The sequence below is a fragment of the Pelagerythrobacter sp. Soil_C_18 genome, from assembly GCF_057657235.1.
Genome location: NZ_JBDGIU010000001.1, coordinates 668125 through 774900 on the forward strand (window position 1 = coordinate 668125; position 106776 = coordinate 774900).

At 67.0% G+C, this 106776-nt stretch carries 118 protein-coding genes and 1 tRNA gene (2 of these 119 cut by a window edge); 48 read left to right on the forward strand and 71 right to left on the reverse strand.

Annotation, left to right across the window (positions count from 1 at the left end):
- The 11 genes in view from AC3A5N_RS03005 to AC3A5N_RS03055 are tightly spaced (at most 7 nt apart) and all read right to left on the reverse strand, a layout consistent with a single transcriptional unit that may run on beyond the window.
- A protein-coding gene (locus AC3A5N_RS03005; RefSeq protein ID WP_487735819.1) for an acyl-CoA dehydrogenase family protein crosses the window boundary here: on the reverse strand, positions 1 to 1118 show its 5' portion. 61 nt of this gene lie to the left of the window's left edge; only the first 1118 of its 1179 coding nucleotides appear in the window; it begins with the start codon at positions 1116 to 1118; the stop codon falls past the left edge of the window.
- On the reverse strand, positions 1115 to 2125 hold the full coding sequence (locus AC3A5N_RS03010) for an acyl-CoA dehydrogenase family protein (RefSeq protein ID WP_487735820.1): 1011 nt from the start codon (positions 2123 to 2125) through the stop codon (positions 1115 to 1117). Before AC3A5N_RS03010 ends, AC3A5N_RS03005 begins: the two co-directional genes overlap by 4 nt.
- Position 2126: 1 nt before the next feature.
- Positions 2127 to 3029, reverse strand: coding sequence for an SDR family oxidoreductase (locus tag AC3A5N_RS03015; RefSeq protein WP_487735821.1), 903 nt, complete (start codon positions 3027 to 3029; stop codon positions 2127 to 2129).
- Positions 3030 to 3032: 3 nt separating this feature from the next.
- Positions 3033 to 4184: an acetyl-CoA C-acetyltransferase gene (locus AC3A5N_RS03020; protein ID WP_487735822.1), complete on the reverse strand. Its 1152-nt coding sequence runs from the start codon at positions 4182 to 4184 to the stop codon at positions 3033 to 3035.
- 7 nt (positions 4185 to 4191) lie between these two features.
- Positions 4192 to 5124, reverse strand: a complete 933-nt coding sequence (locus AC3A5N_RS03025; protein ID WP_487735823.1) for an acyl-CoA dehydrogenase family protein — start codon at positions 5122 to 5124, stop codon at positions 4192 to 4194.
- Complete coding sequence (locus tag AC3A5N_RS03030) at positions 5124 to 6287, reverse strand: acyl-CoA dehydrogenase family protein (protein WP_487735824.1); 1164 nt, start codon at positions 6285 to 6287, stop codon at positions 5124 to 5126. The genes AC3A5N_RS03025 and AC3A5N_RS03030 overlap by 1 nt, the downstream gene beginning before the upstream one ends.
- Complete coding sequence (locus tag AC3A5N_RS03035) at positions 6287 to 7036, reverse strand: enoyl-CoA hydratase family protein (protein ID WP_487735825.1); 750 nt, start codon at positions 7034 to 7036, stop codon at positions 6287 to 6289. Before AC3A5N_RS03035 ends, AC3A5N_RS03030 begins: the two co-directional genes overlap by 1 nt.
- Positions 7036 to 8124, reverse strand: a complete 1089-nt coding sequence (locus tag AC3A5N_RS03040) for an NAD(P)H-dependent flavin oxidoreductase (RefSeq protein WP_487735826.1) — start codon at positions 8122 to 8124, stop codon at positions 7036 to 7038. The genes AC3A5N_RS03035 and AC3A5N_RS03040 overlap by 1 nt, the downstream gene beginning before the upstream one ends.
- Before the next feature lie 3 nt (positions 8125 to 8127).
- Positions 8128 to 9039 (reverse strand): enoyl-CoA hydratase, encoded by a 912-nt coding sequence (locus tag AC3A5N_RS03045; RefSeq protein ID WP_487735827.1) that lies wholly within the window; start codon positions 9037 to 9039, stop codon positions 8128 to 8130.
- The gene (locus AC3A5N_RS03050; protein WP_487735828.1) at positions 9036 to 9827 is read right to left on the reverse strand and encodes a CoA-transferase subunit beta; all 792 of its coding nucleotides are present in this window, start codon (positions 9825 to 9827) and stop codon (positions 9036 to 9038) included. The genes AC3A5N_RS03045 and AC3A5N_RS03050 overlap by 4 nt, the downstream gene beginning before the upstream one ends.
- Positions 9827 to 10711: a CoA transferase subunit A gene (locus AC3A5N_RS03055; RefSeq protein WP_487735829.1), complete on the reverse strand. Its 885-nt coding sequence runs from the start codon at positions 10709 to 10711 to the stop codon at positions 9827 to 9829. Before AC3A5N_RS03055 ends, AC3A5N_RS03050 begins: the two co-directional genes overlap by 1 nt.
- A 138-nt stretch (positions 10712 to 10849) precedes the next feature.
- Between AC3A5N_RS03055 and AC3A5N_RS03060 the strand changes: the two genes are divergently transcribed.
- Both AC3A5N_RS03060 and AC3A5N_RS03065 read left to right on the forward strand, forming a co-directional pair.
- Positions 10850 to 11605 carry an SDR family oxidoreductase gene (locus tag AC3A5N_RS03060; protein ID WP_487735830.1) on the forward strand — a complete coding sequence of 252 codons (756 nt, stop codon included), beginning with the start codon at positions 10850 to 10852 and terminating at the stop codon, positions 11603 to 11605.
- Positions 11602 to 12759 carry a helix-turn-helix transcriptional regulator gene (locus tag AC3A5N_RS03065; RefSeq protein ID WP_487735831.1) on the forward strand — a complete coding sequence of 386 codons (1158 nt, stop codon included), beginning with the start codon at positions 11602 to 11604 and terminating at the stop codon, positions 12757 to 12759. Before AC3A5N_RS03060 ends, AC3A5N_RS03065 begins: the two co-directional genes overlap by 4 nt.
- Positions 12760 to 12774: 15 nt before the next feature.
- Here AC3A5N_RS03065 and AC3A5N_RS03070 read toward each other — a convergent pair whose 3' ends face one another.
- Positions 12775 to 13149, reverse strand: coding sequence for a sensory rhodopsin transducer (locus AC3A5N_RS03070; RefSeq protein WP_487735832.1), 375 nt, complete (start codon positions 13147 to 13149; stop codon positions 12775 to 12777).
- Between the two features lie 71 nt (positions 13150 to 13220).
- Positions 13221 to 13667 carry an Lrp/AsnC family transcriptional regulator gene (locus AC3A5N_RS03075; protein WP_487735833.1) on the reverse strand — a complete coding sequence of 149 codons (447 nt, stop codon included), beginning with the start codon at positions 13665 to 13667 and terminating at the stop codon, positions 13221 to 13223.
- Positions 13668 to 13786: 119 nt separating this feature from the next.
- On the opposite strand from AC3A5N_RS03075, the gene alr reads away from it, so the two are divergent.
- Entirely contained in the window at positions 13787 to 14932 is a 1146-nt protein-coding gene (alr, locus tag AC3A5N_RS03080) for an alanine racemase (protein WP_487735834.1), read from the forward strand.
- Positions 14929 to 16188, forward strand: coding sequence for a D-amino acid dehydrogenase (locus AC3A5N_RS03085; protein WP_487735835.1), 1260 nt, complete (start codon positions 14929 to 14931; stop codon positions 16186 to 16188). Before alr ends, AC3A5N_RS03085 begins: the two co-directional genes overlap by 4 nt.
- Here AC3A5N_RS03085 and AC3A5N_RS03090 read toward each other — a convergent pair.
- From AC3A5N_RS03090 to AC3A5N_RS03110, 5 genes are all read right to left on the reverse strand, one after another.
- Positions 16176 to 17657, reverse strand: coding sequence for a mannitol dehydrogenase family protein (locus tag AC3A5N_RS03090; protein WP_487735836.1), 1482 nt, complete (start codon positions 17655 to 17657; stop codon positions 16176 to 16178). The genes AC3A5N_RS03085 and AC3A5N_RS03090 overlap by 13 nt on opposite strands.
- 7 nt (positions 17658 to 17664) lie before the next feature.
- A complete protein-coding gene (locus AC3A5N_RS03095; RefSeq protein ID WP_487735837.1) occupies positions 17665 to 19224 on the reverse strand; it encodes a pectate lyase in 1560 nt (519 codons plus the stop codon).
- Positions 19221 to 20219 carry an alpha/beta hydrolase gene (locus AC3A5N_RS03100; RefSeq protein WP_487735838.1) on the reverse strand — a complete coding sequence of 333 codons (999 nt, stop codon included), beginning with the start codon at positions 20217 to 20219 and terminating at the stop codon, positions 19221 to 19223. Before AC3A5N_RS03100 ends, AC3A5N_RS03095 begins: the two co-directional genes overlap by 4 nt.
- Positions 20216 to 21856 (reverse strand): family 43 glycosylhydrolase, encoded by a 1641-nt coding sequence (locus AC3A5N_RS03105; protein WP_487735839.1) that lies wholly within the window; start codon positions 21854 to 21856, stop codon positions 20216 to 20218. The genes AC3A5N_RS03100 and AC3A5N_RS03105 overlap by 4 nt, the downstream gene beginning before the upstream one ends.
- Before the next feature lie 86 nt (positions 21857 to 21942).
- Entirely contained in the window at positions 21943 to 24744 is a 2802-nt protein-coding gene (locus AC3A5N_RS03110) for a TonB-dependent receptor (RefSeq protein WP_487735840.1), read from the reverse strand.
- Positions 24745 to 24997: 253 nt separating this feature from the next.
- On the opposite strand from AC3A5N_RS03110, the gene AC3A5N_RS03115 reads away from it, so the two are divergent.
- Both AC3A5N_RS03115 and AC3A5N_RS03120 read left to right on the forward strand, forming a co-directional pair.
- On the forward strand, positions 24998 to 26356 hold the full coding sequence (locus AC3A5N_RS03115; RefSeq protein WP_487736308.1) for a pectate lyase family protein: 1359 nt from the start codon (positions 24998 to 25000) through the stop codon (positions 26354 to 26356).
- 5 nt (positions 26357 to 26361) lie between these two features.
- The gene (locus tag AC3A5N_RS03120; RefSeq protein WP_487735841.1) at positions 26362 to 27474 is read left to right on the forward strand and encodes a ThuA domain-containing protein; all 1113 of its coding nucleotides are present in this window, start codon (positions 26362 to 26364) and stop codon (positions 27472 to 27474) included.
- Here AC3A5N_RS03120 and AC3A5N_RS03125 read toward each other — a convergent pair.
- The 9 genes from AC3A5N_RS03125 to AC3A5N_RS03165 all read right to left on the reverse strand — a co-directional run bounded on the left by AC3A5N_RS03125 (position 27471) and on the right by AC3A5N_RS03165 (position 38501).
- Positions 27471 to 29051, reverse strand: a complete 1581-nt coding sequence (locus tag AC3A5N_RS03125; RefSeq protein WP_487736309.1) for a carboxylesterase/lipase family protein — start codon at positions 29049 to 29051, stop codon at positions 27471 to 27473. The genes AC3A5N_RS03120 and AC3A5N_RS03125 overlap by 4 nt on opposite strands.
- Positions 29051 to 30367, reverse strand: coding sequence for a xylose isomerase (xylA, locus tag AC3A5N_RS03130; RefSeq protein ID WP_487735842.1), 1317 nt, complete (start codon positions 30365 to 30367; stop codon positions 29051 to 29053). Before xylA ends, AC3A5N_RS03125 begins: the two co-directional genes overlap by 1 nt.
- A complete protein-coding gene (xylB, locus tag AC3A5N_RS03135) occupies positions 30364 to 31818 on the reverse strand; it encodes a xylulokinase (protein ID WP_487735843.1) in 1455 nt (484 codons plus the stop codon). The genes xylA and xylB overlap by 4 nt, the downstream gene beginning before the upstream one ends.
- A complete protein-coding gene (gene xylE, locus AC3A5N_RS03140) occupies positions 31818 to 33245 on the reverse strand; it encodes a D-xylose transporter XylE (protein WP_487735844.1) in 1428 nt (475 codons plus the stop codon). Before xylE ends, xylB begins: the two co-directional genes overlap by 1 nt.
- A gap of 39 nt (positions 33246 to 33284) precedes the next feature.
- The gene (locus AC3A5N_RS03145) at positions 33285 to 34292 is read right to left on the reverse strand and encodes a sugar kinase (protein ID WP_487735845.1); all 1008 of its coding nucleotides are present in this window, start codon (positions 34290 to 34292) and stop codon (positions 33285 to 33287) included.
- 5 nt (positions 34293 to 34297) lie between these two features.
- Complete coding sequence (gene kduD, locus AC3A5N_RS03150) at positions 34298 to 35053, reverse strand: 2-dehydro-3-deoxy-D-gluconate 5-dehydrogenase KduD (protein ID WP_487735846.1); 756 nt, start codon at positions 35051 to 35053, stop codon at positions 34298 to 34300.
- Entirely contained in the window at positions 35050 to 35892 is an 843-nt protein-coding gene (kduI, locus tag AC3A5N_RS03155) for a 5-dehydro-4-deoxy-D-glucuronate isomerase (protein WP_487735847.1), read from the reverse strand. The genes kduD and kduI overlap by 4 nt, the downstream gene beginning before the upstream one ends.
- A 13-nt stretch (positions 35893 to 35905) precedes the next feature.
- Positions 35906 to 37342: a glucuronate isomerase gene (uxaC, locus tag AC3A5N_RS03160; protein ID WP_487735848.1), complete on the reverse strand. Its 1437-nt coding sequence runs from the start codon at positions 37340 to 37342 to the stop codon at positions 35906 to 35908.
- Between the two features lie 100 nt (positions 37343 to 37442).
- On the reverse strand, positions 37443 to 38501 hold the full coding sequence (locus AC3A5N_RS03165) for a LacI family DNA-binding transcriptional regulator (protein WP_487735849.1): 1059 nt from the start codon (positions 38499 to 38501) through the stop codon (positions 37443 to 37445).
- Positions 38502 to 38639: 138 nt separating this feature from the next.
- On the opposite strand from AC3A5N_RS03165, the gene AC3A5N_RS03170 reads away from it, so the two are divergent.
- Complete coding sequence (locus AC3A5N_RS03170) at positions 38640 to 40121, forward strand: UxaA family hydrolase (RefSeq protein ID WP_487735850.1); 1482 nt, start codon at positions 38640 to 38642, stop codon at positions 40119 to 40121.
- A gap of 96 nt (positions 40122 to 40217) precedes the next feature.
- Complete coding sequence (locus AC3A5N_RS03175) at positions 40218 to 41033, forward strand: 2-keto-4-pentenoate hydratase (RefSeq protein ID WP_487735851.1); 816 nt, start codon at positions 40218 to 40220, stop codon at positions 41031 to 41033.
- A 39-nt stretch (positions 41034 to 41072) separates the two neighbouring features.
- Here AC3A5N_RS03175 and AC3A5N_RS03180 read toward each other — a convergent pair whose 3' ends face one another.
- The 5 genes from AC3A5N_RS03180 to AC3A5N_RS03200 form a co-directional block, all read right to left on the reverse strand.
- Positions 41073 to 41600: a hypothetical protein gene (locus AC3A5N_RS03180; protein ID WP_487735852.1), complete on the reverse strand. Its 528-nt coding sequence runs from the start codon at positions 41598 to 41600 to the stop codon at positions 41073 to 41075.
- Positions 41601 to 41610: 10 nt separating this feature from the next.
- Positions 41611 to 42891 carry a TRAP transporter large permease gene (locus AC3A5N_RS03185; protein WP_487735853.1) on the reverse strand — a complete coding sequence of 427 codons (1281 nt, stop codon included), beginning with the start codon at positions 42889 to 42891 and terminating at the stop codon, positions 41611 to 41613.
- Entirely contained in the window at positions 42882 to 43391 is a 510-nt protein-coding gene (locus AC3A5N_RS03190) for a TRAP transporter small permease (RefSeq protein WP_487735854.1), read from the reverse strand. The genes AC3A5N_RS03185 and AC3A5N_RS03190 overlap by 10 nt, the downstream gene beginning before the upstream one ends.
- Positions 43384 to 44355, reverse strand: coding sequence for a TRAP transporter substrate-binding protein (locus AC3A5N_RS03195; RefSeq protein ID WP_487735855.1), 972 nt, complete (start codon positions 44353 to 44355; stop codon positions 43384 to 43386). The genes AC3A5N_RS03190 and AC3A5N_RS03195 overlap by 8 nt, the downstream gene beginning before the upstream one ends.
- 329 nt (positions 44356 to 44684) lie before the next feature.
- Complete coding sequence (locus AC3A5N_RS03200; RefSeq protein WP_487735856.1) at positions 44685 to 45857, reverse strand: Gfo/Idh/MocA family protein; 1173 nt, start codon at positions 45855 to 45857, stop codon at positions 44685 to 44687.
- Positions 45858 to 45954: 97 nt separating this feature from the next.
- On the opposite strand from AC3A5N_RS03200, the gene AC3A5N_RS03205 reads away from it, so the two are divergent.
- From AC3A5N_RS03205 to AC3A5N_RS03245, 9 genes are read left to right on the forward strand one after another with little or no spacing between them, the layout of a single operon-like run.
- Positions 45955 to 46347, forward strand: coding sequence for a c-type cytochrome (locus tag AC3A5N_RS03205; protein WP_487735857.1), 393 nt, complete (start codon positions 45955 to 45957; stop codon positions 46345 to 46347).
- A gap of 19 nt (positions 46348 to 46366) precedes the next feature.
- A complete protein-coding gene (locus AC3A5N_RS03210; RefSeq protein ID WP_487735858.1) occupies positions 46367 to 47410 on the forward strand; it encodes a sugar phosphate isomerase/epimerase family protein in 1044 nt (347 codons plus the stop codon).
- 52 nt (positions 47411 to 47462) lie between these two features.
- Positions 47463 to 48764 carry an MFS transporter gene (locus AC3A5N_RS03215; RefSeq protein WP_487735859.1) on the forward strand — a complete coding sequence of 434 codons (1302 nt, stop codon included), beginning with the start codon at positions 47463 to 47465 and terminating at the stop codon, positions 48762 to 48764.
- A complete protein-coding gene (locus tag AC3A5N_RS03220) occupies positions 48761 to 49672 on the forward strand; it encodes a hydroxypyruvate isomerase family protein (protein ID WP_487735860.1) in 912 nt (303 codons plus the stop codon). Before AC3A5N_RS03215 ends, AC3A5N_RS03220 begins: the two co-directional genes overlap by 4 nt.
- An 11-nt stretch (positions 49673 to 49683) precedes the next feature.
- On the forward strand, positions 49684 to 50511 hold the full coding sequence (locus AC3A5N_RS03225) for a 3-keto-disaccharide hydrolase (RefSeq protein WP_487735861.1): 828 nt from the start codon (positions 49684 to 49686) through the stop codon (positions 50509 to 50511).
- Complete coding sequence (locus AC3A5N_RS03230) at positions 50508 to 51065, forward strand: gluconate 2-dehydrogenase subunit 3 family protein (protein ID WP_487735862.1); 558 nt, start codon at positions 50508 to 50510, stop codon at positions 51063 to 51065. Before AC3A5N_RS03225 ends, AC3A5N_RS03230 begins: the two co-directional genes overlap by 4 nt.
- The gene (locus AC3A5N_RS03235) at positions 51062 to 51904 is read left to right on the forward strand and encodes a sugar phosphate isomerase/epimerase family protein (RefSeq protein WP_487735863.1); all 843 of its coding nucleotides are present in this window, start codon (positions 51062 to 51064) and stop codon (positions 51902 to 51904) included. Before AC3A5N_RS03230 ends, AC3A5N_RS03235 begins: the two co-directional genes overlap by 4 nt.
- Positions 51905 to 51929: 25 nt before the next feature.
- The gene (locus AC3A5N_RS03240) at positions 51930 to 53612 is read left to right on the forward strand and encodes a GMC family oxidoreductase (protein WP_487735864.1); all 1683 of its coding nucleotides are present in this window, start codon (positions 51930 to 51932) and stop codon (positions 53610 to 53612) included.
- A 13-nt stretch (positions 53613 to 53625) separates the two neighbouring features.
- Positions 53626 to 54879, forward strand: a complete 1254-nt coding sequence (locus AC3A5N_RS03245) for an FG-GAP repeat domain-containing protein (protein WP_487735865.1) — start codon at positions 53626 to 53628, stop codon at positions 54877 to 54879.
- A gap of 74 nt (positions 54880 to 54953) precedes the next feature.
- Here the strand turns inward: AC3A5N_RS03245 and AC3A5N_RS03250 are convergent.
- Positions 54954 to 55044: transfer RNA gene (locus tag AC3A5N_RS03250), tRNA-Ser, on the reverse strand.
- Between the two features lie 265 nt (positions 55045 to 55309).
- Between AC3A5N_RS03250 and AC3A5N_RS03255 the strand changes: the two genes are divergently transcribed.
- Entirely contained in the window at positions 55310 to 56251 is a 942-nt protein-coding gene (locus tag AC3A5N_RS03255; RefSeq protein WP_487735866.1) for a peptidylprolyl isomerase, read from the forward strand.
- Here AC3A5N_RS03255 and AC3A5N_RS03260 read toward each other — a convergent pair.
- Entirely contained in the window at positions 56248 to 56613 is a 366-nt protein-coding gene (locus tag AC3A5N_RS03260) for a VOC family protein (RefSeq protein ID WP_487735867.1), read from the reverse strand. The two genes, AC3A5N_RS03255 and AC3A5N_RS03260, sit on opposite strands and share 4 nt — an antisense overlap.
- Positions 56613 to 58700 (reverse strand): RelA/SpoT family protein, encoded by a 2088-nt coding sequence (locus AC3A5N_RS03265; RefSeq protein WP_487735868.1) that lies wholly within the window; start codon positions 58698 to 58700, stop codon positions 56613 to 56615. The genes AC3A5N_RS03260 and AC3A5N_RS03265 overlap by 1 nt, the downstream gene beginning before the upstream one ends.
- A 137-nt stretch (positions 58701 to 58837) precedes the next feature.
- On the opposite strand from AC3A5N_RS03265, the gene AC3A5N_RS03270 reads away from it, so the two are divergent.
- From AC3A5N_RS03270 to AC3A5N_RS03280, 3 genes are read left to right on the forward strand one after another with little or no spacing between them, the layout of a single operon-like run.
- The gene (locus tag AC3A5N_RS03270; protein WP_487735869.1) at positions 58838 to 60280 is read left to right on the forward strand and encodes a cytochrome ubiquinol oxidase subunit I; all 1443 of its coding nucleotides are present in this window, start codon (positions 58838 to 58840) and stop codon (positions 60278 to 60280) included.
- Positions 60277 to 61275, forward strand: a complete 999-nt coding sequence (cydB, locus tag AC3A5N_RS03275) for a cytochrome d ubiquinol oxidase subunit II (protein WP_487735870.1) — start codon at positions 60277 to 60279, stop codon at positions 61273 to 61275. Before AC3A5N_RS03270 ends, cydB begins: the two co-directional genes overlap by 4 nt.
- Positions 61275 to 61406 (forward strand): DUF2474 domain-containing protein, encoded by a 132-nt coding sequence (locus AC3A5N_RS03280; RefSeq protein ID WP_487735871.1) that lies wholly within the window; start codon positions 61275 to 61277, stop codon positions 61404 to 61406. Before cydB ends, AC3A5N_RS03280 begins: the two co-directional genes overlap by 1 nt.
- A 119-nt stretch (positions 61407 to 61525) precedes the next feature.
- On the opposite strand, the gene AC3A5N_RS03285 is transcribed toward AC3A5N_RS03280, so the two are convergent.
- On the reverse strand, positions 61526 to 63427 hold the full coding sequence (locus tag AC3A5N_RS03285) for a M1 family metallopeptidase (protein ID WP_487735872.1): 1902 nt from the start codon (positions 63425 to 63427) through the stop codon (positions 61526 to 61528).
- A 74-nt stretch (positions 63428 to 63501) separates the two neighbouring features.
- Complete coding sequence (hemF, locus tag AC3A5N_RS03290; RefSeq protein WP_487735873.1) at positions 63502 to 64356, reverse strand: oxygen-dependent coproporphyrinogen oxidase; 855 nt, start codon at positions 64354 to 64356, stop codon at positions 63502 to 63504.
- A 47-nt stretch (positions 64357 to 64403) separates the two neighbouring features.
- On the opposite strand from hemF, the gene pdeM reads away from it, so the two are divergent.
- On the forward strand, positions 64404 to 65096 hold the full coding sequence (gene pdeM / locus AC3A5N_RS03295) for a ligase-associated DNA damage response endonuclease PdeM (RefSeq protein ID WP_487735874.1): 693 nt from the start codon (positions 64404 to 64406) through the stop codon (positions 65094 to 65096).
- Between the two features lie 172 nt (positions 65097 to 65268).
- A complete protein-coding gene (gene infC, locus AC3A5N_RS03300) occupies positions 65269 to 65748 on the forward strand; it encodes a translation initiation factor IF-3 (protein ID WP_487735875.1) in 480 nt (159 codons plus the stop codon).
- Between the two features lie 15 nt (positions 65749 to 65763).
- Here infC and AC3A5N_RS03305 read toward each other — a convergent pair whose 3' ends face one another.
- Positions 65764 to 66429, reverse strand: a complete 666-nt coding sequence (locus AC3A5N_RS03305) for a hypothetical protein (RefSeq protein WP_487735876.1) — start codon at positions 66427 to 66429, stop codon at positions 65764 to 65766.
- 129 nt (positions 66430 to 66558) lie between these two features.
- On the opposite strand from AC3A5N_RS03305, the gene AC3A5N_RS03310 reads away from it, so the two are divergent.
- From AC3A5N_RS03310 to AC3A5N_RS03320, 3 genes are all read left to right on the forward strand, one after another.
- The gene (locus AC3A5N_RS03310) at positions 66559 to 67119 is read left to right on the forward strand and encodes a hypothetical protein (RefSeq protein ID WP_487735877.1); all 561 of its coding nucleotides are present in this window, start codon (positions 66559 to 66561) and stop codon (positions 67117 to 67119) included.
- Between the two features lie 167 nt (positions 67120 to 67286).
- Positions 67287 to 68606, forward strand: a complete 1320-nt coding sequence (locus AC3A5N_RS03315) for a cystathionine gamma-synthase family protein (RefSeq protein WP_487735878.1) — start codon at positions 67287 to 67289, stop codon at positions 68604 to 68606.
- 7 nt (positions 68607 to 68613) lie between these two features.
- A complete protein-coding gene (locus AC3A5N_RS03320; protein ID WP_487735879.1) occupies positions 68614 to 69510 on the forward strand; it encodes an ATP-grasp domain-containing protein in 897 nt (298 codons plus the stop codon).
- Between the two features lie 61 nt (positions 69511 to 69571).
- Here AC3A5N_RS03320 and AC3A5N_RS03325 read toward each other — a convergent pair whose 3' ends face one another.
- Positions 69572 to 70105 (reverse strand): J domain-containing protein, encoded by a 534-nt coding sequence (locus tag AC3A5N_RS03325; RefSeq protein WP_487735880.1) that lies wholly within the window; start codon positions 70103 to 70105, stop codon positions 69572 to 69574.
- A 170-nt stretch (positions 70106 to 70275) separates the two neighbouring features.
- On the opposite strand from AC3A5N_RS03325, the gene AC3A5N_RS03330 reads away from it, so the two are divergent.
- On the forward strand, positions 70276 to 70422 hold the full coding sequence (locus AC3A5N_RS03330) for a hypothetical protein (RefSeq protein WP_487735881.1): 147 nt from the start codon (positions 70276 to 70278) through the stop codon (positions 70420 to 70422).
- Between the two features lie 46 nt (positions 70423 to 70468).
- Here AC3A5N_RS03330 and pal read toward each other — a convergent pair whose 3' ends face one another.
- The 13 genes from pal to hisB form a co-directional block, all read right to left on the reverse strand.
- Positions 70469 to 70978, reverse strand: coding sequence for a peptidoglycan-associated lipoprotein Pal (gene pal, locus AC3A5N_RS03335; protein WP_487735882.1), 510 nt, complete (start codon positions 70976 to 70978; stop codon positions 70469 to 70471).
- A gap of 60 nt (positions 70979 to 71038) precedes the next feature.
- Positions 71039 to 72451 (reverse strand): Tol-Pal system beta propeller repeat protein TolB, encoded by a 1413-nt coding sequence (gene tolB, locus AC3A5N_RS03340; protein WP_487735883.1) that lies wholly within the window; start codon positions 72449 to 72451, stop codon positions 71039 to 71041.
- Positions 72448 to 73260 carry an energy transducer TonB gene (locus tag AC3A5N_RS03345; RefSeq protein ID WP_487735884.1) on the reverse strand — a complete coding sequence of 271 codons (813 nt, stop codon included), beginning with the start codon at positions 73258 to 73260 and terminating at the stop codon, positions 72448 to 72450. Before AC3A5N_RS03345 ends, tolB begins: the two co-directional genes overlap by 4 nt.
- A 12-nt stretch (positions 73261 to 73272) precedes the next feature.
- A complete protein-coding gene (locus AC3A5N_RS03350; protein ID WP_487735885.1) occupies positions 73273 to 73719 on the reverse strand; it encodes an ExbD/TolR family protein in 447 nt (148 codons plus the stop codon).
- Entirely contained in the window at positions 73719 to 74414 is a 696-nt protein-coding gene (tolQ, locus tag AC3A5N_RS03355; protein ID WP_487735886.1) for a protein TolQ, read from the reverse strand. The genes AC3A5N_RS03350 and tolQ overlap by 1 nt, the downstream gene beginning before the upstream one ends.
- Positions 74411 to 74872, reverse strand: a complete 462-nt coding sequence (locus AC3A5N_RS03360) for a YbgC/FadM family acyl-CoA thioesterase (RefSeq protein WP_487735887.1) — start codon at positions 74870 to 74872, stop codon at positions 74411 to 74413. The genes tolQ and AC3A5N_RS03360 overlap by 4 nt, the downstream gene beginning before the upstream one ends.
- Before the next feature lie 59 nt (positions 74873 to 74931).
- A complete protein-coding gene (locus tag AC3A5N_RS03365) occupies positions 74932 to 75309 on the reverse strand; it encodes a histidine triad nucleotide-binding protein (protein WP_487735888.1) in 378 nt (125 codons plus the stop codon).
- Positions 75309 to 75623, reverse strand: a complete 315-nt coding sequence (locus tag AC3A5N_RS03370; RefSeq protein ID WP_487735889.1) for a phosphoribosyl-ATP diphosphatase — start codon at positions 75621 to 75623, stop codon at positions 75309 to 75311. Before AC3A5N_RS03370 ends, AC3A5N_RS03365 begins: the two co-directional genes overlap by 1 nt.
- A 32-nt stretch (positions 75624 to 75655) precedes the next feature.
- Positions 75656 to 75820, reverse strand: a complete 165-nt coding sequence (locus AC3A5N_RS03375; RefSeq protein WP_487735890.1) for a PEP-CTERM sorting domain-containing protein — start codon at positions 75818 to 75820, stop codon at positions 75656 to 75658.
- An 87-nt stretch (positions 75821 to 75907) separates the two neighbouring features.
- A complete protein-coding gene (gene hisF, locus AC3A5N_RS03380) occupies positions 75908 to 76669 on the reverse strand; it encodes an imidazole glycerol phosphate synthase subunit HisF (RefSeq protein ID WP_487735891.1) in 762 nt (253 codons plus the stop codon).
- The gene (gene hisA, locus AC3A5N_RS03385; protein WP_487735892.1) at positions 76666 to 77409 is read right to left on the reverse strand and encodes a 1-(5-phosphoribosyl)-5-[(5-phosphoribosylamino)methylideneamino]imidazole-4-carboxamide isomerase; all 744 of its coding nucleotides are present in this window, start codon (positions 77407 to 77409) and stop codon (positions 76666 to 76668) included. The genes hisF and hisA overlap by 4 nt, the downstream gene beginning before the upstream one ends.
- A complete protein-coding gene (gene hisH / locus AC3A5N_RS03390; protein WP_487735893.1) occupies positions 77406 to 78026 on the reverse strand; it encodes an imidazole glycerol phosphate synthase subunit HisH in 621 nt (206 codons plus the stop codon). The genes hisA and hisH overlap by 4 nt, the downstream gene beginning before the upstream one ends.
- Positions 78019 to 78612 carry an imidazoleglycerol-phosphate dehydratase HisB gene (hisB, locus tag AC3A5N_RS03395; protein ID WP_487735894.1) on the reverse strand — a complete coding sequence of 198 codons (594 nt, stop codon included), beginning with the start codon at positions 78610 to 78612 and terminating at the stop codon, positions 78019 to 78021. The genes hisH and hisB overlap by 8 nt, the downstream gene beginning before the upstream one ends.
- Positions 78613 to 78696: 84 nt before the next feature.
- Here hisB and AC3A5N_RS03400 point away from each other — a divergent pair, with 84 nt between their 5' ends.
- From AC3A5N_RS03400 to gmk, 3 genes are all read left to right on the forward strand, one after another.
- Positions 78697 to 79200: an SspB family protein gene (locus AC3A5N_RS03400; RefSeq protein WP_487735895.1), complete on the forward strand. Its 504-nt coding sequence runs from the start codon at positions 78697 to 78699 to the stop codon at positions 79198 to 79200.
- A 107-nt stretch (positions 79201 to 79307) separates the two neighbouring features.
- Positions 79308 to 79661 carry a hypothetical protein gene (locus AC3A5N_RS03405; protein ID WP_487735896.1) on the forward strand — a complete coding sequence of 118 codons (354 nt, stop codon included), beginning with the start codon at positions 79308 to 79310 and terminating at the stop codon, positions 79659 to 79661.
- A 62-nt stretch (positions 79662 to 79723) separates the two neighbouring features.
- Positions 79724 to 80359 carry a guanylate kinase gene (gene gmk, locus AC3A5N_RS03410; RefSeq protein ID WP_487735897.1) on the forward strand — a complete coding sequence of 212 codons (636 nt, stop codon included), beginning with the start codon at positions 79724 to 79726 and terminating at the stop codon, positions 80357 to 80359.
- Between the two features lie 30 nt (positions 80360 to 80389).
- Here the strand turns inward: gmk and AC3A5N_RS03415 are convergent, their stop codons facing one another.
- From AC3A5N_RS03415 to AC3A5N_RS03425, 3 genes are all read right to left on the reverse strand, one after another.
- A complete protein-coding gene (locus AC3A5N_RS03415; RefSeq protein ID WP_487735898.1) occupies positions 80390 to 81187 on the reverse strand; it encodes an SDR family oxidoreductase in 798 nt (265 codons plus the stop codon).
- A 139-nt stretch (positions 81188 to 81326) separates the two neighbouring features.
- Entirely contained in the window at positions 81327 to 82466 is a 1140-nt protein-coding gene (locus AC3A5N_RS03420; protein WP_487735899.1) for an acyl-CoA dehydrogenase family protein, read from the reverse strand.
- A 131-nt stretch (positions 82467 to 82597) separates the two neighbouring features.
- Positions 82598 to 83761, reverse strand: a complete 1164-nt coding sequence (locus AC3A5N_RS03425; protein ID WP_487735900.1) for an acyl-CoA dehydrogenase family protein — start codon at positions 83759 to 83761, stop codon at positions 82598 to 82600.
- Positions 83762 to 84046: 285 nt separating this feature from the next.
- Between AC3A5N_RS03425 and AC3A5N_RS03430 the strand changes: the two genes are divergently transcribed.
- The 7 genes from AC3A5N_RS03430 (at position 84047) to AC3A5N_RS03460 (ending at position 90533) form a co-directional block, all read left to right on the forward strand.
- Positions 84047 to 85483, forward strand: coding sequence for an MFS transporter (locus AC3A5N_RS03430; RefSeq protein WP_487735901.1), 1437 nt, complete (start codon positions 84047 to 84049; stop codon positions 85481 to 85483).
- An 86-nt stretch (positions 85484 to 85569) separates the two neighbouring features.
- Positions 85570 to 86856 (forward strand): acyl-CoA dehydrogenase family protein, encoded by a 1287-nt coding sequence (locus AC3A5N_RS03435; protein ID WP_487735902.1) that lies wholly within the window; start codon positions 85570 to 85572, stop codon positions 86854 to 86856.
- Positions 86856 to 87947, forward strand: a complete 1092-nt coding sequence (locus AC3A5N_RS03440) for a Zn-dependent alcohol dehydrogenase (protein ID WP_487735903.1) — start codon at positions 86856 to 86858, stop codon at positions 87945 to 87947. Before AC3A5N_RS03435 ends, AC3A5N_RS03440 begins: the two co-directional genes overlap by 1 nt.
- A 4-nt stretch (positions 87948 to 87951) precedes the next feature.
- Positions 87952 to 89022 carry a phosphotransferase family protein gene (locus AC3A5N_RS03445; protein ID WP_487735904.1) on the forward strand — a complete coding sequence of 357 codons (1071 nt, stop codon included), beginning with the start codon at positions 87952 to 87954 and terminating at the stop codon, positions 89020 to 89022.
- Positions 89023 to 89089: 67 nt separating this feature from the next.
- The gene (gene dapD / locus AC3A5N_RS03450) at positions 89090 to 89911 is read left to right on the forward strand and encodes a 2,3,4,5-tetrahydropyridine-2,6-dicarboxylate N-succinyltransferase (RefSeq protein WP_487735905.1); all 822 of its coding nucleotides are present in this window, start codon (positions 89090 to 89092) and stop codon (positions 89909 to 89911) included.
- A 92-nt stretch (positions 89912 to 90003) separates the two neighbouring features.
- A complete protein-coding gene (locus AC3A5N_RS03455) occupies positions 90004 to 90309 on the forward strand; it encodes a hypothetical protein (protein ID WP_487735906.1) in 306 nt (101 codons plus the stop codon).
- 35 nt (positions 90310 to 90344) lie between these two features.
- Positions 90345 to 90533 carry a DUF3008 family protein gene (locus tag AC3A5N_RS03460; protein ID WP_487735907.1) on the forward strand — a complete coding sequence of 63 codons (189 nt, stop codon included), beginning with the start codon at positions 90345 to 90347 and terminating at the stop codon, positions 90531 to 90533.
- Positions 90534 to 90653: 120 nt separating this feature from the next.
- Here the strand turns inward: AC3A5N_RS03460 and AC3A5N_RS03465 are convergent, their stop codons facing one another.
- From AC3A5N_RS03465 to AC3A5N_RS03480, 4 genes are all read right to left on the reverse strand, one after another.
- The gene (locus AC3A5N_RS03465) at positions 90654 to 91907 is read right to left on the reverse strand and encodes a dipeptidase (protein WP_487735908.1); all 1254 of its coding nucleotides are present in this window, start codon (positions 91905 to 91907) and stop codon (positions 90654 to 90656) included.
- Complete coding sequence (locus tag AC3A5N_RS03470; RefSeq protein ID WP_487735909.1) at positions 91907 to 92704, reverse strand: DUF72 domain-containing protein; 798 nt, start codon at positions 92702 to 92704, stop codon at positions 91907 to 91909. Before AC3A5N_RS03470 ends, AC3A5N_RS03465 begins: the two co-directional genes overlap by 1 nt.
- A 102-nt stretch (positions 92705 to 92806) precedes the next feature.
- Positions 92807 to 93058, reverse strand: a complete 252-nt coding sequence (locus AC3A5N_RS03475; RefSeq protein WP_487735910.1) for an SWIB/MDM2 domain-containing protein — start codon at positions 93056 to 93058, stop codon at positions 92807 to 92809.
- Between the two features lie 34 nt (positions 93059 to 93092).
- Complete coding sequence (locus AC3A5N_RS03480) at positions 93093 to 93695, reverse strand: YbhB/YbcL family Raf kinase inhibitor-like protein (RefSeq protein ID WP_487735911.1); 603 nt, start codon at positions 93693 to 93695, stop codon at positions 93093 to 93095.
- A gap of 246 nt (positions 93696 to 93941) precedes the next feature.
- Between AC3A5N_RS03480 and AC3A5N_RS03485 the strand changes: the two genes are divergently transcribed.
- Together AC3A5N_RS03485 and AC3A5N_RS03490 are read left to right on the forward strand one after the other, a co-directional pair.
- On the forward strand, positions 93942 to 95408 hold the full coding sequence (locus AC3A5N_RS03485; RefSeq protein WP_487735912.1) for a S41 family peptidase: 1467 nt from the start codon (positions 93942 to 93944) through the stop codon (positions 95406 to 95408).
- Positions 95409 to 95466: 58 nt separating this feature from the next.
- A complete protein-coding gene (locus tag AC3A5N_RS03490) occupies positions 95467 to 95811 on the forward strand; it encodes an Mpo1-like protein (RefSeq protein WP_487735913.1) in 345 nt (114 codons plus the stop codon).
- On the opposite strand, the gene AC3A5N_RS03495 is transcribed toward AC3A5N_RS03490, so the two are convergent.
- Entirely contained in the window at positions 95789 to 96232 is a 444-nt protein-coding gene (locus AC3A5N_RS03495; protein ID WP_487735914.1) for a COG3650 family protein, read from the reverse strand. The two genes, AC3A5N_RS03490 and AC3A5N_RS03495, sit on opposite strands and share 23 nt — an antisense overlap.
- Before the next feature lie 123 nt (positions 96233 to 96355).
- On the opposite strand from AC3A5N_RS03495, the gene AC3A5N_RS03500 reads away from it, so the two are divergent.
- The 3 genes from AC3A5N_RS03500 to AC3A5N_RS03510 are packed head-to-tail and all read left to right on the forward strand — an operon-like array spanning position 96356 to position 97549.
- Positions 96356 to 96817, forward strand: coding sequence for a PRC-barrel domain containing protein (locus AC3A5N_RS03500; protein WP_487735915.1), 462 nt, complete (start codon positions 96356 to 96358; stop codon positions 96815 to 96817).
- A 58-nt stretch (positions 96818 to 96875) separates the two neighbouring features.
- Positions 96876 to 97160, forward strand: a complete 285-nt coding sequence (locus AC3A5N_RS03505) for a DUF3175 domain-containing protein (protein WP_487735916.1) — start codon at positions 96876 to 96878, stop codon at positions 97158 to 97160.
- Between the two features lie 11 nt (positions 97161 to 97171).
- Positions 97172 to 97549 carry a hypothetical protein gene (locus AC3A5N_RS03510; protein WP_487735917.1) on the forward strand — a complete coding sequence of 126 codons (378 nt, stop codon included), beginning with the start codon at positions 97172 to 97174 and terminating at the stop codon, positions 97547 to 97549.
- A 37-nt stretch (positions 97550 to 97586) separates the two neighbouring features.
- On the opposite strand, the gene AC3A5N_RS03515 is transcribed toward AC3A5N_RS03510, so the two are convergent.
- The 3 genes from AC3A5N_RS03515 to AC3A5N_RS03525 all read right to left on the reverse strand — a co-directional run bounded on the left by AC3A5N_RS03515 (position 97587) and on the right by AC3A5N_RS03525 (position 98713).
- Positions 97587 to 97811: a hypothetical protein gene (locus AC3A5N_RS03515; RefSeq protein WP_487735918.1), complete on the reverse strand. Its 225-nt coding sequence runs from the start codon at positions 97809 to 97811 to the stop codon at positions 97587 to 97589.
- Positions 97812 to 97887: 76 nt separating this feature from the next.
- A complete protein-coding gene (locus tag AC3A5N_RS03520; protein WP_129522782.1) occupies positions 97888 to 98100 on the reverse strand; it encodes a cold-shock protein in 213 nt (70 codons plus the stop codon).
- A 196-nt stretch (positions 98101 to 98296) separates the two neighbouring features.
- Complete coding sequence (locus AC3A5N_RS03525) at positions 98297 to 98713, reverse strand: DUF6491 family protein (RefSeq protein WP_487735919.1); 417 nt, start codon at positions 98711 to 98713, stop codon at positions 98297 to 98299.
- 148 nt (positions 98714 to 98861) lie between these two features.
- On the opposite strand from AC3A5N_RS03525, the gene AC3A5N_RS03530 reads away from it, so the two are divergent.
- Positions 98862 to 99098 (forward strand): DUF2061 domain-containing protein, encoded by a 237-nt coding sequence (locus AC3A5N_RS03530; RefSeq protein ID WP_487735920.1) that lies wholly within the window; start codon positions 98862 to 98864, stop codon positions 99096 to 99098.
- Here AC3A5N_RS03530 and AC3A5N_RS03535 read toward each other — a convergent pair.
- From AC3A5N_RS03535 to AC3A5N_RS03545, 3 genes are all read right to left on the reverse strand, one after another.
- Complete coding sequence (locus tag AC3A5N_RS03535; protein WP_487735921.1) at positions 99095 to 99685, reverse strand: DUF4142 domain-containing protein; 591 nt, start codon at positions 99683 to 99685, stop codon at positions 99095 to 99097. The genes AC3A5N_RS03530 and AC3A5N_RS03535 overlap by 4 nt on opposite strands.
- A 102-nt stretch (positions 99686 to 99787) precedes the next feature.
- Positions 99788 to 100108 carry an antibiotic biosynthesis monooxygenase family protein gene (locus AC3A5N_RS03540; RefSeq protein WP_487735922.1) on the reverse strand — a complete coding sequence of 107 codons (321 nt, stop codon included), beginning with the start codon at positions 100106 to 100108 and terminating at the stop codon, positions 99788 to 99790.
- 146 nt (positions 100109 to 100254) lie between these two features.
- Complete coding sequence (locus AC3A5N_RS03545) at positions 100255 to 100593, reverse strand: hypothetical protein (RefSeq protein ID WP_487735923.1); 339 nt, start codon at positions 100591 to 100593, stop codon at positions 100255 to 100257.
- A gap of 90 nt (positions 100594 to 100683) precedes the next feature.
- On the opposite strand from AC3A5N_RS03545, the gene AC3A5N_RS03550 reads away from it, so the two are divergent.
- Complete coding sequence (locus AC3A5N_RS03550; RefSeq protein ID WP_487735924.1) at positions 100684 to 101139, forward strand: GFA family protein; 456 nt, start codon at positions 100684 to 100686, stop codon at positions 101137 to 101139.
- 136 nt (positions 101140 to 101275) lie between these two features.
- On the opposite strand, the gene AC3A5N_RS03555 is transcribed toward AC3A5N_RS03550, so the two are convergent.
- Entirely contained in the window at positions 101276 to 101488 is a 213-nt protein-coding gene (locus AC3A5N_RS03555) for a cold-shock protein (protein ID WP_487735925.1), read from the reverse strand.
- 231 nt (positions 101489 to 101719) lie between these two features.
- Between AC3A5N_RS03555 and AC3A5N_RS03560 the strand changes: the two genes are divergently transcribed.
- Both AC3A5N_RS03560 and AC3A5N_RS03565 read left to right on the forward strand, forming a co-directional pair.
- Positions 101720 to 102112: a GFA family protein gene (locus tag AC3A5N_RS03560; RefSeq protein WP_487735926.1), complete on the forward strand. Its 393-nt coding sequence runs from the start codon at positions 101720 to 101722 to the stop codon at positions 102110 to 102112.
- A 103-nt stretch (positions 102113 to 102215) separates the two neighbouring features.
- On the forward strand, positions 102216 to 102350 hold the full coding sequence (locus AC3A5N_RS03565) for a hypothetical protein (RefSeq protein WP_487735927.1): 135 nt from the start codon (positions 102216 to 102218) through the stop codon (positions 102348 to 102350).
- A gap of 21 nt (positions 102351 to 102371) precedes the next feature.
- On the opposite strand, the gene AC3A5N_RS03570 is transcribed toward AC3A5N_RS03565, so the two are convergent.
- On the reverse strand, positions 102372 to 102554 hold the full coding sequence (locus AC3A5N_RS03570) for a hypothetical protein (RefSeq protein WP_487735928.1): 183 nt from the start codon (positions 102552 to 102554) through the stop codon (positions 102372 to 102374).
- A gap of 126 nt (positions 102555 to 102680) precedes the next feature.
- Between AC3A5N_RS03570 and AC3A5N_RS03575 the strand changes: the two genes are divergently transcribed.
- Positions 102681 to 103172 (forward strand): YaiI/YqxD family protein, encoded by a 492-nt coding sequence (locus AC3A5N_RS03575; RefSeq protein ID WP_487735929.1) that lies wholly within the window; start codon positions 102681 to 102683, stop codon positions 103170 to 103172.
- On the opposite strand, the gene arr is transcribed toward AC3A5N_RS03575, so the two are convergent.
- Positions 103162 to 103572 carry an NAD(+)--rifampin ADP-ribosyltransferase gene (arr, locus tag AC3A5N_RS03580; RefSeq protein ID WP_487735930.1) on the reverse strand — a complete coding sequence of 137 codons (411 nt, stop codon included), beginning with the start codon at positions 103570 to 103572 and terminating at the stop codon, positions 103162 to 103164. The two genes, AC3A5N_RS03575 and arr, sit on opposite strands and share 11 nt — an antisense overlap.
- A gap of 1204 nt (positions 103573 to 104776) precedes the next feature.
- On the opposite strand from arr, the gene AC3A5N_RS03585 reads away from it, so the two are divergent.
- The gene (locus tag AC3A5N_RS03585) at positions 104777 to 105187 is read left to right on the forward strand and encodes a hypothetical protein (protein ID WP_487735931.1); all 411 of its coding nucleotides are present in this window, start codon (positions 104777 to 104779) and stop codon (positions 105185 to 105187) included.
- Between the two features lie 102 nt (positions 105188 to 105289).
- Here the strand turns inward: AC3A5N_RS03585 and AC3A5N_RS03590 are convergent, their stop codons facing one another.
- Positions 105290 to 105895 (reverse strand): DUF2199 domain-containing protein, encoded by a 606-nt coding sequence (locus tag AC3A5N_RS03590; RefSeq protein ID WP_487735932.1) that lies wholly within the window; start codon positions 105893 to 105895, stop codon positions 105290 to 105292.
- Positions 105892 to 106776 carry the final stretch of a phosphomethylpyrimidine synthase ThiC gene (gene thiC / locus AC3A5N_RS03595; RefSeq protein ID WP_487735933.1) on the reverse strand. Its footprint extends 954 nt past the window's final position, so only the last 885 of its 1839 coding nucleotides appear in the window; its start codon lies beyond the right edge, outside the window; its stop codon occupies positions 105892 to 105894. Before thiC ends, AC3A5N_RS03590 begins: the two co-directional genes overlap by 4 nt.

Genomic DNA, 106776 nt, shown 5'->3' on the forward strand with positions numbered 1-106776 from the left:
TGGATCTGGTTGGTGCCGCCGTAGATCGTGTCGGCGCGCGAATAGAGATAGAGATTGGTGAGCAGCGGCCAGCCCTCGGCATCAGCCGGCGCGATCTCGCCCTCTTGCCCGAGCACGTCCATCGCCAGCTCGCCCAGCGCCCGGCGCCAGCTCGCCCATTGGATCTTGTACGTCAGCGCCGCGCCTGCCAGTGCGCCGCCCTTCCCGTCCGCCAGCATGCGAAGCGCGCCGTAGCGCATCAGCCGCAGGCCGATCTCCGCCTCCGCGAGCCGCTGGCGGAACACCGGGTCGGCCGTCTTGCCGTTGCGCCTGGCCGCGGCGATCACCGCGTCCAGCTCATTGCGAAACTGCATCTGCTGGCCGAGGGTCGAGATGCCCCGTTCGAACGAGAGCAGCGTGGTGGAAACCTTCCACCCCTCTCCCTCGGCGCCGACCATGTTCTCGACCGGGCAGCGGGCGCCATCGAAGAACACCTCGTTGAACTCGGCCTCACCGTTGATCTGGCGGATCGGGCGGATCTCGATGCCCGGCTGATCGAGGTCGACGAGCAGGAAGCTCAGTCCCTCGCGCCCGCTGGTCCCGTCTTCGGTCCTTGCGAGCACGAAGATCATGTCGGCGAACTGGGCGAGGCTGGTCCAGATCTTCTGTCCCTCGATGACCCATTCGCCGCCGTCGCGCCGTGCGCGAGTGCGGATGGCGGCAAGGTCGGAGCCGGCGCCGGGTTCGGAATAGCCCTGGCACCAGATCGCGGTGCCTTCGGCGATCGCCGGCAGGAAACGCGCCTTCTGCTCGGAACTGCCGAGCGCGAGCAGCGTCGGCCCGAGCAGTTCGACGCCCATATGGTTGAGCCGGTTCGGCGCCCCGGCACGGGCATATTCCTCCGCGAAGATGACCTGCTCGTTGAGCGTCGCATCGCGCCCGCCCCAGGCGATCGGCCAGCCGATGCACGAATAGCGATGCTCGGCCAGCCGCCGCTCCCACGCCTTCCGGCGCTCGGGCTTGTCGACCAGGTTCGCGATCCCGCGGATGTCGGCGAACTCGCCGCTCATCTGGTCTTCGAACCAGCTCGCGCATTCGCGGCGGAACGCCTCTTCCATGTCGGAGAACCCCAGCTTCATGCCGCTTCGTCCAGCATGATCCGCGCAACGCGCTCGCGGTGATGCTGCCCGTCGCCGAGCATGTTCGCGATGGCGCGCGCGCGCTTGAAGAACAGGTGCGCGTCGTGCTCCCAGGTGAAACCGATGCCGCCGTGGAGCTGGATCATGTCGCCCGCGACCCGCAGATAAGTATCCGCGCAGAAGCTCTTGGCGGCATGGAGCGCAAGCGCACCGGTCTCGTGCCCTTCGTCGAGCGCGCAGGCAGCCCACCATACGGCGGAGCGCGCCTGCTCGATCTCGACCGCGCGGTCTGCCAGACGGTGCTTGTAGGCCTGGAACGAACCCACCGCGCGGCCGAACTGTTCGCGCTCCTTGGCGAACGCGATGGTCCTGTCGAGCGCCTCCTGCGCACCGCCGAGCGCTTCGGCGGCGAGGCAGAGCACGCCGGCCGCGCGGGCCGCCTCGCAGGGCTCCGTTCCGCTGGGGAGCGGATCGCCGGCGGATGCGTGAACCCGCGCGAGCGGGCGGGTCTCATCAAGCGACTTCATCGGCTCGACCGTGGCCGCGCCCGCATCGATCAGATCCGCGCCGTCTTCGCCGAGCAGGAGGAGCAGATCGCACTGCGCCCCGTGCGGCACGAGCATGCCCTCGCCCCCTCGCTCGCCCGCCGCGACGACACGGTCCCCCGCCATCATCGCGGGAAGGTGCATGGCGATCGCCGCCCGATCTTCGCTTGCGAGCAGGGCAGCGGTCGCCATCGCATGCCCCAGCAGCGGGATCGCGGCCAGGGTGCGGCCGGCTTCCTCGGCGACCACCGCCAGCTCGACATGGCCGAGCCCGGCGCCGCCGAGGTCCTCGGGCACCATGAGGCCGCCGAAGCCGAGTTCGCGGCAATAGGCGCGCCAGAGATCGCGATCGATGCCGTGCGCCATGGCGGCGCGCGTGCGTTCGCTCGTGGCATTCTCGGTGAAGAACGCCGTCGCTGTCTCGGCGATCATCTGTTGCTGTTCGTCGAGCGCGAAAGCCATCTCAGGTGCCCCAGACCTTGCGGGGCGGCACGCGTTCGGCGAGCAGCCGATCCACCGCTTCGCCCACCTCGCCCGGCGCCCACCGCGCGCCTTTGTCGACGAACGGCCCTTCGCGCCAGCCGTCTTCGAGCATGATCTTGCCGCCCTCGAGCTCGAACACGCAGCCGGTCACCTTCGCGCTATGCGCGCTGCCGAGCCAGACGACCGCGGGCGCGACATTGGCCGGGTCCATGGTGTCGAAGGCGTCGCCCTCGGTCGCCATCGTCTCGGCGAAGGCCTGCTCGGTCATGCGCGTCCGCGCGGCAGGCGCCAGCGCATTGGCGGTAATGCCGTAGCGGCCGAGCTCGGCCGCCTGGACCAGCGTGAGCGTGGCGATCCCGCCCTTGGCGGTCGAATAGGCGGCCTGCGCGATCGAGCCCTGCAGCCCCGCGCCACTGGTCGTGTTGATGATCCGCGCATCGGGCGCTTCGCCCGCCTTGGCCTTGCCGCGCCAGTAATCGACCGCATGGCGGCTGACGCAGAAGTGCCCGCGCAGATGCACGTGCATCGTCGCGTCCCATTCGTCGAGCGTGGCGGAGACGAACATCCGGTCGCGGACGATCCCGGCGTTGTTGACCACCACGTGGAGGTCGCCGAACTCGCGCACCGCGGTCTCGACGATCCGCCCGGCCGCGTCCCAGTCGGTCACGTCGTCGTAGTTGGCGACGGCCTGCCCGCCGCTCCGAACAATTTCCCCGACCACCGCGTCGGCAGCCGACGTGTCGCGCCCTTCGCCGCCCAGCGAGGCGCCGATGTCGTTGACGACGACATTGGCCCCCTCGGCGGCGAAGGCCAGCGCATAGGCGCGGCCCAGCCCGCGCGCCGCGCCGGTAATGATCACAGTCCTGCCTTCGCAGATCCCCATTCGTCAAAGCCTCTCGATTATCGTGACGTTGGCCTGCCCGCCGCCCTCGCACATGGTCTGCAGGCCGTAGCGGCCGCCGGTGCGCTCCAGCGCGCCGAGCAGCGTGGTCATCAGCCGCGCGCCCGTGCCGCCCAGCGGATGGCCGAGCGCGATCGCGCCGCCCTGGACGTTGACCTTCTCGTGCGGAATGCCGAGCTCCTGCATCCACGCCATCGGGATGCTGGCGAAGGCCTCGTTGCATTCGAACAGGTCGATGTCCGCGACCGTCATCCCTGCCTTCTGCAGCGCATGCTTCGTCGCCGGGATCGGCGCGGTGAGCATCCACACCGGATCGTCCGCGCGAACCGAGATGTGGTGGATGCGCGCGCGCGGCGTGAGGGCGTGGTCCTTCACCGCCTGCTCGGAGGCGATCAGCAGCGCGGCCGCGCCGTCGCAGTTCTGGCTCGCGACCCCCGCGGTGACGCGCCCGCCTTCCTGCACCGGATTGAGCGCGGCGAGCCCTTCCAGCGTCGTGTTCGGGCGGATCGTCTCGTCACGGTCGAGCCCTTCCAGCGGCGCCACCTCGGCATCGAACCAGCCGTTGTCCCACGCCGCCTGTGCGCGCTCGTGGCTGGCGAGCGCGAACCGCTCCATCGCCTCGCGCGAGATGTTCCACTTCCCGGCGATCATCTCGGCAGAGTTGATCTGGTTGAGAATGCCGTCGCCGTAACGCTCGACCCAGCCGCGCGCGGTGTTGAACGGATTGTCGAAGCCGTACGGCTGGCCGGCGAACATCGCGGCGGAGATCGGGATCGCGTTCATCGCCTGGCTGCCACCCGCGACGACGAGATCCTGCGTGCCGCTCATGACGCCCTGGGCGGCGAAATGCACCGCCTGCTGGCTCGAGCCGCACTGGCGGTCGACCGTCGTGCCTGGCACGTGCTGGGGCAGGCCGGCGACGAGCCATGCCGTGCGTCCGATGTCCCCGGCCTGCGGGCCGATCGTGTCGCAGCAGCCCCATACGCAATCGTCGACCGCGTTCGCGTCGATGCCCGTCCGCTCGACCAGCACGCGCAGCGGGTGCGCGGCGAGATCGGCCGGATGCACTTGCGCCAGCGAGCCCTTCTTGCGCCCGATCGGGGTGCGCACCGCATCGATGATATAGGCTTCGGCCATCGGCTCCTCAGGCGAATGTGTACTGCGGGCCGAGGGGGTGCGCGCCGCCGAGCGCGGCGTCCTCGATCCGGTGATAGTGGAAATTGCGGTCGCCCCATGCCCCGGCGAGCGCCCATGCGCGCTTCATCCAGAAATGGAGATCGACCTCGTAGGTATAGCCCATCGCGCCATGCACCTGGATCGCGCTTTCGGCTGCGAGGTAGGCGGCATCGGTCGCGGCATATTTGGCGTGGCTGACGTGCAGCGGTGCGCTGGTCAGCCCGTCGTCCATCGCCTGCGCCGCGCGCCACAGCACCGGGCGCACGAATTCGAGCGCAACGGCGACGTCGGCCAGCTTGTGCTTGATCGCCTGGAACCCGCCGATCGCATGGCCGAACTGCTCGCGCACCTGTGCATAGGCGACCGCCTGGTCGAGCATGGCCTCGGCCAGCCCGACGAGCTGCGCCGCGCTCATCAGCGCGCCGAGATCGAGCAGCAGGGGATCGTCGCCGGCGTCCTCGGGCGCGGCGACGAGGTTGCGCAGCGGGTCGACACTCGCGAGTTCCTCTCCTTCCCCGTCGGCGACCCACGGGTTCACCGCGTGCGGCAGGGCGACGAGCTTCTCGCCCGCCGCGATCACGGCGAGGTCATCGGTTTCGCCGCGCGCGATCAGCCACGGAACCGCGACGAGCGCTGTGTCGACCAGCGGCTCGGCCAGGCAGGCGCGGCCGCACTCGCGAGCGATCAGGGCGCCGCCGAGCAGCGTCATGCCGAGCCCGCCCTCGCTCTCGGGCACGAGCAGTCCGGTCAGGCCCATTTCGACGAGGCCCTGCCAGATGCGCAGATCGCGGTTGCCGCCGGCGTCGAGCCGCCGCAGCACGTCCGGTCCATGGGTGCCGGCAAGGTATTCCCGCACGGCCTCGGCCAGTTCGACGCTTTCCGGTGGAAGTCTGAAATCCATCAGCCCGCTCCCACGCGCGGCAGGCCGAGCAGGCGCTCGGCGGTGATGTTGCGCTGGATCTCGTTCGAGCCTGCATAGATCGGGCCGGAGAGCGAGAAGATGTAGCCCTCGAGCCACTCGTTCGCGCTGCCGTCGGGCAGGGTCTGCAGTTCGGCGGCGGGTCCGAGCAGGTGCATCGCCGCGCGGTGCATCGCGCGGTCGAGTTCGGACCAGAAGATCTTGTTCAGGCTCGCCTCGGCCCCGATTGAGCCGCCGGCCATGATCCGCGCCGCCACCTGATAGGTGTTGTAGGCATAGGCCTGCGCACCCATCCACAGCCGCACGACCTCCTCGCGCAGCCCCGGCGAGGCGCGGTCCGCCGTCTCGCGCAGCAGGGCCATCAGCCGCGCGGCGGTCGCCTGGAAGCGGCCGGGGGAGCGCAGCATCAGCCCGCGCTCGAAGCCCGCGGTCGCCATCGCCACCTTCCAGCCCTCGCCTTCGCCGGCGATCCGGTTCTCCACGGGCACGCGGACTTCATCGAAGAAGAGTTCGGCAAATCCCGGGTCGCCGTGAAGCTGGCGGATCGGGCGTCGGGTAATGCCGGGCGCGTTCAAGTCGAACAGCAGGAACGAGAGACCCTTGTGCCGCTGGCTCCCTTCCTCGGTGCGGAACAGGCCGAAGCCCCAGTCGGCAAAGCTCGCGCGGCTCGACCAGGTCTTCTGCCCGTTGATGACGTAGTGATCGCCGTCGCGCCAGGCGGTGGTCTTGATCGCCGCCATGTCGCTGCCCGCGCCGGGCTCCGACCACGCCTGCGCCCAGATCACCTCGCCCCTCGCCATCGGCGGCAGGAAGCGCGCCTTCTGCTCGTCCGAACCGAATTCCATGATCGTCGGGCCGAGCAGGAAGATGCCGTTCTGGTTCGCCCGCAGTGGCGCGCCGGCGGCCCAGTATTCTTCCTCGAAGATCAGCCACTCGATCAGATCGAGCCCGCGCCCGCCGTATTCGCTCGGCCAGGTCACCATGCCCCAGTTGCCGCTCGCCAACTCGCGCTCCCACGCGACGTGCTGGTCGAATCCTTCCTTGCGCTCGAGCGTGACCAGCCGCTCGGCCGGGACATGCGCGGCAAGCCACTCGCGCACCTCCTGCCGGAAAGCCTGTTGCTGCGTGGTGTAGGCGATATCCATCAGAACTTCGCCGCCCCGCCGGTCTCGACGAACGCGTCGCGCGACCGCTGGCTGTCCTCGTGCATGTACATTTCCAGGGTGAAACCCTGCTCCCAGCGGTAGCCGCGGTCGACGTCGCGCTCCTCGAGGCCGTTGAGTGCCTCCTTGGCTACCGTCAGTGCCTTTCTGCTCTTCGCTGCAATCGTGGCGCAAAACGCGCGTGCATCGGCTCTAAGATCCTCGCATGGCACGATTTTCTCGATCGCGCCGAGCCGCCAGGCCTCTTCCGCGGGAATTTTGCCGCCGGTGAAGAACGCCGCCCGCACCTTGTGCAGCGGCAACATCCGCGACAGATGGCTCGCCCCGCCCATCGCCCCCCGGTCGATCTCGGGCAGTGAGAAATAGGCGTCCTCGGCGGCGATGATCGTGTCCGAAGCGCCGCAAATTCCGATGCCGCCGCCGATCACGAAGCCGTGCACCGCGCTCACCACCGGGATCTCGGCCGATCGAACGGCCTTGAAAGTCAGATAGTTACCGCGGTTGAGATCGCTGATGCGCTCGGGATGCGCCTGCATCTCCTTGATGTCCACGCCCCCGCAGAAGCCCCGCCCCTCGGCGCGGATCAGGATGCAGTGCACGTCCTGCCGCACGGCCAGGGAACCGATAATGCCCGGCAGCTTGAGCCAGGTCGCGGAATCGAACGCATTGACCGGCGGCACGTCGAACACGATTTCAGCAATGCGATCTTCCACGGACCAGCCAATCGGCATCACGCGGCTCCCTTGATTGCGGCCGAGCGGCCGGTGAGCGCCGCGATCCGCTCGCGCGCTTCGGTTTCGATCCGGGCGAGAAGCTCAGCGCAAGTCGGCAGATCGTCGAGCCGGCCGGCGACTTGGCCCGAAGCCATCAGACCATTGATCGCATCGCCTTCGACCACGGCCTTCTGCAGCAGCACGGGCGCGGCGGCGGCGAGCATGGCTTCGGGGAAGGACTTGCCCCCCTCGCTCCGCATTGCGCGAGCGCTGGCGAGCAACTCACCCCAGCTTGCACCCGTGGCGCGCTTCATGGCTAAGGCGGCGGTGAGGCCGCGGCTCCATTTGCCCAGAACGCCGCCGCTCTCGATGCGGTCAAGCACGGGATTGCGGATCATGCGCTGCGGAATGCCGTCGATCCGGTCGGTGACGAAGATGTCGCCGGTCCCCGCGCGCGTATAGGCGACCTTCACGGCATCGGGCACCGGGCTGTCGGCGGTCATCATGAAGCGCGACCCCATGGCGATGCCGCTCGCTCCCCACGCCAGTGCCGCTGCCAGACCGCGCCCGTCGGCGAAGCCGCCCGCAGCGGCGACCGGCACGTTCACCGCGTCGAGCACCTGTGGCAGCAACACGGTGGTCGCCACCGAGCCGGTATGGCCTCCGCCTTCGCCGCCCTGAACGGTGATCGCACGGCAGCCCAGCGCAACCATCTTCTCGGCATGCTTCACCGCGCCGACGGTCGGCATGCAGACGATCCCGGCCTCGTTGAAGCGCGCGATCATCCCGGCATCGGGCCCACGCCCGAAGCTCACCGCGCCCACGCGCTCGCTGTTCGCAAGGATCACCTCGACGATCTCGCGCGCGCCGGGCTGGAAGCTGTGGAAGTTGACCCCGAACCGGTGCGGCGTGAGCCTGGCCGTCTCCGCGATCTCTTCTGCCAGCTCGGCCGGCTTCATCACCGCGCCCGCCAGGAACCCGAACGCCCCTGCGTTGCTGCTCGCCGCCACGAGCCGCGGCGTTGCGATCCAGCCCATCGCGGTCTGCACCACCGGAAGGCGGCACCGGAGAAGATCGGTCAGCGGAGTGGCGAGCGGATCGGCCAAGCGTCAGTCCTCGCCCGTCTGCCGCTTGTTCTTCTCGGCCATTGTCTTGCCATCGAACCCGGCGATGTAGTCACCCTTGACCAACGTGTTGTTGGCGTGGGCGAAGTGGTGATAGCCGAAGGCCGCGTCGATCCCGGCGTTCTTGCCCGCAAGCGTCTCCATGTGGTTGCAGGCCTGCTTGGCGAGCTGGAGCGCCAGCCGCGGCTGCTCGGCGATGCGGCCGGCGATGCGCGCGACCTCCGCCTCGAGTTCGGGCCGCGCCACCACGCGATTGATCATGCCCATCTCGTAGGCCCGCTGCGCGCCCATGCGCTCGCCCAGGAACAGGAATTCCTTGGCCACGCGCACGTTTAGCTCATGGCAATGGGCGAAGTACTCCAGCCCCGGAAAGCCCATCTGCAGCACCGGATCCTGGAAGAAGGCGTCGTCGGACGCGACGATCAGGTCGCAGACCCAGGCGAGCATCAGACCGCCCGCGATGCAGCCGCCGTGGACCTGCGCAATCGTCGGTTTGGGAATGTCCCGCCACCGCTTGCACATGCCGAGGTATTGTTCCTGCTCGCGGATATAGGCCTTCTCGGCCCCGGCCTTGTTGGCATGATCGTACCACATCAACCGCCGGTCGACGGTCACGTGGAAGTCGCGCCCGGGGGAGCCGATGTCGTGCCCAGCGCAGAAATGCTTCGCGTCGGACTTGAGCACGATCACCTTGACCGCGTCATCGTCGACCGCGCGGCGGAACGCGTCGTCGAGCGCATAGGTCATCTGGCTGTTCTGGACGTTGTGATAGCGCGGGCGATTGAGCGTCACGCGCGCGATCCCGCCGGCAGCCTCGTAGAGCACCGGCTCATCGGTCTCGTAGTCGTGCTCGCTGGGGGTCGGCGGTTCGAGGCCATCGCCGGTGGGGTCGGTCATTGCAGGCGTCCTTCCGCGGGCGGATTGTCCTTGAGCACCCGCGAACGGATGCCGCGCGGATCGAGCCGGGCGATCAGCGCGAGTTGATCTTCGCCCGGCAACACCGTCTCGCCCTCGACCGCGTCGATCAGCTCGAAGCCCGTCGCCTCCTGCACCTCGGCGAAGCCGACGCCCGGATGGAGCGAGATCACGCGGATCGCATGATCGGAGCCGCCGAAATCCATCACGCACAGATTGGTGACGATGCGGCGCAGGTCGATGCCGGTGTAATTCCCGCCCGGTATCCGCCGCGCCGGATTGTACCCGGGGCTCGACACGCGGTCGACCTCGCCCGGCACGAATACGCGCGTCGAGTGGGCCGGAATGAACATCGAGTTCGGGTGATAGATGCCGTTGCCGGGGAAGCCCCGCGCGCCCAGCATCTGCACCTTGGGCCGCGTATGCGTACCGCCCAGCGCCGAAAGGTTGGTCTGCCCGAACCGGTCGATCTGGGTTGGGGTCACCATCGCGTGCCGCCGCCCGCTCCACACCGCGCTGTCGAAGAAGCGCGAGAACGGCAGGTATCCGGCCGGCATGGGGCGTTCGTCACCCGTCGCGCCGAGCGGCACCGGCTGTTCGACCAGGAACGCCTCGCCGTCGGTCATCAGCAGGCCCGGCGAGTGAGTCAGCTTGGCCAGGCCCGCGCCGAGGCGGGGGATCGGCCCGATGCCGGTGGCGATGATCTCGCGGCTCGTGCGGAACGCTTCCGCACAGGCGACGATGCACAGTTCTGCCAGCGTAATGCTCATCAGAACACCGGCAGCGGAAGCGCCGCTACTCCCTCTTGCCCGCCGACCGAGGCGAGATAATCGGCCTCGCTGGCGCCCACCGTCCATTCGGCGACCGCGCTCCAGTCGCCCGGATCCTTCGCGGCGGCGGCATATTTCTTCAGCCAGCCCATGTCCCACCCGTAGGAAGGCGGCATGGTCGTCGGATGCGCCCCCCCGGGCGTCTCGGCGACGCCGGTCACGAAGCACCGTTCGAACAGGTTGGCCCTGACGTCCTGCGGGTAGGAAACCTCCATCGCGTCGACCAACTCCTCGCAGGAGACGAAACATTCGGCCGCCGCCTTGGCGAACCATTCGTCGTAATAGGTGTCGGGCCCGAGCGCCTGCACGTTGCCCCGCCGGTCCGCCCGGTGGACGTGGATCAGGGCGGCGTCGAGCTTCAGCGCGGGCATGGCGACCAGGACCTCGCCGTCGCCGTAGGGCGAGGTGACCGTCCTGAGCTCGCCCACCTCGACGAGATCCGTCCCGAGCCCCACCCGCGTCGGCAGAAACGGCACCGAGTACGCCGCGGCCTTGAGGCCCCACTGGAACATGCCTTCGTCGAGTTCGAGCACTTCGATCGCGCCGCCCTCGCGGCTCTTGCGGAACCAGGGCTCGAGCGGAATCTCGTCGAGCGACACGAAGGCGAAGATGAGCTTTCTGACCTTGCCCGCCGCGCACAGCATGCCGACTTCGGGGCCGCCGTACGAAACCAGGGTCAGGTCGGTGAGGTCCGAACGCAGGATCTCGCGCACCAGCGCCATCGGCTTGCGCCTTGGGCCCCAGCCGCCGATCCCCAGCGTCATGCCGCTCCGCAACCGGGAGACCACCGCAGCGGCGTCCATCGTCTTGTCAATCGTCGGCATGGCCGGTCGTTCGATCCTCACTTCCCGGACCGACAGATGCGGCTGAGGGCGACCGGCCGATACCCCCATTTGGTGACGGCGGCTTGCGGTGCCCGGGGATAGGCTCCAGATGAGGCCAGAGAGGATGGAAACCACGGCATGAGCGAACGCGTCGCATTGATCAGCGGAGGAACGCGCGGCATCGGACGCGCGATTGCCGAACGGCTGCTCACCGACGGATGGCAGGTCGCCGTCTGCGCGCGCCGTGCGCCCGCGGAGCCGGTAGCCGCCGGAGGAAGGGAAGCGCTGTTCCTGCCGACCGACGTGCGCGATCCCGGCGCCGTCGAAGCGCTCGTGGCGACGACAACGCAGCGGCTCGGGCGCCTAGACCTGCTGGTCAACAACGCCGGGGGCACGCCGGCGGCGCCGGTCGCCAACTCCTCGCCCGAACTGCTCGAGAAAGTGATTGCCCTCAATCTGGTCGCGCCGCTCGTCCTCGCACGTGCAGCCTATGGCGCCTTGCGCAATGCGGGCGGTCTAGTGGTCAACATCGCCAGCATCTCAGGCCTGCGCGCGGCGCCCGGCACGGTTGCTTACGGCGCGGCCAAGGCCGGGCTGATCAGCGCGACCAAGGGGCTGGCGATGGAATGGGGGCCAGACGTTCGGGTCAACGCGATCGTGATCGGCCTGGTCGAGAATCCCGATCAGGTCGAGCATTACGGCGGCGCGGAAGGCGTTGCGCGACTCGGCGCCACGCTGCCGATGAAGCGCATGGCGCGCGGGCACGACGTTGCCGCCTGCGTGGCCTGGCTCGCCTCGCCCGAGGCCGCCTACGTCTCCGGCGCGGCGATCGAGCTGCACGGCGGGGGCGAGGTCCCCGCGTTTCTCGCCCTCGCACAGGACGGTGGCGGATGACGGCGCGGGCAAAGGCCGAAACCATGGCACTCGATCCCGAGCTGCTGGCAACGCTCTATCGCGGCCCGATCGAGCTCGAACCCTGGCGCGCCTTCCTGCGCGCCCTGGCGGAGACGGCAGGGTGCGACAACGCGGCGATCTCGCTCCAGCTCAGCCGCAAGGGCCTCGCCTCGGTCACGCTGTGGGCGGAACCCCCGGCGGTCGATCCGGTAGTGGCGCGCACGATCCACTCGCGCCAGGCGGCACTCGGCGACCTCGACCCCATGAGCAACGCCCTGAAGCGCACTGGCGAGATCCTCCTGCTCGAGGAAGTCGCTCCGCGCGAAGGGCTTGAGCGCGACGAGTTCTACCTGGAGATCATGAAGCCTTACGGCATCGCGCAGGCGCTCGGCATGTATGTCGCGGAGCCCGGTGGGATCGAGTGCAACCTCGGGCTGGTCGCGCATTCGGAGAGCTTCCGTTTCACCGCCCGGCACAAGGCACTGATGGCCGCGCTGCGGCCGCATGTGCAGATCGCACTGGAGCTGTTCTCGCGCATCCAGCGCGACGAGAGCCAAATCGGCGTGCTCACCTCCACGCTCGACCGCCTCACCATCGCGACCTTCATCCTCGACGGCCGCGGCCGCGTGCTGCGGATGAACAAGGCGGCGGAGGCGAAGATCGATCGCGGAGAGACCTTCCGTCTCGCGGACCGGCACCTGGCGGTGGGCGGGCGGACGGACTCGCGCAAGTTCGAGCGGATCGTGAAGGAGGCGCTGCTGAGCCGGATCGAGAGCACGGGCGCCGGTCTCGTCCGTGCCTTCCGCTGCGCCGATCCGGCCAACGAGGGCCTGGGCATTCTCGTGCGCGCGATCGAGCGGGAACGTGCGGCGCCGATCGACGCCAGCCCCGGCGCGATCGTCTATGCGACCGATCCGGCGCCCGGCGCCACGTTCGAGCAGTTGATAGCCGCGCTGTTCGATCTATCGCCGTCCGAAGCCGGCCTCGCCGCCCTGCTCACGCAAGGGTTCTCGCTGACCGAAGCGGCCGAGGAACTGGGCCTGACCGAAAGCACCGTGCGCTCCTACTCGAAGCGGATTTTCGCCAAAGTCGGCGTCAGCCGCCAGACCGAGCTGGTCCGCCTGATCCTGCGCAGCGTCGCCATTCTCGGCTGATCGTGGAGCGAGGCGTCAGCGCTCCGAATAAGCGATGGTCGTCAACAGCGCGACTTCGCTCCTGCGCGAGTCCAGCCGCGAATGCTGCACAACAATCGGTACATCCGCTTCGACGACCGAGGCGTAGTCGGTGTCGCGCGGAACGGGTTCGGGATCCTCGAGATCGTTGAAGCGCAGGTGCAGCGTTCGCCGGGGAGGAACCGTGACCCGGTAGGGTCCCGCGGGATCGCGGTCAGTGAAATATAGTGTGATTTCGACCCTCGCCTCCCGGTCGCCGGCGTTCAGGATGCAGGCGGTTTCATGGGAAACGAGCGCAGGATCGTCGAAACTGCTCTCGCCCGGGATGTAACCTTCCGCAATGGCCCAGCGGGTGCGCCCGATCTCCGGCATGACGGCCTCCTCAAACAATCTGCCAACGACTGGTTACGCGTTCACGTTCCGTGAGTTGATCGCTGCGCCATCTACCGCCGGCGATGGCTGCGCATGGCGAAGCTCGAGGTGATGCGCGAGACCCCCGGCAGGCGGGAGAGGACGTCACGGTGGAACTCACCGTAATCGTCGATCCCGGCAATCTGGACGCGCAGGATATAGTCGCCGTTGCCGGTCATCAGATACCACTCCTGAACCTCCGGATGGCGGCGCAGGGCGGCTTCGAAGCGGACCAGATATTCCTCGGTCTGCCGCTCCAGTTCGATTTCGACGATGGCGATCGTCCCCTCGTTCGGCCCCGTGCCGGAGACGATCGCGGTGTAGCCCCGGATCACACCGGACGCTTCGAGCAGCTTCACGCGCCGCAGGCATGCGGACGGCGACAGGCCGACCTCTGCGGCTAGCGCGCTGTTGGTGATCCGCGCGTCGAGTCGCAGGCGGTTGAGGATCCGGCAGTCGGCGTGGTCGAGAGCTTTCATGCAGAATGTTCCATCATTTGGCAGATCATGCCGTCCATACGGCAGTTTATAGCGCTTAATATACCAGATTGGCGAAACGTTGAGCAGGATATGCAGTATTCCCGCCGGAGGAGCCGGGAATGCCATCACCAATCACCATCGACGCATTCTCGAGCCGGTTGAGCGTCGATCTCGACGCCATCCGCGCCAATTACCGCACGATTGCCGGGCGTATTGCACCGGCGCGCTGCGGTGCCGTCGTCAAGGCGAACGCCTACGGCCTGGGCGTGGCGATGGTTGGCCCGGCGCTGTATCGGGAGGGCTGCCGCAGGTTCTTCGTCGCGCAGCTTTGCGAGGCGGGCCCGCTCGCGCAGGTTCTCGGCAGTGATGCCGAGATCATCATCCTCAACGGCATCGATCCGGGAAGCGAGGCACGTTGCGCCGAGCCCGGTTTCGTGCCGGTTCTGAATTCCGCGACGCAGGTCGAACGCTGGCGCACCCTTGCCCGCGCAAAAGGCCGACCGCTTCCGGCAGCGCTGCAAGTCGACAGCGGCATGTCGCGCCTCGGCCTGCCACCCGTCGAGGCGATCGATCTGGCGAGTCATCCGGCATTCGCGCGCGAAGTCGATCTTCGCCTCGTCATGAGCCATCTCGCCTGTGCCGACGAACCGGCGCGCGCCGCCAACGCGGAGCAGCTCGCGCGCTTTCGCGCGGTCCACGCGCATTTTCCCGGCGTTCCGGCATCGATTGCGAACAGCGGTGGCGCATTCCTCGGCGGTGAGTTTCACGGCGACCTCGCGCGTCCAGGTGTCGCCCTGTTCGGAGTCGATCCGGGCCCTCTTGCCGAGGGACTGCGGCCCGTCGTCCGGCTCGATGCGCGCATCCTCCAGATCCGCACGATCGAGGCGGGTACCGGCGTCGGCTACGGCTTCGAGCACATCGCGGCGGCGCGGCAGCGGCTGGCGACGATCGCCATCGGTTATGCGGACGGCTGGCCGCGCTGTCTCGGCGGCGTCGGCGCTGCCTGGCACGGCGGCATGCGGCTTCCGATCGTCGGACGCGTATCGATGGACAGCACGACCGTCGACATCAGCGCGCTGCCCGAGGAAGCATTGCACGAGGGCGACTTCGTCGAGCTGATCGGCCCTTCGCAGTCCCTCGATCAAGTTGCGCGCGATGCGGGGACGATCGCCTACGAAATTCTGACGCAGTTGGGCGCGCGGCATGCGCGCATCTATCTCGAAAGTGGCGCCGCACGGGTGCGGGCGCCAGGGGACCATCGATGAGAGTGATCGTTCTGGGCGCCGGCGTGGTCGGCGTGACGTCGGCCTACTACCTGACCGAGGCCGGGCACGAGGTCGTGCTGATCGACCGCCAGCCGGGGCCGGCGCTGGAAACCAGCTTCGCCAATGCAGGCGAGATCTCGCCTGGCTACGCCTCCCCCTGGGCGGCACCCGGCATTCCGGTGAAGGCGCTGCGCTGGCTGCTCATGAAGCACGCTCCGCTGATCCTGCAGCCGCAGCTCGACATGGCCATGCTGCGCTGGGTCATGGCGATGCTGCGCAACTGCACGACCGCGCGCTATGCGCTCAACAAGAGCCGCATGGTCCGTCTTGCCGAGTTCAGCCGGGACGAGCTGATCGCGCTGCGCGGCAAGCTCGGCCTGGACTACGATCAGCGTTCGCTGGGGACGCTTCAGCTCTTCCGCACGCAGAAGCAACTCGATGCGAGCGTGAGCGACATTGCCGTGCTGGAGCAGTACGGGGTCGCATACGAGTTGCTCAACCGCGACGGCTGCGTCGGCGCCGAACCGGGTCTTTCCGTCTCGCGTGAGCGCTTCATGGGCGGCCTGCGCCTGCCGGGCGACGAGACAGGCGACTGCCACGTGTTCACCCGCCTGCTTGCCGAGCGGCTTCCAGGCATGGGCGTGGACATGCAGTACGGCACGACGATCGAGGCTCTGGAGCGGGATGGCGACCGCGTTACGGGCGTCCGCACCGAGCGCGGTGTTGTACACGGCGATGCCTATGTCGTCGCCCTCGCCAGCCATTCGCCCGCGCTGCTGCGCCCGCTCGGTCTCCGTCTGCCGGTCTATCCGGTAAAGGGCTATTCGATCACGCTGCCCGTGGCCGACGCGGCGCGCGCGCCGGTCTCGACCCTGCTCGACGAGAGCTACAAGATCGCGATCACCCGGCTCGGCGACCGCATCCGGGTCGGCGGAATGGCCGAACTCGCGGGCTTCGACCGCGCGCTGCACCCGCGGCGCGAGGCGACCTTGCGCCATTCGCTCAACGACCTGTTTCCCGGTGCCGCGGCCAACGAAGCTCCTTCAAACTTCTGGAGCGGGCTGCGCCCGATGACGCCCGACAGCACGCCTGTCGTGGGCGCAACACCCGTGCCGAACCTGTTCCTCAACACCGGCCACGGCACGCTGGGCTGGACTATGGCCTGTGGGTCGGGCCGCGTGATCTCGGCCGTGGTGGGCGGTGAGACCCCGCCGATCGACCCCGACGGGCTCGGCCTCTCCCGCTACGGCCGCTGATCGCGGACTGCCGCCGCAAGAGTCGCGGCAGCGCCATTCCGAACCAGCTCCCCGAGCCAGCCGGCGATCTCGTCCGCCGCAGGGCTTCCGGCGAGCGCCGGCGGAAAGATTGCCTCGATTGCCAACAGACGGCGCGCCGCGTCGTCAGGATCGGCAGCGGCAGCCCAGATCGCGGCGGTGCGATCGGCGAGCGGATCGTCGACCGCGTGGCGGGTACCATCGTCGCAGCGCCCCGCCTGCCAGCGCATCCAGGCAGCGATCGCGAGGCTCGTCATCGGCGAGGCGAGCCCCCTGTCCTGCCGCGCGACGAGCGAGGCGACCAGTCGCTGCGGCAGCTTCTGGGATCCGTCCATCGCAATCTGGCGGGTCCGGTGCCCGAGCGCGGCGTTGGCGAAGCGCGCCATGAGCGCCCGGCGATAAGCGGCAATGTCGAGCTCCGCGGGCGGCGCGAGCGTGGCCTCAGCCTCATCCCACAGCGCCTCGACGAAGGCAGAGCCCGTGTCGGTCATCACGAACGGATCGACGAACTCGATCCCCGCCAGCGCACCGAGATAGGCGATCCCCGAATGCGCGCCGTTGAGGAGGCGGAGCTTGGCCGTCTCCCAGGGCGCGACATCGGCAGTCACCTGAACGCCCACCGCTTCAAAGTCGGGCCGCTCGCCTGCGAAACGGTCTTCGATCACCCACTGCGTGAACGGCTCGGTCTTGACCATCGCGCGGTCGAGCAGCCCGGTCCGGGCAGCCAGCCGCTCGATGTCCGCCGCGTCGGTCGCCGGCACGATGCGGTCGACCATGGTCTGCGGAAAGGCGCCCTTCTCGGCAATCCAATCGCGGAGCACCGGGTCGCGGCGTCCGGCCATGGCGAGCACCGCTGCCTCGAGCCGCCGGCCGTTCTCGGGAAGATTATCGCACGAGATCGCCGTGAAGGGCGCCAGCCCTCGCTCCCGTCGCAGGGCGAGAGCGGCGACGAGGAACCCCGGCGCCGTTTTCGGAGCGTGAAGAACGGCAAGGTCCGAAGCCAAGTCGCTGTCCGCCTCGATCAGTGCGCCGGTCGCCGGATCGAGCTTGTAGCCCTTCTCGGTCACCGTCAGGGTCACGAGATGGGTTTCTGGTGCCGCTAGCGCCTTGACGAGTTCAGAGGGATTCTCAGGCGCCAGGAGCACGTCCGCGACTGCGCCGATGACGCGCACCCGCTCCTCGGCCCCGTCGCGCACGACGAGGCTGTAGAGCCCGTCCTGCGGCGCCATGGCATCGCGTGTCGCCGGCGAGCGAAACGAAGCGGCGCGGACGCCCCACCGCATGTCGCCGCGCCCGAGGAGATCGTCGAAGACCGCAGCCTGATGAGCGCGGTGGAAGGCGCCGATGCCGAGGTGAACGACACCCCTCCGCATGGCGGCGCGATCGTACGCCGGCCGTTCGACGTCGCCCGGCAGGTGCTCGACCGTGGACTCGCCCAGGCGCAAGGTCATGCCAGCCTCACCGGTCCGAAACCAGCGCCTCGATAAGGCGGCTCATGTTGGCGATATAGGTCGCGGTCGAAATGCCGATGACGAGCGTGTCGGTGGTGTAGGGCGAAGTATCGGTCGCATCGCCCACGTGGGTCGACCGGAAGTCGCCGGGCGCCGGTTCGGCAGGGCCGTCACCCCGGTAGGGGTTGCTCGTCGCCCGAAGCGGCGTGGGCCACCAGCCGTCCTCGTTCAGCGTGCGGACGAGATCGTCGGGCTCGGCCCCGCCCTGCGCGTTGAGATCGGAGCCGGTTTCGAGATCCACCACGAAATAGCGCGGAAGCGGTGTCTTCCCTGTCGCGCGAAGCGGCGAACCGCGGACGGCCTCCTCCGGCGGCAGGGCCTTCAGCGCCTCATACTCCCGCCGCAGCGCCGCAACATCGATTGCGCGATAGGCCGAATAGTGACCGAGCGGCGCTTCGGGGCTGTAATCCCAGTAATATTCCCCGTTCACGACATTCGAGCCGCGGCGGTGGACATAGATCGGCCGGTTGGTGCCGAGTTCGATGAAGGTCGGGAAATGGCGGTCGCCGCTTCCCTGCCCTTCCGGCAGGCGCACCGACTCCAGCCAGTCCAGCGCCTCCGGAATGCGGGCGAGGAACTTGGTCTCGCCGGTCATGCGATAGAAGTCCATGAGCTGCCGCACATTGGCCGCCGTCGTGCCCGTGTGGAGCGCGTTGGGTTCGTAAGTGCGCGCAGCCGCAGGCTTCAGATCGAGCGTATATTGCAGCGCCCAACCCGGCTGCGGCGCCCCGAGCTGCGTCACCACGAAGGCGTTCATCGCCCGGATGACCGGCTCCACCACGCGCGGGTCCCCGAGCGTCTGGTGAACCATGAGCAGGAACTTGATGTTCTCCGCCGCCACGTCGTCGTTGAACGTGATGTAGCGGGCGTATTCGGGATACTCGGGGTCGTATGGCCAGCGTTGGGGCCAGCCGCCGATCGGATACTGGCTCTCCAGAACGAATCCGATCGCCTTGTCGAGCGCCGGGCGGTATTTCGGGTCCAGCTTCTCGACGTAGAGGCGCAGGAGGAACTGCATCGCTTCCGATGTGCCGGCGTCGTCGAAGGTCGCGTTGTCGGCGTAGTGCTGGAATTCCTCCATCCGCCAGGCATTCCGGCCGACCGTCTCGTACCAGTGACGGGTCGAAGCAGGGCCGGCGAAATCGATGAAGTAGTTCCAACCGCCGCTCCGGTGCTGGCCCCAGATCAGCGCCGCGGCAGCCTTCTCCGCCGCCTGGTAATAGTATTCGTCGCCGGTGGCATGATAGGCGTCGAGGAACAGGTTCCCCATGGTCGCGGTGCCCGGCGGCTGCACCCAGATCATGCTCGGTTTCGCCTCGAGCTCGCCCCAGCGGCGGGACATATCAGGCAGGTAAGACCAGACATAGCCGCCGTTGGTCGCAGCCTCTTCGACCATGAACCGGGTCGCGCGCTTCATGGTCTGCTCGATCTCGTCGCGGCTCTGCGCCTGCGCCTGCGGCACGGCGGTCAGGATCAGCGCGAGCGCGCAGAACAGACGATAGATCATGCCCACAGCCCCTGCCCTTGGCCCCAGCGGTGAAAGAGGTGCTCCCAGCCCTCGACCGTCTTGCCTTCGGCCAGGCGCAGGCCGAAGCCGTGGCCGCCGTCGGCGTAGAGATGCGTCTCGGTGGCGATGCCCCGCTCGCGTAGCGCGGCGCGGAGCATCAGGGTGTTCTCGACGACCACCGAGTCGTCGTCTTCCGCGTGGAGGAGGAAAGCGGGCGGGGCGTCGGCGGGCACGTTGAAGCTGGGCGTATGGGCCCGCTCGAGTTCCGGAGATGCCCCTTCCCCGATCAGGTTCTTGCGCGATCCGGCATGAGCCGTGGGAGCGGTCATGGAGATGACCGGATAGATCGGCGCTGCGGCATCCGGGCGGGCGGAGAGGGTGTCGGCAGCATCGACGGCGTCGTAGACGCCGGCGTCAAAGCGGGTCATCAGATCGGCACACAAGTGGCCCCCGGCGGAAAAGCCCATCGCCGCCACGCGCTTCGGATCGAGACCGTAAGCATCGGCACGATGCCGGATCAGGCGCATGGCGCGCTGCGCATCCGACAGGGCCACGTTCGGTCCCGCGGCCCAGCCTTCGTGCGGAAGCCTGTAGAAGAGAACGAATACAGTGATGCCGCGCCCGTTCAGCCAACGGGCCATCTCGTAGCCTTCCTTATCGATCACCACCCAGCTGTAGCCGCCGCCGGGCGTAATCATCACCGCAGCGCCGTTCGGGCGTTCCGGGCGGAAGACGGCGAGGCGTGGTCGGTTGATGCCGAAGACGTAGCGGTCGTTGAACGCCGGGTCGGTGCTCCGTTCCTTCACCGTCTCCACCGGCAGCGTCTCGGGCGCCCCCGGCGCGCCCGTCGGCCACAGATCGATCGTCTCCGTAGGGTCGGGAAAAGTCAGATGAGGCGAAGCGAGCGTTGCGGGGGCAGCGGTCTGGCCCGCTGCGCGCGACGCCAGGCCCAGCGCCACGCCGCCCATCAAGGCGGTTCTGCGATCGAACCTCATGCCAGTGCCTCATAGGTGAAATTGGAGAACCGCCCTTCGCCGCTTCCGGCAACGTAGAGCGCCGGGCGAAGGCTGAGGAAGTCGTATGCGACGTTGTGATGATAGCCGGAGACTTCCATCTGCACGTCGAACTTCTGCCAGCTTCGCCCGCCGTCCTGGCTGGTGTGGATGGTGAGGATATTGCGGTCGTTGGTCAGCCGAATCCGCATCCGATTCACCGGTGCCGCGCCCTTGTCGCGCTGGCCGGGTATGGCGCCGCGCGCGCGCTGCAGGCCGTAGCGGTGCATCATCAGCCCCTTCTCCCCGAAACCGAGCCCGGCATAGAGCCGCCGGTTGTAGAACAGGAGCAGCCCCGCTTCGGCGCCCGGATCTACCTCGACATCCGCCTCGATGCGATAGCGCTGGTCGCCGTTGACGAACGACAGCGGTGAACAATCACTTGGCGTGCTCCCCTTGCCGCGCATGTGGAGCACGCCGTTCGCCCGGCGGAGGCGCTGCACCTCGTTGGGCGCGGGGTCGTAGAAGCTCCACTGGACGCCGAACTTGTCGGCCGTGAAATCGTCGCTGAGCGGCATCCCGTGCTGCTGGTCGGCGAGATCAATCGGCTTTTTGATCGGCTCCGACAGATCGCCGCCAATCGGCTTTATCCAGCCGTCCTCGGCCCATTCGACCGGTTCCAGCAAGGCCTGCCGGCCGAGCGTCCAGTAGCCGTTCTCGTAGCCGTGATAGATCATCCACCACTGGCCGCCCGGCCCTTCGAACAGCGTCGCATGGCCGCGCGACCACCATTTCTCGCGCGCGCTCTTCGTGCGGATCTGCGGGTTGTTCGGCGCATGCTCCCAAGGGCCGTGAATGGAACGCGAGCGCGCCATGATGACCATATGTCCGGTCGGCGGCCCCGCCGTGCCGCCCACGGCCGTGGTCATGTAATAGTAGTCGCCGCGCCGGGTGATCTTGGGTCCCTCGGGCGCGAACGTCTCGACCACCCACTCCTCCGGATAGCGCCAGGGGTCGTAGACATGCTCGACCTCGCCCACGACCGAAAGGCCGTCGGGCGCCAGCCGCACGCGGTCGCCGCCGGAGAGGAACAGCCAGCGGCTGCCGTCCTCGCCCACGGCATGGCCGGGATCGATATGATCGGGGAGTTTCAGGTCGATCGGGTCGGACCACGGCCCTTCGATCCGCTCCGCGTGGATGACGTAGATCGATTTGTAATCGGGGAACCGCGCCGGGATGTAGAGGAAGTAGCGGCCGTCGTGCTTGACCAGCTCGGGCGCCCAGACGGAACCGATCGGCTTCGTGAGCGCGGCCGTCACCGGCTGCCAGTTCACCAGATCGAGGCTGTGCCAGATGACGAGGCCCGGATAAGCATCGAAGCTGGAGAAAGTGAGATAGTAATCGTCCCCATCCCGCAGGATGGTCGGATCCGGATGGTCGCCGGCGAATACCGGATTGAGGAACCGTCCGTCGCCGAGGTCCGCCTTGCGTTGCCCTTCGAAGCCCTTGCCCCAAGCCATGTGCGCATAGGGGTCGAGCGCGGACGTCGCGCGTGAGCCCTGCGCCAGGGCCCGGCCCGGCAGGAGGTGGAGGATACCGGCGGCTGCGACCGCCTTCAGGCCGGTCCTTCGATCGAACATGCTGGAGAAACCTCCTTGCAAGAAAGAAGTGGCCGGCCGCACCGATCGTGCGAGCCGGCCAAGGGGGAGTTACCTGACGAAGCGCATCACAGCTTGAAGCGCACGCCTGCCATGATCACCCGGCCGAAGTGATTGTTCTCGTAGTTCCGGCGCGCGAAATCGTCGGTCCAGCGATACCGGTAGTCGTCGGTAAGATTGGTGCCGTCGAGCGACACTTCGATCTGGTCGGTAACCTGGTACCTGATGGCGGCGTCGAGGTTGAGCGAGCTGCCGAACCCTTCGAAGATGTTGCTGTTGCCGCTCGTGCCGGTGAGATAGCCGCCGCGATAGGCAGCCGACACGCGGATCGAGAGCTTGCCGTCGTCATAGTAGACGGTGCCGTTCGCCGACTTCTTCGACAGCCCGAGAAGCGGGCGAGTGTAGACGTCACCGCTAACCGTGTAATCGACCTCGCTGTCGATCAGGGTGACGTTGCCGAGCACGCCGAAGTGGCGCAGCATGCTCGAGTCCGAGAACACCGAGAACGGCAGATTAAGGCCGAATTCGACGCCCTTGAGGCTTGCCCCCGGCCCGTTCCCGGTCGTCCTGAACTCGAATTCGCGGTCCGGGTCCGTGCCATTGACGATCGCGTCGTAAACCGGCGTTCCGGGTGTCAGCAGCGACGTCGGCAAGCCGCTGTCGGCCCAGGTACCCTCGGTCGACGTGCCCAGCGGGAAGCTCACGATGTCCTTTGCGAACAGTGCGACGGACGCGAGCGCGCCGGGAGCGAAGTACCACTCGAGCGCCACGTCGTAATTGGTCGCGCGATAGGGGTCGATGTAGGGATTGCCCGAAGAGATGCGGTAGTTGAACTGATCGACCGAGCCGCCCGGCGTGAGCGATCCCAGGCTCGGCCGGGTCATCACCTTGGCGATGGCACTGCGCAGGATCAGGTTGTCGGCGGGGAAGATATTGACGTTCATCGCCGGCAGCCAGTCGTCGTAACTGCGCTCGACCGTCAGATAGGTGCCGCTGAGGAAACCCCCTGACGTCTGGTCGGTCTTGGCGTAACGGACGCCAGCGTTACCCGTCACACGCATGCCGAACAGCGAGGTTTCGTAGTTCGCCTGCAGCCAACCGCCCTTCACTTCTTCCGTGACATCGCGTTGCTCGCCCTGCTGCAGCACGCGTTCGCGGCCGTACAGGTCGATGAAGTCGGTCGCGGCGTCGAGATTGGGGACCACCCAGCTATTGGTGTTGCCCGATGGCTGACCCGCGTCGCCAAGATCGAAGATTTCCGCCAGATCGCCGGTCACCGGCGCACCGGTGGCACCCGGCGCGCAGTCGAACTCCTGACAGTAGACGCCGTCGCGACGGTATCCGATCGTGTCGAAATCGAACCGGCGGTAGAACGCGCCGCTGGCGAGTTGGAAGCCGTCGGCCACGTCCCACTCCAGGTCGAGCGCAATCGTGCGGAACTTGTTGGTGAGGAACGACGGCCGGTCGCGGAACTCGGCGAATTCAAACGCTGCAGGATCGTCGATCCCCGGGCCGAAGACCAGGAGCGGCGACTTCATGTCGCTGTAGTCGTAGGTGTAACCGTCCGCCCGGTCGTCGAACATCAGCGAGGTTTCGATCGGAATGTCCGCATCCGACCGGGAGAAGCCGCCCCGCAGCGTACCCCTGAACCCATCGCTGAACTCGTGATCGATATTGGCCGAGATCTGATAGAACTCGGTCTCGCTCTCGCGGTGGTAACGTTCCGTGCGGACGTAGGCGTTGTCCAGCTCGGCCGATATGATGTTGTTGTCGCCGTCGATCACGTAGTTCGAAATGTCGATGGTGTCTTCTTCGCTGCGGAGAAGCACCTCACCCCAGAACTCGTCGCGATCTTCCTTGAAGTTCGAATAGAGGCCGTCGATCGAGATATTGGTGCGGTCGGTCGGCTGGAACTGGATTGAGGCGGTGGCACCCAGGCGTTCGCGGTCGTGGTCCACCAGGCCGTAACGCGGAATGCGCGGGTGGAAGGCATCGGCGACCTCCGCGCACTCGCCGGTCGGATTGTCGAGGTCGCATGCGACGCCGTTGACCGAACGGAACGGATCCTGCGCCCAGCGCACCGAGTTGTTGCCGAGTTCCGAGGTCTTGTACTTCGAATAGGCGACCGATGCGGACACGCCGAACGTCTCGGCGTCGTTGGTCCAGCCGATCAGCCCGGCGAGGCGCGGGCCGACATTGTCGTTGAGGTCGTTGTAGCGTGCCTGCGCCGATGCGGTCAGCGTCAGGCCGGCGCCGTAGCTGATGGGATTGCCGGTGTTGAGATCCACGACGGCGCCCAGCGAACCCTCGTCGAGCGAGGCCGAAGCGGTCTTGTGCACAACGATCGAATTGAACAGCTCGGACGCGAAGACGTTGAAATCGAACGCGCGGTCGCGGTTGGCGGACGCGCCGTCGGTCGACGTCGCGATCGTCTCCATGCCGTTGACCCGAACGCGGGTGAACTGCGCGCCGAGACCGCGCACGGTGATCGCACGCCCCTCGCCGGCGTCGCGCTCGATGGCGACACCCGGAATGCGCTGCAGCGACTCGGCGAGGTTCTGATCGGGGAACTTGGCGATGTCCTCTGCCACGATGACGTCGATCGCGGAAACCGATTCGCGCTTCATGTCGAGCGCGGCATCGAGCGAGGCGCGGAAGCCGCTTACGACGATTACGTTGCCTTCCTCCCCGATCGCCTCCTCGGCGACCGCTTCATCCGCGGCCCCGCTGGTGGGGCTTGGGGATGTATCGGTCTCCTGCGCGCTTGCCGCGGTCGGCAGCGCGGCGGCCGCCAAGACAAAAAACGAAGTGGCCCCCATAAGCCGCGTCAGCGTGAGCTTCCGCCGCTCGATGTTCTGATCCTTGCGCATTCCTCTCTCCCTTGTCCTTTTCGCCCATGGAGGCGAATAAAACCGTATGACACCGGTGTCTAAGCCAGACGACGGCATGGCTGGGGAGAACGAACTCTGGAGTTGAGGCAATGACGGCGCCCCTTCACTCTCTCCCGCCGATGCTGTGCTTATCCGCTCAGTCATCATCCCGGTTGTAAGATGTAAGTAACCGGTGTCATAAGACTGCGCCCGGCGCGAGACGCTGTCAAGACCGGTGATTGGGAGAGAGATGATGATGCGTGTTCTGCTGCCCCTTCTGCTGCTGATTGTGGCCTCGCCGCTACGCGCGGAAGCCTTTCCGGACGCGGCCGGGTGGGCCGCGGTGACCGAGGGCGGACGCGGCGGCGCGATCATACGGGTCACCAATCTCGATGCCGACGGGCCCGGCTCGCTCAAGGCGGCGCTGGAGGCGCCCGGCCCGCGAATCGTGGTGTTCGAGGTCGGCGGCGTGATCGATCTCGGCCTCACCACCATAAATGTCGACGAGCCTTACCTTACGATTGCCGGACAGACCGCCCCGTCCCCCGGAATCACCGTCGTTCGGGGCGGCTTCGACATTCGCACGCACGACGTCATCGTTCGCCACATCCGCATCCGCTCCGGCGTATCCGGAAAGTCGCAACGGAGCGACTGGGAAGCCGACGGCATTTCCACTGTCGCCGCCCGCAATGTGATCGTCGACCATTGCTCCATCACCTGGGCCGTAGACGAGAACCTGTCCGCCTCCGGCCCCCGTTTTACCGGCGAGACGGTGGAGGAATGGCGCGCGGGAACCTCACGGAATATTACGTTCTCCTACAACATCCTCGCCGAAGGTCTCGCCCATGCCAGCCATCCGAAGGGAGAGCACAGCAAGGGCTCGTTGATCCACGACAACGCGACCGGCATCCTCATCTACCGCAATCTCTATGCCCACAATTACGAGCGCAACCCGATGCTGAAGGGCGGCGCGCAAGCGGCGGTGGTGAATAACTTCATCTTCAATCCGGGCACGCAGGCTATCCATTACAACCTGATGGATCTGGAGTGGGGCGACCACCCGCACCAGGCCGGTGAACTCTCGGCCGTCGGCAATGTCCTGCGCGCCGGTTTCTCCACGCGCGACGACATCACTTTCCTGGCGATCGGCGGCGTCGGCGACCTGCACTACTACGGGCGAGATAATGTCGCGGTCGGCCGACTGGGCGAGCCGCTGCCGATGTTCGGCCGCTACACCACCAGCCCCGCGAAGATCGTCGAAACCGACGAGCCGCCCATCTGGCCCGAAGCGCTCGACGTGCTCCCGGCGAATCAGGTGGAAACGCATGTCCTGCGATATGCCGGCGCCCGTCCGTGGGACCGCGATGCGCATGACATCCGCGTGATATTCGATGTCGCCGAAGGCCGCGGAGAGATCATCGACAGCGAGGAGGAAGTTGGCGGCTATCCGGTGGTCGAACCCACCCGCGCGCCCTTCGTCGCGGCGGAGTGGAACCTCGATACGATGGAACCAAAGTCCGGGCGCTATCCCGGCCAGAAGGACGATTTCGTCCAGCAGCCGACCAGCACGCGCGACCGGCTGATGCGGCAGCAGGAGGGGAACTGGCGATGAAGGCAATGGCGGCACGAATCGTCGGCGCGCTCGCGTTGGTCCTCGCCCTCGCGTCCAATCCCGCGGCGGCGTGGGCAGCGCCGAAGGTCCTGCTGTTCAGCCAAACGACCGGCTATCGCCATGCCTCGATCGAACCCGCCATCGTCGCGATTCGGTCGCTCGCCGAACGAGAAGGCTTCGACCTCGTCGCTTCGGAAGATCCGGCGGTTTTCGAGGGGGACGGACTGGACGGCTTTGCCGCGATCATCCTGCTCAGCACCACGACCGATCGGAAGGACCCTGCGTCCGAATGGCTCGTCGGCCCGCGCCGCGCCGGATTGCAGGCGTTCGTTCGCGGCGGCGGCGGTGTGGTCGGCATCCATGCCGCGGCCGATTCGCACGCGCACTGGCCCTGGTACCGGCGGATGATCGGCGCGCAGTTCACCCGCCATCCGGAAGGAACCCCGACGGCCGACCTCCACCGCACCGATGCCGATCACCCGGCCGCCCGCGTACTTCCCGAAAGCTTTCGGCACACGGACGAGTATTACCTGTTCGAAGACTTCGACCCGACAGTTACCCTCCTCGCCACGTTCGATCCCGCGTCGATCGGCGAGGCGGCGGTCAATCCCAAGCCGGTCGCCTGGGCGCACCGTTTCGAGGGCGGCCGCGTCTTCTACACCGCGATGGGGCACACGCCTGAAAGCTATTCCGAGCCGCTGTTCCTTGCGCACCTCGCCGCCGGCCTGCGCTGGGCGGCCGGCCTGCCGCAGCCGGCCGCGAACGGCGTCGTGATCGACGAAAGGCAGGTCGTCCGGCAGGAGCCGCCGCCGCACGGCGCCATCGGCATGAGCACCGCCTACAGGATCAGCGACGCCGCACCGCAGCGGACGATGGAGTTCCGCAAGCGCGTGCTCCATCCTGGTGCCGCGATCGGCACCCACCCGATCAACCATGACGAAGTCTACTACGTGCTCTCGGGCGAAGGCGAGCTCGAGAGCGACGGAAAGACACGGCGCCTTGGGCCGGGAATGGCAGCCTACCTCTACGCCGATGCGGAAGTCGGCATTCGGCAAGTCGGACCCGAGCCGCTGGAGCTCATCATTTCCTACCCGCTGCCCGCGCGAACGGACGACTAGGTCCCCGGCTGGATATAGGGGACCCGGCCGAAGAGCTCGCGCTCCCACTGGCGCGGGTCGTTGGCCACGCGGACCTCTGTGCCGAACAGCATCGTCTCGCGGTCCGGCAAGGTATGGACCGGCCATTCCGGTATGCCGCCATGGTTCGGATCGCCCCCGCGCGCGAGGGCGACGAAGGAGTCCATCATCTTCCCGCTTAGCGCCCGCGCGTCCGGACCGGTGCCGGTGATCGATCCGTCCGCGTCGAGCGTGCCGAAGACGAGCGGAATATCGATCGTGTGCGGCGCGCCCCGGCGCGGCTCGACCGGTGACTGATAGTCCACGCGATAGACCCAAGTCGGGGTGCCGGCCCGCGCACGCTCGTCCGCCTCGATCACCTGCCCGCGCCAACTCCGCCCAGTGGTCGTGGCGGCGTAGAAGACCTGCTCGGGCATGTACGCGGGATAGCGTTCGCGGAACTGCGCCACGACCCATTCGGGATGAATGTCGATCCGCAGCTCGGGCGCCATGCGCTCGGCGATGTTCGACCAGTCGAGGCCGGCGATCTTCGGCCCGTCCGGATCGATGAAAGCACGGGTCTCGTCGAGCGTGTTGCCGAGGATCATCGGGATGTGATTCGACTGCGGATTGGCGTCGGGCCAGAACGGGTGCCGGATGAGCCATTTCATATCGAGCACCGGGCCGAAGTAAACGCCGCCGCCGAGGACCGGATCGGTCGCGTCCAGCCCCTCTACCAGCGCTTCGGTCGGCATGGTGAGCAGACGACCGAGGTCCGCTTCGGGAACGCCGATATCCGCCAGGAAGGAACGGGTGCGGGCGGTCGCGTTCAGCGGGCCGGAGGCGGTGACCTGCTGCCCGCTCATCGTGGCTGCGCTGTGGAACAGGCCCTTGGCCGCGGGCATGCCCATCATCGTCGCGATCTTGGCGCCGCCGCCCGACTGGCCGAACACCATGACCCGGCCGGGATCGCCGCCGAAGTTCGCGATATTGTCGCGGATCCACTCCAGCGCGAGGATCTGGTCGAGCTGGCCGGCATTGCCGCTGTCCGGAAAGCGCGGGTCCAGGCGCGAGAGGTAGAGGTATCCGAAGGCGTTGAGGCGGTGGTTCAGCGTGACCACCACGGCGTCGCCGTGCGAGGCGAGATGGTGGCCGTAGTTCAGCGGATCGACCACGCTGCCCGACGAATAAGCCCCGCCATGGATGTAGACCATCACCGGCCGCTTAGCGCGCGTGTCCGGCCCGGGCGTCCAGATATTGAGGAACAGGCAATCCTCGCTGGTCGAGGCGTAGCGGTCGCTCCGCTGCGGGCAGGACGGCGCGAACGAGGTCGCATCGGCGATACCGCTCCACGGGTCGGGCGCGCGCGGCGCCTGGAAGCGATGCGGCCGCGTGTCCTGCCCGTAGCGCAGGCCGCGAAACACATGGAGGCCGTCCTCAACGGTGCCGCGCACGCGGCCCTTGGTCGTGGAGACGACGCTGGTGGACCCCTGCGCGGCATAGGCGGCGCCCGGCAGCGATAGGGCAGCGGCCGCCAAGGCCGAGCTGCCGAGGAAACGACGGCGGTCGATCTGTTTCATCATGCGAACCTGTTCACCAGATTTTCGAGATATTCCTGCCGGCCGGAGGGAGGCCGCCGGTCGCTGCCGGACTGCAGCGCGTGGTCGGAAAGATCGGCGAGGCTCAGCTCGGTCAGCGCCTTGCGCCCGAACTCGCCCCGCCAACCGGCATAGCGGTCCTCGACGAATTGCTCGAGCCGCCCGTCCTCGATGATCGCCGCGGCATTGAGCAGCGCGCGGGCGAGAACGTCGATGCCGCCGATATGGCCGTGGAACAGGTCGACCGGATCGACCGACTGACGGCGCAACTTCGCGTCGAAGTTGAAGCCGCCGGTGGTGAAGCCGCCGCCTTTCAGGATCTCGAGCAGGGCCAGCGTGAGCCCCGGCACGTCGTTCGGAAACTGGTCGGTATCCCAGCCGTTCTGCGGATCGCCGCGATTGATGTCGATCGACCCGAAAATGCCGAGCGCCATCGCGGTGGCGATCTCGTGCTCGAAGCTGTTGCCGGCGAGCGTGGCGTGATTGGCCTCGATATTGACCCGGACCTCGTCGACGAGCCCGTAGCGTTCGAGAAACCCGTACACGGTCGCCGTGTCGCGGTCGTACTGATGCTTGGTCGGCTCGTGCGGCTTGGGCTCGATCAGGATCGTGCCGGAAAAGCCGATCTTGTGCTTGTGCTCGACCACGAGGTTCAGGAACCGGCCGAGCTGATCCATCTCCTGCCGAAGATCGGTGTTGAGGATCGTGTCGTAGCCTTCGCGCCCGCCCCACAGCACGTAGTTCGCGCCGCCGAGCCGGTGCGTCGCTTCCAGCATCTCGCGCACCTGGAACGCGGCCCAGGCGAAGATTTCGGGATCGGGGCTGGTCGCCCCGCCCGCCGCATAGCGCGGGTGCGAGAAGAGATTGGCCGTGCCCCACAGCAGCTTCACCCCGCCCGTTCCCATTCGGCGCGCCATCTGCTCGACGATGTCGGACAGGTTGCGGTGATGCTCCTCCGGCGTCGCGGCGGTCGCCATCGCGTCGACGTCGTGGAAGCAGAAGAACGGCGCGCCCAGCCGCTCGAAGAAATCGAACGCGTTATCGAGCTTCAGCGCTGCGCGCTCGGGCGTGCATATCTCGCCGGGCATCCATGGCCGGTCGAACGTGCCCGCCCCGAAGATGTCGGCGCCGGGCCAGGCAAAGCTGTGCCAATAGCAGACCGCCAGCCGAAGGTGCTCGGCCATCGTCTTGCCCAGCACCAGCCGGTCCCGGTCGTAATGGCGGAAGGCGAGCATGTTGTCGCTGTCCATGCCTTCGTAGGCGATCGGGGCGATGTCTGCGAAAATCCGGTCGGTCATGGGGGGCCTCGAAAGTGGGGTTGGAGGGCGAGGTAGAGCGCGCGGAAGCGCTGCTGGCGTTCGGCGAAATGAGCGGCGCGGCCCGCGTCGGGCTCTTCTACGCCGGTGACGGCGGGAGGCGGGATCACGGCGTCCGCGTGCCCTTCCACGCAGAGCCGGGCGAGGCGCGCGGCGCCGAAGGCCGGCCCGACCGCGCCCGCTTCCCTGAACACGAGCGGCCGATCGAGCGCCGCGGCAATGATTGCGCCCCAGAACGAGGAACGCGATCCGCCGCCCGCCATGGTGATCGTCTCCGGCGACGAACCGGCAGCGACGATCGTATCCAGCCCGTCGCGCAGGCCCATGGCGACGCCTTCGAGCACGGAAAGAGCAAGCTCCGGAGCGCCGGTGGTTGCGGTCATGCCGAAGAAGACGCCTTGCGCGTGCGGATCTGCGTGCGGTGTCCGTTCACCGCTGAGATAGGGCAGGAAGATCGGCAGCGAGCGATCCGCGCGCGCCTGTTCCGCGGCCGCGAGGAGTGCCGGCACGTCGTCCAGACCGAGCAGCGCCGCCGCCCAATCCAGGCATGCGGCGGCGCTCAGCATGACCGACATCTGGTGCCAGCGTCCGGGCAGGGCATGGCAGAAGGCGTGCAGGCCATTGTCGGGCGCAGCGCGTAGCTGGTCGGTCGCGACGAAGCACACGCCCGAGGTGCCGAGCGAGAGGAAGCAGTCGCCGGGATCGACGACGCCGAGTCCGACCGCGGCGGCGGCATTGTCGCCCCCACCCGCCGCGACAGGCACTTCGTCCATCCCCCAGCGGGCGGCGACGGCTTGCCGCAGCGTTCCGGTCGCCTCCGGCCCTTCGTGCAGGCGGGGCATCGCGTCCACGCCAACACCAGTGGCGGCGAGCATCGCCGGCGACCATGTCCGCGCCTCGACATCGAGCCACAGCGTTCCGCTGGCATCCGACACGTCGGTGGCCTTCTCGCCCGTCATCTGCAGGCGGACGTAGTCCTTGGGCAGCAGCACGGTGCGGGTTCGTGCGAACAGGTCTGGCTGGTGTTCGCGCACCCAGAGGAGCTTCGGCGCCGTGAACCCGGCCATCGCGGCATTGCCCGTGATGCGGCGCGTCCGGGGCTCCCTCTCTTCAAGCAAGCCGCATTCGGCGCCCGAGCGGCCATCGTTCCACAGGATGGCGGGGCGGAGCGGCCGGTCTGCGTCATCGAGCAAAGTGGCGCCGTGCATCTGGCCCGCCAGACCAACTGCGCGGACGGCGCGCCGGTCCGCGGCCGGCAACGACAGGACCGCGGCCTCGGCCGCCCGCCACCAGTCGTCCGGGTCCTGCTCGGACATCAGCGGTCCGGGCCGGGAGACCTGCAAGGGCGCCGATCCTTCGCCGCGCAGCCGCCCCTCTCCATCGAGGAGAACGGCCTTCACGGCCGAAGTGCCAATGTCGATCCCGAGGTACATCAGTGGCGCTCTTCCGCCTTCCACAGCACGCCCATCTCCTCGAGCGTCCGCCCCTTGGTCTCGGGCAGCATCTTCCAGACGAAGAGCGCGGCGAGCACCGACATCGTGCCGTAAAGCCAGTAGGCGAAGCCGTGGTTGAACATCGCCACCAGCGTCGGATCGCCATCGAGGACCTTGAAGGACCACGAGACGAGGAAGTTGGAAATCCACTGCGCGGTGACGGCAAGCGCCATCGCCTGCCCCTTCACCGGGTTGGGGAAGATCTCGGCCAGCAGGACCCAGACCACCGGCCCCCAACTCAGCGCAAAGCCGGCGATATAGACCAGCATCGCGAGAAGCGCGCCCAGGCCGAGGCTGTCGACGTAGAACAGCGTCCCGAGCGTCCCCATCGAAAGCGCCATGACCACCGCGCCGGTGATCATCAGCGGCTTGCGGCCCCAGCGGTCGACGGTGAGCATGGCGATCACCGTGAAGCCGAGATTGACCGCGCCGACGGCGACCGTCTGCAACAGGGCGGTATCGGTCGACGCGCCCATGCTCTTGAAGATGAAAGGGGCGTAGTAAAGGACCACGTTGATCCCCACGAACTGCTGAAACATCGACAGCAGCAGGCCAACCGCGATCAGCGCCGCGCCGTAGGAGAACAGCGGCCGGCGCGGGACCACCAGCGACTGGCGGATCTCGTCGAGCAAGCCGGGGCGGCGGAGCCCGAGCGAATGGAGCACCGTCACCGCGCCTTCCTCGTCCCCCTTCTGGACCAGCCAGCGCGGGCTTTCCGGAATGAAGAAGAGCATGCCGAAGAACAGCACGGCAGGAATGCACTCCGACGCGAACATCAGCCGCCAGCCGGTCGACAGCACCCATTGCTCGTCGCCCTGCCGAGCAATGCCCCAGTTGACGAAATAGACGACCAGCATGCCGCCGATGATGGCGAGCTGCTGCCAGGTGACGAGCTGTCCGCGCCGCTCCGATGGCGCGATCTCGGCAATGTACATGGGCGAGATCATCGAGGCGAGCCCGACCCCGATCCCGCCCAATATGCGATAGACGTTGAACAGGGTGAGCGCATTCGGCCCCATCGATCCGGGCGCGCCGAAGCCGATCTCGGGCCATGCCGATCCCACCGCGGAGAGGAAGAACAATACGGCTGCGAGGATCAGCGACCGGCGGCGGCCGAACCGCGTCGCCAGCATGCCTGCCAAGGCAGCGCCGATGACCGTGCCGATTAGGGCGCTCGCGACGGTGAACCCGGCCAGACTGTCGCCGGCATTCGGCGAAAGGCTGCGCGGATCGATGAAGTTGACCTCGATCGCCTCGATCGCGCCGGAAATGACCGCCGTGTCATATCCGAACAGCAGGCCGCCCAGTGTCGCGGTCAGCACCGCGAAGGTGATGGAGCCGCTCTTTTCTGCCACCTTCTGGTGCATCCATTTCCTCCCGAGGGCCGCTTTTGCGGCTCCTTGTGCTTATCGGCGGACGTCGAATCCTCCGCTCAGGAACGCGTCGATATCCTTCTGGCCGAACACGCTCGCATCGCCCGGAAGGCTGTGCTTCAGGCAAGTAAGCGCGAGGCCTGTGTGCGCGGCGCCGTCGATGTCCTGCCCCGTCCGCAGGGCGTGGAGCACGCCCGCCGTGAAGGCATCGCCCGCCCCGATCCGGTCGACGATTCCCGCCACGCTCACCTCTTCGGTCTGCGCCGCGCCGTCCCGCGCATCGATGCGCGCGGAGAGGCGGTGGTGATCGACATTGTCGAGATGCCGCGCGGTCGATGCGATGAGCTGGAGCTGCGGGAAGGCCTCGAAGGCTGCTTCTGCCGCCTCGCGCCGCCTGTCGGGGCCGTCGCCGTCGAACTTCTCGCCCAACAGGAGCGAAATGTCGCGGTGATTGCCGAACAGGATGTCGGCCTTCGAGATCAGCCGGGTCAGCGTTCCCCTGGGGTCGCTGTCCCATGCTTCCCAGAGCCGCGCGCGATAATTGCCGTCGAACGAGATCGGCACGCCCCGCGCCTGGGCAGCCTCGGCCGCGCTCAGGGCCGCCTCGGTGCCTTTGTGTCCCAGAGCAGGAGTGATGCCCGAGAGGTGCAGGCGATCCGCGCCCGCGAGTAGCCGATCCCAGTCCCAGGCATCCGGCGGTGTCTCCGCAAAGGCGGAGCCCGCTCGGTCGTAGATGACGTCCGTCGCGCGGAGGCCCGCGCCCGTCGTGACGAAGTAAAGACCCATGCGCCCCTCGCGGCGCTGAATGCCGCGGGTGTCGACACCCAGGCCGCGAAGCGCGCGGACCGGTGCGTCGCCGAGCGGGGTCGGCGGCACCGCGCTCACCATCGCGCTGTCGTGGCCGAGGCAGGCGAGCGCGGTCGCCACGTTGGCTTCCGCGCCTGCCGTCCAGACGTCGAACTTCGGCGTCTGGAGCAGCAGCTCCCGCCCCGGTGGCGAGAGGCGCAGCATGATCTCGCCGAAGGCGACGAAGCGGCCCATCGCGGTCAGCGCGCCAGCCAGCCGCCGTCGACGGCGAGCACGTGCCCCTGCACGTAGTCGGCCGCGGAGGAGGCGAGGAACACCGCCGCGCCGCCGAGATCGGACGGATCGCCCCAGCGCCCCGAAGGGATACGCTCGAGGATCTGCCGGTTGCGGCCCTCGTCCGCCTGCAGGGCCGCGGTGTTGTTGGTCGCGATATAGCCAGGCGCGATGGCGTTCACGTTGACCCCCTTGCCCGCCCACTCGTTGGCGAGCAGCTTCGTGAGTCCCGCGACGCCGCTCTTCGAAGCGGTATAGCTCGGCACCCGAATGCCGCCCTGGAAGCTCAGCATCGATGCGATGTTGATGATCTTGCCCCCGCCCTGCCCGATCATGTGCCGACCGGCGGCCTGACAGAGGAAGAACACCGACTTGAGGTTGGTATCGACGACCGCGTCCCAGTCCTCTTCCGTGAAGTCGACCGCGTCCGCACGCCGGATAATGCCGGCGTTGTTGACGAGGATGTCGAGCCCGCCGAGTTCGGCCAGCGTGCGGTCCACCACCTCCTGCACCGGTTCGATGGTGGAGAGATCGGCGCGGATCAGGGCGGCCCTGCGCCCCAGCGCGCGGATCTTCTCGGCCGTCTCGTCGGCACTGGAGCGGCCGACCAGCGCCACGTCGGCCCCGGCCTCGGCCAGGGCTATGGCGATGCCCTGGCCGATGCCGGTGTTGGCGCCGGTCACTACTGCGGTTTTTCCGCTGAGGTCGAACATGGCGGTCACTGGAGCTGGCAGATGTCGAGGACGTTCATGTCGGTGTAGTCCTGGTTCTCACCAGCCATGGCCCAGATGAAGGCGTAGGCTTTGGTGCCCGCGCCCATGTGGATCGACCAGGGCGGGGAGATCACCGCCTCGTCGTTCTGCATCACGATGTGCCGGGTCGCCTCGCCCTCGCCCATGAAATGCATGACGCGATCGTTCTCGACATCGTCGAGTTCGAAGTAGAAGTAGATCTCCGAACGCCGCTCGTGGATGTGCGGCGGCATGGTGTTCCAGACGCTGCCGGGCTTCAGCACCGTCAGGCCCATCACGAGCTGCGCGCTCTCGCACACGCCCGGAATAACGAGCTGATAGATGGTGCGCTCGTTCGATTCCTCGAGGCTCCCGCGGTCCAGCGCATTGGCCTCGGCGATCGAGAGCTTGCGGGTCTGGAACGCCTTGTGCGCGGGGCAGGAGGCGAGGTAGAACTTCGCGCCCTGGCTGGAGAACGTCACGTCCTTCGCGCCCATGGTGACGTAGAGGCAATCCTTGTTGCCGAGGGTGAAGCTCTCGCCGTCCACGGTCACCGTGCCTTCGACCTTGCCGACGTTGACGACGGCGAGCTCGCGCCGCTCCAGGAACGGGTGCCCGGCGGCGGACGGCGGCTCCGTTTGGTTGGGCAGCTTCACCGCGCTCGAACCCACCAGCACGCCGCCGATCACGAAGCGGTCGGCATGCGTGTAGTTGAGGACGCACTCGCCCTCCGTGAACAGGTTCTGGATCAGGTAGCGCTCGCGCAACTCGTCATTGGAAACGCACTCCATCATGTCGGGATGGGTGGCGTAGTAAGTTCGTTCAAACATATCCTTCTCCTGTTCAGGCGGCTTGCGCGCGCGGCTCGTCGAGCCGGTAGGCGCGCTTGGCAAGACCATAACTAAGTTCGTGGGCGAGTTCCGCCGCTTCCCAGTCCTCGATCCGGTGTTCGGCGACGAGGCGGGCGAGGAAGGCGCAGTCGACGCGGCGGGCGACATCGTGACGCGCGGGGATCGACAGGAAGGCGCGGGTGTCGTCGTTGAAGCCGACCGTGTTGTAGAAGCCGGCGGTCTCGGTCGTCATCTCCCGGAATCGGCGCATGCCCTCCGGGCTGTCGTGAAACCACCAGGCCGGTCCCAGCTTGAGGCAGGGATAGTGGCCGGCCAGCGGGGCAAGCTCACGCGCATAACTGCTCTCGTCCAGCGTGAAGAGGATGACCGACAGGCCGGGCTCATCGCCGAACCGGTCGAGCAGCGGCTTGAGCGCGCGGACATAGTCGGTGCGAGCAGGAATGTCGGCGCCCTTGTCGCGGCCGTACGCCTGGTGGAGCCAGCGGTTGTGGTTGCGGAAGGCGCCGGGATGGATCTGCATGACCATGCCGTCCTCGACGCTCATCGCCGCCATCTCGGTCAGCATTTGTGCGCGGAACAGCTCGGCATCCTCCGCGCTCCATGTGCCAGCCACGACGCGAGCGAACAGCGCTTCCTTGTCCGCCTCCTGCAAGTCGGCGGTCAGCGCGGTCGGATGGCCGTGGTCGGTCGCGGTCGCGCCGGCCGCGCGGAAATCCGCCCGCCGTTTGCGATGCGCGGCGAGATAGCCGGTCCAGCTATGGACGTCCTCACCCGTCAACTCTCCGAAGCGAGCGAATGCGCTCCCGAAATCCTCGTGCTCGGGATCGATCACCGCGTCGGGGCGATAGGTGGTTATCACCTGTCCGCCCCAGCCCGAGGCACGGATCGCGGCGTGATGATCGAGATCGTCCTGCGGCCCCTCTGTCGTAGCGAGCCACTCGATGCCGAAGCGGTCGAAAAGCGCGCGCGGCCGGAACGCCGGCGTTGCAAGCGCCTCCGTGATCCGGTCGTAATACTGGTCCGCCGTGGCGGCCTCCAGGCGCACGTCGATGCCGAACACGTCTGCGAACACGTGATCCAACCACAGCCGCGACGGCGTGCCGCGGAAGAGGTGATAGTGAGAGGCGAAGAGCCGCCACGCCGCACGCGGATCGGCGGCGGAAGGGCCGGTCTTGCTCGAAACGCCGAGCGCCTCCAGCGACACGCCCTGGCTGTAGAGCATCCGGTACAGGTAGTGGTCCGGCGCAAGCAGTAGTTCGGTCGGATTCGTCCACGCGGCATCGGCCGCGAACCAGGCGGGATCGGTATGGCCGTGCGGGCTGACGATGGGCAGCGCACGCACCTCTTCATAGAGCGCCCGCGCGACGGAGCGCACACCCGGTTCGGCCGGGAGCAGGCGATCGGGATCGAGATTGAGGGGCCGCGTCATTCCTGTCCTTCTCGGGCGGCAATCGATGTCGCCTTGTCGCTTTGGTAACCGGTGTCAAACTGCGATGCAAGGGTGCCGTTGCGCGCGTTCAAGAACGGAGTTAAGGCCGCGGCGGTGCAACCGAGGCCCGCCGGACGAGACTGGAAAGAAAGAACGAGGGTTCTGCCGCCGCCTTGGCACGGTCGCTGGCGTTGCCGACGAGTTTCAATGCGGCCGAACGGGCCATCGGAATGATCGGCCAGCGGACCGTGGTGAGCGGCGGCCAGATGTGCGCGGCAATGGCCGTGTCGTCGAAGCCGATGACCGACAGGTTCTCCGGCACGGACAGGCCGCGCTGGTTGGCAGCGTGCACGACGCCAGCGGCCATCTCGTCGTTCGAAGCGAAGATGGCGGTCGGCGGCGGCCCGAGATCCAGCAGCCGGTTGGCGGCCGCGATGCCCGATTCGAAGGTGTAGTTGCCCTCCGCGATGAAGTTTCTCGGCAGTTCGATGCCTGCCGCCTCGATCGCCTGTTCGAAACCCGCGCGGCGCTCGGCGGCCGAGCGGAACCCGCGCGGCCCCTCAATGAGGGCGATGAGACTGTGACCCTGGTCAATCAGATAAGCGGTAGCCTCGCGGACGGCCTCGCGGTCGTTCGACGCGACGAGGTGCTCGGGATCGTCGAGTTGCGCCGAGCCCATACGTACGTAGCGGCAGCCGAGCTCCTCGCACAGTTCCGCCAGCACGTCGTTCTCCGAGATCGGCGGCAGCAGCAGCACGCCGAACAGCCGCTGGCGGCTGAGGAAGGCCCGCACGTCCTCGAGCATGAGCGGCGAGCGGCGATCGACGGGTCGCACGACGAGTTCGAACTCGGTCCCCTGCAGGGCCTCCAATATGCCCTGCTGGACGTTCAGAACCGTCTGCGCGTTCGGGTTGTCGTGAATGAGGCCGATGAGGAAGTTGCGGCGGAGCGCCAGGGCCCGCGCCTGCGGATTGGGGACGTAGCCGAGTTCCGCGATCACCCGCTCCACACGCTCGCGCGTCTCGCTGTTGAGAAGGGTGGAGCGGTTGATGACGCGGCTCACCGTCTTCTTCGATACGCCGGCAAGGCGCGCCACGTCGTTGATCGTCGGCTTGGCGGCCCGTTTCGCCGTCGACGATGCTCTGTCCTGTTCCGCCAACGCCGTTCCCTCTCTTCTCGACCCGCATAACCACTCCTCTCTCGCCCGCCAAGGTATGGCTCTTGCGAGGGATCGAGGGCGCGCATACACTGACACCGGTTTCCAAGTATGCAAGCTCCATTCGCCCCTATCGCAGACATGCCTCCGCTGCTGCACCTTCACCCACGCGACGACGTCGCGGTGGCCCTGCGGCCGATTGCGGCCGGTGACGCGTTATCTGCGGGCGGGCGGAGCGTCGTCGCGACAGAGGCCGTGCCGCACGGTCACAAGATCTCGCTGACGCAGCTTGCGCCGGGCATGGACGTTTACAAGTTCGGCTGGCCGATCGGGCGTGCGACGGCGGACATCGCGCCTGGTGCACACGTCCACACACACAACGTCGAAACCCGGCTCAAGGGCGTGGAAGGCTACGCATACGATCCATCGCAGCGGGAACCACTGCCGACCGCCAATGCTGCTGAGTTCCTCGGCTATCGGCGGGCGGATGGCCGGGTGGGCACCCGTAATGAGATCTGGATTCTGCCCACGGTCGGCTGTGTCGGCCGCACCGCAGAGCGGATCGCCGGCATCGCCTCGGCACGCCACGACGGGGCAGTCGACGGCATCCACGCCTTCCCGCATCCGCACGGCTGTTCGCAGCTCGGCAGCGATCTCGAAAGCACCCGCGCGCTCCTCGCCGCGCTCGCCTGCCATCCCAACGCCGGCGGCGTGCTGCTGGTCGGGCTCGGCTGCGAGTCGAATCAAATGGACGATCTCGTCGCCGCGATACCGGAGCCGCTGCGCGGCCGCGTTCGCACGCTCCGGGCGCAGCGGGTAGAAGACGAGGTCGAGGAAGGCCTCGCGCTGGTGGACGAACTGGTCAGCGAGGCCTCGCATGCCGAGCGGCGTCCGGCACCCTTCGGCGAGCTCGTCCTCGGCCTCAAGTGCGGGGGTTCGGACGGGTTCAGCGGCCTTACCGCCAACCCGCTCGTCGGTCGTATGGCGGACGTGGTGGTCGGGTCGGGCGGATCGGCAATCCTGACCGAAATCCCGGAAATCTTCGGGGCCGAGCACCTGCTGATGGCCCGCGCGCGCGATACCGAGGTGTTCGGCCGCATCGTCGCGCTGGTGAACGACTTCAAGCGCTACTTCCTCGAAAGCGGGCAACCGGTTTCCGAGAACCCCTCTCCGGGTAATCTCGCCGGCGGGATCACCACACTGGAGGAAAAATCGCTCGGCGCCGTGCAGAAAGCCGGCCAGTCGCCGGTCGGCGACGTGCTCCGCTACGGCGAGCGGGTGCGGCGGCGAGGGCTGACCCTGCTCGAAGCGCCGGGAAACGACGCGGTCTCCTCGACCGCGCTCGCAGCCGCGGGTGCGACCCTGATCCTGTTCACGACCGGTCGCGGCACGCCGCTCGGCTTTCTGGCCCCGACGGTGAAGATCGCATCGAACTCCGAGCTGGCGGCGCGTAAGCCGCGATGGATCGATTTCGATGCAGGAGTGGTGCTGACAAGCGGCCTCAATGCGGCTGCGGCCGCGCTGCTCGGCCGGATGCTCGCGCTCGCTTCGGGCGAACCAACTGCGTCCGAACGGAACGACGAGCGCGAGATCGCGATCTGGAAGCGCGGCGTAACGCTCTGAGCGTGTGCCGACCCCAGGTTCATCCCGCACCGTATGCAGTCCGAACAGCGAAAAACGCGAAGCACTGTTGCTTATGACACCGGTTTCCAATATCAAATGGATGAAGATCTTCAGGGGTTTGACGTGACGGTGGTGAACGAAGATGCCGCGGCCATTGCCAGCCGCTTTCTCGCGGCGCGGCGGACAGCGGACGGCCTGGCCGATTATCCCGGCACGCTTCCCGATACGCTCGCCGCGGCGTACGCGGTCCAGGATCGCGCCATTGCCGAATGGCAGCACCCGATCATCGGCTGGAAAGTCGGCCGGATCATGCCCCCGCTAAGTGATCGCCTTCAGGCTGACCGCCTCGCCGGGCCGATTTTTCTCAGTCGGGACGATAGCCAGGACATGCCGATCTTCGCCCGGGGGTTCGCCGCGGGCGAGGCCGAGTTCCTGCTGCGCATCGGCGCAGCGCCCGCGGCCGGGAAGAAGACCTTCACGTTGGAGGAAGCGGCGGATCTCATCGATGCCGTGCATGTCGGCCTTGAGATCGCGAGCTCTCCGCTAGGCGCGATCAACGAGATCGGGCCGATGGCGGTCATATCGGACTTCGGCAACAACAACGGCTTGGTGATCGGGTCCGCCATTCCGAACTGGCGCAACAGCGGCTTCGAGGAGTGGGAGGTCCGCACACTCATCGACGGCCAGGAAGTCGGAACCGGCCGAGCCTCCTCTTTCCCCGATGGAGCGATCGGCTCCGCGCGTTTCCTGTTCGAGCTCCTGGCCGAGCGCGGGATCGCTCTCACGCGCGGCCAATGGATCTCGAGCGGCGCCGTGACCGGCGTCCACGACGCCCGCCCCGGCCAGACGGTCGAGGGGCGGTTCAATGGCTATTCCGTCGAGTGCCGGCTGGTCGAAGCACGGCCGGAGTAGTATCCCGGCGATGAGCCGCCGATGGCCGGCCGCTCTCGCCTAGTGCTTCCATTCACGGGTCAGGAGATCGGCGCTCTCGCCATCCCATTTCACCTCGATCTTACGGCCCTGCGGATCGTTGCCCTCGGGCCCGTATAGCTCGTAAATGACGACGCCGTCGGCTTGCACGCTCTCGATGATGCGGGTGGGTGCAAACGCGCCGTCATGGCCGGTCAGCGCCTGGCGGACCGGCAGCGGCGTCTCCGCCAATGCGATGTCGCGCTGGGTCTCGACCACGCGCCATTGGCCGCCCTCCTGCACGATGTCGAACTCGATCTCGGTTCCGTCGGGCAGCGTCCCGCCGATGTCGTAGTACGAGCGCCCGTCCCGCGTTTCGGCTTCCGCCTCACGGATGGTGAACCCCTCGCGCTCGGCATTCGCCGCGGCGAGAACCTCGGCGGGGACGTCCTCCACAGGCACGTCACGCTTGCCGGACGTCGTTACCGTCGCTGGATCCGAGGGCGATTCCGACGGGCCGGAACAGGCAGCGACAGCGGACAGCAGCAGGATCGAATATGCGCGGGTCATCGCCGTCTCCTCACTTGAAATAATTCGGCAGCGTCATCGAGAGTTCTGGGATGTAGGTGATCAACAGCAGTGCGAGGACGAGCGCGCCGTAGAACGGCCAGATCGTCTTCACCGCCCGTTCGACGGGGATCTTGCCGATCGCCGAGCTCACGAACAGGACCGAACCCACGGGTGGTGTCACCAGTCCGATGCCGAGGTTCAGCATCAGGATGATCCCGAAATGCACCGGATCGATGCCCAGCGGCATCAGGATCGGCAGGAAAATCGGCGTCGTGATCACGATCAGCGGCGCCATGTCCATGAAGGTCCCGAGCAGGAGCAGGATGACATTGATGATGAGGAGGATCAGGATCGGGTTGTCGGTTATGAAGCCGATCAGGTTTGCGAGCTCAGCAGGGACTTCGAGAATCGCCAGCGCGAACCCGAAGCCCGTGGCCGAGGCGATGATAAGGAGCACCATCGCAGTCGTCTTCACTGACTGAATGGCCGCCGCCATGAACTCCGCCAGCCCCAGCGTCCGGTAGACCAGAGCGCCGACAAGAATGGTGTAGATGACCGCGATCGCGGAGCTCTCCGTCGCGGTGAAGATGCCGCTCAGGATGCCGCCCATGATGATGATCGCCGTCAGCAGGCCCGGCAGCGCGTAAAGCGTCGCGCGCAGGAATGGCCGCCAGCCCGGGAAGACACCGCGCGGATAACCCCTCCGGCGCGCCACGACATAAGTAGCGATCATGAGCAGGAGGCCGGTGAGGACGCCCGGAATGACACCCGCGAGAAACAGATCGCCGATGGAAACTCCGGTGCCCGAAGCCGCCGCATAGATGATCATGTTGTGCGAGGGCGGGATCAGCAGCCCGACGATCGCGCCGGTCGCCGTCACGTTCACTGCATAGTCGGCGTCGTAACCCTTTTCCTTCATCAGCGGAACGAGCGTGGAGCCCATGGCGGAGGCGCAGGCGATGGCAGAGCCGGAGACTGCGCCGAACAGCATCGATGCGCCGACGTTCACCTGCCCCAGTCCGCCGCGCGTGCGGCCGAACGTCGCCTCGGCCACCTGTACCAGCCGGGTCGCTATCCCCGCGCGGTACATGAGGTCCCCGGCGAAGATGAAGAAGGGAATGGCCATGAGGCTGAACACGCTGATCCCCGCGGCCATTCGCTGAAACACGACGACCAGCGGAAGGTCGATGGCGAGGAACGCCGCGATCGTCGCGCCGAGGAGGGCGAAAGCAACCGGTACGCCGATCAGCAGCAGCACCAGCAGCGTGAGGAAGAGGACCGCTAGCTCCACTGGCCGTCCTCCACATCCGCGCTCTCTTCGCCGGTACTGTCCTCGATGATCAGTTCCACCGCGAAGAAAGCCATCAAGGCGCCCGACAGCGGCAGCGGCAGGTAGGCGACCCCCCGCGGCAGCCCCAGCGTAGGGATCACGTGACTCCACGTCCGCGCCACCAGTTCACCGCCCCAGACGAGAAGGGCGATACCGCTCAGGCCCACGATCACGTGCGCCAGCAGGCGCAGCACGCGCCGGCGCGACGGCCGCAGCGCCGATTGCACGGCTACGATACGGATGTGGAAGCCCTCGCGAACGCCGGCAGCGGCGGCGAAGAACACGTACCAGATCATGAGAACCAGAGCTGCCTGCTCGGCCCACGAGGGGCTATCGTTCAGCACGAACCGCCCGAACACCTGCCAGCCGATGATCGCGGTCATCGCGATCAGCCCCACTGCGCCGGCACGAAGCAGGGCGGCGCTGGCCGCGCGGTTCATGCGCTTCAATCCGTCAAGCATTGCCATCCCCCATCGCCAGCGCCGCGCGCATGACTTCCCTCTGCGCGTCGCTCCTGACGAAACTCTCCCATACCGGGCGCATCTTCTGCCGGAAGGGTCCGGGATCGACTTCATTCACCCGGACGCCATCCGCGATCAGCGTCTCCTCTGCAGCGGCAACCCGAGCGTCCCACAGGCCGCGCATGTAGGGCACCGACTCTCGCGCACTCTCCATCACGATCTCCCGGTCCGCGGCAGCGAGGTTGTCCCAACTCACCTTCGACATCAGCAGAACTTCTGGTGCCATGACGTGGCGCGTGAGGCTGTAGTAGGGCGCGGCTTCGTAGTGCCGCCCGCTCTCGTAGGAGGGCCAGTTGTTCTCTGCCCCGTCGATCACGCCCTGGACGAGGCCCTGGTAAACCTCGCCAATGTCCATCGGCGTCGGGTCGGCGCCGAGATTGCGGATCATCGCCACGTAGAGATCGGAATTCTGGACTCTGATCTTCATGCCGTTCATGTCCGCCGGCCGCTCGATCGGGCCTCTCGTGTTGTAGAAGGAACGCGCACCAGAATCGTAGAAACAGAGGCCGACCATCCCGTGCGGCACGAGCGAGGCGAGCACCCGCTCCCCGGGCCTCGCGTCCAGCACGCGCCGCAGATGCGCTTCGCTATCGAACAGGAACGGCAGCGAAAAGATTGTGGTGAGGGGTTCGATCGAGTTGAGCGGCGCAAGATTGACACGGTTGAAATCGAGGCCGCCGAAGCTGGTGATCTCCAGCGTATCGCGCTCCGCGCCGAGCTGGCCGCTGGGAAAGAGCTTGATCCGAAGCCTGCCGCCGCTGCGCTGCTCCACGAGATCGCCGAAGTACCGGAACGCCCGTACCGTCGGGTAATCGGCAGGATGGGTATCGGTGCCGAACAGCGTCGATCGCCCGCCACTGCCGCACCCCGCGAGTCCCGCGGCAAGCGCCCCGCCGACGAACATGCGCCGACTGACTCTCAACACTTGGCCCCGCGGCCGGAAACCTTGCACGCGCTTGCGCCCACGACCCTCACCTCTCCCAACTTGCCGCATCTTGTGGCGGCCACTTGGGTCAGGTTTTGCACATTATGACACCGGTTACCAGAGGGAATTTTATGCGTTGGTTAGAGGGAGTGCGGGCTACGGCTGGCTGGCCGCCAGCTACTATCCAGTTGAATGCATGTAAGGACGACGGCGCGTGCAGCGCTCCGCTCGGCGGTGGTGAAGTAGGACCGAGTGGTCCGCCCATGCGCGCCGAGGGTCGCAAGATCACCGAGCCTAGCTCAACCTGGCTAGCCGGGATTTTCGGCGAGCACGGTCCACTTGGCCTCGCCCGCGCTGTTCTCGATCATGGCCTCGACGAAGGCCATCGTCCGCAGACCGTCGTCGATCCCGGGGAACCAGGCCGCCTCGCCAGGCCGCGGCGGATTCGCGGCGCCTGCGCGCAAGGCGCGGCCGAAGCTGCGGTAGAGGTTGGCGAAGGCTTCGATATAACCCTCTGGGTGACCTGCCGGGACGCGCAGGCGCGCCATGGTCGAAGCGTCGAGACCGGGACCACCCGCGCGGATGATCTCTGCCGGGCGGTCGAGCCAGCGTAGCGTCAGCGTGTTCGGCTCCATCTGCGACCAGTCGAGGCCGCCCTTCTCGCCGTGGATGCGCAGGCGCAGCCCGTTTTCGTCACCCGCCGCCACCTGGCTGGCCTTGAGCACGCCGCGCGTACCGCCTTCGAAGCGCAGCAGCGCCGCCACGTCGTCGTCGAGACGGCGGCCCGGCACATGCGTGGTCAGGTCCGCGCTCAGGTGCTCGACCTTCAGGCCGGACACATGCTCGGCGAGTTGAAACGCGTGCGTGCCGATGTCACCCAGGCAGCCGCCCAGCCCGGCCCGTGCCGGGTCGGTGCGCCACTCGGCCTGCTTGTTGCCGTCGCGGTCGATCGGCTCGCTCAGCCAGCCTTGCGAGTACTCAACCTGCACCAGGCGGATCGCACCGAAATCGCCGCGCGCGACGCGCACGCGCGCTTCCTCGACCAACGGATAGCCGCTGTAGGTGAAGGCGAGGCCGTAGAGCTTGCCGCGGCGTGCGACGGCTTCGGCGATCGCCCGCGCTTCGGCGAGGTTCAGTGCCATCGGCTTTTCGGACATGACGTGAAAACCGGCATCGAGCGCGGCGATCGCCATCGGGGCGTGCAGATGGTTCGGCGTTACGATCGCCAGCGCTTCCATCCGCTGGTCCTCCGGCAGCGCCGCCTCGGCCGCGAGCAGCGCGTCGAGGGTGGCATAGGCCCGCGCCGGATCAAGGCCGAGCGCGTCGGCGCTTCGCAGGTTGCGTTCGGCGTCGCTGCTGAATGCGCCGCAGACCAGCGAAAACTCGCCATCAAGAGCTGCCGCCATCCGGTGCACCGCGCCGATGAAAGCGCCCTCGCCGCCCCCGGCCATGCCATAGCGAATTTTCGGCTGCGCGCTCATCCCATTCTCCACTTTCTTAATTCCGAAAAATGATTGCATAATTCGTTTGTGAACGGTTACATGCCTCTTCCGGCTGTTTCCAGACGGGAGAGGATAAATGAAGTTTCTTATGGGCCTCCCTCCGGTGGCCGCCATTTTGATCGCCCTGGCGCTGATGCCTTCCACTCAGGTGCGGGCGGATCCTGCCCCCAATGCCGGAGCCCAGGCCTTCGCCGCCTGCCGTGCCTGTCATACTCTGAACGCGGGCGGCAAGAGCACAATGGGCCCCAATCTTCACGGCCTGTTCGGCCGGCAGGCAGGTTCCGTGCCCGGATTCAACTATAGTCCGGCGCTCAAGGCGTCGAAGATTCGCTGGGACGAGAAGACCCTCAACGAGTATCTGGCCGCGCCGACCAAGAAGGTTCCGGGCACGCGGATGTTCGTCAAGGTTGCCGATCCGGCCCGCCGTGCTGCACTGATCGACTATCTCAAGGCCGAAACGGCCAAGTGATTCGGAAGGGGGCGGCGGCATGAAGGGCCCGGCAGTTTTTCTCGCGCAGTTCATGAGCGACTCCGCGCCGTTCGACACACTGCCTTCCGCCGCCCGCTGGATGGCCGAAGCTGGCTATGTCGGCATTCAGGTTCCGACCACCGACAGCCGCTGCATCGACTTGCGCCTGGCAGCCGAAAGCCAGGACTACTGCGACGAACTCGCCGGCACCTGCCGGGAGGCGGGGGTCGAGATCACGGAACTCTCGACTCATCTGCAAGGCCAACTGGTCGCGGTTCATCCGGCCTATGACGTGGCATTCGATGGCTTCGCGCCCGAGGCGGTGCGAGGGAAGCCGGCGGAACGGCAAGCATGGGCGGTCGAACAACTCCATCTCGCGGCCAAGGCGAGCCGGCGGCTGGGGCTCAAGGCGCACGCGACGTTCTCGGGCGCGCTGGCCTGGCCCTATCTCTATCCCTGGCCGCAGCGCCCCGCGGGGTTGGTCGAAGAGGCATTCGCCGAACTCGCCAAGCGCTGGCGGCCGATCCTCGATGCGTTCGAGGAAGAGGGCGTCGATCTCGCCTACGAGATCCATCCCGGCGAGGACCTGCACGATGGCGTCACGTTCGAACGCTTCCTCGCGGCGGTGGACAACCACCCGCGCGCCAACATTCTCTACGATCCCAGTCATTACGTGCTGCAGGCGCTCGATTATCTCGAGTTCATCGACATCTATCACGAGCGCATCCGGATGTTCCACGTCAAGGATGCCGAACTCAATCCGAACGGGCGCTCGGGCGTCTATGGGGGCTACCAGGACTGGGTGAACCGACCGGGCCGCTTCCGCTCGCTCGGCGACGGGCAGGTGGATTTCTCGGGCATTTTCTCGAAGCTGACGCAGTACGGCTATGACGGCTGGGCGGTGCTGGAATGGGAGTGCTGCCTGAAGCACCCCGAGGACGGCGCCCGCGAAGGCGCGCCGTTCATCGCCGCGCACATGATCCGCCAGCCCGAACGCGCGTTCGACGATTTCGCCGCAGGCAGCGATCCCGCGCTCAATCGCGCGCTGTTGGGACTGGATTGAGCACCCGGCCGCACGTCCGGAACGATAAAAGAAGAAAGGGAGGGAGCGCCAGATGGCCGCGACGTTGAATAAGGGAAGGCTGTTCTGGCTGGGCGTCCTCGCCCTGTTCACTGCCGCATCGAGCCTCGCGATCCGCGGCGCGATCGCCAGCGGGCTCAAGGCCGAGTGGATCGATCCCATCGCTCCGCTGCAGGCGGGCGAACTGCTCGCCGCCGCCCTGGGCGCGGCGTTCCTCAGCTTCGCGATCACCCTGTTCGTCGCGAGCGCCCTGCTGGACCAGATCGGGATGAAGGGGTGCCTGCTGGGTGCAGGCTTGTGCTTCCTCGTCGGCCCGCTGCTGATCATCACTGCCGGCGATATCGCGACCGGCATGACCGTCTATACTCTGGTCTGGCTTGGCATGCTCCTCAGCGGCATCGGCTGGGGGCTGACCGAGGCGGCGATCAACCCACTGACGGCGCAGCTTTATCCCGAAGACACGACGCACCGACTCAACGTGCTGCATGCCTGGTTTCCCGGCGGGATCATCGTCGGCGGGCTGGCTGGATTCTTTCTCTCCGCCACCCTGCCGTGGCAAGGCATCATGGCGCTGGTGATGATCCCGGCGGTGGCAACCGTCGCGATCGCGGCGACCACGACTTTCCCGCCTCCGCTGCGCAGTGAAAGCGGCGTGACGTTCGGTGAGATGGTGAGCGAGGTGTTCCGCCGCCCCAGCTTCTTCATCTGGTTCGGCGCTATGTTCCTGACCGCCGCGTCCGAGCTCGCGCCCGGCCAGTGGATCGACGTCGCCCTTTCGAACCGCGTCGGCATGCGCGGCATCCTGCTGCTGGTTTACGTCAATGCGTTGATGTTCGTGTTCCGCCATTTCGCCGGCCGGCTGGCCAACAAGATCTCCAATCCGGGCCTGCTCTGGGTATCCAGTCTGCTCGCCGCGATCGGGCTGTTCATGCTGAGCCAGGCGCAGTCGCCGGCCGCGGCGATCCTCGCCTCGACCGTATGGGGGCTGGGCGTGTGCGTGATGTGGCCGACGATGCTCGCCTCGGTCGCCGAGCGTTATCCGCGCGGGGGATCGTGGGCCCTCGGGCTGGTCGGATCCGCGGGTGCCCTCGCCAGCTTCTTCGTCCTCCCCCGGCTGGGCGCGATGTTCGACGAGGCCAAGATCGAATTCGCTGGCGGCCCCGAGGCTTTCGCGCGGCTGACCGGCGCGGCGAAGCTCGCGGTGGAGGACGCGGCGGCATCGGTCTCGTTCCAGCGGCTGGCGATCCTGCCGGTGATCCTCCTGGCGGTGTTCGGCTTCATCTGGCTGCGCGAGCGCGGCAAGTCGCGGGCCATGCTCGCGGGTGAGGCGGCGTGAGCCTGTCGCGCCGCACGGTGCTGGTCGGTAGTGCAGCCACGGCCGCGGCCGCGGCAACAATGGGCAGTGGCGCCTCGGCGCAAAACGCTGCTCGGTTCTCGCTCGGCTACGCGCCGCATGAAGGGAGCTTCAAGAGCCGCGGCAACCGGCTCGAGCAGATCGCCTATGCGGCCGATATGGGCTTCACCGCCTGGGAAGACAACGAGGCGGCGGGCCGTTCGGTCGCCGAACAGACCGCTATGGCGCGCGCGCTGCAGCAGCGCGGCATGACCATGGGCGTGTTCGTCGCGAGCATGCCCCGGTGGAGCGATTTCCGCCCGGTCCTCGGCGCCGACGACGATAGCGACCGGCAGGCCTTCCTCGCCGACATCCGCGTGTCGGTAGATGTTGCGAAGCGGCTCAATGCGAAGTGGATGACGGTCGTCCCCGGCTTCCTCGAACGCAAGCTGCCGGTGGAGATTCAGACCGGCCGGATCGTCGACACCATGCGCCGCGCGGCCGAGATCGTCGAGCCGCACGGGCTCGTCATGGTGATGGAGCCACTGAACACGCTGGTGAACCACCCGGGCGTGTTCCTGCGGACCATTCCGCAGGGCTTCGCCGTCGCCAGAGGCACGGATAGCCCGGCAGTGAAGGTCCTCGCCGATCTCTACCACGAGCAGATCCAAGCCGGGAATCTGATCAACACGATGGCGACCTGCTGGGACGAGATCGCCTACATTCAGTTCGGCGACAATCCGGGGCGCAACGAGCCCGGCACCGGCGAGATCAACTATCGCAACGTCGTCCGCTGGCTGCGCGCGAAGAGGTTCGCGGGCGTGATTGGCATGGAACACGGCAATTCGATCGAAGGCCGCGCGGGGGAGGAGCGGCTGGTCGCCGCCTACCGAGCGATCGACGCGGCATGAGGAGGAAACGAGTGAGGCATTTCAATATGGCGACGGCGATCGCTGTCGCGACATTGGCGGGAGGCGCCGTCATGGCGCAGGACAAACCGGGCTTTCGCGACACGCCGCTGCTGCCCGACGGCAAGTGGAAGGTGCATGACGCCGACCGGCCCCACCCCGACGTCGTGACGCCGGGCGCCACGCCGGGCGCGCCGCCGTCCGACGCGATTGTGCTGTTCGACGGCAGCTCGCTCGACGCGTGGGAGCCGACCGGCCAACCGTGGCATCTCGCAAACGGCGTGATGACCGTGCCCGCACGCGAAGAGGGGGAGGAGGCGAGCACGCTCGTCAGCAAGCAGAGCTTCGGCGACGTTCAGCTCCACCTCGAATTCCGCTCCCCCAACCCTCCGCAGAAGAACTCGCAGGACCGGGGCAACAGCGGCGTGTGGTTCATGGAACGCTACGAGGTCCAGATCCTCGACGGCTATGACAACCCGACTTATGCCGACGGCACGGTGGGCGCGATCTACGGATGGAAGCCGCCGCTGGTGAACGCCTCGCGCAAGCCGGGCGAATGGCAGAGCTACGACATCGTCTTCGAACGGCCGCGCTTCGCCGCCGACGGGTCGGTCGAGCGGCCCGCCTACGTCACGGTGTTCCTGAACGGCGTGCTGGTGCAGAACCGCCAGCCGTTCCTCGGCTCAACCATATGGCGCGATGTCGGAAAGTACGAAGCGCATGCCGATGCCGCGCCGATCCAGCTTCAGGATCACGATTCGCCGGTATCGTTCCGCAATATCTGGGTCCGGCCGCTGCCCGAGGCGGCGCTGAGCCATGACGCGATGGGAGACCACCAGTGATCGATCGCAGAGACGCCCTTGCGGGCATCGTCGCCATGTTCGGCGCCACCCTGTTCGCGCCCATCGCGCGCGCGGCCTCGGTCCAGGTCGCAGTGATCGACACCGGCCCTCCGAGTAGCGAGGTCTTCACCGCCGGACAGCGCGCGCTGGTGAGCGCGCTGAGCGAGCGGGTGATCCCCACCACCGACACGCCGGGCGCGATCGCGGCGGAAGTGCCGCAGTTCATCGAGAAGCTGCTCGCCGACTGGGCCCGGCCGGAGGACAAGCAGCCGATCCTCGCAGGGCTCGGCGCGATCGAGACGCGCAGCCGGCGCGACTACAAGGTCGCCGCTGCGGACGCGACGCCCGAGCAGCAGGACGCCTTGCTGACGCTGGCGATGAACGATCAGCTTCCCGGCGGTGCGGACTTCTTCGACAAGTTCCGCCAGCTCGTGATCACCGGCTACTACACGTCGGAGATCGGCATCACGCAGGAGCGTGAATACCTCCCCGTCCCGGGCAAGTACGACGGCGCCTACCCTTACGCCAACGTCACCAAGGTCTTTTCGTCATGAGGGCGAGCAGACGGCAGATGCTCGCCGGCAGCGCGGCTCTCGCAGCCGCCTTCGCCGCCGGCCCACTCGTCGCCCGGGGCGCCCCGGCGGGACGGAAGATCGGCCTCCAGCTCTACACCGTGCGCGAGTTGTTCGCGCCCGATCCGATCGGCACGCTCGAGAAGGTGGCCGCGATCGGCTACCGCGAGGTCGAATATGGCGGCGGCGGGTACGAGGCGATGGACCACGCGGCGCTGCGCAAGGCGATGGACCGGCTCGGCCTCACTGCCCCCTCGATCCACGTCGGCTACGATGCGCTCGCGGGCAAGTTCGATGAAACGGTGGCCATGGCCCGCACACTGGGCGCCGACACGATCATCGTGCCGTGGATGGAGGAGAAGTTCCTCGAAGCCGCCGCCTGGCGCGGCGCAGTCGCCGACTTCAACCGCTTTGCCGAGCGGCTCAAGGCGGTGGGCCTGGGTTTCGCCTACCACAACCACGACTTCGAGTTCACGCACAAGGACGGCGATCGGACTCTGTTCGACGTTCTCGTTGCGGAGGGCGATCCCGAACTCCTCGGCATCGAGCTCGACCTGTTCTGGGCGATCAAGGCCGGACAGGACGCGAAGGAACTGATCCGCCGCCTTCCGGGCCGGATCTACGCCTATCACGTGAAGGACATGACTGCCGACGGCGCGATGACCAGCGTCGGCAAGGGCGTGATCGACTTTGCCGACATCTTCACGCTGAACGAGGTCGCGGGCGTCCAGCATCTCTACGTCGAGAACGATCAGTCGCCGGCGCCCTACCTGCCGGACATCACCACCAGTTTCACCACGCTGAGCCGCCTCGGCGCCTGAACCGATTACGCAAGGAACATTTCTCATGGCAGCGACGGACCAATTCGACGCAATCGTCATCGGCTCGGGCGTCAGCGGCGGCTGGGCCGCGAAGGAGCTCACCGAGAAAGGGCTGCGCGTGCTGATGCTCGACCGCGGCGTGATGGTCGAGCATGGCGCGGACTATACCTACGACGGCGCCCCTCCCTACGAGATTCCGGCCCGCAACATGATGCCCAGGCCGCTGGTGAAGAGCGACTACTTCATCGCCACGCACGGCTATGTCTCGCCCAGCAACCAGAAGTTCTACAACAACGACCGCCTCAACCCCTACGCCTACGACGAGGGCGAGAAGTTCTACTGGATCCGCCCCGGCGCGGTCGGCGGCAAGTCTCTTATCTGGGGCCGCTGGTCGTTCCGCTGGGGACCCGAGGACTTCGAGGCGAACAAGCGCGAGAACATCGGCGGCGAATGGCCGATCGGCTATGACGACCTCGCGCCCTGGTACGACTATGTCGAGAACTACGTCGGCGTCTCGGGCTCGCGCGAGAACCTGCCGCAACTGCCCGACAGCCAGTTCCAGCCGCCGATCCCGATGAATGTCGCGGAAAAGTGGGTGAAGGAACGGCTCGAGGCGTCCTCGCCGGGGCGCAAGCTGATCCACACGCGCCTCTCCAACATGACCGAAGACAAGCCGGAGCAGGGCCGCAGCAAGTGCCAGTTCCGGGCCCAGTGCGGCCGCGGCTGCTCGTTCGGGGCCTATTTCTCGACCCAGGCGGTGACGCTTCCCGCGGCGCGCGCGACCGGGCTGCTGACGCTGCGGTCGGACGCGGTGGTCAGCAATCTCGAATACGATCCCGCGACCAAGCGCGTCACCGGCGTGCGCGTGGTCGATGCGAAGACGAAGCAGGCGGAGATCATCCCCGCGCGGCTGGTCTTCCTCTGCGCCTCGGCGATGGCCTCAACGCAGATTCTGATGAACTCGCGGATCCCCGGGACCGGCCGCAGTCATTTCGACAACAGCGGCACCCTCGGCCGCTACGTGATGGACCACATCTTCCGGGTCGACATCTCGGGCGATATCCCGGGCATGACCGAATATATCGAATACGGCCGGCGCCCGGGCGGGGTCTACATCCCCCGCTTCCGCAACGTCGGCGGCGAGGAGGGCATCGGCTTCCTGCGCGGCTACGGCTACCAGGGCAGCGCCTATCGCAGCCCGCTGCCGCCCGAAGGGTTCGGTGCTTCGATGAAACACGGCATGCGCGGCTATGGGCCGTGGAGGTTCGGCATGGGCGCGTTCGGTGAATGCCTGCCCTACGAAGACAACCACGTCGCGCTCCACCCGGACAAGGTCGACCGCTTCGGGATACCCCTGATGCGCTTCAACGTGACCTTCCGCGACAACGAGCTCAAGATGATGAGCGACGCGCGGACCGAGGGCGAGAGGATGCTGCGCGCCGCGGGCTTGACCAATGTGAAGAGCAACCGGCGCGAGCACGTTCCCGGCGATGCGATCCACGAAATGGGCGGCGCGCGTATGGGCGCCGATCCGCGCCAGTCGGTCCTCAACAAGTGGAGCCAGGCGCACGACGCGGCCAACCTTTTCGTGACCGACGGCGCGCAGATGGCCTCGATCTCTTGCGTGAACCCCTCGCTGACCTTCATGGCGATGACCGCGCGTGCGGCCGACTACGCGGTCAAGCAATTGAAGGTCGGCGCGATCTAGCGGCGGACGTGTCATGGGCTCACGGGCAAACGGCCGCCATCGTCCGCTTCTGTGGGCCGCCCCGCTCCTGGCCGCCGGCGCGTGCCAGGCACAGGAGCCGGCGGACCGCCTGCCCACCGCTTTGCGCGACGTAACCGCGACCCATCTGCCGCAGGCGCCCGACCTGCATGCGCTCGACATCGCGCTCGCCGACTTCGACGGCGACGGCGATCTCGATGCGGCGCTCGCGGTCGAGGGCGACGTCAACCGGCTCTACCTCAACGATGGACACGGCCGCTTCGCCTGGGCCCAAGGCGCCTTCGGCCAGCGTCCGCACGACACCGAACACGTGCGCGCGGCCGACTTCGACCGCGACGGCCATATGGACGTCGTTTTCGTCGCCGAGGACGACCGCACGCACCAGTTGTTCCTCGGCAGCGGCGACGGGCGCTTCGTGGATGCGAGCGATCGGCTACCGGCGAAGAGCGAGGGCAACGGCCTCGCGGTGGGCGATGTCAACGGCGACGGCCTGCCCGACATCGTCGTCGGCAATTCGGGCGAGGAGGAAGGCGGCCGGAACTTCCTGTGGCTGAACGATCCCGATCGTCCGGGCCGGTTCGAGGATCGCACCGCAACGCACTTGCCGGCGATCGGCAACCGGGCGCAGGGCATCGCTCTCGCCGATCTCGACGGCGACGGCGATCTCGACATGGCGGTTGCGACCGAAGCGCCCCCGACGCGGCTGCTCGTCAACGACGGCACCGGCCGCTTCGCCGAAGCATCGGCCCGGCTCGACCAGGTCACGCCGCTCGAGACGCGCGAGGTCCACGTGTTCGATGCCAACGGCGACGGACGGCCGGACATCCTGCTGCTCAATCTCACCAGCAATGCCGGAGAGTGGGAGAAAGACCCGCAGGCGCGGCTGCTGGTGCAGGACGAATCCGGGCGCTTCGCCGATGAGACGACAGAGCGCCTGCCGCCCAATCGCTTCTCGAGCTGGGGCGGCGCCGTCATGGACTTCAACGGCGACGGCCATTCCGACCTGATCGTCGGCGCCATTGCGGTCCCCGGCTTCGATCCCCTCCAGGTGCGCGCCTACGCCAATGACGGCGAGGGCCGGTTCCACGACGCCACGGCCGCGACCATCCCGGGCACGACCGTCGGCCGAAGCTGGAGCATGGCCGTAGGCGACGTGAACAGCGACGGCGCGGACGACCTCTTCATCGGCGGCTGGGGCACACAGGCCCGCCTGCTCCTCGGACGCCCCGCGTCGGCGGGGAACGAGTAACGCAGCTCGGTCGGTACGATCGCGACGTTGGCTGAAGCTTTCAGGAAGCCGAAGCAGCTGTGCCGCAAAATGGGTGGCGGAGCGGGAGGGATTCGAACCCTCGATACGGGGTTGCCGTATACACACTTTCCAGGCGTGCGCCTTCGACCACTCGGCCACCGCTCCGTATGCCTGTTCTTGGCAGACGCGCGCACCTAGCGGGGGATCGGGGCGGGCGCAAGACGTAGGCGTCGCACGGGGCGGAGCGGATGTGGCATGCCGCGTCAAAAGCGCTCCCGGGCGGCGCGGAGTTGTGGTAAGCAGGATGCAGGTGGCGGCGCTGCGCGGATCGGCATTCCCTGCGAACGCTGCCCCCAGGAGCCCCTTTCCGCCCCCCAAAACGCGTGGAAAGGGGCTTTTGCTTGGGGCCGGCGGCTGGCAAGCTCGCCCGATGAGGACCACCGCCATCGCGCTCGGCGCCGCCGCGCTCGCACTCGCCCTTCCCGCAGCCGCGCAGAACGAGACCGACGCGCCGCCCAGCCCTGGCGACATCATCGCCGCGGCATCGGCGTCGGAGTGGATCGCCATCGCGCCCGAAGACCTGCTGGTGATGACGCTCGCGCCCAAGGCGGACGGCGATCCGCGGGAGGTCGTCATTCAACTCATGCCACCGCCCTTCAGCCAGGGGTGGGTGGAGAACATCCGCACCCTCGCCCGCGCTGAGTGGTACGACGGTATCGCCGTGACCCGCGTGCAGGACAACTACGTCGTCCAGTGGGGCGATCCGAACGGGGAGGACGAAGCCAGAGCGAAGCCCTTGCCCAAGGGTTTGTCCTCCACCAGCGAGACGGAGTATCTGTCCAAGCGGCGCAGGAGTGAGACGACCTGGCTCAAGACTGCTACCGAATCCTATGCGCCGCACCACGGCTTCTTCGCAGGCTGGCCGATCGCCTGGAATGCCGGCAACGCCTGGCCCGTCCACTGCTACGGCATGGTCGGGGTCGGGCGCGGGATGTCGCCCGACACGGGATCGGGCGCGGAGCTCTACACAGTGGTCGGCCATGCGCCGCGCCATCTCGACCGCAATATCGCGCTCGTCGGGCGCGTGGTGGAGGGGATCGAGCACCTCTCCAGCCTGCCCCGCGGCACCGGGCCACTCGGCTTCTACGAGGATCCGGCGCAGAACGTGCCGATCGTCTCGATCCGCGTCGCGGGCGACTTGCCGGAAGGCGAGCGGCCACGGTTCGAGTATCTTTCGACCGAGGGCGAAACTTTCGCGCGCTACGCGGACGCCCGCGCCAACCGGCGCGATCCGTTCTTCATCGTGCCCGCGGGCGGCGCGGACATCTGCAATATTCCGGTGCCGGTGCGGCGGGTGGCGGAGGCCCGCTAGAGCCGCTGCATCAGTTCGATGCGGTTGCCGAATGGATCGGCGATGTCGCCGCGGACGTAGCCCTCGAGCGGCTTGCCCGGCGCGAAAGACACCCCGGCCGCTTCGAGCCGGGCGGCAAAGCGCTCGAGATCGTCCACCAGCAACGCCGGATGCGCCTTGCGGGCCGGGCGGAACTCGCGCTCGACTCCGAGATGGATGTTCGCGCCGCCGCCCACGAACCAGCAGCCCCCGCTCGCCGCGAGATACGCGGGCTTGGGCACTTCCTCCAGGCCGAGCACGCCGGCGTAGAAGGTGCGTGCCACAGGCTCCTCCCCCGCCGGCATGGAGACCTGCACGTGGTCGATGCCGATCACGTGTCCCATCAGATCCGCTCCGCCTGGGCGACGGCGTCGCTGGCGCGCAGCGCGCTGATGATGCGGGTAAGGTGCGCAAGGTCGTGCACCTCGAGATCGAGCTCGTAGGTCTGGAACGGGCTGTCGCGCTGCGTCTGGTCGAGCGCGACGACGTTGGCGAGGTTCTGCGCGAAGATCGCCGCCATGTCCGCCAGCGTCCCGGGCCGGTCGTAGAGGATCACCCGCAGCCGCCCGACCGCACCCTGCGAGCGCTTGCCCCATGACAGGTCGAGCCAGTCCGAATCGATTCCGCTCGCCAACTCGAAGCAGTCGATCGCGTGAACCTCCACCCCTTCGCCCGGCTTGCGCAGGCCGACGATGCGGTCGCCCGGAACCGGATGGCAGCACTTGGCAAGCTGGAAGCCGACGCCGGGGGTGAGGCCGCGGATGGAGATGACCCGCTCCCTCGCCGGCCACTCGGCATCCGCGATCTGGGCGGTGGAGCCGGGCACGAGCGCCTCCATTACCTCACGATCGTCGACCTTGGCCGCGCCGATCGCGTACATCAGGTCTTCCTCGTCCTCCAGCTCCAGCCGGGCGACGGCATCGCGGATCGCCTTCTTGCCGATCTTGGCCGGAACGCGCGCCGCGATCTCGTCGAACAGCTTGCGGCCGATCTCGGCCACTTCGGCCCGTTCCTTGAGGCGCACGGCGCGGCGGACCGCTGCGCGCGCCTTGCCGGTGACGACGAAGCCGAGCCACGAGAGTTGCGGCTCGGCATTCTTGCTCTTGATGATCTCGACCACGTCGCCGTTCTCGAGTTGCGTGCGCAGCGGCACGTGCCGGCCGTTGATCTTGGCGCCGACTGTCTGCGCGCCGAGATCCGTGTGGACCGCGAAGGCGAAGTCGACCGGGGTCGCGCCGATCGGAAGCTGGAACAGCGAACCCTTGGGCGTGAACGCGAAGATGCGATCCTGATAGATCGCCATGCGCGTATGCTCGAGCAGTTCCTCGGCGTCGTGGCTGGCGTCGACGATCTCGATCAGGTCGCGCAGCCAGCCGACTTGCCCGTCGGGCCGGTCCGCCTGCTTGTAGGCCCAGTGCGCGGCGAGGCCGAACTCGTTGGTGCGGTGCATCTCGCGCGTGCGGATCTGCACTTCCACGCGCATCGAGTTCTCGTAGATCAGCGAGGTGTGGATCGAGCGGTAGCCGTTGGTCTTGGGCGTCGAGATGTAGTCCTTGAACCGGCCGGGAATGAACTGCCAGGTCGTGTGGAGCACGCCGATCGCGGCGTAGCAGTCCGCCTCGCTCTCGCAGATCACGCGGAAGGCCATGATGTCGCTCACCTGCTCGAACGGCATGTGGCGCTCGGCCATCTTGCGCCAGATCGAATAGGGATGCTTCTCCCGGCCCGAGACTTCGACCTTGAGCCCGGCTTCGGCAAGCGCCTGCTTGATCGCCAGCGCGATCGCATCGACCTGCCCGCCGCCCTGCTTGCGGATCTCCTCCAGCCGACCGGTGATCGTCCGGTAGGCTTCGGGCTCGAGCTGCTCGAAGGCAAGGAGCTGCATTTCGCGCATGTATTCGTACATGCCCACCCGCTCCGCCAGCGGAGCGTAGATATCCATCGTCTCGCGCGCGATTCGGCGGCGCTTCTCCGGACTTTTGATAAAATGGAGCGTGCGCATGTTGTGCAGCCGGTCGCCGAGCTTGACCAGCAGCACGCGGATGTCCTCGCTCATCGCCAGCAGGAACTTGCGCAGGTTCTCGGCCGCGCGCTCGTTCTCGGGCATCGCCTCGATCTTGGATAGCTTGGTGACGCCGTCGACCAGCCGCGCGACATCGGGGCCGAAATGTTCCTCGACGTCCTCGATCGTCGCCAGCGTATCCTCCACCGTGTCGTGGAGCAAAGCGGTGACGATCGTCTCCTGATCGAGCTGGAGATCGGTCATCAACCCGGCGACCTCGACCGGATGGCTGAAATAGGGATCGCCGCTGGCCCGCTTCTGTGTGCCGTGCTTCTGCACGGTGTAGACATAGGCGCGGTTGAGCAACGCCTCGTCGGCGTCGGGGTCGTACTCCTTGACCCGTTCCACAAGTTCGTACTGGCGCAGCATCGCAGCGACGATGTGAGGATTACGCGTGTCGCCGCAAGTGTTTTCGCGAAGTTTGGGAAACTTGCACCGCGCGCAACTGCTGTTTCCCCGAATGGCGATATACGGCGCGGTAGATCTCGGCTAGGCTCTCAGCCGCGATGTTGCAGGACCTCGACGCCATCCTCCTCGCGCGGATCCAGTTCGCCTTTACGGTGAGCTTCCACTTCTTTTTTCCGGCTTTCTCAATCGGGCTCGCGAGCTATCTCGCGGTGCTGGAGGGGCTGTGGCTCAAGACGGGCGAGCAGCGCTACCACGACCTGTTCAAGTACTGGCTGAAGATCTTCGCCGTCACTTTCGCAATGGGCGTCGTCTCCGGCATCGTGCTGTCCTACCAGTTCGGGACGAACTGGGCGGTCTTCTCGGACCGCGCCGGGCCGGTGATCGGGCCGCTGATGGCCTACGAAGTGCTGACCGCCTTCTTCCTCGAGGCGGGGTTCCTCGGCGTCATGCTGTTCGGGATGGAGAAGGTCGGGCGCAAGCTGCACTTCGCGGCGACCTGCATGGTCGCGCTCGGCACCTTCGTCTCGGCCTTCTGGATCCTCAGCGTCAACTCGTGGATGCAGACGCCGACCGGGTTCGTGATGGGGGCCAACGGCCAGTTCCTGCCGGGCGAGAGCTGGTGGGACATCGTCTTCAACCCGAGCTTCCCCTACCGCCTCGTACACACGGTGATCGCGGCCTACCTGACCACGGCCTTCGTCGTGGGCGGGGTCGGCGCCTGGCATCTGCTCAAGGACCGCACCAATCCCCACGCGCGGACGATGTTCTCGATGGCGATGTGGATGGCCGCGATCGTTGCGCCGATCCAGATCCTCGCAGGCGATCTGCATGGGCTCAACACGCTCGAGCATCAGCCGGCCAAGGTCATGGCGATGGAGGGGCATTTCGAAAGCCACCCCGATGGCGCGCCGCTGATCCTGTTCGGCATCCCCGACAGCGAGGAGGAGACTGTCCACTACGCGGTCGAGATTCCCAAGGCCTCCTCGCTGATCCTCAAGCATGACCTGAACGCCCCCCTCGCCGGGCTCGACACGATCCCCGAGGAGGACCGGCCGCCGGTCGGCGTCGTGTTCTGGTCGTTCCGGGTAATGGTCGGGATCGGGCTGGCGATGCTCGGGATCGGTATGTGGAGCCTGCTCGCGCGGGCGCGCCGCAAGCTCTACGACTGGCGCTGGCTTCACCGCGCGGCGTTGGTCATGGGCCCGTCGGGCTTCGCCGCGGTGCTCGCCGGATGGATCACCACCGAGGTCGGGCGCCAGCCGTGGACGATCTACGGTCTGCTGCGCACCGCCGACAGCGCCAGCCCGCTCGACGCGCCGGCCGTGGCGACCTCGCTCGTCGCGTTCATCGTCGTCTACTTCGCGGTGTTCGGGGCTGGCACCTGGTATATCCTCAGGCTGATGAGCAAGTCGCCGATGCCTGGCGAACGCGGGGTCAAACACGGGGAGAAAGGGCCGATCCGCACTTCCGGCATCACCCCGGGGCCGACGCAGAATCCGGGGCGGCGTGAGACCATTCCGGACGGACAGGACGAGGCATGATCGATCTCTCGCTCATCTGGGCCTTCATCATCGCCTTCGCGGTGTTCGCCTACGTCGTGATGGATGGATTCGATCTCGGCATCGGCATCCTCTTCCCGAGCTTCAGCGTCGGCGAGGAGCGCGACAGCGCGATGAACTCGATCGCGCCGGTGTGGGACGGGAACGAGACCTGGCTGGTGCTCGGCGGCGGCGGGTTGATGGCGGCCTTTCCCCTCGCTTACGCGATCGTCCTTCCTGCGACCTACCCGCTGATCATCGCGATGCTTCTGGGCCTCGTGTTCCGCGGCGTGGCGTTCGAGTTCCGCTGGCGCGATCCCGCGCATCGCCCGCTGTGGGATCTCGCCTTCACGGTCGGCTCGTTCGTCGCCGCGCTGAGCCAGGGCATGGTGCTCGGCGCGCTGCTGCAGGGGGTCGATGTGGCGGGCCGCGCCTATGCCGGAAGCTGGTGGGATTGGCTGACGCCCTATACGTTGCTGACCGGCCTCGGCACGGTCGCCGGCTATGCGCTGCTCGGCAGCACCTGGCTGATCTGGAAGCTCGAGGGGCCGGCGCAGGACCATGCCCGGCGGATGGCCGTCCGCGCCGCAATCGCCACGCTGGCGCTGCTGGCGGCGGTCAGTGTCTATACCGTATTCCTCGAGGGGCAGTATTTCGACCGCTGGTTTTCGATGCCGAGCGTGCTGTTCGCCGCCAACGTCCCGCTGCTGACCGCGATCATCGCCTTCCTGCTGTTCCGCGGCCTGGCGAAAGGCTGGGAAGCCGCGCCGTTCTGGCTCTCGCTGGCGTTGTTCTTCCTCGGCATGGCGGGGCTCGGCGTATCGATGTTCCCCTATATTGTGCCCAATCAGGTGACGATCTGGGACGCGGCCGCGCCCGAGAGCAGCCAGATTTTCATGCTGATCGGGGTCGGCATCACAATGCCACTGATCATCGCCTACACCGGCTGGGCCTACTGGGTCTTCCGCGGCAAGGTCGGCCACGAAGGTTACCACTGATGGACGAGATCGGTCGCAGCGCCGATCGGCGGCCGCTGTGGCAGCGACTCGCCTGGCTCGCCGCGATCTGGATCGCCAGCGTGGCGATGCTCGGCGTGGTGGCTTGGATCCTGAGGCTGTGGATCGCCTGACGAGGGGTGCGGTCCTGATGCCCCGCCACCCTCTCCCGTAATCCTCCGCCATCATCCTCCGCCATCATTCCAGCGCACGCTGAGTGACGGGAAATGGGTGACGGCACCGAATTTGGCCGTCACTCCTTCCAGCCGACCACCTTGTCCACGCTCCCGCGGGTCACGGCGTGATAGCTGGGGCGGGTCTTGGCGTAGATGCGCTGGGCGATCGGCTGGCCCCATTCGCCTTCCTCCATCAGCGTGGCGAAGAGGGGGCGGACGAACTTGGCGCGGCCGACTTCGGCGAGAAACGCCTCGGCCTTGGGCACCGCGGGCTCGTAACGGTTGGCAAGCGCCAGTTCGAGCCACAGGAACAGCTCCTCGTTGTTGCCCGTGCCCGAGAGCCCGAGCTGCCGGTCGAGCTGCGCGAGCTCTTCCGCTGAAAGTTGCTGCGGCAGCTTCTGCAGGAAGCGCTGCCGCTCGGCCGAGCTCCATCCGCGCCACACGCCCGCCGTCGGAATCGCGCGGTTCGCGCCATAGGCGGCCGCGGCCGCGTCGACCGTCGCGAACGCCGCCGGATCGGGCCGCGCGACATTGGCGGGCAGACCCGGCTCGTAAATCCATTCGCGCAGCCGCAACCGCTCGGCCTCAGGCTCACTGCCGGCGAGATTCTTGCGCATGTCCTCGTGGATCATCGCCGAGGTCGCCGGCTCGAAGGCGTGGTTGTCGAACCACTGGCGCAGCCAGGCATCGAAGCGCTCGCGCCCGACCTCGCGCTCGAGCGTGCGCAGGAAGGCCGCGCCCTTGTCGTAGACGATCGCGCTGCCCGCGCTGTCGGTGCCGTCGGGCTGGTGCAGCGCCGTGCCCGGGGCATCGGCGCCGACTTCGGCCAGCGTCTCCTCGATCGCGGCGAAGCTCAGCGCGGCTTCCTGCTCGGCGCGCTTCTCGCCGTAGATCTCCTCGATGATGCGGTTCTCGAAATAGGAGGTCACCCCTTCGTTGAGCCAGCTGTCGGCCCAGACCGCGTTGGTGACGAGATTGCCCGACCACGAATGGGCCAGCTCGTGTGCGACGAGGCCCGTCAGGCTGCGGTCCCCGGCGATGAAGGTCGGCGTAAGGAAAGTCATGACCGGATTTTCCATCCCGCCGAAGGGGAAGGCCGGCGGCAGGACGATCATATCGTAGCGGCCCCAGCGGTAGGGGCCGTAGAGCGCCTCGGCTTCCTCCACCATATCCTCGGTGTCGGCGACTTCCCAATGCGCGCGGTCGAGCACTTCCGGCTCGGCCCAGACGCCGGTACGCGGGCCGATCGCGCGGAAGTCGATGTCGCCTGCGGCAATGGCGATCAGGTAAGGCGCGACTGGCTTGTCCATCAGGAAGCGGAACGCGCGGCGGCCGTTACCGAGGTCTTGCGGCTCGCCCTGGAGAATGCCCGACATGACCACGTCGAGCGGCTTCGGCGCAGTGATCCGCGCTTCCCAGGTCTGGCGGATACCCGGGCTGTCCTGCGTCGGAATCCAGCTCCGGTTGTGAATTGCCTGGCCCTGGCTGAACAGGAACGGATGCTCGCCGCCCGCGGTCTGCTCGGGATCGAGCCACTGGAGCGCGCTCGCCTGCGGGTTCGCGGTGTAGGCGATCGTGACCCGGCGCGCGTTCCCGATCGTGATCGTCAGCGGCGCGCCCTTGCCTTCCACGCGCTCGCCGACTTCGAAGTCCAGCTCATTGCCGCGCGCGTCGGTGACGCGGCTGACCTGCAGCCCGTCGCTGTCGAGCACGATCTGCGAGGCATCGGGCCGCGCGAGGATGTCGAGCGTGGCCGTGCCGCCGACGCTGTCACGTTCGAAATCGAGCGCGAGATCGAGCGCCACATGGGTCACCCGTGCGACCTGCGGCTGCGCGAAGGTCGCGCTGTCCACCGCGTCGGGCGTGGTCAGGATCGGCGCGACCATGCGCTCGGCCGGGGCGGCCGGCGGCTGCGCCTCCATCGTCGTGCAGGCAGTGGTGGCAAGAAGCAGCGAAAGCGCGGCGGCGATGGGGCGCATGGGTCTCTCCCGGATTGCGGTTATCAGGTTCGCATATCGGCGCAGGCGGGTGGTGCCAAGCGCCGGACTGAAGTTCAGCTCCACACCGCTTCGGGCGGCAGGCTCATCAGAATGGCGTCGATGTTGCCCCCGGTCTTGAGGCCGAACAGCGTGCCGCGGTCGTAGACGAGGTTGAACTCGGCATAGCGGCCGCGCCATTCGAGCTGGCGACGCTTGTCCTCGGGTGTGAACTCCGCACCCATCCGGCGGCGGACGATGGCCGGAAACACCTCGAGGAAGGCACTGCCCACGTCCTGCGTGAAGATAAAGTTGCGCTCCCACGCGGCTTCGTCGGCGCATTCGAGGTGATCGTAGAAGATGCCGCCCACCCCGCGGTGGACGCCGCGGTGGGGAATGAAGAAATAGTCGTCGGCCCACTTCTTGAAGCGTTCGTAGTAGGTCGGATTGTGACGCGCGCAGACCGCGCGGAAGGCGGCGTGGAATGCTTCGGTGTCGTCGTCGTAGGGGATCGGCGGGTTGAGGTCCGCGCCGCCGCCGAACCAGGCCTTTGCGGTCGTCAGGAAGCGCGTGTTCATGTGCACCGCCGGCACGTGCGGGTTCGCCATGTGGGCGACGAGGCTGATGCCGGTTGCGGTGAACTCCGGGTTTTCCTCCGCGCCGTGGATCGTGCGGGCGAACTCGGGCGCGAAGCGGCCGTGGACGGTCGAGACGTTGACCCCGACCTTCTCGAACACCTTGCCCTTCATCACTCCGCGGACGCCGCCACCGGGCTCCGCGTTGCCCTCTTCCTCCCGCTGCCACGGGATGTACTCGAACGCCGCGTCGGAGCCCGCCTCGCGCTCGATCGCTTCGAACTCGCCGCAGATGCGGTCGCGCAGGTCCTCGAACCAGTTTTTCGCGCGGGCGGTGTGGGGTTGCCAGTCGGTCATGGTGCGAATCCCTTGCCAACCCCGATCCCCTACGGCAAGAGCGGTCCATGGTTCCCCTTTCGTTCGCTGGCGAGGAGTTCGTCCTCACGCAAGGCCGCGCGCTCTATTGGCCGCGCGAGCGTGCGCTGCTGGTCGCGGACCTGCATCTCGAGAAGGCGAGCTTCTACGCGCGCCACGGGCAGATGCTGCCGCCCTACGACAGCCGCGAGACGCTGGAGCGGGTCGCGCTGGCAATCCGCGAGACCGGGGCGCGGCGCGTCTACACGCTGGGCGACAACTTCCACGACAGCCACGGCAGCACGCGGCTGGAGGATCATGCGGCGGGCATGCTCGCCGCGCTCACGCGGGCGACCGACTGGGTGTGGATCACCGGCAACCATGATCCGGCGATGGAAGCGCGCAGCGGCGGGACGATCGCCAAGGAACTCGAGCTGGCCGGGATCGTCCTGCGCCACCAGGCTCGTGCGGGAGAGACGCGGCCCGAGCTGTCGGGCCACTATCACCCGCGGCTCCAGGTCACCGTGCGCGAGCGCCACATCCGGCGCCCCTGCGCGGTGGTGGCGAGCGGCGAAGGAAGCGGCGGACGCATGATCCTACCGGCCTTCGGCGCACTGACCGGCGGGATGAACGCGGCCGACCCGGTGATCCGGGAGGCGATGCAGCCCGCCGCGCGGATCGACGCCGTGCTGCCTCTGGCCGGGAAGCTCGCACAGTTCCCGCTGTGGCGTGCCGCGGCATAATGGAAACACCGGAACGCAGACGAGAGGCGCTCGCGCAGGGCCTCTAGCGAATCCCTGCGATTCCGCCTACATGGGGCGCCACTGACAACGGCAAACAGGAGACCGCCCCATAGCCCGTCCCCCCCGGCGCACATTGCAACCGCCCGTAAAGAGCGGCCCGCGCTTTGATAACATGATCCAGTCCGACAAGGTTCGCGTCATCGATGAGAATGGCGAAAACCTCGGCGTGATGTACACCCGCGAAGCGATCGAACAGGCGGCCGAAGTCGGCCTGAACCTGGTCGAGGTTTCCCCCAACGCCGATCCGCCGGTCTGCAAGTTCCTCGACGTCGGCAAGTACCGCTACGAGGCGCAGAAGAAGGCAAACGCCGCGCGCAAGACGCAAAAGACGCAGGAAATCAAAGAGATAAAGATGCGTCCGAACATCGACGATCACGACTATGACGTGAAGATGCGCAACGTGAACAAGTTCATCGAGCACGGCGACAAGGTGAAGGTCACCCTGCGCTTCCGCGGGCGCGAAATGGCGCACCAGCAGCTCGGCATGGACTTGCTGCGGCGTGTGCAGGACGACGTCGAAGAGATCGCGAAGGTCGAGGCCTACCCGCGTCTCGAAGGCCGCCAGATGCTGATGGTGCTGGCGCCCAGATAAACCGGCGCCTCGCCGCTACTCAACCCAGAAATCGAGAATCGTGAAGCGCGCGGGCCCGGTGGCGAATACGCCGTGGCCGCGCCCTCCGCTGGACCCGAGGACGAACCCGACGCGCGAGGCGTCTTCCAGCGCCCGCGCGAAGGCTTCGGGCGCGCTGTTCCGATTGGCGCCCTGCACAGCGGTCCAGTTCGCATCGAGCGGCACGCTGACCTCGTGCGTGCCGGGCGTGAGCGGTCCCATGGTCGCGGCCGGCGCATACCAGCGATAGGTCGCGTAGCGTCCCTTCGCCGTCCAGTTGTCGCCGCCGCGCTGGAAATAGAGCGACAGTGTCGCTTTCTTCTGCGGGCTCTCCTCCGGCACGATACGCACTCCTCGTTCGCCTTCGATGCGGTAGCGCAGCACGATTCGGCGCGCGCCGGCGAGCGAGCCGGTCGGCACCGTCACGTAGTGCACGTGCCCCTCGCGGGGCGTCGGCCAGGGGATATCGAAGAAGGTCTCGCCGCCCTCATACGTCGCGTAGCGCGGCATGCCGGGCGAATGGCTCCGGCCGCGCAGGATCGGCCCGATCTGCCATTCCGAGGCACGCTCCTGGGCCGATCGCGCGGCGGAGGGTTCGGGAATGGAGAGCGCGGCCAGCGGAACGGCGGCGAAAAGGGCGGTGGCGATTGCAGCACGGATCATCCCCGAGACGTGCCACAAAGTGGTTTAGCGGCACCTGAACTGCCGGTTCGGGGTGGCGACAGGCATTTCGGTAGCGCGGCTCCTGGTGTACCCTCCGGCTGGTCGAAGACGCAGCCTCTGGGGAGACACATGCAACCCAATTCCGTCATGCTCGTTGCCGGTATCGTGCTCGCTCTTGCGGGATGCGGGCAGACGAACGGCGATAACGAAACCTCCGCGGGCGAGGTCATAGCGCCGGAATCGCCCATTCCGTCCCCGACGACCGATGCGCCCGGCGAGAGCGAAACCGGGACCGTTCTGCCGGATGTCGGTGCGGCCCCGCTGGTGCCGGAGGCCGAGAAGGGCGAGCCTGGCGCGCGGAAGGTTCTGCTCGCCTTCGCGCGGGCGATCGAGTTCGAGGATTTCGACCAGGCCTACGCCATGCTGGGAGAGGCGGCGCGGGACAGGATCGGCCATGCCGACTTCACCGCGATGTTCGAGGGCCTAGGCGAGATCACCGTTGCCGTGCCCATGGGGCAAATGGAGGGTGCCGCCGGCTCGCTCTACTACCAGGTTCCGACCACGATCACGGGCAGCAAGGGCGGCAAGCTGACCGGCACCACCGTGCTGCGCAGGGTCAACGACGTCCCCGGCGCGACCGCGGAGCAACTGCGCTGGCATATCGATTCGTTCACGGTGGAGCCGGGCTGAGGAGGAACGCTCGGACGAGTTGAAAACCCGCCGGCACGGCGATAATTGCAAGGCATCGCGGCACCGGGCGGAGATGCGTTCCTGCGGAGGTTAGGAACGGGCGCCGCCGGCCAGCCATCCGAGCTCCTGCCTTCCTGGGAGCGTGATGCAAAGGAAGGAGCGCCTCCATGCCGGACGCTATCGATTCCACCGACAAGCCGACCCCGCGCCGCAATCCCAAGCCCGAAGTGACCAAGATCGACGGGCGCCGGCTCAAGCCGAGCACGCTGATGATGGGCCACGGCTACGAACCCTCGCTCTCCGAAGGCTCGCTGAAGCCGCCGATCTTCCTCACCAGCACTTTCGCGTTCGAGAACGCGGCGGCCGGCAAGCGCCACTTCGAAGGCATCACCGGTCTGCGCCCCGGCGGCGCGGAAGGCCTCGTCTATTCGCGCTTCAACGGACCCAACCAGGAGATCCTCGAGGACCGGCTGAGCATCTGGGACGGGGCGGAGGACGCGCTGTCGTTCTCCAGCGGGATGACCGCGATCTGCATCCTGATGCTCGCCTATGTCTCGGCGGGCGACGTAATCGTCCATTCGGGCCCGCTATACGCCGCGAGCGAGGGCTTCGTCGCCAAGGTGCTGGCCAAGTTCGGAGTGACTTACGTCGACTTCCCCGCCGGTGCGACACGCGAGGAGCTCGACGCGGTGATCGCCAAGGCCAAGGCGCAGGCCGACGAGCAGGGCGGCAAGGTCGCGATGATCTATCTCGAAAGCCCGGGCAATCCGACCAATGCGCTGGTCGATGTGGAGGCGGTGCGCGACGCGCGCGACGCGGCGCTCGACAAGGACGTGACGCCGATCGCGATCGACAACACCTTCCTCGGCCCGCTGTGGCAGCGCCCGCTCGACAATGGGGCGGACATCGTCGCTTATTCGCTGACCAAGTACGTCGGCGGTCACTCGGACCTCGTCGCGGGCAGCGTTGCCGGCGCCAAGAAGTGGATGGATCCGGTCCGCGCGCTCCGCAACACAATGGGCGGCATTGCCGACCCGAACACCGCGTGGATGCTGCTGCGCTCGCTGGAGACGGTCGAACTTCGCATGCAGCGTGCGGGCGAGAACGCGGCCAAGGTCTGCGAATACCTGCGCGGCCATTCCAAGGTCGAGCGGCTCGGCTATCTCGGCTTCATCGAGGATGCGCGGCAGAAGGACATCTACGATCGGCACTGCACCGGCGCGGGATCGACTTTCTCGGTCTTCATCAAAGGGGGCGAGGCCGAGTGCTTCCGCTTCCTCGACGCGCTCAAGGTCGCCAAGCTCGCCGTCAGCCTCGGCGGCACGGAGACGCTGGCGAGCCATCCCGCCTCGATGACGCACCTTTCCGTGCCCGGGCCGCGCAGGGCGACGCTTGGCATTACCGACAATCTGGTGCGCATCTCGGTCGGCATCGAAGATCCGGACGATCTGATCTCCGATTTCGAGCAGGCGCTCGAACAGGTCTGACGCGCGGATGAAGGTCGGGTTTCTCGCCTGTGCCGGCACGCTGCCGGACGCCGGACCGCGGCGCGGCGACGCCTTCGAGCACGATCTCGAAGTCGCCGCACTGCGCCCGGCGCTGGCCGCGCGCGGGCTGGAGCTGGTCGAGATCGACTGGCGTGCGCCGCTGGAGCAGTTCGCCGATCTCGGCTGCGTGCTGCTCGGCACCGCCTGGGACTACCAGGACCGCGCGGCCGAATTCGTCGCGCGGCTCGATGCGCTGACCGCGCGCGGAATCCGGGTCTGCAATCCGCCCGACGTGGTGCGCTGGAACATCGACAAGAGCTATCTCGCGGAACTCGCCGGCCGCAGCGCCGCGACAGTGCCGACGCTGTGGCACGATGACGTCGGACGGGCTGAGGTCGAGGCGGCGATGGCGCACTTCGGCGCCGACCGCGTGGTGGTGAAGCGCCGCGTCGGCGCAGGCGGCGAAGGCCAGCACAGCTTCACACGTGGGACGCTGCCCGAAGCAGGCTGGCGCATGGGCCGCGCGGCGATGATCCAGCCCTTCCTGCCCGCGATCCTCGAGGAGGGCGAGTTCACCTTCGTCTTCGTCGACGGCCACTTCTCGCACGGAGTCAACAAGCGCGCCGCGACGGGCGAGTATCGCATCCAGTCGATCTTCGGGGGGCACGAGGCGGGCTACGATCCGGCACCCGCCGATCTCGCCACCGCCGAAGCGGTGATGGCCGCTCTGCCCTTCGCCGACCTGCTCTATGCGCGGATCGACATGGTCCGGCTGCCCGGCGGCGAACTCGCGGTGATGGAGGCAGAACTGATCGAGCCCTACCTCTATCCTGAGCAGGGTCCCGACTTGGGGGATCGGCTGGCCGATGCGCTGGCGCGGTGGTTAACGGTTCCGGCGGCGTAGGGCGGAGCAGTTAAGCCATCATCCCAGCGGTCGCCGGGATGACGGAGAGGCGTATACCGCCCTACCCCTTCCACTCGCGCCGCTCTTCCGCCTGGCGGAGGACCTCGTAGGCTACCTGCAGCGCCTGGAACTGCCTTGCAGCCTCGGCGTCGCCCGGTTTGACGTCGGGATGCACTTCCTTCGCGCGGTTGCGGTAGGCCTTCTTCACCGCCGGGAAATCGGCATCGCTTTCCAGCCCGAGCAGGTCGAGCGCGCGCATCTCGTCGGCGGAGCGTGACCCGTCGCCGCTGCCGGTCCAACCGTAGTGCTGTGCCTCGGCATAGCCGGCGCTTTCCGCCCGCTCGGCCTTGGCGCGCGCTTCCTTCTCGGCCTTGTCGAGGCCTTCGAAATAGTCCCACTTCGAATTGTATTCGGCCGCGTGGCGCTGGCAGAAATACCAGCGGTCGGGGCTGTTGGGGGCCTTGGGCGCCGGGCAGTCGCCGGCTTCCTCGCACCCGTGCCGGTCGCACAGGCGCACGGTCACCGCTTCACGCGACGTGCCGTAGCTGCGCCAGCGGGGAAAGCCCCAGTCAAGCGATCGGCGGGCGCGGCTCACGCGAAGCCTCGTAAAGTCGTTGGTCCGGCTGACATCGGCCCTAGTCTAGGGATCGTTGCCCGCGCTGGAAAGGCGCGCGACAAAGGTTCGGTCAGAAATGTTGCACTGCAACATAGCGTTCATGTTTGTGCTGTATGGACCGTGCGACGGAATTGCCGAAAGAACATGAGATGAGCAGACAGCTTACATTTTCCGCGACGGTGTGCACGCTGACGCTGGCGTTGTTCGCGCTCGTCGCGGGACAGGGCGGCATGATCGATGGCCTCACGCCCACGGCGCAGATCGCGCCGCTCACCATCGGTACCGCGATCGAGTGATCGAAATCGGCGCGCCCCCGGCGATACGGGGGCGCGCCACGTTTCATCAGTTGACGACTACGCTCACCGCACGGCGGTTCTGCGCCCACGCCGCTTCGTTCGAGCCGAGCGCGACCGGGCGTTCCTTGCCGTAGCTGACCGTGCGGATGCGATTGGTCGCCACGCCCAGGCTGACGAGGTAGTTTTTCGCCGCGTTGGCGCGCCGCTCACCCAGCGCGAGGTTGTATTCGCGCGTACCGCGTTCGTCGGCATGGCCTTCGACCGTGATCGTGATGTTCGGATACTGCGCCAGGTACTGCGCCTGCGTCTGCAGCGCGGCCATGTCCGCACTGTCGACGTTGTAGCGGTCGGTATCGAAGTAGATCACGTTCTGACCGTTCACCGCATTCTCGAAATGCTCCTGCGTGCCCAGGACGGGCCCGGTCGGGCCGGTCGGCGTCGGGGCGGAGGTCGTCGGGGCCGGCTCGGGCGGAAGCGATTCCGGCGGCTCCTTCTTGCACGCAGCCAGAGCCACGGTTCCTGCGAGAAGAGCGACGGTTGCAAAGCGTAGTTTCATGGACGTTTCCTCAAAAGCCAAGACGAAGGGTGCGACCCAAGCGACAAATCACAAATGCATTCAAGGCAGAATCGGTCCCCAGGCGGGGTCCGACGCATCCACCGGCGTCGGCAGACGCCGCAGGTTCCGACCGGTGAGATCGACCTGCCAGAGCGAGGCCTTGCCCGATCCGCGTTCCGTACGGAAGAACTGAATGATCCGGCCGTTCGGGCTCCAGGTCGGCGCCTCGTCCTGCCAGCCGTCGGTCAGCGTGCGCATGTTACGGCCGCTCGGGCTCATCACCGCGATGTTGAAGTCGCCGGCGATGCGGGTGAAGGCGATCTGGTCGCCGCGCGGGCTCCATTCGGGCGTCGCCGCCCGCCCGCCGAAGAACGAGATCCGGCGCTGGTTCGAACCGTCCGCGTTCATGACGTAGATCTGCTGCCCGCCGGACCGGTCGCTTTCGAACACGATCTGGCTGCCGTCCGGCGAATAGGATCCGCCGATGTCGATGCCCGGCGCATCGGTCAGCCGCACGCTCTGCCCGCCCCCGGCCGGAACGCGGTAGATGTCGGTGTTGCCGGCGACCGCCATCGAATAGAGGATATAGCGGCCATCGGGGCTCCAGCGCGGCGCGATGGTCGGGTTCCCGCTTTCGGTCACGAGCGTCTGCCGGCCGGTGCCGATGTCGTAGACGTAGATCCGGGGATTGCCGTCCACGTAAGAGAGGTAGAGCAGCTTGCTGTAGTCGGGCGAGAAGCGCGGCGTCAGCGCGGTGGAGCGCCCGGTGGTGATGAACCGGTGGTTCGCACCGTCCGAATCCATGATCGCGAGCCGCTTGACCCGGTTATCCTTGGGGCCGGTCTCCGCGATGTAGGCGATGCGGCTGTCGAAGAAGGGATCCTCGCCGGACAGACGCGAATAGACGAGATCGGAGCACTTGTGCGCCGCCCGGCGCCACTCGGCTGGCTCGACCACCCACCCTTCGCGCACGAGCTCACTCTTGAGCGCCATGTCGTAGAGGTAGCAGCCGACGATCAGCTTGTTGTCGGCTCGCGCACGGACATAGCCGTGCACCAGCATCTCGGCGCCGCGGCTCGACCAGGTCGGCCAGTTCGGCGCAGTGATCTGCGGGTAAGTCGGCTGTGGCAGCGAATCGGGGCCGACCGGCTTGAACAGCCCGTTGTTCTTGAGGTCGTTGAAGACCACGCGGGCCAGTTCCTTGCCGAGCGCCGCGGTGCCCGACGAATTGGCCGGCGTCGGCGTGTCGCGATCGGTCGCGAAACCGGGAATCGCGATGCCGAGGTCCTGCCACTCGCTTTCGTCGGTGACGGTGAAGGTCAAGCCGCCTTCCTGCTGTTCGATCGTCTCGACTTCGCCCACGGTGGGAACGGGTGCGCCAAGATCGCCCGCCGAAGCAGGCGGCGGCGCCTCCTGCGCTGCGGCAGGCGCGGCAAAGAGGGCGAGAGTCAGAAGGGCTAGGATCGGTTTCATTGCGAAAGGTTCCTGTCGAATCTGGCGCCGTCGATCGACTTCCAGGCGTTGTAATACTCGGGCGGCAGGTCGAACGGCGCCGCCAGTTGGACCGCGCGGACGGCGCGTTCGGCGTGGAGCGCGGCCTGCGGCCGGTTGGCCGGCGTGATGCCCGACTGGTCCACTACGCGCGGCGCGCCCGAAAGGCTCCCGTCCTCGTTGAGGCGGAACGAGAGGATGGACACCAGCTTGTCGGCGTCAACGCCTTGCGGGGCGGACCAGTGCGGCTTGATCTGGCGGATGATCGCCTGGATGATCGAAGCCTTCGCGCTCGCGCCGATCTGGCTTGCGGGAATGCGCGTTTCCTCTGTCGTGGTGCTCGAGCCCGATCCGGCGAGAAAGTCGCTGCCGACACGGCTGCCGCCGCTGCGCTCGGTGCGTCGCTGTTCGGGCTGGCTTGTGCGGCGCGGCGTCGGCTCGCGGCGCGGCTCCGCCTCGCGGCGCGGGGCGGTCGTCGCGCGCGGACGCGGGCGCTCGGGCGGCGCAGGCCGTTCGACTTCGGCCGGGCGTGGAGGTTCGATTACCGCCGGCGCGGGCGCGGGCTCTTCGCTCAGCGTCGGGGCGATCGCCGCGCGGCTCTCGGCCACGAGTTCGGGCGCTTCGGCGACCGGGCCCACATCCTCTGCAAGGCTCACCGTCATCCGTTCGGGAATTTCCGGCGGATCCGCCGCCCGCGGCTGGAACAGCAACACCGCCACCAGGGCGACGTGCAGCACCACGGCAACGCCGAGGCCCAGCCTCTCTTCACGGGATAGAGCGATGTCTGCCATCAAGGTCTCCGGCTATGGAGCCGAAACTGAACCGTGCGTGACCAGTTGGATCTGGTTGAATCCCGCGCGGTTCAATTCGCCCATGACCGCCATGACGCGGCCGTAGTCGAGCGACCGGTCCGCGCGCAGCGTCACTTGCGGCGGATTGCCGTCCGCTCCCGGTGCGATGTTCGCCAGCCTGTCCGGCAATTCGCCCGGCGCGAGCGCGGCTTGGTCGAGATAGATCGTGCCGTCGCCGACGATCGAAACGGTGATCTGCTCGGGCTCCTGCGGCAGCGCGTTGGCGCGGCTGTCGGGCAGGTCGACGGGTACGCCGGCGGTCAGCATCGGCGCGGTAACCATGAAAATGATCAGCAGCACCAGCATGACGTCGACCAGCGGAGTGACGTTGATCTCCGCCATCGGCGTGCGGCGGCTGCCGCGTCCGCGCTTGCCGGAACGGGCGAGACCCATCGCCATTACAACCGCTCCAGTTCGCGGCTCAGGCTGGCGTGGAAGCGGTCGGCGAAGCGCTGCAGCCGCGCCTCGAACGCGTTCACCGCGTGGCTGAAGCGGTTATAGGCGATGACTGCGGGGATGGCGGCGAACAGGCCGATCGCGGTGGCGAACAGCGCCTCGGAAATGCCCGGTGCGACGACCGCGAGCGAGCTCGATTCCTGCGCACCGATCTGGAAGAAGCTGTTCATGATGCCCCAGACGGTACCGAACAGGCCCACGAAGGGCGCGACCGAGCCCACGGTGGCGAGGAAGTTGAGGCGTGCGGCGAGTTCGTCCGCCTCCTCCGCGACCTGGCCTTCCATCGCCAGCGCGACACGCTCGCGCAGACCTTCGCGGTCCTTGACCCCGCCCTTCGTCGAGCGGCGCCATTCGGACATGCCGGCCCCGGCGATCCGCGCGATGGGAATGTTCCGCTTGGCGTGCTGCTGCATGAAGCCGTCGAAATCGTCCGTCCGCCAGAAGTCCGCCTCAAACGCGGCAGCGCGGCGGCGGATCCCGCCCATCCGCATGCTGAACGAAACGATGATCATCCAGGTCCAGATGCTCGCTGCGAGCAGCCCGACCATGACGAGCTGGACGACGATATCGGCATCGAGGAACAATTGGACCGGGTCGAGCCGGTTCGGCGTCGCCGCCATGAGTTGCGTCAGGATCATAGAGTTTCTTCTTCGATGGGGAGGAGGGGTTTGAAAGCTTCACGCCAAGCGGGCGGCTGCCGGCGCGGGCGCCCGTCGGGCGCGACGAAGCCGACTCTCAGTTCCGCCTCGGTAAGGAGTTCGTCGCCACGCAGCGCGCGCTGATGCATCCGGCAGCTTGCCGAGCGCATCTCGGTGCAGCGCGTTTCGATCACAACATCGTCGTCGAGCCGCGCGGGGCGGAGATAGCGGATCGACAGATCGGCAACCGCATAGGCGCCCTCGCCCGTCTCGACCGCGGCGCGCTGGTCGATCCCGAGCAGCCGCAGCAGGTCGGACCGGGCCCGCTCGAACCAGCGCAGATAGTTCGCATGATAGGTCACGCCGGAAAGGTCCGTATCCTCGTAATAGACGCGCACGGCGTAGAGATGGCGCGTGCCATCGATCAGGCCGCCGGGGGGGACAGGACGCGTGGTCATGATCGCGGGGGCCTTAGCTGATCGCCGAGTCGCCAAGCAACTGAAACTGCCAGTCGTGGCTATTTCGCGATCATCCGCCCGAGCGGCTCGCCGCCGAACAGATGGACATGGAGGTGCGGCACTTCCTGCCCGCCATGCTGCCCGAGATTGGCCAGCAGGCGGTATCCCGGCTCGACCAGCCCCTTCTCGCGCGCGATCCTGCCGACGGCGCGGACGAAGCCGGCGATCTCTTCCGCACTCGCCTGCGCGGAGAAATCGTCCCAGCTCACATAGCGGCCCTTGGGGATCACCAGCGTGTGGACCTTGGCCTGCGGATTGATGTCCTCGAATGCGTAAGCCCACTCGTCCTCGTAGATCTTGGTCGAGGGGATCTCGCCGCGCAGGATCTTCGCGAAAATGTTGTCGTCGTCGTAGGGCTGCGTCGCGTCGATCGGCATCACTCGCTCCTTGAAGCCTTCTCATCCAGTCCCGAAACGCCCTCGCGCCGGTCGAGCTCCGTCAGCACTTCCGCGAGCGGGATGTCCTTGGCGGAGAGCAGGACCATGAGGTGGAAAATCAGATCGGCCGCTTCACCGACCAGCTCCTCGCGCTCGCCGGCCAGCGCGGCCACGGCGGCTTCGACCGCCTCCTCGCCCACCTTGCGCGCGATCACCGGCAGGCCGCGGGCATGGAGCTGTGCAACGTAGCTCGACTGCGGATCGGCCTTTCGGCGCTCGGCGATGATGTCTTCGAGGCGCGAGAGCGTGTCCATGCGCCGCCTCATGCGGACGGCGCGCGGCGCGGTCAATCCTTGTCGGGCGCCTTGCGCTTTGCCGCCATGCGCCGGCCGATCACGAGGCCGGCGAGGCCGAGCCCGAACAGCGCGAGGCTCGATGGCTCGGGCAGCGGCGTTCCCGCCGCTTGGGCGGGAGCGGCGATGCAAAGGAGAAGGATCGGGAGTGCTCGCATGGTCCTGTTCGCCTGACGCCGAATTTGTCTCGGTCGCAAGCCAAGCTTCATCGCCGTCCCGGATTGGTACTTGCAGAAGGGACCGAATTAACCGCGTGCCGGCAGGCCGGCGGCGCGCAATGCGTCGTGCGCCTCGGCGATCGTGTGCGTACCGAAGTGGAAGATCGAGGCGGCCAGAACCGCGCTCGCGCGCCCTTCGGTGACACCTTCGACCAGATGCTGCAATGTGCCCACACCGCCGCTGGCGACCACCGGCACGGGCACGGCATCGGCAATCGCGCGGGTCAGCGCGAGGTCGTAACCGGCCTGGGTGCCGTCGCCATCCATCGAGGTGACGAGCAATTCGCCCGCGCCGAGTTCCGCCAGCCGGACCGCGTGCGCGACCGCGTCTATTCCGGTCGCCCGGCGCCCGCCGTGGGTGAAGACCTCCCACTTCCCCTCGCCTACACGGCGTGCGTCGACCGAAGCGACACAGCACTGGCTGCCGAAGCGGGCCGCGATCTCTCCCACCACTTCGGGCCGCGTCACGGCCGCGCTGTTGACCGCGACCTTGTCCGCCCCCGCGAGCAGCAGCGCGCGCGCATCCTCGGCGGTGCGCACCCCGCCGCCGACGGTGAAAGGCATGAAGCACACCGCCGCCGTGCGCCGCACGATGTCGAGCAGCGTGCCGCGCCCTTCGTGGCTGGCCGAGATGTCGAGGAAGCACAGCTCGTCCGCCCCGGCGGCGTCGTAGGCCTGCGCCTGCTCGACCGGGTCCCCGGCGTCCTTGAGATCGACGAAGTTGACGCCCTTGACCACACGGCCATCGGCCACGTCGAGACAGGGGATGACGCGAATGCGGACGGTCACGTCCGCGCCGCCATGGCAATCGCCGTCGCCAGATCGAGCCGCCCGTCGTAAAGCGCGCGGCCGGTGATCACACCCTCGATCCCCCCACTTCCTTCAAGGCTCTTCGCGTGGAGCGCGAGGAGGTGGATGTCGTCGAGTCCCTTCACCCCGCCGCTGGCGATGACCGGGATATCGACCCGGCGCGCAAGGTCGACCGTCGCATCGATGTTGCAGCCCTTGAGCAGCCCGTCGCGCCCGATGTCGGTGAACAGCACGCTGGCGACGCCTGCATCCTCGAACCGGCGCGCAAGATCGGCCACCGGCACGTCGGACACTTCGGCCCAGCCTTCGGTCGCGACCATGCCGTCCTTCGCATCGACCGCCACGACGATCCCGCCCTCGAACTCGCGCGCCATGTCCTTGACGAACTGCGGATTCTTGAGCGCCGCGGTGCCCATCACGATCCGCGCGACGCCGAGATCGAACCAGCCCTCCACCGCTTCTCGCGTACGGATGCCGCCGCCAAGCTGGACGTAGCCGGGGAAAGCCGCGACGATCGCCTCGACCGCCTCGCGGTTCTCTGCCTTGCCGGCGAACGAGCCGTCGAGGTCGACGACGTGCAGATGCTCTGCCCCGGCCTCCGCAAACAGCAGGGCCTGCGCCGCGGGATCGTCGCCATAGACCGTGGCGCGCGCCATATCGCCTTCGGCAAGGCGTACGACCTGGCCACCCTTGAGGTCGATAGCGGGAAAAACGATCATGGGCGCCACTCCAGAAAGCGATCGAGCAACGCGAGGCCGTAAGCCTGGCTCTTCTCAGGGTGGAACTGCACGCCCAGCACGTTGTCGCGTGCGATCGCGGCGACGAGCCCGCCGCCATGGTCGGTCATTGCAGCGATATCAGCGGGGTTCTCCGCCGCGAAGTGGAAGGAGTGGAGGAAGTAGGCCTCGCCCGCCTCGAGCACCGGGCCCGCGTGGGCGGTGAGCGCGACGTCGTTCCAGCCCATGTGCGGCACCTTGACCGCCGGGTCGGTCCGTTCGATCGCGCGCACGTCACCGGCGATCCAGCCGAGACCCGGCGTCGTGCCGTGCTCCAGCCCCCGGTCGGCGAGCAGTTGCATGCCGACGCAGACGCCGAGGAACGGCGCACCGCCGACCTCGACCCGCTCTTCCATCGCCTCGATCAGCCCCGGGATCGCCCGCAATCCTTCCGCACAGGCGCGGAACGAGCCGACGCCGGGGAGGACGATACGGTCCGCCGTGCGCACCGTATCGGGATCGGCGGTTACGTCCACCGAGGCGCCGACCGTGCGGAGCGCGTTTTCGACCGAGTGGAGATTGCCGGCGCCGTAATCGATCAGCGCGGTCCTCTCAGCCACCGAGCATGCCCTTCGTGCTCGGCACGGTGCCGCCCTTGCGCGGATCGATCTCCACCGCCTGGCGCATGGCGCGAGCGAATCCCTTGTAGATCGCTTCGCAGATATGATGGTTGTTGCTGCCGTAGAGCAGCTCGACATGGAGCGTGATCCCGGCCGCCTGGGCGACCGAATGGAACCAGTGCTCGATCAACTCGGTGTCCCATTCGCCGAGCCGCGTCTGCGAGAAGCCTGCGCGCCAGACGAGATAGGGCCGCCCGGAAATATCCAGCGCGACCCGCGCCAGCGTCTCGTCCATCGGCGAGTAGGCCTGGCCGTAGCGGCCGATCCCGCCTTTGTCGCCGAGCGCCTCGGCGAGCGCCTGCCCGAGCGCGATCGCGCTGTCTTCAGTCGTGTGGTGCTGGTCAACGTGCAGGTCGCCCGCGACCCTCATCGTCACGTCGATCAGCGAGTGGCGGGAGAACTGCTCGACCATGTGGTCGAGGAATCCGATCCCTGTCGACACCGCATAGGTGCCGGTCCCGTCGAGGTTGACCTCGACTTCGATCGCGGTTTCCGCGGTCTTTCGCTCGATCCTGCCGGTGCGCATAGGTGCGGCGCTATACGCAAGGCTGGGCACGGCGCAAGCATTGGCGCTTGACCGGCGCGCGAAGCGGCTTCACCAAGCGGGCATATGAGCGACGATACGCCCGATAGCCTGATCCCCTACGACGAGATCGTGCAGGAAGCGCTGCGCGCCGTGGTCGGCCGCGTGCTCGGCGAGATCGAGGGGACAGGCGGCGACCTGCCTGGAAACCACCACTTCTACATCACCTTCAAGACCCACGCGCCGGGCGTTGCGATCCCCGCCCACCTGCGCGAGCGGTTTCCGGACGAGATGACGATCGTGCTCCAGAACAAGTTCTGGGACCTGAAAGTGCGGGAAGACGGCTTCAGCGTCGGCCTCAGCTTCAATCAGGTTCCGTCCAAGCTGGAAATCCCCTTCGCCGCGATCACCGCCTTCGTCGACCCTGCGGTCGATTTCGGGCTGCAGTTCCAGGCCAGCGTCGCCGACATGGCGCCCGAGGCGCACGACGATGCGGAGAACGATGCGCCGGAACACGGCGAAGGCCCGGTCGTTTCCGAGGATGAAGACGGCTCCAACGTCGTCACGGTCGATTTCGGCCGCAAGAAGTAATCCGGCCGGCCTTGCGCCCGCCGCGGATCGAGGGGCGAACGATGGCGAAATCCAAAGGTAAGACCGGAACCGGTATGTCTTCCAAGGTCGCAAGGGCGACGAGGAAGATGACGCCCGCGGACCGCGAAGTCGCGGGCCCCAGCCCCAATCCCGCGACCAACCTGCTGATCCATGACATCCTGCTGCGCAGCGGCGGCAGGGTTCTCCGTCTCGGGCTCGAGAAAGGCCTGCTGCGCAATCGCTACGGCAAGTCGACCGCCAAGGAGATCGTGGAAAATCGCTCCATGGTGCAGACACTCGCGTCCTACGCCGTCGCACGTGTGGCGACACGCTCGGTGCCGGGCGCGATCGTGGTCGGCGGCGGCATACTGGCGAAGGCACTGCTCGACCGCCGCCAGTCGCGCCGCGCGGCAAAGCGCGAGGGCGACAGGAAGCTGCGGGCGAAGGCACAGCAGGAATAGCCTCGCGCGGCACCGCCACCGCGGGGCTTGATTTCGCGCGGTCGCTCGGCGCATGAGCGCGCATGGCCGACCAGGACACTCTTCACCGCCGCGGACTGATGTTCATCCTCTCCTCGCCCTCGGGCGCGGGCAAGACCACGATCTCGCGCATGCTGCTCGAGGCCGACGACGAGATCTGCCTCTCGGTCTCGGCGACCACGCGGCCCAAGCGCCCCGGCGAGATCGACGGGGTGCACTACCACTTCGTCGACGATGCCGAGTTCGACCGGATGATCGAGGAAGACGATTTCTACGAGTGGGCCCCGGTGTTCGGCTACCGCTACGGCACGCCCAAGGGGCATATCCGCGCCGGGCTGAAAGAAGGGCAGGACTTCCTGTTCGACATCGACTGGCAGGGCACCCAGCAGCTCTACCAGAAGGACGAGCAGGACGTGGCGCGGGTGTTCATCCTGCCGCCCAGCCTCGATGAACTGCACCGCCGGCTTCAGAACCGCGGCACCGACAGCAAGGACGTGATCGACGGCCGCATGGAACGCGCCCGCGCCGAGATCAGCCACTGGGACGGCTACGACTACGTCGTGGTCAACGACGATGTGCAGGTCTGCTTCGAGAAAGTCCGCGCGATCCTCCAGGCCGAACGCATGAAACGCGCGCGCCAGACGGGCCTAATCGGCTTCGTCAGGGAACTGATGAGCTGAAACCCTCCCCGCTTTCGGGGAGGATCGATTTCACGCCGGCTCGGCGAAGTGCGTCGGCAGGTGCGCGTTGACGATGCCGCCGTCGACGGTCAGCGTCTCGCCGATCGTGTAGTCGCCCGCGCGGCTCGCGAGATAGACGGCGGTGCCCCCCATGTCGAACTTGTCGCCGACCCGCTTGCTGGGAATCCCCGCAGCCGACTTCTCCTCCTGATCGCGCGCGGCGCGGTTCATGCTGGAGGGGAAAGCGCCCGGCGCGAGGCTGGTGACGTAGATGTGGTCCTTCACCAGCCGTGCTGCCATGCGGCGCGTGAGGTGGATCAGGGCCGCCTTGGACGCCTGGTAGGAGTAGGTCTCCCACGGGTTCACCCGCTGCCCGTCGACCGAGGTGATGTTGATCACCTTGGCGGGCCGCTCCGGGCTCGCTGCCGCCGTGAGCAGCTTGTGAAGCTTCTGCGTCAGGAAGAACGGCGTCTTGACGTTGAGGTCCATGACCTTGTCCCAGCCGCTTTCCGGGAACTCGATATAGTCCGCGCCCCATGCGGCGCCGGCGTTGTTGACCAGAATGTCCAGCCGGCTCTCGCGGGCGGAGACCTCCTCGACCAGCGCCTCGATCCCCTCCATCGTCGAGATGTCGCCCTGGATGCCGACGACTTTCTCGCCAAGTTCCTGGCAGGTCGCCTCGATCTCGTCGATCTTGCGCGCGGTGATGTAGACCCGCTCGATCCCGGCGGCGAGGAAGCCCTCGACGATCATCCGCCCGATCCCGCGGCTGCCGCCGGTGACGAGCGCGATCCGGCCTTCGAGGCTGAAGAGGTCGTTGAGGGTCATGCAGTTTCTCCAGTTGCCCCTCCCGCCTGCGGGAGGGGAGCGAGACTTGGCGGCGCCCAAGCGGCGCCTAGTCGCAGCGGGGTGGGCCTGTCGGCCCATACCCACCCCCAGCCCCTCCCGCAGGCGGGAGGGGAGAATATCAATAGCCGCTCATCTCCGCCACGCGCCCGGCGTGGTAGTAGACGTCGCCCATGAACTCGGCGAGTGCGCGGTCGCGCTTCATGTAGAGGCCGATGTCGTACTCGTCGGTCATGCCGATGCCGCCGTGCATCTGCACGCCTTCCTTGACCGCGAGGCCCGCCGCCTTGCCGACCTTGGCCTTGGCGACCGAGGCCATCAGGTCCGCCTTCTCGCTTCCGGCATCAAGGAGCTGCTGCGCCTTGATCGTGACGGCGCGGGCGATCTCGACTTCGGAATAGAGATGCGCGGCGCGGTGCTGGAGCGCCTGGAACTCGCCGATCAGCTTTCCAAACTGCTTGCGCTGCTTGAGGTAATCGACCGTCATGTCCATCGCCCCGCGCGCGACACCGACGCCTTCGGCCGCCGCGCCGACACGGCCGGCCATCAGCACCTTGTTCAGGACCTCGCGCCCGCCATCCACTTCGCCGATCACGGCGTCCCCGTCGAGTTCGACATTGTCGAAGGTGGTGTGCGTCGCCATCGAGCTGTCGACGAGGCGCACGGCATCGTGGCTCATGCCTGCGACGTCCTTCGGCACGGCGAACAGCGTGATGCCTTCCGCGTCGTCCTCCGCCCCGGACGTACGCGCGGCGACGACGATCATGTCCGCGCTGCCGCCGTAGACGACGAAGTCCTTGCGGCCCGACAGGCGGAAGCCGTTGCCCGACTTCTCGGCCCGGGTCCTGATCCGCTCCGGCCGGTGCTTGGCGCCCTCGTCGATCGCGACCGCGAACACGCTCTCGCCCGAGACGAGCCCCGGCAGCCAGCGCCCGCGCACGTCGTCGCTGCCATGCTGGAGCGCAGTGCCGGCGAGCACTGCGCTCGTCAGGAAAGGCGACGGCGTGAGGTTGCGGCCGATCTCCTCGAGCACGATTCCCGCCTCGACATGGCCCATGCCGAGCCCGCCGTCATCCTCGCCCACGAGGATCCCGGTGAAGCCCATTTCAGCGAACTGCTTCCACAGTGCATGGCCGAAGCCGTCCTTGCAATTGCGGTCGCGCCAATGGCGGAGCTGCTTCGCGATCGCGCCTTCCTCGGCCATGAACTGGCCGACGGTGTCGGAAAGCATCGCCTGATCGTCGGTGTGGTAGAGTGGCATTCGAACTCCCTCTCCCCTTCAGGGGAGAGGGCCGGGGAGAGGGGAACTCCCCCGGCCCTCAATAATGACAATTCCGATGGGGGCGCGATGCCCCCTCTCCCAACCCTCTCCCCTGAAGGGGAGAGGGCTTTTTACGCCCCCGGCAGTTCCAGGATGCGCTTGGAAATGACGTTGAGCATCACCTCGCTGGTGCCGCCCTCGATCGAATTGGCCTTGGTCCGCAGCCAGCTTCGCGCGGGCTTGCCGCCGTCGGTATCCTCGCTCTCCCACTCAAGCGCAGTGGAGCCGCCTGCGGCCATGATGAGTTCGTGGCGGCGCTTGTTCAGCTCGGTGCCGGCGTACTTCATCATGTTCGGCTGCGCGGGGTGTGCCTTGCCGACCTTGACCTCGTCGAGGAACTTCTCGCCCATGGCGGAGAAGGCGAGCGCGTCGACGTCGAACATCGCCAGCTCGGCGCGCAGAACCGGATCGAGCGCGCCGGTCTGGCGCTTGAGCATCGCACCGATCCCCGCACCGCGTTCCGAGCTGTCCGCGCCCGAGATCATCTCCCGCTCGTGACCCAGCAGGTATTTGGCGACGTCCCACCCGCGGTTGATCTCGCCGACGAACTGGTCCTTCGGCACCTTCACGTCGTCGAAGAAGGTCTCGCAGAACGGGCTGTTGCCGCTGATCAGCAGGATCGGCTTGGTCGAGACCCCGGGCGTTTCCATGTCGAACAGCATGAAGGTGATGCCGCGGTACTTGTCGTTCTTGTCGGTGCGGACGAGGCAGAAAATCCAGTCGGCCTTGTCGGCGTAGCTGGTCCAAATCTTTTGGCCGTTGACGACCCAGTGATCGCCCTTGTCCTCGCCGAACGTCTGCAGCGAGACGAGATCGCTGCCCGATCCCGGCTCCGAATAGCCTTGGCACCAGCGGATTTCGCCGCCGGCGATCTCGTTGAGATACTTCTTCTTCTGCTCTTCAGTGCCGAAGTGGAGCAAGGCCGGGCCGAGCATCCAGATGCCGAAGCTGGAGAGCGGCGGACGCGCGCCGATCCGCGCCATTTCCTCGCGCAGGACCTTGGCCTCGGCCGGCGAGAGGCCGGCGCCGCCGTATTCCTTGGGCCAGGCGGGGACGGTGTAGCCCTTGTCGCGGCACGCCTCGAACCAGGCTTTCTGCGCGTCGTTCTTGAAGGTGGCGTTGCGGCCGCCCCAGTAGACGTCCTCGTCGTCGCGGACGGGCTCGCGCATTTCGCGCGGGCAGTTGGCCTCCAGCCAGGCACGCGTTTCCGCGCGGAACGTGTCGAGATCAGACATGGAATCAGGCTCCTCTCGGGAAGATCGCGGCGGTGCTCGAACGCCGCCGGTTTACGTGCAGGTTAAGGTGATTCGGCCCGCCGCCGCAAGCGCGAACATGTTTTTGCGCGATGCCGTAGCGTCACCACGAGCGCGTTGACGGGGCTTTACGTTCCCGTAAGCTGCGCGCGAATTTCCGGGAGGAGAGGCCCGCATGCGAATCTCTGGCAGAACGGCGGCCGCGAGCGGCCCTGTGTATCATATCCCCGCGACGCACCCGTTCGCGTGCGCGTCCACAGGCCGCCGATGACGGCGCCTGCCCACACGGGTCCGCTGCCGCTGCGGATCAAGCTCGCCAATGGATTCGGGTCGATCGCCTTCGGGGTGAAGGACAACGGCTTTTCCGTCTTCCTGCTCACCTTCTACAATCTCGTGCTGGGGATGGAGGCGTGGCTGGTCAGCCTCGCCCTGGTCATCGCGCTGGTCGTCGATGCCTTCGTCGACCCGTTGCTCGGCAACCTGTCGGACCGGACCTATACCCGCTGGGGCAGGCGTCTGCCGTGGCTCTATCTCGCTGCGATCCCGCTCGGGATCGCCTGGTACGTCCTGTGGTCGCCGCCGGTGGATGGGCCGCCGAGTTTCACGCTTCTCCTCGGCATGGCGGTGCTGATCCGGCTCCTGCTCTCGGCCTGCGAGGTTCCGTCGGTGGCGCTGGTGCCGGAGCTGACGCGCGATTACGACGAGCGCACGACGCTGTTCCGCTATCGCTACCTGTTCGGCTGGACCGGGGGGCTGGGGCTGCTGTTCCTGACCTACAGCGTTTTCCTGAGCGACGGCCTGCTCGATCGGGAGGGATACGAGACGTACGGCCTCGTCGGGGCGATCACCATCGTCGCGGCGACGCTGATCTCCGCACTCGGGCAGCACAAGTTCATAGCGCGCTATCCCGAGACCAAACCGCCGCCGTTCAGCCTGAAGACCGCGTTCGACGAGATCATCGAATCGTTCTCCGAACGCGCGTTCCTGATCTTCGCCCTGGGGGCCGTCGCGGCATACATTACCCAGGGCATGACCTTCGCGCTGTCCAACTACCTGTTCTATTTCGTGTGGGAGTTCACCGAAAGCGCGCTGGCGATCTATCCCTTCGTGCTGCTCGCAAGCGTGGTGGTCGCATTCCTCACACTGGGCACGCTCCACAGGAGGTTCGGCAAGATCAGGGTGGCGGCCGTCACCACCGTGCTGGCGATGATCTTCTGGCTCATCCCCTACGGCCTGCGCCTCCTTGGTCTATGGCCCGAGGTCGGCAGCACCGCTTCGACGGCGCTGCTCTTCGCCTTCGTCCTGGCGAGCAACAGCCTGAGCGTCATGGTGCTCATCTCGGCCTCCTCGATGGTCGCCGAAATCGTCGAGGCGTTTCAGGAGCGGACCGGGCGCCGCGCGGAAGCGGCGTTCTATTCCGGTAACTGGTTCGTCCAGAAATGCGCCACCGGCGTCGGCATCCTGCTGGCGGGCCTGATCATCTCGATCTCCGGCCTGCCCACCGACGCTACGCCCGGCGCGGTCGCGGCGCCGATCATCGACAGCGTCATCGTGCAATACTGCATCATGATCGCGCTTCTGGGCACGTTCTCCGCCTGGTGGCTGGCGCGGTTCCCGATCGACCGTGCCGATCACGAAGCGCGCCTCGCCACACTGGACGCAGCGGCCCGCGGCGACATCGACGCGAGCGGCACGGCGCCCTGACAGATTGCGGCTTGGCGGGGCCATGCGGCTCTGCCAGTTTCGCCGTGAAACGGAATCGAGAGACACGAAAGAGGATTGAGCGGACCATGAACTTCGAACCCACCGAACGGCAGCAATACTGGCGCGATCGCGTACGCGACTTCATCGAAGCCAATGTCCGCCCGAACGTCGGCACCTACGCCGAACAGGATGCGCAGGGCGACCGCTGGAAAGTCATCCCGATCGTCGAGGACATGAAGGCCAAGGCCAAGGCGCAGGGCATCTGGAACCTCTTCATGCCGCCGCAGGGCCAACTCAGCCACGTCGACGACACATTCGAATTCGACGGGCCGGGCCTGACCAATCTCGAATACGCGCTCTGCGCCGAGGAGATGGGCCGCATCGGATGGGCGAGCGAGGTGTTCAACTGCTCCGCTCCGGACACCGGGAATATGGAAGTGTTCCACCGATACGGCACCCGCGAGCAGAAGGAGCAGTGGTTGGGGCCGCTGATGCAGGGCGAGATCCGCTCCGCCTTCCTGATGACCGAGCCGCAGGTCGCCAGTTCGGATGCGACCAATATCGAGACCCGCATCGAGCGTGACGGCGATCACTACGTCATCAACGGGCGCAAGTGGTGGTCGTCCGGCGCGGGCGATCCGCGGTGCAAGATCGCGATCGTCATGGGCAAGACCGATGTCGGCGCCCAACGGCACCAGCAGCAGTCGATGATCGTCATGCCGCTCGATGCCGAAGGCGTCACGATCGAGCGCCACCTGCCCGTCTTCGGCTACGACGACGCGCCGCACGGCCATATGGAGATCGCGCTGAAGGACGTGCGCGTCCCGGCCGAGAACCTGCTGCTCGGCGAAGGGCGCGGGTTCGAGATCGCGCAGGGCCGCCTCGGCCCGGGCCGCATCCATCACTGCATGCGCACGATCGGCGTCGCCGAGGAAGCACTGGCGAAGATGTGCCGCCGCCTGCAGGAGCGCGAGGCGTTCGGCAAGCCGATCTACAAGCATTCCGTGTGGGAGGAACGGGTCGCCCGCGCGCGGATCGACATCGACATGACTCGCCTGCTCTGCCTCAAGGCGGCGGACATGATGGACAAGGTCGGCAACAAGTCCGCCAAGCAGGAAATCGCGATGATCAAGGTCCAGGCGCCGAACATGGCGCTGCAGATCATCGACGATGCGATCCAGGCGCACGGCGGCGGCGGCGTGTCGGAGGACTTTGGGCTCGCGAAAGCCTACGCGCACCAGCGCACCCTGCGCCTCGCCGACGGGCCGGACGAGGTCCATGCCCGATCGATCGCGCGGATGGAGTTCGCCAAGCACGCGCCGCAGCCGGGCAGCGACACGATGAGCTCGGGCGATATCGGGGCGACGCGCTGATGGCCAAGGCAGCACTTCTCGAACAGCCCGGCAACGGCCTCGTCATCGGCGAGATCGAACTGGCCGAGCCGCTCCCGCACGAGGTTCTGATCGACACCAAGGCCTGCGGCCTGTGCCATTCGGACCTCCACTTCATCGACGGTGCCTATCCGCATCCGCTGCCCTGCGTTCCCGGGCATGAGGCGGCCGGCGTGGTGCGCGCGGTCGGAAGCGAGGTCAGGACGGTGAAGCCGGGCGATCACGTCGTCACCTGCCTCTCCGCCTTCTGCGGGCACTGCGAGTTCTGCGTCACCGGCCGCATGGCGCTCTGCCTCGGCGGCGACACGCGCCGCGCGCCGACCGACGCGCCGCGCATCACGCGGGCTGGCGGCTCTGGCACGGTCAACCAGATGCTCAACCTCTCGGCGTTCAGCGAGCAGATGCTGATCCACGAGCATGCCTGCGTCGCGATCGACAAGGACATGCCGCTCGACCGCGCGGCGGTGATCGGCTGCGCCGTCACCACGGGCGCGGGCGCGATCTTCAATGCCTGCAAGGTCGTGCCGGGCGAGACGGTGGCGGTGATCGGCTGCGGCGGCGTAGGGCTCGCCACGGTCAACGCCGCGCGGATCGCCGGCGCGGGCCGGGTGATCGCGGTCGACCCCCTGCCCGAGAAACGCGAGCTCGCCAAAGTGCTCGGCGCGACCCACACCGTCGATGCGCTGGCGGACAACGCGGTGGAGGAGATCGTGCGCATTTCGAACGGCGGCGTCGATCACGCGATCGAGGCGGTCGGGCGGCAGGCGAGCGCCGACCTCGCGGTCAAAGTCCTGCGCCGCGGCGGCACCGCGACGATCCTGGGCATGATGCCGCTCGACTGCAAGGTCGGCCTTGGCGCGATGGACCTGCTTTCGGGCAAGAAACTGCAGGGCGCGATCATGGGGATGAACCACTTCCCGGTCGATCTGCCGCGGCTCGTCGACTTCTACATGCGCGGCCTGCTCGATCTCGACACGATCATCGCCGAGCGCATTCCGCTTGAGGCGATCAACGAAGGCTTCGACAAGATGCGCGCCGGCCACAGCGCGCGCAGCGTGGTGGTGTTCGACTGATCATATGACCGAGATCGACTACGAAAAGGAAATGGTCGGCACCGTCGCGGTGCCCGATCGCGACAAGCTCGACGAGGGGGCGCTGACCGCCTGGATGAAGGCCAACGTCGAGGGTTTCGAGGGGCCCTTGACGTTGGCCAAGTTCAAGGGCGGGCAGTCGAACCCGACCTACCGCGTCGACACGCCGCGCGCGTCCTACGTCCTCCGGCGCCAGCCGTTCGGCAAGCTGCTGCCGAGCGCCCACGCGGTCGACCGTGAATACCGCGTGATGGCCGCGCTCCACCCGACCGGCTTTCCCGTGCCCCGTCCCTACGGCCTGTGCGAGGCCCCCGAGGTGATCGGGTCGAAGTTCTTCGTCATGAGCCTCGCTGACGGTCGGAGCTTGTGGAACGGCGCGCTGCCGAACAATACGCCCGGCGAGCGCCGCGAGATCTATCACGCGATGATCGACACGATGGCGGACCTCCACCTGAAGGATCCGGACGCCATCGGTCTATCCGATTTCGGCAAGCCGACCGACTACTGCGCGCGCCAGATCGCGCGCTGGACCAAGCAGTATCGCCTCTCCGAAACCGAGACGATCCCGGAGATGGACCGGCTGATCGAATGGCTGCCCGAGACGATCCCGCCGCAGCACGAATCGAGCGTCGTTCACGGCGATTACCGCCTCGACAACATGATCTTCGCGAGCGACGAGAACCGCGTGCTCGCAGTGCTCGACTGGGAGCTGTCGACGCTCGGCGATCCGATCGCCGACTTCGCCTATCTCATGCTCAACTGGTACAACCCGACCGATGGACGCGCGGGGCTTCTCGGGCTCGATCTGGAGGCGCTGGGCATTCCCATGGTGGAGGAAGCGGTGGAGCGCTATGTCGCGCGCACCGGCTATCCGGTGCCGCCGATGGACTGGTACTTCGCCTACAACCTGTTCCGCCTCGCCGGCATCATGCAGGGCATCAAGAAGCGCGTGATCGACGGCACCGCCTCCTCCGCTCATGCCAAGCAGATGTCGGAGCGCGTGAAGCCGCTTGTCGAGCGCGCCTATCAGTTCGCGCAAGCGGCGGGGCTAGATTAGCTTTCTTGCCGCCCCGGCCCTGCCGGGCTAGCAGCCGGGCGCCTTTATCAACCGACCGGAGCGCCGCATGTCAGCCGAACTCGAAACCGCCATCGAAGCCGCATGGGAGAACCGCGCCGAAGTCGGTCCGCATTCGGCCGAGATCCGCGAGCAGGTCGAAGCGGCGATCGAGCTGATCGACAGCGGCCAGGCGCGCGTCGCCGAGCCGGACGGCCAAGGGGGCTGGAAGGTCAACCAGTGGCTCAAGAAGGCCGTGCTCCTCTCGTTCCGCCTGCGCGACAATGCGGTGATCGAGGGCGCAGTCGGCGCCCCCGCCTACGACAAGGTGCCGAGCAAGTTCGCCGGATGGGACGATGCGCGCTTCGCCGCCGCCGGCTTCCGCGTCGTGCCCGGCGCGATCGTGCGCCGCGGCAGCCATATCGGCAAGGGTGTCGTGCTGATGCCGAGCTTCGTCAACATCGGCGCCCACGTTGGCGACGGCACGATGATCGACACCTGGGCCTCGGTCGGTAGCTGCGCGCAAGTGGGCAGGAACTGCCACATCTCCGCCGGCGCCGGGATCGGCGGCGTGCTCGAGCCGCTGCAGGCCAACCCGACGATCATCGGCGACAACTGCTTCATCGGCGCCCGCTCCGAGATCGTCGAGGGCGTGGTCGTCGGCGAAGGCAGCGTGGTCGCGATGGGCGTGTTCATCACCCAGTCGACCAAGATCGTCGACCGCGCGACCGGCGCGATCACCCGCGGCGAGATCCCGCCTTACTCGGTGGTCGTGCCCGGCACGCTGCCCGATCCGAACGGCGGCCCCTCGCTCGCCTGCGCCGTGATCGTGAAGACGGTCGATGCGCGGACCCGCGAGAAAACCGGAATCAACGAGCTTCTGCGCGACTGAGCCGCCCGCCCCGACAGGAACATTGGCGCTCGCCAGACGTAGTTTCTTCCGAACCACAACGGGTCGGGCAACAGTCTGCGGGAGCGAGAGCAATGGAACGTCGGGGCGACGAAGTTCACGTGAACGAAACCGAAGCGAGCGGCGGCTCCAAGGAAGGAGTCGTGCGCTGGGTGCTGATCGTCGGCACGTTTCTGGCGATCGCCTTCCTCACCATCATCTGGGTCACCGGTGCGCTGACGCAGGACGAGGTGGAAAGCCAGGGAACGGTGGAAGGTCGGATCGAGGCTACCCAGCCCGATACCGGAACCGACAGCATCGTGGACGACCGGGTGGACGAGATCGACGCGCCCGAAGGCGGCAACAGCCCTGCCGACGAACCGGGCCGGGTCGGAACCTGAGCGCCTGAAGCTATAGACCGGAAAGGAGTCGCAAGATGCCCGCCAAGTCGAAAGCACAGCAGAAAGCCGCCGGCGCGGCCCTCTCCGCCAAGCGCGGAGACACCAAGGTTTCCGAACTCAAGGGCGCATCGAAAGGCATGTACGATTCGATGAGCGAGAGCGAACTCGAGGAACTGGCGGACACGGATCGCAAGGGCTTGCCCGAGAAGAAGTCCGACGACTGAGCGAAGCCACACGCCGTCATCCCAGCGAAAGCTGGGATCGCTCTCCTCCAGGTCGGACATTGCGGCACCCGATCCCAGCTTTCGCTGGGATGACGTGGGTAGAGGTCAGCGCCCGCGCCTTCAGCTCACCGGCGTCTCGATAGGCGGCCGATCCGCCTGCGCTGCAGCCACCGCTTCGGCCGCGCGCATCACGCGCAGGACATTGCGCATCGAGATCTTCTCTAGATCCTCCTGGCTGTAGCCGCGCCGGGCGAGTTCCACGAACAGCGCCGGATAGCCGGAGACGTCCTCCATCCCGACAGGCCCCGTATCCATGCCGTCGTAATCGCCGCCGACGCCGATGTGGTCGATCCCGGCCACTTTGCGGATATGGTCGATATGATCGGCCATGTCGGAAATCGTCGCCTTCGGCTCGGGATTGGCACGCTCCCATTCGGCAAGTGCGGCTTCGGCCTTGTCGGGCTGCCCCTGCCATAGCGTCGAGAGGCGCGCGTCCTCCGCCTGCTGGCGGGCGTACCACTGGCGCGCCTCCTCGCTGACGTAGCCGGGCAGCGCCACGACCATGACCACGCCGCCATTCTCGGGCAGCCGCCGGAGCACGCTGTCGGGCACGTTGCGCGCATGGCCGTTGATCATCCGCGCGCCCGAATGGCTGAAGATCACCGGCGCGACCGCCACGTCGAGCGCGTCCTGCATGGTCTGCTCGCTGACATGGCTGAGATCGACCAGCATGCCCAGACGGTTCATCTCGCGCACCACGTTGCGGCCAAAATCGGTGAGGCCGCCGTGTTCCGGGGCATCGGTCGCGGAATCGGCCCATGACAGGTTCCGCGAATGCGTCAGCGTCATGTAGCGCGCGCCGAGCGCGTACATCTGGCGCAGCACGGCTAGGCTCGACCCGATCGAATACCCGCCCTCCATGCCGAGCAGCGAGGCGATTTTGCCCCCGGCGACGGCCGCCTCGACATCGTCGGCGGTCAGCGCCAGCGCGAGATCGCCCGGATAGCGGTCGATCAGCCGCCGGGTCACGTCGATCTGCTCGATCGTCGCCTGGACCGCCTCGGGCTCCTCGAGCGCCGCCGAGACGTAGACCGACCAGAACTGCGCCCCGACCTTGCCCTCGCGCAACCGGTTGAGGTCGGTGTGCATCGTGCGCTGCTCGGCGTGCTCGGGGCCGGTATCGGTGGTGTCGACGAAATCGAAGTCGCCGATCATGTTCCCCCAGCGCCCGCGAAGCTGGATCGGCACGTCGTTGTGCCCATCGAACACCGGCGCCGCATCAAGCGCCGCCTCGGCCACCGCCTCGGGCAATTGCGCCGCAAGGCTCGATGCCGCCAGCAGCGCGGCGGCGGACAGCAGATAGGCAACCTTCATTACGACCCCCTGAGCTTCTCGGCGAGCGCCATCGCGGCTGCCGGAGCGCGTTCCTTCGCGCCGTTGATCATGAAAGCAAAAACATCCCCTCCCGCTTCTCGGGTTGCCGGTTCGCCGGCGTAGGGAAGATCCTGCGGCGCCTGCCCCTGGGCCCAGGCCCGGCACATGGCCGCTATCCGGTCGAGTCCATTCTCGTCGTAGCCGGTGGGGCATTCGGAGCGCATCTTCTGACATCGCAGATAGGCGAAGTCAGCCGTACGGTCGGCAATCTCGGCCCGGCCCTGGTCTTCCGACCAGACGACCGCGGCCGAAGCGGCGCGCGCCAAGTCCACGAATTCCGCGCAGGCGAAGCTCTCGTGCCCCACCTCGATCGCATGCCGGAGCCGCACGCCCTCGTGCTCGGCGGGCAGCAGGGCGAGGAAGGCGCGTATCTCGTCGGGGTCGAAGCGCTTGGTCTTGGCCAATTGCCAGAGCAGCGGGCCGAGCTTGTCGCCCAGTTCCACGATCCCCTGTCCGACGAACTTGGCGACGGATTCGCCCGCTTCCGACAAGTCCCGGCGATTGGTGACGAAACGCGATCCCTTGAGCGCGAACACGAAGCCATCGGGCGTCTCGTCGCGCCACTTGGCGAAGCTCTCGGGCTTCTGCAGGCGGTAGAACGTGCCGTTGATCTCGATCGCCCCGACCCGCTGCGAGGCATAGGCGAGTTCATCGGCCTGGCGCAGCCCCTCTGGATAGAAGGTTCCCCCACGCCAATCGGGGTAGGTCCAGCCGCCGATTCCAGTCCGGATCGTCATTCCATTCCCCATGCCAGACGAACGGGTTCGGCCAATCCGCCGGTGGAAAGCTGTGTGCCGGCGGCACGGCGGACCAGCCACCGCACCGCCGGCGAGGTAAGATTAGGTGAGGTGCTTGGAAACCGCAGCCGTCATCTTGAACATCGAGATCTGATCCTTCCCGATCACCGCGCCGAGCTTGGCATCGGGATTGATCATCCGCTTGTCCTTGGAATCCTGAAGACCGTTGGCCTTGATGTAGTCCCACACCTTCGAGGTGACCTGAGCGCGGGTCATCGGCCCCTTGCCCACGACATTCTCGAGATCCGATGAGAGGTTCACCGGCTTCTGCAGTGCATTGTTCTTGCCAGCCATCTTAGGTCCTTTCCTGTTCTTGGCTTGTTGCAGGTTACACGAAATCGTCGTCCCAGGGCTCGCCCCCGGCATCCTCTGACTGGCGCTTGTACTTGCCCGTCAGCACGGCTGCCGCAACCACATGACCCTCCATTGCCGCGACCAGTTCGTCCCGCCCTGCACCAGGCATGAGCGTGAGCGGCAGGTCCAGCGCGAAGAGCTGAAATACGTAACGGTGCGCGCCGTCCTCGCGCGGCGGCTCCGGCAGGAGCCACTCGGAATTGCGGTGCGCGTTCTTGCCCACGCGCGGCGGCACCTCGCCCTCGAGCAGCTTGCCGCGCTGGCCGGCGATGCCCCACACCAGCCAGTGGCACGGCGCCTCGTCTCCCGGCGCGTCGGCATCCTCGACCACCAGCGCGAGTTCCATCGTGCCGGGCGGCGGCGCGGTCCACTCGAGGGGCGGGGCCACGGCATCTTCCTCGTCGGCGGTGAAGGAAGGATCGAGTTCGCCCCCGTCCATGAAAGCCGGGCTCGACAGCGTGAACCCGCCGCGCCCGAGCCCGCGCTCGTCGACGAGGCGCGCGATCGTCAGCTTTCCGTCACCTGCACCCGAGCCTTCGATCGCTTCGGCTAGCCAGGTAGGGGCGGCATTCGACATCTGGGCTCCTGTTGTCATCGGCGGGGCAATCTAGGGCGAATGTGCCCCACCCGCGAGGGCGGCATAGGGCAAAAGGAGGGTTTTCCACCGATCAGACGCCCTTTTCGCCGCATTTCGGCCTGAAAATCATGCATTTTCGCGCCACGGCCCCGTCGTTCTTGCCTGCGGCGGCACACCGCGGCATCCTCCGCGCGCGGTCGAGACCCGAAATCGGGCAGGCCAAGGGCAGAATCGGGAGGGGATATCGTGGACAGAGGTCGCACCGCGCTCAGCATCGTACTGGCAGCATCGCTCGCCGCCTGCGGCGGCGGAGGAAGCAATTCGGGGGGCAACAATAGTGGCGGAACGCCGATCGGCGGGACGCCGACGCCCAGCCCGACCTCCTCCGCATGTTCGCTCTCCGCCCGGCAGGACTTCGTGCGCGCCGTGCTAGACGAATGGTACCTGTTCCCCGATCTGCTGAGCACGAACGTCAACAAGAGCAGCTACAACGATCTGCAATCCTACATCGACGCGCTGGTCGCCCCGGCCCGGGCGGAGGCGAAGGATCGCTACTTCACCTACATCACCTCGATCGCGGAAGAGGAAGCGTTCTACGAATCCGGATCGAGCGCAGGCTTCGGTGTGCGGCTCGGCTATGACACGTCGAGCAACCGCGTGTTCGTGATCGAGGGGTTCGAGGACGGCCCCGGCCTGCCTCAAGGCCTGGATCGCGGCGTCGAACTGCTGGCGGTGGGCGCCAGCGCCTCCTCGATGCAGAGCATCTCGACATTGATGGCGAGCGGAGGGCCACAGGCCGTCATCAACGCTCTCGGTCCTTCCGACCCCGGCCTGCAGCGCGTCTTCCGCATTCGCGAGACCAACGGCACCGAGCGGCAGATCACCGTGACCAAGGCCGAGTTTCCGCTCGATCCGGTGTCCGACCGCTACGGTGCGAAGATCATCGACGACGGGGGAAAGAAGGTCGGCTACCTCAATCTGCGGACCTTCATCGATCCGGCCGATCCCGATCTGCGCGCCGCGTTCGAGGACTTCCGCGTGCAGGGCGTGACCGAGATCATTGTCGACTTCCGCTACAACGGCGGCGGGCTGGTCGCGATCGCCGAGCTGATGGGCGATCTGATGGGGCGCGCCCATGTCGGTGACGTCTTCAGCCACACGACCCTGCGCCCATCAAAGTCGGACAGGAACGAGACCGACCTGTTCGGCAGCCAGGCGCAGGCCATCGCCCCGACCAAGATCGCCTTCATCGGCACCGGCGGCACGGCGTCGGCCAGCGAGCTCGTGACCAACGCCTTCGTGCCCTACCTCGGCACGAACATGGCGCTGGTCGGAACCAACACCTACGGCAAGCCGGTGGGGCAATACGGGTTCGACAAGGAAGAGTGCGACGACCGCCTCCGCGTGGTCACTTTCAAGACCGAGAACGCCGATCATCAGGGCGAATACTTCACCGGCCTGGCGGACGTGGTGCCGGTTACCTGCCGCGCCAGCGACGACATATTTACCCAGCTCGGCGACCCGAACGAAGCCTCGGTCGCGCAGGCGCTCGCATTCCTGCGCGGCGGCGCGGCGGTGTGCAGCCCGATCAGCGGGACCGACGCGACGGCGATGCGCCGGGACCCGACGGCCCGGCCGATCACCTCGCGCCGCGAAGTGCTCCAGCCGCAGGCTCCGACGCCGGCGCAGCGCGAAGTGCCGGGCCTGTTCTGATCCGGCGGCGGCCGCTGCCGCGTTGCCTCGCGATCGGACGCGTGGCATGATTGCCGGCATGGCGCGCGCCTACACCACTTTCGCCGCGTTCTGGCCGTTCTACCTGCGCGAGCATTCGAAGCCGAGCACGCGGGCGCTGCATTACGTCGGCACGACGCTGGTCGTGATGATCGCGGCGTTTGCGGTTTTCACCGGGCGCTGGTGGTGGCTGCTCGCACTGCCGGTGGCCGGATATTTCTTCGCCTGGGTCGCGCACTTCGGAGTCGAGAAGAACCGCCCCGCGACCTTCACCTACCCGCTGTGGAGCCTCGCGGCGGACTTCCGGATGTGGTGGCTCTGGCTGACCGGCCGGCTCGGGCCGGAGCTCGAAAAGGCCGGGGTTACGGGTGCTCGGGCCCGGTAAAGGGCGTCTTTTCGGTCCAGGCGCAGCCGCTGCGCTGCTCCTCCCCGACCTCCAGCGTCACCGTGAACGGGTAGGTGCGGTCGCTCATCCCGTCCGAGCATTCGCCCGGCGTTATCGCCATATCGAACGACTGCCCTTCGAGCGTACCCGAGTAGCCGAGGCCGTTGTTGCCCGCGAACCGCTCGACCGTGATCGTCACGCCGTCGACGTTCTCGGGCGTCGAATAAGTCAGCGTGCTGCCGGCCACTTTGCCGCCCCAGAACGGCTCGGTGCCGGTGAACTGCACGGTCTCCTCCGGCCCGATGGCGGAGAAGGCCTCCCCCGCGGTGTCGCGGGTGGTGCCGTTCGGCCCCTCCGGCCCGGCTTGGCAGGCGGCAAGCGGGAGAGCGAGAGCGGCGGCGAGAAGAAGCGGACGGGTCATCCGCCCTGACTATACCCGAAGACCGGCGATTGCCAGCACCCGCGGCTCACGCCTCGGCGCCGGAACCGGTGCGCGCGCGGCGGATTGATCGGGTGGATCATCATTACGAAGAGGGACATCACCATGAAGCTTGCCGCATACGCCGCGCTCCCGCTCGCGCTTGCGACGCTGGCCGCCTGCGATTCGCAGGCCGAGCGCGAGGCCGACCAGGTGGAGGATCAGGTCGAACAGCAGGCCGAGGCCAGCGCGGTTGCCGCCGGCAACGCGGTGGCGGCGCTCGGCCTGACCGAAGCGCAACTGCTCGAAGCCGACCTCGTTACCGCCGACGGCACCGATCTCGGCGACATCGAGCAGGTGCGCCGCGATTCGGCCGGCGCGGTCGAAGGCTTGCTGGTCGAGATCGAGGACAGCAATCCGGACCGCTACGTCGTGGTGCCGGTTGACGGCCTGACCCCCAAGACCACGGGCGACGACGTCGACCTTTCGACAACGATGACGGCCGCTCAGCTCGCCGACTTGCCCGATGCCGACATGGGCCAACCTGGCGCCGCCGCGACCGGAGCGGCCACCACGCCGGCACAGTAGACGCGGCCGAGCCCCGGGGCGCGGCGTTCCGCCCGCCCCGACCGGCAGGAGAACGCCGATGGCGGAAAAATGGTCGCAGGACGTTACCGAGCATTCGGACGCGCTCGATCTGGAGGAAGGCGTCTTCACCAAGGACGATCCGAAGGAAGTCGCGCACTCGCTCAAGCGCTCGGCCGAACGGAGCAAGCGGCGCAAGGCTGACCCTTACGCATCGGCGATGTCGATGCTGACGTTCTACATCAACCGCGCCGGCAAGGGGCTCGACGCGAAACAGAAGCAAGCGCTCGAGGATGCGAAGGACGAGCTGCGCAAGCTGTTCGGGCGGGAGCCCGAGGGCGGTTGAGCGGAGGGAGCGTGGCGCAGGAAACCTGGCTCGGCTGGAAGCTCGACCGGTCCGACCGGGCCGACCTGCTCGCGCGCTTTCCGCCGCGCTATGCGGAAACCGTCGCTGACCACATCACCTTCGGCCGTGCGGAGGGCGCGCCTCCCCTTCCCGATACCGATCGCGCGAGGATCGTCGGCCGGGCGGACGACGACGCCGGCGTCGAGGCGATGGTGGTGCAACTGGCGGGGACGACCGACCGTCCGACCGGCGGGACTTACCACGTCACCTGGTCGCTCGCCGATGGCCGCGAAGCGCACGAGAGCAACGATGTGATCGCCGCACGAGGGTGGGAGCCGGTGGAAGATGCGCCGGAACTGCGCATCGAGGCGGCACGCTGGCCCTCGTAGACGGGCCGCGGCGCCAGATCGAGGAGTGGGGAAGCGGCTAGAACTCGGGCGCGACGTCGAGCGCCTCTTGCTCGCGGCGGGCGGCTTTCTGCTGCTCGACCTTGGCGCGCTCTTCGGCCACCGCCCGGGCCTGATTCGCGAGTGAGCGCCAGGTGGCTTCGGAGCGGCGAGCGCGTTCGCGCACGTTCTCGAGCACCGCGACCTTGGCCTCGGCGGCGGATTCATTCGCGCGTGCATCGTAGAATTCGAACGTCTGGCTCATCGGCGGTCCACCCGGTTGAAGGAAATGAGGCGATGCCGCCGGGCGCGCCGCAAAGAGGGCGCGCCCGGCGAACGGATCAATCGGCGGCGGAAAGGTTGATCGCGCTTTCCTTGCCGTTGCGACCGCGCTCGAGCTCGTAGTTGAGGCGCTGGTCCTTATCGAGCGTCTGCATGCCCGCCGCCTGCACGGCGGAGATGTGCACGAAGCTGTCGCCCGAACCGTCGTCGGGCTGGATGAAACCGTAGCCCTTGTCGGTGTTGAAGAATTTTACGGTGCCAGTCTTGGCCATGAGTGTTCCTTTCAAAGAACGATGTTGTCCGCGGGCTAAGGTGCCGTTGGGGTCGTGCGTCGGGTCGTCAAATGAAAGGAAGTCGTCGTCTGGTTTGCGCCGGGGCCTCAAGGGCAAGCGGCGGTCGTCAAAAGCCGAAGTCCGTCGCAATTTTCGACGTCAGCGGCGTCCTTATAGCACGGCCCGCCCCAAACACCTAATCGCGGGCCCTCCGGCTCCCCTCTTCGCCGTCGGCGACCTTGCGGATCATCCGGACGGGACAGGTGCGGGGGCCGAAGGTCGGGTCGGGGATGACGAGATCGACGTCGATCCCGCGGCAGATCTGCCCGATCCCGCGGTCGCGCAGCCCGATGCGCCAGGAGAAGTCGAGATCCGGACAGCCGCCGAAGGTTTCGAACAGGTATGTGTCGCGCGCGCCGACGTCGACGTAGATCTGCTCCGCCCCGTTCTCCGCATCGGGGGCGTCGCGGTAGCCGGTGACCGAGCGGGCGAAGAAGCACTCGCGGCCTTCGGATGCGGCGGCGGTGGATGCGCCGGGCGCAGTGTCGTCCACCGGGGCGCAGGCGGCGAGCGCTGCGGACAGGGCGATCAGGGCTGAAAAGGGCTTAATCACAGGCGCCTCCTTCTCCGACAGATGCACTTGATAGACGGTGCCGTCCCCGCCGCGCCTTGATCGGGCGCGGTTATCGCGCGTCTGCTCGATTACTCTATGCACGATTGATCGCTTCAATCAATCGACCGCCAGCCTTACCTCTCCCTTCATGTCCCACGATCTGACCAAGACCCTGAGCTTCCTCGCCCTCCATCTCGGGGTGGGCTTCACGGTGGCCTATCTGTTCACCGGCTCGCTCGCGCTGGCGGGCGGGATCGCGCTGGTCGAGCCGCTGGTGAACGCGGTCGTGTTCTTCTTCCACGAGCGCGTCTGGAACCGTGCGGGGAGCGGCGGCGCGAGCATGCTCGACGCCGTGCTCCACCGCCACGGAGCAGGTGCGGCCTAGCCGGCCGAGAGGCCGCGCGCGTGATCGAGGTGCCCCTCGACCACCGTGGCCGTCTCGCCCGCAAAGCTGGTGAGCGCTTCCGGCCCGCCGCTGCCCGCGTAGCCCTGCAGCAACGCCAGCGCCTTCTCGTGCGCGGCGACCTGCTGCTGCTTGTAGACCGCGTCGAACTGATCCCCGGCCTGGCGCAGCTCGTCGAGCTGGGCCTGCTGGTCCGCGGTGAGCTTGGGCGCGACGTTCAGCGCCGGCTCCGCCTCGGCCGCGGCGGACTTCAGGTTGTTGCTCGAGGTCGTGTGATCCTCGATCATCATCGCCGCGAAGTCCTTGACCGCCTGCGAGGAGCCCATCTCCTGGGCCAGCCTGGCGGACTCGATCTCGAACATGTCGCTGGCCGCGGCCATGTCGACGAATTCCTGCGGGCTGGCGGGCATGGCGGCCTGGCCGGCGGGCGGGGTCGCGGCGTCGGCATTGGCGGTGTCGTTCACGGCCATGTCGGCGTTGGGGTCGGTCGTCGTCTCGTCGGCGGCATCGCCGCAGGCGGTCAGGGTAAGCGCGCCGGCGAGCGCGAGGAATGCAGTGTGCGTCTTCATCTCGATCCTCCTTCTCCAGAGTCGGGGATCAATCCGGAGCGCAGGGGGATGTTCCGCCCGAAAAGAGGAATTTTTCATCCTGCAGCAAGGTTTTAACCTGCGTTAGGAACCGCGCTCCAGCAGGTCGTCGGTGACCTCCATCAGCAGCAGCGGCTCGTCCGCGGTGTCGGCGATGGCGTCCACGAAGGCGGCGCGGGTTGCGGGATCGTCGTAGACCATCTTCGCATCGTAGGCCGCCTGCCAGGTCGCGCGGTCGGGCCATTCGGCGACACCGACGAAGCGGTGCTCCCGCTCGTCCCAGTGGAGGCGCGAGCCGAGGGAGCCGTACTTCTCGGTGATGAGCTCGGTCCCGCGGCGCCAGGCGGCGCGGAACTGCTCTTCCTTCCCCGAATGGACCTTCCACCAGTAGGCGGCGACGAACATGGCAGTCTCCTCTCGCCCCTCTCCAACCCGCGCGGCGGGCGGGGCGTTCCGGCGGCGAGGCGACGGGGTGTTGACACATGTGACACGATCCCCGGGCCCAGTGTCACCTTGCGGCGAAACCTGTCACCTTGCGCGGCCCCGGCCTGTCACCTTGCGCCATCCCCGAGCCGCTCCCGCGCCGCCGCCCGCCGCACGTGGCCGGCGCGCTGGGCGAGGTCCCAGCCTTGCGCGAAGCGGCCGCCGGCCCGGGCGCGCAGGCGGTAGGCAGACTGGCGGCTCATCCCGACCATGCGCGCGGCCCCCGCCACGCTCTCGCCCGAGGCGAGCAGGTCGAGGAAGGCGATCGCCTTGCGCGGGGTCCAGCGGTAGTCGGAATTGGCGCGGCGGCCCGAACGGGAAGCGGCGCGAGAGCCGGCGCGAGAGCCGGCGCGAGAGCCGGCGCGGGGCGCAGCGGCGGCGGGCGGAGGGATCGAATCGTGCGTCATCGGGTATTCTAAGGCACAAGTGCCGGCGTGTAGGAAAGTCTTTTTCGGCCCGCGCGCCCGCGCTATCCCGATCCGCAGAAGGAGTGACCGATGGCCGATCCCGTTTCCCTCGACCCGCCGCTCAAGGGCCAGTGCCTGTGCGGCGCCGTGACCATCCGCCTAGAGCGCGCGAAGCCGGGCGTCGACGTGTGCCACTGCGACATGTGCCGGCAATGGACGGGCGGGCCGCTGTTCTCGCTGCACGGGGTGACGAAGGACGACTTCACGCTGGAGGGCGAAGGCGCGGTGCGCAGCTACCGCTCGTCCGAATGGGCCGAGCGCGCGAGCTGCACCGAATGCGGCAGCAACCTGTGGTACCGCTTCGTCCCCGCCGGCACGTTCTCGTTCACCGCCGGGCTGTTCGCGCTGCCCGCGGACTGGGGGATCGACGAGCAGATCTTCGTCGACGAGATGCCGCCTTATGCCGAACTCGCGGCCCAGGGCACCCGGAAGACCGGCGCCGAAGTCATGGCCGAGGCCAAGCAAGGCGGATACGACATCGGCTGAACCCGCCCGCCCCGCAGCGGAGCTTTCCGGCCCCGGCACGCAAAAAAGGGGCCGGCGGCGCCAGCTTGCGCTGGTGCCACGGCCCCCTCTGGTGGCCCTCCCCCCGCCAGGGGAGAGGGCTATCACTCGCTGCGGGTTAGCCCGCCTGCGAGAGGTTGATGGCGCTTTCCTTGCCGTTACGGCCATGCTCAACGTCGTAGTTGAGGCGCTGGTCCTTATCGAGCGACTGCATACCGGCCGCCTGAACGGCAGTGATGTGCACGAAGCTGTCGGCCGAGCCGTCGTCGGGCTGGATGAAGCCATAGCCCTTGTCGAGGTTGAAGAATTTTACGGTGCCAACTTTGGCCATGATGTTTCCTTTCAAGAAACGTGTTGCCCGCTGGCGAAATTGCCGTTGGGCCGTGCGTCAAATCGTCAAATGAAAGGAAGTCGTCGTCTGGTTTGCGCCGGGGGCTCTTAGAGCAAGCGGCGGTCGTCAAAAGCGAAGTCCGTCGCAAAATTCGACGTCAGCAAGGGCCTTGTAACACAACGCTGCCGAATCACCTAATTATTTGGGGGCAGGCCCGAAAGGAGAGACGAAATGGACCAGTTTACCGGCGGCTGCTTGTGCGGCGACGTCCGGCTCGCGGCGACCGGGCGCCCCTACCGAGTCGGTCTCTGCCATTGCCTCGATTGCCGCCGCCATCACGGCGCGCCGTTCTTCGCCGCGGCGATCTTTCCCGAGGATGCGGTGACGATCGAGGGCGAGACCCGCGACTGGCAGGGGCGGCACTTCTGCCAACGCTGCGGCTCCTCCGTCTTCGCCAGCTTCGAGGACGAGATCGAAGTCCACCTCGGCACCCTCGATGCGCCCGGGCAGTTCACCCCGACCTACGAAAGCTGGACGATCCGCCGCGAGCCCTGGCTGCCGCCGGTCCCGGGCGCCAGGCAGTACGCACGCGACCGCGAGAGCGGAACCCGGTTCGAGGACTAGGCGGGCGCGCTCTTCGCCAGGGTGCGGACGATTTCATGCAAGGTGTTGGCGCAAAGGGCGTATCCTCGCGCGCAGGGGCATGCCGCCCCGATTGGAAAAGACCATGGCCAAGGGCCAACGCAAGTCGAACAAGGAAATCCGAAAACCCAAGGCGGACAAGGGACCGAAGCAGAATGCCTCCAATCCCAGCCTCAAGCCGGGCGGGATCAAGGGGCTGGAGAATATGAAGAACGGCTGACGCGCGGCCAGCCACCTCGAGTCACGCCTTGCCGCCCTGATCGCCGCTCTCGCGCCCCTGCTTGCGGGCGTGGGCCGCGATCGCTTCGTCGAGTTCGGCGATCCGGCGGCGTTCGGGGGTGTCCCTGGCCAGCCCCTTGAGCCGGCAGGTCGCCCACAGCGCCTTGCGCTCTGACTGCATCGCCTTGAGATAGAGATCGGCCATCGGAGCCTCCTTTCGCGGCGCCTATGGGCGCGGCGGCGGCGAATGGCCAGTGCCGGCGCGGCGGACGGAGGGGGCGGCGCGGGCGAATGACTTTGCGCGGCCGGGCCGCTAGAGCGCCTTGCGACCATGGACAGCGACCGCACGCCCCTCACCATCCTCGTCGATGCCGACGCCTGCCCGGTGAAGGAGGAGATCTACCGCGTCGCCGCGCGCTTCAAGGCGCAGGTCGTGGTGGTCAGCAACGCGCCCTTCCGCGTGCCGCAGGGCCCGCTGGTCCGCCGCGTGGTGGTGTCGGACGCGTTCGACGCGGCGGACGACTGGATCGCGGAAGAGGCGGCGCGCACGGCCCCGCAATGCGTGGTGGTGACGGGCGACATCCTGCTGGCCGAGCGCTGCCTGAAAGCGGGCGCGAGGGTCCTCGCCCACAACGGCAAGCCGTTCGACGCCGCCAGCATCGGCACCGCCATCGCCACCCGCGCGATCATGGCCGACCTGCGCGCCGGGATGGACGGTATCGGCGGCGGCCCGGCGCCGTTCGCCAAGGCGGACCGCTCGCGGTTCCTGCAGGCGCTGGACCGGGTGCTGGTGGAGCTGGCGAGGAACGACCTCAGTCGATGATCTCGGCCCCGCCCTCGGCCTCCATCCGCGCAAGGGCGGCCTTCATCTCCGCCAGCCGCTCGGGCGGATGCGGCTCCCACTGCTCGACCTCGCCGACAATGCGGAGCGGCTCGCGCGAGCGGTAGGACTCGGTCGGGTTGCCGGGGAAGCGTTTATCCGTGAGGTTCGGATCGTCCTCGAACGCACCGGTCGGCTCGACCATATAGATGCGCTCCCGGCCCTCGCCCTTCGCCAGCTCACAGCCCCAGACCGCCGCGTCGAGCGTGCCGGAGAAGTAGATCCACGACAGCTTGCGGTCGGCGTAGTTCGAGGTGAAGCCGGGCGCGAGCAGGTCGCCCGGCGCGAGATCGGCGCGGGTGCCGTGGTAGAAGGGGCCGGTGGCGTCTTTGGCGTAGGTCATGACAAAAGGTCTAGACGGAGAAGGCATGGAGGGCGAGCGCCGCCAGGTCCCGCGGTCTGTGGATAAGTGACGCGCCATTCTGAACCTGCTACGTTCCCGGAGGCCTCATATAGCTCAGAAGTATGCGCCGCATGCAGTTCAATATATAACTGAAATATAATGTTTTTTATCTGAGAGCGTTGATAGAGAGTTGAGTGTATGTCAGCAGCACACTCCTAGACGCACCTTTTCACGTCTTATTATGGTCATCTGTCGCATGATCTGCTATTGAAAGTGCCCTCGCGATGGGGGTCACTCGAATGGGAAAGAAGCCTACTTTAAAAACAGTCCTTTACGCCGGAGAAGCTGAGGTCGCCAGCTCAACCGATTCGCAGATTTGGCTGGACGCTATGGCCGCGATCACTGGGGATCGTGTTCCCGCGGGAGGCCAAAGCGCGCACAAAGACCGTGACGGTGCTGGCTCAAGTAAGCGCCCGGAGGGCCATGGCTCTGGGGCTGTTGGCAAGTTTGCGACGGAGCTTGGGGTCGAGGAAGCCGAGCTTATGGGTGCGGCCAGCCCCTCTGCTGACGCACCTTACATCCACCTCGATCACAAGTACTGGGAGGCTCTCAAACAGAACACCCCGCCTAGAGGTGTTGGATCGGTTCCTGGAGTCGTGCTTGCTGCAACGCTCCTGCTGCTTTGGAACCGGCATTCCAACTTCGGAAAGGTAAGCGGCGCCATGTGTGATGAGGTCTTGCGCACAATTGGGCATGAAGAGCGGAATCGAGCTCGATCCCTTCGTGGTTGCGAGTGGATTCAGGTCAGAGACGAGGGACTACGGCTCAATCCAGCCTCAGTTCCGTCGGCCATAAAGCTGGCTAAGGCATATGTGACGCGGACATCCCAGTGATGGATGTCGGCTTCGTCTCGCGGGTCGCTTCCAGCAGCCTTGCAGAGCTTGATCGAGCTGTTGCCGTCCTCTTCGTGATGCAACAATCGGCTGACTTTGTCTCTGCCACGGCGTCCGACTTGGCTGCCACACTAGAATCTGGAGGTTGCGCGCGGATCAATCGGACTCGCCTCAAGACGCGTCTCTCAGGTGACCCGCGGACGATTAGGTCAGGAAGCGGCCATCGTATCCACCCGCGACGGTTGGACGACGTAGCCCGTCTGGTGGCGCCGATGAGGGGGCCTGCAAGACCGGAACCGCTAAAGACTTTCTTGGACGCAGGGCTTTTTGAGAACTGCCCGGGATATGTCCGCAACATCGTCGAACAGATCAACGTTACCTATGCTAACGCCTGTTTTGATTGCACTGCGGTAATGGTCCGCCGCTTGTTTGAAACCATGCTTGTCGACTGCTTTGAAAAGCAGAACGCGCTGGCCGATATTACCGACGCAAACGGAAACCTGTTTCAGCTCTCAAAACTGATCAAAAAGTTGGAGTCAACCACCACCTTCTCGGTTAGCAGGCAGACGAAGCAGGCCGCTCCGCATCTGAAGGACGTTGGAGATTGGTCGGCGCATAATCGCCGTCATCGAGCGAGGCAAACTGACCTAGATGGAGTCATCAAGCACCTTCGAGCTGCCTCAAGCGATTTGCTACATTTGTCTGGGCAAGATGGTGGGTGAGAGCGCAAAAATAGAGGCTGACAACGGTATTGCTCCGCCGTGTCAGGGTCGAGCGACAGGTTGAACTGGTCGCGCCAGCGGAATTCGAAGAAGGTCGCCTCGCTACTGTATTGTCGGGCCGTGACCGTTGGCTCGCAGGATTTCCAGAAGATCTTGCACGGACAGCCCCTTCCGCTGGGCTACGGCGATCGGGTGATCCTCGTCGACCACAAGCAGACGCGGCCTTTGCCGGCCTGAGCGCTGACATACGTCTACTGCGACAGGGGTATCGGCGAGGTGAGGCTTGAGGCTGTTGCACAGCCAGCCGAACCACGGCCCCGTGTCTTCGTACTCTCCGCTGTCGAAGCCTTCGATATACTTCTCGAAGTTCTCGCGGCTGAGCGACGACCAGCAGCCGAACCCCCAGGAGTGGTCCAGGCCGTGGACGGGAAACTCCAGCACGCAGCGGACGAGGAAATGCTCACCATCGAGCACGCAAAAATCCTCGGAGAGGAAGTCGCCGTCCCTCCGTAGCGCAGAGTTGGGTTCATAGCTCGCGCCGTGGCTCCAGGGATCAGGATGATCCGCCGCCAAATCGGTTACACCATGGAACCACTCCCCGCAGCAGGAGCACTGCCAATCGCCCTGCAACATCTGCAGTGTCAGCAAATCCTCACGGTCCGGTAGATCGGGTGGCGATTTACGCCCGAACAAGCGACGGAAGATCATTTGGCCGGCACGTAAAGATCACCACCTTCGCGATATTTTTCCGCCATGTCCTGCATCCCCTCCTCGGCCTCATCGACCGGCGCCGTCCCCGCTAGGTAGCTATCCGAATTCTGCTTCGCCGCAAAATCCCGCACCTCCTGCGTGATCTTCATCGAGCAGAACTTCGGCCCGCACATCGAGCAGAAGTGCGCCGTCTTGGCGCCTTCCGCGGGGAGGGTCTGGTCGTGGTATTGCTCGGCGGTGTCGGGGTCGAGGCTGAGGTTGAACTGGTCGCGCCAGCGGAACTCGAAGCGGGCCTTGCTGAGCGCGTCGTCGCGGACCTTGGCGGCGGGGTGGCCCTTGGCGAGGTCGGCGGCGTGGGCGGCGAGCTTGTAGGTGACGACGCCGACCTTCACGTCGTCGCGGTCGGGCAGGCCGAGGTGCTCCTTGGGCGTGACGTAGCAGAGCATCGCCGTGCCGTACCAGCCGATCTGCGCCGCGCCGATGCCGCTGGTGATGTGGTCGTAGCCCGGGGCGATGTCGGTGACGAGCGGGCCGAGGGTGTAGAACGGCGCCTCGCCGCAGGCCTCGAGCTGCTTGTCCATGTTCTCCTTGATCTTGTGCATCGGCACGTGGCCGGGGCCCTCGATCATCACCTGGACGTCTTGCGCCCAGGCCTTCTTCGTCAGCTCGCCGAGGGTGTAGAGCTCGGCGAACTGGGCCTCGTCGTTGGCGTCGGCGATGCAGCCGGGGCGCAGGCCGTCACCCAGCGAATAGGCGATGTCGTAGGCCTTCATGATCTCGGTGATCTCGTCGAAGCGTTCGTAGAGGAACGATTCCTTGTGATGCGCGAGGCACCACTTGGCCATGATCGAGCCGCCGCGGCTGACGATGCCGGTGAC

What these genes read in the sequence shown, in the direction of transcription:
- AC3A5N_RS03010 (WP_487735820.1), bottom strand. Translation starts at nt 2,125, where the DNA reads ATGGCTTTCGCGCTCGACGAACAGCAACAGATGATCGCCGAGACAGCG.
- AC3A5N_RS03015 (WP_487735821.1), bottom strand. Translation starts at nt 3,029, where the DNA reads ATGGGGATCTGCGAAGGCAGGACTGTGATCATTACCGGCGCGGCGCGC.
- AC3A5N_RS03020 (WP_487735822.1), bottom strand. Translation starts at nt 4,184, where the DNA reads ATGGCCGAAGCCTATATCATCGATGCGGTGCGCACCCCGATCGGGCGC.
- AC3A5N_RS03025 (WP_487735823.1), bottom strand. Translation starts at nt 5,124, where the DNA reads ATGGATTTCAGACTTCCACCGGAAAGCGTCGAACTGGCCGAGGCCGTG.
- AC3A5N_RS03030 (WP_487735824.1), bottom strand. Translation starts at nt 6,287, where the DNA reads ATGGATATCGCCTACACCACGCAGCAACAGGCTTTCCGGCAGGAGGTG.
- AC3A5N_RS03035 (WP_487735825.1), bottom strand. Translation starts at nt 7,036, where the DNA reads ATGCCGATTGGCTGGTCCGTGGAAGATCGCATTGCTGAAATCGTGTTC.
- AC3A5N_RS03045 (WP_487735827.1), bottom strand. Translation starts at nt 9,039, where the DNA reads ATGACCGACCCCACCGGCGATGGCCTCGAACCGCCGACCCCCAGCGAG.
- AC3A5N_RS03050 (WP_487735828.1), bottom strand. Translation starts at nt 9,827, where the DNA reads ATGAGCATTACGCTGGCAGAACTGTGCATCGTCGCCTGTGCGGAAGCG.
- AC3A5N_RS03055 (WP_487735829.1), bottom strand. Translation starts at nt 10,711, where the DNA reads ATGCCGACGATTGACAAGACGATGGACGCCGCTGCGGTGGTCTCCCGG.
- AC3A5N_RS03060 (WP_487735830.1), top strand. Translation starts at nt 10,850, where the DNA reads ATGAGCGAACGCGTCGCATTGATCAGCGGAGGAACGCGCGGCATCGGA.
- AC3A5N_RS03065 (WP_487735831.1), top strand. Translation starts at nt 11,602, where the DNA reads ATGACGGCGCGGGCAAAGGCCGAAACCATGGCACTCGATCCCGAGCTG.
- AC3A5N_RS03070 (WP_487735832.1), bottom strand. Translation starts at nt 13,149, where the DNA reads ATGCCGGAGATCGGGCGCACCCGCTGGGCCATTGCGGAAGGTTACATC.
- AC3A5N_RS03075 (WP_487735833.1), bottom strand. Translation starts at nt 13,667, where the DNA reads ATGAAAGCTCTCGACCACGCCGACTGCCGGATCCTCAACCGCCTGCGA.
- alr (WP_487735834.1), top strand. Translation starts at nt 13,787, where the DNA reads ATGCCATCACCAATCACCATCGACGCATTCTCGAGCCGGTTGAGCGTC.
- AC3A5N_RS03085 (WP_487735835.1), top strand. Translation starts at nt 14,929, where the DNA reads ATGAGAGTGATCGTTCTGGGCGCCGGCGTGGTCGGCGTGACGTCGGCC.
- AC3A5N_RS03090 (WP_487735836.1), bottom strand. Translation starts at nt 17,657, where the DNA reads ATGACCTTGCGCCTGGGCGAGTCCACGGTCGAGCACCTGCCGGGCGAC.
- AC3A5N_RS03095 (WP_487735837.1), bottom strand. Translation starts at nt 19,224, where the DNA reads ATGATCTATCGTCTGTTCTGCGCGCTCGCGCTGATCCTGACCGCCGTG.
- AC3A5N_RS03100 (WP_487735838.1), bottom strand. Translation starts at nt 20,219, where the DNA reads ATGAGGTTCGATCGCAGAACCGCCTTGATGGGCGGCGTGGCGCTGGGC.
- AC3A5N_RS03105 (WP_487735839.1), bottom strand. Translation starts at nt 21,856, where the DNA reads ATGTTCGATCGAAGGACCGGCCTGAAGGCGGTCGCAGCCGCCGGTATC.
- AC3A5N_RS03110 (WP_487735840.1), bottom strand. Translation starts at nt 24,744, where the DNA reads ATGCGCAAGGATCAGAACATCGAGCGGCGGAAGCTCACGCTGACGCGG.
- AC3A5N_RS03115 (WP_487736308.1), top strand. Translation starts at nt 24,998, where the DNA reads ATGATGCGTGTTCTGCTGCCCCTTCTGCTGCTGATTGTGGCCTCGCCG.
- AC3A5N_RS03120 (WP_487735841.1), top strand. Translation starts at nt 26,362, where the DNA reads ATGGCGGCACGAATCGTCGGCGCGCTCGCGTTGGTCCTCGCCCTCGCG.
- AC3A5N_RS03125 (WP_487736309.1), bottom strand. Translation starts at nt 29,051, where the DNA reads ATGAAACAGATCGACCGCCGTCGTTTCCTCGGCAGCTCGGCCTTGGCG.
- xylA (WP_487735842.1), bottom strand. Translation starts at nt 30,367, where the DNA reads ATGACCGACCGGATTTTCGCAGACATCGCCCCGATCGCCTACGAAGGC.
- xylB (WP_487735843.1), bottom strand. Translation starts at nt 31,818, where the DNA reads ATGTACCTCGGGATCGACATTGGCACTTCGGCCGTGAAGGCCGTTCTC.
- xylE (WP_487735844.1), bottom strand. Translation starts at nt 33,245, where the DNA reads ATGCACCAGAAGGTGGCAGAAAAGAGCGGCTCCATCACCTTCGCGGTG.
- AC3A5N_RS03145 (WP_487735845.1), bottom strand. Translation starts at nt 34,292, where the DNA reads ATGGGCCGCTTCGTCGCCTTCGGCGAGATCATGCTGCGCCTCTCGCCA.
- kduI (WP_487735847.1), bottom strand. Translation starts at nt 35,892, where the DNA reads ATGTTTGAACGAACTTACTACGCCACCCATCCCGACATGATGGAGTGC.
- uxaC (WP_487735848.1), bottom strand. Translation starts at nt 37,342, where the DNA reads ATGACGCGGCCCCTCAATCTCGATCCCGATCGCCTGCTCCCGGCCGAA.
- AC3A5N_RS03170 (WP_487735850.1), top strand. Translation starts at nt 38,640, where the DNA reads ATGCCTCCGCTGCTGCACCTTCACCCACGCGACGACGTCGCGGTGGCC.
- AC3A5N_RS03175 (WP_487735851.1), top strand. Translation starts at nt 40,218, where the DNA reads ATGGATGAAGATCTTCAGGGGTTTGACGTGACGGTGGTGAACGAAGAT.
- AC3A5N_RS03180 (WP_487735852.1), bottom strand. Translation starts at nt 41,600, where the DNA reads ATGACCCGCGCATATTCGATCCTGCTGCTGTCCGCTGTCGCTGCCTGT.
- AC3A5N_RS03190 (WP_487735854.1), bottom strand. Translation starts at nt 43,391, where the DNA reads ATGCTTGACGGATTGAAGCGCATGAACCGCGCGGCCAGCGCCGCCCTG.
- AC3A5N_RS03195 (WP_487735855.1), bottom strand. Translation starts at nt 44,355, where the DNA reads ATGTTCGTCGGCGGGGCGCTTGCCGCGGGACTCGCGGGGTGCGGCAGT.
- AC3A5N_RS03200 (WP_487735856.1), bottom strand. Translation starts at nt 45,857, where the DNA reads ATGAGCGCGCAGCCGAAAATTCGCTATGGCATGGCCGGGGGCGGCGAG.
- AC3A5N_RS03205 (WP_487735857.1), top strand. Translation starts at nt 45,955, where the DNA reads ATGAAGTTTCTTATGGGCCTCCCTCCGGTGGCCGCCATTTTGATCGCC.
- AC3A5N_RS03210 (WP_487735858.1), top strand. Translation starts at nt 46,367, where the DNA reads ATGAAGGGCCCGGCAGTTTTTCTCGCGCAGTTCATGAGCGACTCCGCG.
- AC3A5N_RS03215 (WP_487735859.1), top strand. Translation starts at nt 47,463, where the DNA reads ATGGCCGCGACGTTGAATAAGGGAAGGCTGTTCTGGCTGGGCGTCCTC.
- AC3A5N_RS03235 (WP_487735863.1), top strand. Translation starts at nt 51,062, where the DNA reads ATGAGGGCGAGCAGACGGCAGATGCTCGCCGGCAGCGCGGCTCTCGCA.
- AC3A5N_RS03240 (WP_487735864.1), top strand. Translation starts at nt 51,930, where the DNA reads ATGGCAGCGACGGACCAATTCGACGCAATCGTCATCGGCTCGGGCGTC.
- AC3A5N_RS03245 (WP_487735865.1), top strand. Translation starts at nt 53,626, where the DNA reads ATGGGCTCACGGGCAAACGGCCGCCATCGTCCGCTTCTGTGGGCCGCC.
- AC3A5N_RS03255 (WP_487735866.1), top strand. Translation starts at nt 55,310, where the DNA reads ATGAGGACCACCGCCATCGCGCTCGGCGCCGCCGCGCTCGCACTCGCC.
- AC3A5N_RS03260 (WP_487735867.1), bottom strand. Translation starts at nt 56,613, where the DNA reads ATGGGACACGTGATCGGCATCGACCACGTGCAGGTCTCCATGCCGGCG.
- AC3A5N_RS03265 (WP_487735868.1), bottom strand. Translation starts at nt 58,700, where the DNA reads ATGCTGCGCCAGTACGAACTTGTGGAACGGGTCAAGGAGTACGACCCC.
- AC3A5N_RS03270 (WP_487735869.1), top strand. Translation starts at nt 58,838, where the DNA reads ATGTTGCAGGACCTCGACGCCATCCTCCTCGCGCGGATCCAGTTCGCC.
- cydB (WP_487735870.1), top strand. Translation starts at nt 60,277, where the DNA reads ATGATCGATCTCTCGCTCATCTGGGCCTTCATCATCGCCTTCGCGGTG.
- AC3A5N_RS03280 (WP_487735871.1), top strand. Translation starts at nt 61,275, where the DNA reads ATGGACGAGATCGGTCGCAGCGCCGATCGGCGGCCGCTGTGGCAGCGA.
- AC3A5N_RS03285 (WP_487735872.1), bottom strand. Translation starts at nt 63,427, where the DNA reads ATGCGCCCCATCGCCGCCGCGCTTTCGCTGCTTCTTGCCACCACTGCC.
- hemF (WP_487735873.1), bottom strand. Translation starts at nt 64,356, where the DNA reads ATGACCGACTGGCAACCCCACACCGCCCGCGCGAAAAACTGGTTCGAG.
- pdeM (WP_487735874.1), top strand. Translation starts at nt 64,404, where the DNA reads ATGGTTCCCCTTTCGTTCGCTGGCGAGGAGTTCGTCCTCACGCAAGGC.
- infC (WP_487735875.1), top strand. Translation starts at nt 65,269, where the DNA reads ATGATCCAGTCCGACAAGGTTCGCGTCATCGATGAGAATGGCGAAAAC.
- AC3A5N_RS03305 (WP_487735876.1), bottom strand. Translation starts at nt 66,429, where the DNA reads ATGATCCGTGCTGCAATCGCCACCGCCCTTTTCGCCGCCGTTCCGCTG.
- AC3A5N_RS03310 (WP_487735877.1), top strand. Translation starts at nt 66,559, where the DNA reads ATGCAACCCAATTCCGTCATGCTCGTTGCCGGTATCGTGCTCGCTCTT.
- AC3A5N_RS03315 (WP_487735878.1), top strand. Translation starts at nt 67,287, where the DNA reads ATGCCGGACGCTATCGATTCCACCGACAAGCCGACCCCGCGCCGCAAT.
- AC3A5N_RS03320 (WP_487735879.1), top strand. Translation starts at nt 68,614, where the DNA reads ATGAAGGTCGGGTTTCTCGCCTGTGCCGGCACGCTGCCGGACGCCGGA.
- AC3A5N_RS03330 (WP_487735881.1), top strand. Translation starts at nt 70,276, where the DNA reads ATGAGCAGACAGCTTACATTTTCCGCGACGGTGTGCACGCTGACGCTG.
- pal (WP_487735882.1), bottom strand. Translation starts at nt 70,978, where the DNA reads ATGAAACTACGCTTTGCAACCGTCGCTCTTCTCGCAGGAACCGTGGCT.
- tolB (WP_487735883.1), bottom strand. Translation starts at nt 72,451, where the DNA reads ATGAAACCGATCCTAGCCCTTCTGACTCTCGCCCTCTTTGCCGCGCCT.
- AC3A5N_RS03345 (WP_487735884.1), bottom strand. Translation starts at nt 73,260, where the DNA reads ATGGCAGACATCGCTCTATCCCGTGAAGAGAGGCTGGGCCTCGGCGTT.
- AC3A5N_RS03350 (WP_487735885.1), bottom strand. Translation starts at nt 73,719, where the DNA reads ATGGCGATGGGTCTCGCCCGTTCCGGCAAGCGCGGACGCGGCAGCCGC.
- tolQ (WP_487735886.1), bottom strand. Translation starts at nt 74,414, where the DNA reads ATGATCCTGACGCAACTCATGGCGGCGACGCCGAACCGGCTCGACCCG.
- AC3A5N_RS03360 (WP_487735887.1), bottom strand. Translation starts at nt 74,872, where the DNA reads ATGACCACGCGTCCTGTCCCCCCCGGCGGCCTGATCGATGGCACGCGC.
- AC3A5N_RS03365 (WP_487735888.1), bottom strand. Translation starts at nt 75,309, where the DNA reads ATGCCGATCGACGCGACGCAGCCCTACGACGACGACAACATTTTCGCG.
- AC3A5N_RS03370 (WP_487735889.1), bottom strand. Translation starts at nt 75,623, where the DNA reads ATGGACACGCTCTCGCGCCTCGAAGACATCATCGCCGAGCGCCGAAAG.
- AC3A5N_RS03375 (WP_487735890.1), bottom strand. Translation starts at nt 75,820, where the DNA reads ATGCGAGCACTCCCGATCCTTCTCCTTTGCATCGCCGCTCCCGCCCAA.
- hisA (WP_487735892.1), bottom strand. Translation starts at nt 77,409, where the DNA reads ATGATCGTTTTTCCCGCTATCGACCTCAAGGGTGGCCAGGTCGTACGC.
- hisB (WP_487735894.1), bottom strand. Translation starts at nt 78,612, where the DNA reads ATGCGCACCGGCAGGATCGAGCGAAAGACCGCGGAAACCGCGATCGAA.
- AC3A5N_RS03400 (WP_487735895.1), top strand. Translation starts at nt 78,697, where the DNA reads ATGAGCGACGATACGCCCGATAGCCTGATCCCCTACGACGAGATCGTG.
- AC3A5N_RS03405 (WP_487735896.1), top strand. Translation starts at nt 79,308, where the DNA reads ATGACGCCCGCGGACCGCGAAGTCGCGGGCCCCAGCCCCAATCCCGCG.
- gmk (WP_487735897.1), top strand. Translation starts at nt 79,724, where the DNA reads ATGGCCGACCAGGACACTCTTCACCGCCGCGGACTGATGTTCATCCTC.
- AC3A5N_RS03415 (WP_487735898.1), bottom strand. Translation starts at nt 81,187, where the DNA reads ATGACCCTCAACGACCTCTTCAGCCTCGAAGGCCGGATCGCGCTCGTC.
- AC3A5N_RS03420 (WP_487735899.1), bottom strand. Translation starts at nt 82,466, where the DNA reads ATGCCACTCTACCACACCGACGATCAGGCGATGCTTTCCGACACCGTC.
- AC3A5N_RS03425 (WP_487735900.1), bottom strand. Translation starts at nt 83,761, where the DNA reads ATGTCTGATCTCGACACGTTCCGCGCGGAAACGCGTGCCTGGCTGGAG.
- AC3A5N_RS03430 (WP_487735901.1), top strand. Translation starts at nt 84,047, where the DNA reads ATGACGGCGCCTGCCCACACGGGTCCGCTGCCGCTGCGGATCAAGCTC.
- AC3A5N_RS03435 (WP_487735902.1), top strand. Translation starts at nt 85,570, where the DNA reads ATGAACTTCGAACCCACCGAACGGCAGCAATACTGGCGCGATCGCGTA.
- AC3A5N_RS03440 (WP_487735903.1), top strand. Translation starts at nt 86,856, where the DNA reads ATGGCCAAGGCAGCACTTCTCGAACAGCCCGGCAACGGCCTCGTCATC.
- AC3A5N_RS03445 (WP_487735904.1), top strand. Translation starts at nt 87,952, where the DNA reads ATGACCGAGATCGACTACGAAAAGGAAATGGTCGGCACCGTCGCGGTG.
- dapD (WP_487735905.1), top strand. Translation starts at nt 89,090, where the DNA reads ATGTCAGCCGAACTCGAAACCGCCATCGAAGCCGCATGGGAGAACCGC.
- AC3A5N_RS03455 (WP_487735906.1), top strand. Translation starts at nt 90,004, where the DNA reads ATGGAACGTCGGGGCGACGAAGTTCACGTGAACGAAACCGAAGCGAGC.
- AC3A5N_RS03460 (WP_487735907.1), top strand. Translation starts at nt 90,345, where the DNA reads ATGCCCGCCAAGTCGAAAGCACAGCAGAAAGCCGCCGGCGCGGCCCTC.
- AC3A5N_RS03465 (WP_487735908.1), bottom strand. Translation starts at nt 91,907, where the DNA reads ATGAAGGTTGCCTATCTGCTGTCCGCCGCCGCGCTGCTGGCGGCATCG.
- AC3A5N_RS03470 (WP_487735909.1), bottom strand. Translation starts at nt 92,704, where the DNA reads ATGACGATCCGGACTGGAATCGGCGGCTGGACCTACCCCGATTGGCGT.
- AC3A5N_RS03475 (WP_487735910.1), bottom strand. Translation starts at nt 93,058, where the DNA reads ATGGCTGGCAAGAACAATGCACTGCAGAAGCCGGTGAACCTCTCATCG.
- AC3A5N_RS03480 (WP_487735911.1), bottom strand. Translation starts at nt 93,695, where the DNA reads ATGTCGAATGCCGCCCCTACCTGGCTAGCCGAAGCGATCGAAGGCTCG.
- AC3A5N_RS03490 (WP_487735913.1), top strand. Translation starts at nt 95,467, where the DNA reads ATGGCGCGCGCCTACACCACTTTCGCCGCGTTCTGGCCGTTCTACCTG.
- AC3A5N_RS03495 (WP_487735914.1), bottom strand. Translation starts at nt 96,232, where the DNA reads ATGACCCGTCCGCTTCTTCTCGCCGCCGCTCTCGCTCTCCCGCTTGCC.
- AC3A5N_RS03500 (WP_487735915.1), top strand. Translation starts at nt 96,356, where the DNA reads ATGAAGCTTGCCGCATACGCCGCGCTCCCGCTCGCGCTTGCGACGCTG.
- AC3A5N_RS03505 (WP_487735916.1), top strand. Translation starts at nt 96,876, where the DNA reads ATGGCGGAAAAATGGTCGCAGGACGTTACCGAGCATTCGGACGCGCTC.
- AC3A5N_RS03515 (WP_487735918.1), bottom strand. Translation starts at nt 97,811, where the DNA reads ATGAGCCAGACGTTCGAATTCTACGATGCACGCGCGAATGAATCCGCC.
- AC3A5N_RS03520 (WP_129522782.1), bottom strand. Translation starts at nt 98,100, where the DNA reads ATGGCCAAGACTGGCACCGTAAAATTCTTCAACACCGACAAGGGCTAC.
- AC3A5N_RS03530 (WP_487735920.1), top strand. Translation starts at nt 98,862, where the DNA reads ATGTCCCACGATCTGACCAAGACCCTGAGCTTCCTCGCCCTCCATCTC.
- AC3A5N_RS03535 (WP_487735921.1), bottom strand. Translation starts at nt 99,685, where the DNA reads ATGAAGACGCACACTGCATTCCTCGCGCTCGCCGGCGCGCTTACCCTG.
- AC3A5N_RS03540 (WP_487735922.1), bottom strand. Translation starts at nt 100,108, where the DNA reads ATGTTCGTCGCCGCCTACTGGTGGAAGGTCCATTCGGGGAAGGAAGAG.
- AC3A5N_RS03545 (WP_487735923.1), bottom strand. Translation starts at nt 100,593, where the DNA reads ATGACGCACGATTCGATCCCTCCGCCCGCCGCCGCTGCGCCCCGCGCC.
- AC3A5N_RS03550 (WP_487735924.1), top strand. Translation starts at nt 100,684, where the DNA reads ATGGCCGATCCCGTTTCCCTCGACCCGCCGCTCAAGGGCCAGTGCCTG.
- AC3A5N_RS03555 (WP_487735925.1), bottom strand. Translation starts at nt 101,488, where the DNA reads ATGGCCAAAGTTGGCACCGTAAAATTCTTCAACCTCGACAAGGGCTAT.
- AC3A5N_RS03560 (WP_487735926.1), top strand. Translation starts at nt 101,720, where the DNA reads ATGGACCAGTTTACCGGCGGCTGCTTGTGCGGCGACGTCCGGCTCGCG.
- AC3A5N_RS03565 (WP_487735927.1), top strand. Translation starts at nt 102,216, where the DNA reads ATGGCCAAGGGCCAACGCAAGTCGAACAAGGAAATCCGAAAACCCAAG.
- AC3A5N_RS03570 (WP_487735928.1), bottom strand. Translation starts at nt 102,554, where the DNA reads ATGGCCGATCTCTATCTCAAGGCGATGCAGTCAGAGCGCAAGGCGCTG.
- AC3A5N_RS03575 (WP_487735929.1), top strand. Translation starts at nt 102,681, where the DNA reads ATGGACAGCGACCGCACGCCCCTCACCATCCTCGTCGATGCCGACGCC.
- arr (WP_487735930.1), bottom strand. Translation starts at nt 103,572, where the DNA reads ATGACCTACGCCAAAGACGCCACCGGCCCCTTCTACCACGGCACCCGC.
- AC3A5N_RS03590 (WP_487735932.1), bottom strand. Translation starts at nt 105,895, where the DNA reads ATGATCTTCCGTCGCTTGTTCGGGCGTAAATCGCCACCCGATCTACCG.